Below are 115,343 nucleotides of genomic sequence, written 5' to 3'. Positions count from 1 at the left end.
AAAGAGGAAATTATGAACGCAAAAGAAATTTATAGTCAATGGACTAATGCAAGTAATTTACCTGATTATTTAAAGGATCAATTAGATAATTTGGGTAAGGATGAAAAGTGGATTGAAGATGCTTTCGGACAAGATATTAATTTTGGTACTGCTGGTATGAGAGGTAGACTCGAACCTGGTACTAACAGAATTAATTTGTTTACTGTGGGAAGAGTAACCGAAGGATTAGCAAGATTAATTGACGAAAATGGTGAAGAAGCTAAAAAACGCGGTGTTGCGATTTCTTTTGATTCACGTTATCACTCAAGAGAATTTGCTGAACATGCAGCTCGTATTTTAGGTGCTCATGGAATTCATGTTTACCTATTTGATGATTTAAGACCAACCCCTGAATTATCATTTGTAGTTCGTTATTTGAATACTTTTGCTGGAATTAATATCACTGCTTCACACAATGCAAAGCAATACAACGGCTACAAAGTGTATGGTGAAGACGGTGCTCAAATGGCACCAGAAAACGCAGACCGCTTATTTGCTTATGCACAAAAAGTTGATGACATTTTCAGCGTTAAAGCGGCACCAGTAGAAGAATTACGTGCTAATGGCACTCTACAATTAATTGGTGAAGATGTTGATGAAGCATACTTAGCTCGTTTAAAGGATGTTACTGTTGATCCTGAAATGGTTAAAGCTAATGCTGATAAATTAAAGATCATCTATACTCCATTACATGGTACTGGTAAGATGCTTTATGACCGTGCATTCAGACAAGGCGGTTTCGATAATGTGATCCCAGTCCCAAGTCAATCAATTATTGATCCAGAATTTCCTACAACAATTAAGCCCAACCCTGAATACCGTGATGTGTTTGAACCAGGATTTAAGTTAGCTAATGAAGTAGATGCCAATGTTATTATTGCAACTGATCCTGACGCTGACAGAATGGGTGCTGCTGTTAGAAAATCTGACGGTGACTTCCAAGTATTAACTGGTAATCAAATTGCTACTTTGATGGCATACTACTTATTAGTTCACATGAAGGAAAACGGTACTTTATCTTCTGATTATGAATTAGTAACTTCAGTTGTATCAAGTGCTCTTCCATTTAAGATTGCTGATGACTTTGGCATTAAGACTAAGCATGTTTTAACTGGATTCAAGTACATTGGTGAAGAAGTTGACCGCATGAACAAAGAAAATGACGGCAAGTTCTTAATGGGCTTTGAAGAAAGTTACGGTTACCTATTTAAGCCATTTGCTAGAGATAAGGATGCTATGCAAGGTGCATTAATGTTTGCAGAAGTTGCTAGCTATTATGCTTCTAAAGGCATGACTGTCTTTGATGGTTTACAAGAAATTTGGCAAAAATATGGTGTTGCTTACGAAATTACTAAGGCTATTGAAATGCCAGGTATTGGTGGACAAAAGAAGATGGCTGAATTAATGAGCAAGTTACGGAAGGAACACTTGTCAGAAATTAATGGTGCTAAGGTTGTTAAGATTCAAGACTTTGAAACTCAAGAAACTATTGAAGATGGCAAGAAGACTCCACTAACTGGTTTTCCTAAGTCTAATGTTTTGAAGTATTTCTTAGATGATGAAACTTGGGTTGCTCTTCGTCCGTCAGGAACTGAACCAGTAATTAAGGCATACGTTGGTGTAAACAAGAAGGATATTGAAACTGCTGAAAAGGCAGCTGAAGAATATCAGGATGCCTTAGCAAAATTATTAAAATAAGGCAAAAATTGTGCGAAAATACGTTCGCTGTAGTAAAATAAATACGTTAATAGAAGTTGGGCTAGTTTAGTCCAACTTTTTTTGCGGAGGAAGAAAAATGATTAGACGACAAAAGAATAAAAAGTTTGAACTTGTCTCTAAATTTCAACCGGCAGGAGATCAAGAACAAGCAATAAAAAAATTGACTGATGGTTTTGAAAAAGGTGAAAAGGCACAAATCCTAGAAGGTGCTACTGGTACTGGTAAAACTTTTACGATGGCGAACGTAATTGCTAAATTGAATAAGCCTACTTTAGTTATTTCACATAATAAGACTTTAGTTGGTCAACTTTATGGTGAGTTTAAAGAATTTTTCCCTAAAAATGCCGTTGATTATTTTGTATCTTACTACGATTACTATCAACCTGAAGCTTATGTTCCGCAATCCGATACTTATATTGAAAAGGATTCATCAATTAATGATGAAATTGACCAATTGCGTCATAAGACTACTAGTGACTTGATGTCGAGAAATGATGTGATTGTAGTTGCATCAGTTTCATGTATTTATGGTTTGGGTGATCCACGCGAATATGCAGCTAGTGTAGTATCTTTGTCTGAAGGACAAGAGATTAGTCGCGATGTATTATTACGCGATTTAGTGAACATTCAATATGATCGTAATGATATAGACTTTCAACGTGGACGTTTTAGAGTTCGGGGAGATGTAGTAGAAATTTTCCCAGCTGGATATTCAGATCATGCATTTAGAGTAGAATTTTTTGGCGATGAAATTGATCGAATTGTTGAAGTTGATTCATTGACTGGTGAAGTGATTGGAGAACGTGAACAAGTTTCTATTTTCCCAGCTACTCACTTTGTTACTAACGAACAAATTATGCAAAGAGCCTTAGCTTCAATTAAAGATGAAATGAATATTCAAGTTAAGAAATTTGAAGGAGAAGGTAAGCTTTTAGAAGCACAAAGAATTAAGCAGAGAACTACTTATGATATGGAAATGATGGGTGAAGTTGGTTATACGAACGGAATTGAAAATTATTCTCGTCATATGGAAAGTCGTAAAGCGGGTCAACCACCACATACTTTGCTTGATTTCTTCCCAGATGATTTTTTAATTTTAATTGATGAATCTCATGCAACTATGCCTGAATTAAAGGCTATGTATAATGGAGACCGCGCTAGAAAGCAAACTTTAATTGACTATGGCTTTAGATTGCCATCAGCTTTAGATAACCGTCCATTAAAGCTAGAAGAATTTGAAAAGCATGTTAACCAAATTATGTATGTTTCAGCAACGCCGGGCGATTATGAATTAAATCAAACTGATCATAAGGTTGAGCAAATTATTCGTCCGACAGGTTTGCTCGATCCTGAAATTGAAGTACGTCCAATTAAAGGACAGATTGATGATTTGGTTGGCGAAATTAATAAGCGTATTGATCGTGATGAACGTGTTTTTGTTACAACCTTAACTAAGAAAATGGCAGAAGATTTAACTGATTACTTAAAAGATTTGGGAATAAAAGTTAGATATCTGCACTCTGATATCAAGACGTTAGAACGTCTAGAAATTATTAGAGATCTAAGACTTGGAAAATTTGATGTATTGATTGGGATTAACCTTTTGCGAGAAGGAATCGATGTCCCAGAAGTTTCATTAGTTGCTATTTTAGATGCAGACAAAGAAGGTTTTCTACGTTCTACGAGACCTTTAGTTCAGACAATTGGTCGTGCAGCGAGAAATTCAAATGGTAAAGTAATTATGTATGCTGATTCAGTTACAGATTCAATGCGTGAAGCAATTGATGCGACTGAGAGAAGACGTAGCTTGCAAATGAAATTTAATGAAGAGCATGGAATTACGCCAAAAACTATCGTTAAACCAATTAGAGATGTTATCTCAATTACTAAAGATAGTGATAAAAAAGAAAATAAAGAAAGTTTTGCTGATTTGAACTTTGATGAGTTAACTAAGAAGCAAAAGCAAAACATGATTAAGACTTTGACTGCTCAAATGCAAGAAGCTGCTAAGAAACTTGATTTCGAAGAAGCTGCAAACTTACGTGATGCAATTATGGATTTACAAAATCAAATTCATGAGAAGAAAAAGTAGAGGAGGAAATTAGATGGCGAATGATAAAATTGTTATTCACGGAGCACGTGAACATAATTTAAAGGATATAAGTTTATCAATTCCTAAGGATAAATTAGTAGTCATTACTGGTTTATCAGGATCAGGAAAAAGTTCGTTAGCTTTTGATACTCTATATGCTGAAGGTAGAAGACGATATGTAGAATCTTTATCTAGTTATGCTAGACAATTTTTAGGTCAAATGGATAAGGCTGATGTTGATTCAATTGATGGTTTAAATCCAGCAATCTCTATTGATCAAAAAACTACCTCTCATAATCCCCGTTCAACAGTTGGTACGGTTACTGAAATTAATGACTATTTGCGTCTTCTTTGGGCACGAGTTGGTCATCCAGTTTGTCCAAATGATGGTACTTTAATTGAAAGACAAAGTGTAGATCAGATGGTAGACCGGGTAATGAGTTTACCTGAAAGAAGTAGAATTCAAATTTTAGCTCCAGTTATTAGAGCTAAAAAGGGTGAGCATAAAGAAGTATTTAAGCGGATTCAACGTGCTGGTTATGTTCGTGTCATTGTAGATGGTGAAATGCATGAAATTACCGATGAAATTACTCTTGATAAAAATAAGCGTCATAGTATTGACATCGTGGTTGATCGCTTAATCGTTAAAGAAGATATCCGTAGTCGTTTATTCGATTCAGTAGAAGCTGCTCTTCGTTTAGCCGATGGCTATATGGATGTTGATGTAATTAAGGGCGAGCGCATTAATTTTTCTGAATACTATGCCTGTCCAATCTGTGGTTTTACAGTTGGTGAAATGGAGCCACGCTTATTTTCATTTAATGCGCCTTTTGGAGCTTGTCCTGATTGTGATGGATTAGGAATGAAATTGGCGGTTGATGAAGATTTAGTAATTCCGAATAAGGACAAAACTTTAGCCGAAGGAGCTTTAGTACCTTGGGCTAATTCTAAATACTATACTGCTATGCTTGAACAAGCATGTAAGGCATTGAAGATTCCTTTGGATAAACCATATAAGAAATTGACTAAGCGTCAAAAGGATTTAATTTTGAATGGTTCTAAAGGAAAGAAAATTAAATTCCATCTTGAAGGCGACTTCGGTGTAAATGATACAATTCAAGAATTTGAAGGAATTTTAAATAATATTGAGCGTCGATACCATCATCCAATGTCAAAATTTATGCGGGATGCAATGGGCAAGTATATGACTGAGCTTACTTGTGCAACTTGTCATGGAAAGCGATTAAACGAAAAAGCCTTAGCCGTAAAAGTAAATGGTAAAGATATTGCAGAAGCTTCAGATTTATCTATTGCTAATGCTTTAGAATTCTTTGATTCAGTTGAATTGACTGAGCAAGAAGAAATGATTGCTAAACCAATTTTAAAAGAAGTTCATGATCGACTAACTTTCTTAATCAATGTGGGTTTAGATTATTTAACTTTATCTCGTTCTGCTGGAACTTTGTCTGGTGGAGAAGCTCAAAGAATTAGATTAGCTACTCAAATTGGTTCTAATTTATCTGGAGTTATGTATATTTTGGATGAACCTTCTATTGGACTTCATCAAAGAGATAATGATCGTCTTATTTCATCACTTAAGAAAATGCGTGACTTAGGTAATTCGTTAATTGTTGTTGAACACGATGATGAGACAATGAAGCAGGCTGATTACTTAGTAGATATGGGACCTGGTGCTGGAGTATATGGTGGAAAAGTAATGGCAGCCGGTACACCAAAAGAAGTAATGAATAATCCTAAATCTTTAACTGGTCAATATTTATCTGGTAAAAAGATTGTTCCTGTACCTTTAGGGAGACGAAAAGGTAATGGAAAGAAGATTACTGTTACGGGGGCTACTGAAAATAATTTAAAAGATATTTCAGTAGATTTTCCATTAGGAAAATTTGTGGTTGTAACAGGTGTTTCAGGTTCTGGAAAATCAACATTAGTTAACCTAATCTTGAAGCGTGCTTTAGCACAAAAATTAAATAATAATTCAGCAAAACCTGGAAAATATAAGTCTATTAAAGGCTATAAAAATATCGAAAAGATAATTGATATTGATCAAAGTCCAATTGGACGAACTCCACGTAGTAATCCAGCAACTTATACTAGTGTATTTGACGATATTCGAACTTTATTTGCACAAACTAATGAAGCTAAGATGCGTGGATATACTAAGGCTAGATTCTCTTTTAACGTTAAGGGAGGACGCTGTGAGGCGTGTCATGGTGATGGAATTATCAAAATTGAAATGAATTTCTTACCAGATGTTTATGTGCCGTGTGAAGTTTGTCATGGTACTAGATATAATTCAGAAACGCTTGAAGTAACGTATCGTGAAAAGAATATTGCTCAAGTTTTGGATATGACGATTAATGAAGCATGTAAGTTCTTCGAAAATATTCCTAAGATTCATCGTAAGTTACAAACTATTGTTGATGTAGGTTTAGGCTATGTACAACTGGGTCAATCTGCAACTACTTTATCTGGAGGAGAAGCCCAAAGAATGAAGCTCGCTTCAGAACTTCAAAAGTTATCTACTGGAAATAATTTCTACATTTTGGATGAACCAACTACTGGTTTACATACTGATGATATAAAACGCCTATTAGAAGTATTGCAGCGCTTAGTTGATGAAGGAAATACTGTTTTAATTATTGAACATAATCTAGATGTGATTAAAAATGCAGATTGGTTAATTGATCTAGGACCTGAAGGCGGTGAAGGTGGCGGTCAGATTGTGGCTACTGGTACTCCTGAAGAAGTGGCGGAAGTTAAAGAAAGCTATACTGGTCAATATTTAAAACCTGTTCTTGAACGCGATACAAAATTGACTAAACAGTTGATGAGCAAGAAGAAAAAGCCAGAGGAAAGTTAATGATGTTTTAGAAAATTAAGTGTAAAATATTATCTGGGAGGATAATAAAATGAACAACATTTATAGTTCTAGACATCAAGGCTTTGACTGGGGAACTTTTATAGCAGGAGTTTTATTTGTTATTGCATCATTCTTACTATTAAGATACCCAGCTCGCGGATTAACAGCATTTGTATTTGTATTTGGTATTTTATCAATTTTACAAGGAATTATTTGGATTTCTGCATATGTAAAATTTCACAATATCTTTGATATTAGTTGGATAACTTTACTTTCAGCAATTATTGATATTGTAATCGGAGTTTTATTCCTATGTTCTCGTGAAATTGGTGGTCTTACCTTAGCTATTTTATTTGCTATTTGGTTCTTGACTGACTCAATTATTGGAATTATCTTTTCATGGCATTTGCGTGAATATTCAACTGAATATTTTGTTCTTTGCTTAATTTTGAATATCATTAGTTTGATTATTGCCATTGCTTTGTTATTCAATCCAATGTTAGCTGCTATTACTTTAGTTTATTTAGTAGCTTTTTGGTTAATGGTCTTTGGGATCAATGAAATTTTTGTTTCATGGATGCATAGATAAAATAAAAAAGGTCGTATCTTATCATAGGATTATCAAGAAGTTTGCCTATGATTAGATAACGACTTTTTATTTTTATTCAAAAGATGAAACACCCGGTATGTTATAATAGCGGTTAAGGAGGGATAGCTATGGCTGAACAGAAAAAACAATTGTTAATTGTTACTGGTATGAGTGGTGCGGGTAAAACTGTTGCCATTAAAGCATTAGAAGATATGGGGTATTTTGTAGTAGACAATTTACCACCAGAATTATTGGGAAGTTTCTGGGAATTAATAAATAATTCTTCAGATTTTAGTAAGGCAGCGGTAGTTGTTGACTTAAGAGTAAAGAGCTTCTATAACGATTTGGTTGATGAGATTAAATCATTAGAAGATAGTCAAAATGTACAGTCGACTATTTTATTTTTAGATGCATCAGATGATGTTTTGGTATCTAGATATAAAGAAACGCGACGTTTACCACCTTTGGCTCATACAGGCCGTTTACTTGATGGTATTCAAGAAGAAAGAGCTATTTTATCAAGAACAAAAAATATTTCAAATATAATTATTGATACCTCCCGTCTGTCTACTAAAGAATTGAAAGCTAAATTGGTAGATAAATTTGGAGATAATCATACTCGTACTTTTTCTATCGAAGTTATGAGTTTTGGGTTTAAGTATGGTATTCCCATCGATGCTGATATAGTAATGGACGTAAGATTTTTACCAAATCCATTCTATATTCCACAGCTCAAACCATTTACTGGATTAGATCGTAGAGTTTTTGATTACGTAATGAGCAAGAAAGAAACTAAAGAGTTCTATGCTAAATTTTTAGATATGTTAGAAACGGCTATTCCCGGATATATTGGAGAAGGAAAAGAAAAATTGACTATTGCAATTGGTTGTACAGGCGGACAACACAGAAGTGTTTCAATTGCGCGTCAATTAGCAGTAGACTTAGCTAAAAAATATCCTGTTGATATTTCCCATAGAGAAATTAGTCGTTATATTGGACAATAGAGGAGCGGGATAATGGCGTACAGAGAAAATAAAATTGTACGTGTCATCCGCGGACGTCGCCCTAAAATTGTTGTTATTGGCGGGGGAACAGGGTTGCCTGTTATCTTAAATGCATTAAAGGAGCAAAATGCCGATATAACAGCTATTGTTACTGTGGCAGACGATGGCGGATCGTCCGGTGCAATTAGAAATTACATTAATGTTGTACCCCCAGGTGATATTAGAAATGTGTTAGTTTCTTTATCAGATTTACCACAAAAAGAAAAAGATATTTTTCAGTATCGTTTTAATTCATCTGATTCATTTTTTGCTGGTCATGCAATTGGAAATTTAATTATTGCGGCCTTAGATGAAATGCAGGGAAATATTTTTGATGCTGTTCAATCGTTATCTAAAATGATGCGAATTGATGGTCGAATTTTTCCTGCTTCTAATGAACCATTAACTTTAAATGCGGAATTTGTTGACGGTACAACTGAAGCTGGTGAAACAGAAATTACTGCCAAGGATAAGAGAATTAAGCGAGTATGGGTAACAGATACTGATTCTGATGATGAACCAAAAGCAGTATTACCAGTTTTAGCAGCAATTATGCAGGCAGATGCAGTCGTTCTTGGCCCAGGCAGCTTATTTACTTCGATTTTACCTAATTTAATGATCTCTAACTTGGGGGATGCAGTAAGGCAAACAAAGGCAGAAGTTATCTATATCTGTAATATTATGACCCAGCAAGGAGAGACTGATCATTTTACAGCGGCGGAACACGTTCAAGTTATTAATGAACATTTAGGGGGACATTATATTAATACCGCTCTAGTTAATGGAGCCAAAATTGATATGAGTAAATTTAATCCTAATGATTATGATGCTTATCTTGAACCTGTAAGAAATGATTTTGCTGGTTTACGTGCTCAAGATTGCCGGGTTATTACTGCAGATTTTATTGATCAACATAGTGGCTTAGTTTTCCATGATGGAAAAAAGATAGCAGACGAAATTTTAAATCTAGCTTTTGAAGCATATTGCCGTAGACAGAAAGAACAGGATAATTAATGGTTTCGTACGCAAGTGATGTAAAAAAAGAACTTACTAGTCTGCCAGTTCATCCAGAACATGCTAAAGCAGAATTAGCAGCTTTTTTACGGATGAATGGAGTACTCAGCCTGCATGATCGTCAATTTAGTTTAGATATAACTACTGAAAATCCGGCTATTGCTAGAAGAATTTTTTCTCTTATTAAAACAGCTTATAAAATCGAACCTTTATTGATTGTTTCTAAAAAGATGAAACTAAAGAAAAATTATCAATATTTGGTTAGACTTCAAAATCAAGTTCATGAAATTTTGAATGATTTAGAAATATTTAATAGTGAGAGTGGGTTTATTACCGGGATTCCCCAAAAAATAATGACCTCTGAGCAAAGAGCAATGTCTTATTTGAGAGGAGCATTTCTAGCTTCTGGAAGTGTAAATAATCCAGAAACTAGTCGTTATCATTTAGAAATCTATTCCTTATACGAAGATCACAATAATGACTTATTAAAGTTGATGAATAGCTACTTTTATTTAAACGCAAAAGCTACAAAGAGGCGGAGTGGCTATATTGTATATCTAAAAGAAGCTGAAAAAATTGGAGATTTTTTGCATATTGTTGGGGCCGTCAATGCGATGTTAGCTTTTGAAGACTTAAGAATTATGCGAGATATGCGTAATTCTGTAAATCGCTTAGTAAATTGTGATACGGCTAACTTAAAAAAGACAGCAAATGCAGCTGCTAAGCAAGTTGAAGATATTCAATTAATCGAAGAAAAAGTAGGCTTAGATAATTTACCTGAAAAGTTATCTATTTTAGCTCGTTTTAGACTCTCGCATCCAGAACTTTCACTTAAAGAAGTTGCTGCACAAGTGCCAGATGGTCCAATTTCAAAATCTGGAGTTAATCATCGGTTTCAAAAAATTCGTGAAATGGCACGACAATTAAAAGAAGAAAATTAGATAAAAAAAGAGCTCAATTTGAGCTCTTTTTTGTCTATTTAATTTGTTTATTAATCTTTCTTTTGGTTAACCAAGATATCATCAATTAAGCCGTAATCTTTAGCTTCTTCTGCTGATAAGTAGTTATCACGTTCAGTATCCTTAAGAATTTTATCAAGCGGTTGACCAGTAGTTTCATGCAAAATTTGGTTAAGCTTTTTACGGCTCTTCAAGATTTCGTTAGCTGCGATTTGAATATCAGTTTGCTGGCCTTGAGCACCACCTAATGGTTGGTGAATAAGAACAGTTGAGTTTGGCAATGCGAAACGCTTACCTTTAGCTCCGCTAGTTAAAAGAATGGAAGCCATAGAAGCAGCCATACCGATTGCAATTGTAGATACATCTGATTTAATAAAGTTCATTGTATCCATAATTGCTAAACCAGAGGTAATAACACCACCTGGAGAGTTAATGTAAAGAGAAATATCTTTAGTATTATCTTGTGCATCTAAGAATAAAAGTTGGGCAATGATGGAATTAGCCATTTGGTCGTTAATTTCACCACTAAGCATAATGATTCTATCTTTTAATAATCTTGAATAAATGTCGTAAGCACGTTCGCCACGTGCAGTTTGTTCAACAACTGTAGGTACGAGCATTAATTTTACCTCCTAAACAAAATTAGCACTCTAATAAGTACAGTGCTAATTAAATCACTTACTTTTAATCATGTCAACTAATCAAGCTTAAATTTATGTATAGAAATAAACGATGGGATAGTTACATCGTTCATTTCTAATTAATTCATTAATGGAATGTTGCCGTCTTCCTTTTTCATGATTGCTGGTAAAATTAAGCCTAAAGCAATCAGAATAATTGGAGTAATAATATTAAGGAAGAGAGTGAATGGATCTGGTGAGTAGATTCCTAAAATACAACAAGCAGCAGTAACAATAAAACACCAGATTCCGGGTGTGTAAGCTAAACCTTGATTTTTAGTCATTTGATAGGAAGTATCAAATTTCTTTTGTTGTTTTCTAAGTGCAATATATGCGGCAAATACCCATAAATAGCGTATTGGCATTGTGGTTGAGTTCAATTTAACCAATTGTGCCATAACTGCTTGAGTAACAATTAAGCCACCAGATAAAATTACAACCATCCAAATACCATTAATGTAGGCATCATGTTTATTAATCTTAAGTAATTTCTTAGGAATAAAGTTTTTAGTATCTTTACTACCAAGTAGCATTCTCAATGGGGCATCAATACTAATTACCAAAGTTGAAAATTGACCAATAACATTACACCAAGAATAAATGTACATAAATAATCCGCCAACATGATAATGTTCATCTAAACGTTGAAAGGCCATGTAAGCACCATTTGAAATATATTTATTTAAGTTGTTATTAACAATATTTAGGGTTAAACATCAAAGCCATTGCAAAAGTTCCTAAGATGGCAGATATCATAACCATGAGTGTTAAAGCCATCATTGCTTTGGGAAAGTTTTTTGATGGATTTTAACTTTGTTAACATATGGAGAAATCTTTTCACACCCGCCAACAGCAAAAACTAAAATTGAAAGTGAAGTTAAGTATTTAAGATTAAATGCAGGCATTAAACTCTTCCAATTTAAATTGATCGAATAGCAGCCTGCATATGGATTAATTGCTGGAGCTGCAAACATCATAATTTGGATTAACCCAGGAGGAGACACCAGTATTAGCGTTTTTAAAGGTGGCTCCTAGTTCTCCAACCATTAATGCGTATGGAACAAAGTATAGTAGAAACATTAAAATCCAACTGAATACGACTTTTGTACCATCAAAGTAAACATATCCGTTAACAACATTTCCAAAGCCTCAAACAGTTGAAAATGCCATCATCGCCAGCGTGGGCCAAAGCATTTTTTTGGTATCGGACTTTTTTCTTCTTCAATCATAAAATTGCCTTTATATTTTTGTATATAATTAATATCAAATTTAATTATAACGAAAATGCTTACAAATGATAGTCTTTTCCTAAAATAAGGAATAAAATGATTATTTTGAATTAGAAAAAGCCAGTCAAATAAGCTGACTGGCTGATAGATATCTATGCGCCCCCTGAGAGTCGAACTCAGATTTTAAGAACCGGAATCTTACGTGCGATCCATTACACTAAGGGCACTTCAAACTAAGAATAAGTATATCAAAAAAAGTAAAAAGTACAAATTAATTATTATGGGTGATATGTCTTGAATTTAAAAAAAGATATTGCTATACTAAAAACTGTCGAGAGAAATGTGAATTTAATTTAAATCACGTCTCTCTAATATTTTTAAGCTTTTTGGGTCGCTAACCGTCATACGGTGGTATCGATTTTGACCCAATAGAGGGAGCGAGCAATGGACTCGGATTTAACCTTGTTGCAAAGCTTAGTTCCTGATGTTTTAAAAATAATTCGGCAACGTTTTCTTGTTCTTGAACAGATTTCGCTGTTAGCTCCAGTTGGGCGACGAGTTGTTGCTAAAAAATTGGGATTAAGTGAACGCAATGTGCGTACTGAAACTGATTATTTACGACAATTAGGTCTAATTAATATTCAAAGTTATGGCATGGAGTTAACGGATAAGGGAAAGAGAACGCTAAAAGAAGCTGCTCCGTTGATCGATCGTCTATTTAATGCTAGTCAAACTGAAATTGAGCTGGCTCAAAAATTAGGAATTGATCGTGCAATTATTGTTCCTGGTGATATGGATCGACAAGATCGAGTTGTTGATTTAATGGGTGAACAACTTAATTCGGCTCTTGACTTGTTATTACCATTGGGAAAAAGTATTATTACTGTCTTAGGTGGTACTACTGTTGCAGGAGTGGCACGTCATCTTTCTCCTAAATTAAGTCGTTATCGCGATTTATTATTTGTTCCTGGCAGAGGGGCAGTAGGAGAGAGTGTTGAAATTCAAAGCAATACTGTGGCTCAAATGATGGCTTCTGAGACTGGCGGAAAGCATAAAGGTTTATATCTTCCTGAGAATGTCTCATCTGAGGCCTTGACTTTATTACTTCAAGACACAGATATTGCGAATGCGATTTCAAACATTTATAATAGTGATATGGTGATACATGGAATTGGCAAAGCAGATGTCATGGCAAAAAGACGTGGCTTAGATGTAATGGCTAGTTCTAACCTCCGAAATGATGGAGCTGTGGCCGAATGTTTCGGGTATTTCTTCGACCAACAAGGCAGACTTGTTAAACGTATCCCACGTATCGGACTTCAATTAGAAGATCTTGATAAAATACCTCATGTATTTGCAATTGCTGCTGGCGTTAGCAAGGCTGCAGCAATCGTAGCTTACATGCATCATGCTCCTAAACAGACGTGGTTGATCACGGATGAAGGAGCCTCAAACTTGGTTTTAAAGGGGAAGTAATTCCCGTTTAAAATAAATTGTTACTTACATATTTCCTAAGGAGGAATAATAGGATATGACAGTTAAAATTGGTATTAACGGTTTCGGCCGTATTGGTCGTTTAGCATTCCGTCGTATTATGGATTTAGGCGAAAAGTCTTCAGATATCGAAGTTGTTGCAATCAACGACTTGACTACTCCAGCACTTTTAGCTCACTTACTTAAGTACGACTCAACTCATGGTACTTTCAACCACGAAGTTTCAGCAACTGATGATTCAATCGTAGTTGACGGTAAGAAGTACCGTGTTTACGCTGAACCACAAGCACAAAACATTCCTTGGGTTAAGAATGATGGCGTTGACTTCGTTCTTGAATGTACTGGTTTCTACACTAGCAAAGCTAAGTCAGAAGCTCACCTTAAGGCTGGTGCAAAGCGTGTATTAATTTCTGCACCTGCTGGTTCAGACTTGAAGACCATTGTTTACGGCGTAAACGATGATACTTTGACTGCTGATGACAAGATTGTTTCAGCTGGTTCATGTACTACTAACTCATTGGCACCAATGGTTAATGCTTTACAAAAAGAATTTGGTATTGAAGTTGGTACTATGACTACTATCCACGCTTACACTTCAACTCAAATGCTTTTAGATGGTCCTGTACGTGGTGGTAACTTACGTTCTGCTCGTGCTGCAGCTATCAACATTATTCCTCACTCAACTGGTGCTGCTAAGGCTATTGGTCTTGTTGTTCCAGAATTGAATGGTAAGTTGAACGGTCACGCACAACGTGTTCCAGTTCCAGATGGTTCTGTAACTGAATTAGTTTCAATCTTAAGCAAGGATGTAACTGCTGACGAAGTTAACGAAGCAGTTAAGAAGTACGAAAGTCCTTCATTTGCATACAATGACCACAACATCGTTTCTAGCGACGTTTTAGGTATGACTGCTGGTTCAATCTTTGACCCAACTCAAACCATGGTAACTACTGCAGGTGACAAGCAATTAGTTAAGACTGTTGCTTGGTACGACAACGAATACTCATTCACTTGCCAAATGGTTCGTACTTTATTGAAATTTGCTACTCTTTAATCATTAATTAATTATTGATTTTAGTAAGCAGACGAGAGAAGGCGGAGGGAATTACTTCCTCCGCCTTTTTTCAAATAATCTATCGGAGGTAAATTAATTTAAATGGCTAAATTAATCGTTTCAGACCTTGATCTTAAAGGTAAAAAAGTTTTAGTTCGTGTTGACTTCAATGTTCCAATTAAAAATGGTGTTATTGGTGATGACAACCGTATCGTTGCTGCTTTGCCAACTATTAAGTACATTATTGAACATGGTGGTAAGGCAATCTTGCTTAGTCACTTGGGTCGTGTAAAATCAGATGCTGACAAGAAAGAATTATCATTACGTCCAGTTGCAGAACGTTTAAGCGAATTATTAGAAAAGCCTGTAACTTTTGTACCAGAAAATGAAGGTAAAGAAGTTGAAGAAACCATCGATAAAATGAAAGATGGTGACGTTGTTGTTCTTGAAAATACTAGATTCCAAGATATTGACAATGACTTTGGTAAACGTGAATCTAAGAATGATCCAAAACTTGGCGAATACTGGGCAAGTCTTGGCGATGTATTTGTAAATGATGCATTCGGTACTGCTCACAGAAGCCACGCTTCAAATGTTGGTATTGCAACTGCTATGAAGAAGGCAGGTAAGCCTGCAGCAGCTGGTTACTTACTTGAAAAGGAAATTAAGTTCTTAGGTGACGCTGTTGAAAACCCAGTTCATCCATTTGTAACTATTCTTGGTGGTGCAAAAGTATCAGATAAGATTGGTGTTATTGAAAACTTAATTCCTAAGTCAGACCACATTTTAATCGGTGGTGGTATGGCTTACACTTTCTTAGCAGCTCAAGGACACAAGATTGGTAAATCATTATTTGAAGCTGATAAAGTTGAACTTGCAAAAGAATTATTAGAAAAAGCAGGCGACAAGATTGTATTGCCTGTAGATAACGTTGCTGCAACTGAATTCTCAAACGATGCTCCTCATGAAGTTGTTGGTGATGATATTCCTGACAACGAAATGGGTCTTGACATTGGTCCTAAGACTGTTGAAAAATTCAGAGACATCTTAAAGGATGCTAAGACTGTTGTTTGGAACGGACCTATGGGTGCTTTCGAAATGCCAAACTACGCAGAAGGTACTTTGGAAGTTGGTCGTGCATTAGCTGACTTGAAGGACGCCGTAACTATTATCGGTGGTGGGGATTCAACTGCTGCTGCTAAGCAATTGGGAATTGCTCCTAAGATTAGCCACATTTCTACTGGTGGTGGTGCTTCACTTAACTACCTTGAAGGTAAAGAATTACCAGGAATCGCTTGCGTTTCTGACAAGTAAAATTAGGAGGAATTTTTAAATGCGTACACCAATTATTGCTGGTAACTGGAAATTACATATGAACCCTGAACAAACTATTGAATTTGTTAACGCAGTTAAGGGTAAGTTACCAGACCCAAGTAAAGTAGAATCAGTTATTGCTGCTCCTGCAGTTGACCTTTATGTTTTAAAGAAAACTGCTGAAGGTTCAAATTTACATACTGGTGCAGAAAATGCATACTTCGAAGTTGAAGGTGCATTCACTGGTGAAACTTCACCTAAGGTTTTAAACGAAATGGGTATTGACTACTGTATTATTGGCCACTCAGAACGTCGTGGTTACTTCCACGAAACTGATGAAGACATTAACAAAAAAGCTAAGGCTTTATTTGCTAATGGCGTAACACCAATTATTTGCTGTGGTGAATCTCTTGAAACTCGTGAAGCTAACAAGCAAGATGAATGGGTAGTTGCTCAAATTAAGGCTGCTTTAGATGGTTTAACTGCAGAACAAGTTTCTAAGCTTGTTATTGCTTACGAACCAATCTGGGCTATTGGTACTGGTAAGACTGCTTCTGCTGATCAAGCTGAAGAAATGTGCAAGACTATTCGTGAAACTGTAAAAGACTTGTACAACGAAGAAACTGCTGAAAATGTTCGTATTCAATATGGTGGTTCAGTAAAACCAGCTAATGTAAAAGAATTAATGTCTAAACCTGACATTGATGGTGGTTTAGTTGGTGGTGCTTCACTTGATCCCGAATCATTCTTAGCATTAGTAAACTACCAAGACTAATTAACAATTTATTTAAACGGAATTAGAAAAAAAGGAGAATCTCCATGTCTGTTATTACTGATATTCACGCACGTGAAGTTCTTGACTCTCGTGGTAATCCAACTGTTGAAGCAGAAGTTTATACTGAATTAGGCGGCTTTGGTCGTGCTATTGTTCCATCTGGTGCATCTACTGGTGAACATGAAGCCGTAGAATTACGTGATGGTGATAAATCTCGCTTTGGTGGTCAAGGCGTTTTAACTGCTGTTGAAAATGTTAACGGTGAAATTGCTAAAGCTGTCATCGGGTTAGACGTTACTGATCAACGTTTAATTGATCAAACTATGATCGATCTTGACGGTACTCCAAATAAAGGTCGTTTAGGTGCTAACGCTATGTTATCTGTTTCATTGGCAAGTGCTCGCGCTGCTGCTGATGAATTAGGATTACCTTTATACGAATACTTAGGTGGACCAAATGCTCATGTTTTACCAACTCCAATGATGAACGTTATCAATGGTGGTAAACATGCAGATAACAATGTTGATATTCAAGAATTCATGATTATGCCAGTTGGTGCTAAGTCACTTCATGAAGCTGTTCGTATGGGAGCAGAAACTTTCCATACTTTGAAGAGCTTGCTTCAAGAACGCGGCGAATCAACTGCTGTAGGGGATGAAGGTGGTTTTGCACCTAACTTGAAGAACAATGAAGAACCATTTGAAATTTTAGTGGAAGCTATTCAACGCGCTGGCTATAAACCGGGGCAAGACATTTCTATTGCCTTTGACTGTGCTGCTTCTGAATTCTACAACAAGGATACTAAGAAATATGTAACTGTTGCAGACGGTCGTGAATACACTGCTGAAGAATGGACTTCACTTATTGAAGATTTAGTTGATAAATACCCAGTTATTTCTGTTGAAGATCCTTTGGATGAAAACGATTGGGAAGGTTGGAAGACCTTTACTGAACGTTTAGGCGACAAGGTACAAATTGTTGGTGATGATTTATTTGTTACTAACACTAGTTACCTTGAAAAAGGTATCAAGATGGGGGTTGCTAACTCAATCTTAATTAAGGTTAACCAAATTGGTACTTTAACTGAAACTTTTGAAGCTATCGAAATGGCTAAAGAAGCAAGTTACACTGCTGTTGTTTCTCACCGTTCTGGTGAAACTGAAGATACTACAATTGCTGATTTAGTTGTTGCAACTAATGCTGGTCAAATTAAGACTGGTTCAATGTCAAGAACTGACAGAATTGCTAAGTATAACCAATTAATGAGAATTGAAGAAGCTCTAGGTTCAACTGCTCAATACAAGGGAATCCACAGTTTCTACAACTTACACAAACAATTTTAATTTAATTATTGATTAAAACATAAAGAAAAGGGGACGTTGCTTTAGGTGACTCCCTTTTTCTTTTAGCATTAGCTAGTTAAATATGGTAAAATCATTACAGTAAGAAATTTAGGTAATGGAGGCAGCGCTTTGTATAATATCGTCATGACGCTACTCATCATTGTTAGCTTTTTAATTATTATTGCTACATTGATGCAGCCGCAAAAGCAACAAGATGCCTTAAACGCATTGTCCGGCGGTGCAGTATTTAGTGGCCAGACAAAGAAGCGTGGATTTGAAGCATTAATGGAAAGGATTACCGCAGTTTTATTGGTTCTCTTTTTTGCTCTTGCTTTAATCTTGGCAGTACTTTCATCCAAGTAAAAAAAGCCTTCCGATGTAGGGAGGGCTTTTTTAATTTCTTTTAGCTTAACTATCTTATAAAGAAATTGAGGCAAATTAAAAAATGACACAGAATGAACGAGTTTTAGCTGATGTTTATGAAACATTTAGACATAATCCTCAAGAACAATATGATGTAGATCAACTTGAAAATGATTTAAGTCGCAATCAAAGATTAAACTTTCCAGATCTTGTTAAGGCCCTAACTTTTTTAGAGCATAGTAAAAAAATCGTAACTGATGGTCAGGGAAAGTATCAATTGAATCAGTTAAATACAGTTGCTGAAGGTACTTTTAAAGCAAATGATAAAGGATTTGGTTTTGTTAGATTTGATGATGAAAGCATGGAAGATGCTTTTATTGATAAACATAATACTAAGTTCGCTATTGATGGAGATCATGTTAAGGTAAAGATTATTGCTGGTGCTAATCCATGGAATGGCAAAGGACCAGAAGGTCAAATTGAAGAAATTACGGAACGTGGTGTCGAAACCTTAGTTGGAGAATTTCATCCTTATTCTGATGAGCTTGTAAAATCTAGTGGCTTTTATGGATATGTCGTTAGTGAAAATCGTAAATTAAAGAAGTATAAAATTAATATCACTGATAATGGTGTTAAGCCACAAATGGGCGATATGGTTAAAGTTTCTATTACTAAGTATCCTGATGAAGATCAACCTGATGAGATGCAAGGTGTAGCTCTTCTCACAATTGGTAATAAGAATGATCCTGGCGTAGATATTATGTCAATTGTTGTTGATAATGATATACGTACTGATTGGCCAGAAGAAGCTATGGACCAGGCAAATAGTATTCCTGACCATGTTACTGAAGAAGAAAAGGCTAAGCGTGTAGATATTACTGATCAACCTGCAGTAACAATTGATGGGGATGATTCAAAAGACTTTGATGATGCTGTTGTAGTTTGGAAATTACCTAATGGAAATTACCATTTAGGTGTGCACATTGCAGATGTTTCTCACTATGTAAAAGAAGGGACTCCATTAGATAAGGAAGCCCTTGCACGAGGAAATAGTACTTATTTAGTTGACCGCGTTATTCCAATGTTGCCATTTAGATTATCAAATGGTATTTGTTCACTGAATGAAGGTGTAGAACGTTTAGTACTTTCCTGTGATATGGAAATTACGCCAGAAGGTAAACGTGTTGGCTACCGTATTTATCCGTCGGTAATGAAGTCTCACGGACGTTTAACATATAATAATGTTAATAAGGTTCTTGATCCAAATAATCATGAAAAATTAGAACAAAAGTATTCTGATGCAGCTCCGATGCTTCATGAAATGGCAGATCTACATAATATTTTGTATAAGAAACGTCATCAACGTGGAGCAATTGATTTTGAAGAACCAGAAGCAAAAATTATAGTTGATGATAAGGGTAAGCCAACTGACATTGTTCTTCATGAACGTGGAACAGCAGAAAAAATGATTGAATCGTTCATGTTAATGGCCAATGAAACTGTTGCTGAAGACTATTATAAGAAACATGCACCATTTCTTTATCGTGTTCATGAGACTCCCGATCAAGAAAAAATGCAATCATTCTTTGAATTTGTTAGCGCATTTGGCTTAAACGTAAAAGCAGATCCAAATGATGTAAAGCCAAAGGATTTACAAAAGATTGTTGCCAAAACTGAAGGAACTCCAGAGGAAGCTGTTGTTCAAATGATGATGCTTCGTAGTTTGAAGCAAGCACATTATTCTCCAGAACCCCTTGGTCACTTTGGCTTGGCTGCTAAGTACTATACTCACTTTACTTCACCAATTCGTCGTTATTCTGATTTGATGGTTCACAGAATGATTCACGAATATGCTGATCAAAATATGGATGAAGGTGTACAAAAGCACTTTAAGTCACAACTTCCTGATGTTGCAGAACAAACTTCAACTCAAGAAAGAAAATCAATTGATACTGAACGTGGTGTCAACGATTTGAAGATGACTGAATTTATGGCTGATAAGGTAGGTCAAACTTTTGATGCCATTGTTTCTTCAGTAACTAGTTTCGGTATGTTTATTCAATTACCGAATACTGTTGAGGGTTTGATTCATATTTCTAATTTGAATGATGATTATTATAATTTTGATGAAAAGTCATTAACTTTAACTGGTCGTAATTCTCATAAACAATTTAAGATTGGTATGCCGATTAAAGTGAAGTTGATTAGAGCTGATGTGGAGCAACATCAGTTAGACTTTGAAATTTATGATCCGAATGCACCAAAACGTCCTCAAAGAAGTAATAATCGTGGAAAACGTAGCTTTGATAAAGGACGTAAAAATGGTGGAAATAAGAGAAATAACAACACTTCTCACATAAATAATGGCCATAATTTTAAGATTCGTCATCGTAAAACAACAGCTGTCAAGTCTAATAAAAATTAATTAGGAAGAAAACGATGAAACAAAAAGCAGATAATTTGATTGCTCAAAATAAAAAAGCAAGTCATGATTATTTTATTAAAGAAACTCTTGAAGCCGGAATTGCGTTAACTGGAACTGAAATTAAATCAATTCGTGCACGTAGAATTAATTTGCGGGACGGATATGTTCAAATTATTAATGGATCTGCTTTTTTAGAAAATGTTCATATTAGTGAATATAAAGAAGGTAATCGCTATAATCATGATCCTTTACGATCACGGCGCTTGTTGCTTCATAAGAAAGAAATTGCTCGTCTAGCTGGAATTCAAGCTCAACAGGGAATGGCTATTATTCCTTTAAAAGTCTATTTAAAGCATGGATTTGCCAAGGTTTTAATTGGTGTAGGACAAGGTAAGAAGCAATACGATAAACGTCAAACTATTAAAAAGCGTGATCAAGACCGTGAAATTCATCGTAAGTATGGGATTTAGTAGGTGAATTATAAATGATTAGAAAGGCAAAATTAACTGATTTTCCCTTAGTTTATCCAATTTTGAAACAAATCTTTGATGAGATGGATATGGATACTATTAAAGCACTTCCAGAAAGTCAATTTTATGATTTAATGAAGCATGGTTTTTATTCTTCTCATTATCGTTATTCTCATAATCGAATGTGGGTTGAAACTGATGAAATGGATCGGCCAATTGGTTTGATTGTAATGTATGGTTATGATGATCAAAACTTAATCGATATTTCATTAAAGAGTGCTTATCCAAAAGTTGGCTTGCCACTAGATACGATTGTATTTTCTGATAAAGAAGCCTTGCCACATGAGTGGTATTTAGATGCAATTGCTGTTTCTCCAAAACATTGGGGAGAAGGGATTGCTCAAAAACTAATTAAGCTTGCACCTGAGATTGCAAAGCAGAATGGATACAAAAAAGTTAGCTTAAATGTGGATCAAGATAATCCTAGAGCTGCCCGTTTATATGACTATATAGGATTCAAGACAACATCTACTATGACGATTGGGGATAGAATGTATGATCATATGATCAAAAAAGTAGGTTAAAAAATAAAATAGAATCAATTCAATTATGAATTGATTCTATTTTTTTGCTTAAATTTAAAGAAATATTTAAAAATAACACTATATACATTATTGCTATTGCGTATAATTTTAAAACCTGATAAAGTAAAAAACTGCTTAAAGACTGGGATCTATTAGTATTTTAGAAAGGAAAAATTATATACCATGTTAGCGGAGATGGAAAGAATTCAAGTAGCTTTACATGATATGTTATCTCAATCTGATGTAAAAAAAGTAAATATCTCTAAACTCTGTATTGAAGCGAAAATTAGTAGAAAAACTTTTTATTTACGTTACGGAAAAATAAATAATTGTATCGAAGCTTGCATTCTATCAGAATTAAGAAAGTTGCGTAAAGAAAAAGGGAACAGTTTAAAACAGCTCCTTCATAATTTATGTGGTTACATTCAAAAGCATAAACAATATTTTTATAACGCATACCATTTGAGTGAAAAAGATTGTATGTGTGAAAAAATGAGAGGACACTTTTTTCAGTATATTCGATCTTATGCTCATAAAAGAGGCAGTTTTTCAGAACTTATTGTTAAACAGCTAGCCAATATACTATATGACCGAATTTGTTTTTGGATTAGTCATGAATGTAATGAGGACTTTAGCTGTTTATTAGAAGACTTAGTAATAATTATTGAATTAATAGATTTTCAAAATCAGCTTTGTTCTTCCCAACATCAAGTTTTCGATTTTTCGCACTATTATTTGAAATTTGATTAAGAAGGAGCACTAATCCTGTTTTGAAAATTAAAAGTGGGTAAAAGTAAAGGCTTAGTATGCCATTGGGTAAATAATAAGCTAATCAAAATAATAAAGGGCACATCTTCTGGACGTGATATATCACAAGTCCAAGTGAGACCTGTATCGGTGACTAGTGAATAAACATTAGCCACTTTTTTTATTCCAGAATAGAAACTGTATCGTCCTTGTTTTAGACTTCCTTCAACCCAATAATTTAGTCGAGTAATATAAAATAGATTAGTAAAGCGACTATTTAATTTTTTGACTTTAACTAATGAGTGATTAACTACGTCTACGCTATAACTAGCTAGAATATGGTTAGAATCTAAGTAGAGGCGTCCAATTTCGTTATGATTAATGTCAGTTAAGATAATTGGTTGATTAAATTCATTTAAATTACCCTTTAAGATATAAACAATTTCTCCCTGTCGATTTTTTACTGGAATTTGACCACAAGTTTGTCCTTGCGTAAGTTGCACAGTATAACGCATAATTTCATCTGCCCTTTAAGAAAAATTATGTTTATTTACAGAAGTGTCGAATAGCATAGGCAACACCGTTTTCATTATTATTTTTAGTAATGAAGTTAGCGATTTCTTTAATCGCTGGAGCTGCATTTTCCATTGCAACGCCTACACCAGCCATTCTAATCATTGATTCATCGTTAAGATTATCACCGATTGCCATTACTTCATCTGGCTTATAACCTTGCAATTTTGCATAGTCCATTAAAGCAATACCCTTTTGAGCTTTAATATTATTAATTTCGATATTAGTTGAAGAACTTGCAGTAACAATTAAGTTGCCCATTTTTTTAATTTCTTCGCAAATATGTTCAAATACTTTGGGACCATCTGGATGAAAAGCAACGAATTTCATTGCTTCAAATGATGGCTTTTCAAGCAAAGTTTTAAAATCGGGAACATATTTAATTTTCATTATTTCATCAGAACCAGCAGTAAAAGAAACGGCTTTTTTGAAGGTTAGTTTTTTATTGAGGTTAACTAGAAGATCAGAAAAATTAGCAATTCTTCTTAAGCGAGAATCAGAATAAACATTATCAGCAGCCACAATTTCAAAGTAAAAACCAGATTTTTTAAGTAATTGGTTAATCTTAATGCTTTGTTCTTTGGGAATAGGTTCATCTACGATTAATTTACCAGCAGTATTGAAAACCATGGCACCATTTAAATTAATAAAACCAGTATGAAGGCCGGCTTTAGCTAGAATTCCTTGAGATTCAGAAGGAGCTCTTCCTGTAGCTACTAAAAATTCAACACCCTTTGCTTGAGCTTCTTTAATAGCAGCAATATTTTCAGATGAAATTTGCATTTTTTTGTTTAATAAAGTGCCGTCCATATCACTTGCAATGAGTTTAATCATTTTAAGTCCTCCAATCTTTTATCTATATGATATCATGAACTTGGATTTCTTAGAGGTATAAGAGGATAGAATAAATATGAAAAAATTAATTGGCAACGATTGGGATGAAATTTTGGCTCCAGCTTTTGAAAGCCAGCAATATCATCAATTACATGATTTTTTAAAAGAAGAATATCAAACAAAGCAGATTTTCCCAGATATGTATCATATTTTTACTGCTTTTAAACTAACACCTTTTGCGGACACTAAAGTTGTGATTTTGGGTCAAGATCCATATCATAATCCGGGCCAGGCCACGGGGATGAGTTTCAGTGTAAATCCTGGAGTACCCCTTCCTCCATCATTAAAAAATATCTATAAGGAATTGTATGATGACGTTGGTGCAATTCCCGTAAATCACGGATATTTAAAGAAATGGGCTGATCAGGGAGTATTACTTTTGAATGCGGTCTTGACAGTACCATATGGTAATGCAAATGGACATCAGGGAAAAGGTTGGGAGACTATTACAGATGCGGCTATTAAAGCCTTGAGTGATCGAGGAAAAGTAGTGTTTATTTTATGGGGAAGATTTGCCCAAAACAAAATACCTTTAATTGATCAAGAAAAAAATGTAATTATTAAATCCCCACATCCAAGTCCTTTTTCAGCAGATCGAGGTTTTTTTGGATCCCGTCCATTTTCTAGATGTAATGATGCCTTGATTAAGTTTGATGAAAGTCCAATTGATTGGCAACTACCACAAGAAGTTAGTCAATCTGATCTAGCATAGTTTTTACTTTGAGAAAAAGATCTAGAATTGTAAAATATTATCTATAAATAAAAAAGGAAGGCTCAATTGAAATGAAAGTATTTGACTCACTTAAGAAAAAAGCAAAAGAATCGAAGAAAGTAATTGTTTTCCCAGAAGGAAATGATGAACGGATAATTAGAGCTGCGGTCCGTCTTGATAAAGAAAATATTGTTGAGCCAATTTTATTAGGAAAGCCCGACGAAGTAATTGAAACTGCTGAAAGATTAAGTGCTGATTTAGGATCAATTGAAATTATTAATCCAACAGTTTATCCAGATTTTGAAAAAATGTGTCAAGATTTTATTGAATTGAGAAAAGGAAAGAATACTTTAGCAGAAGCAAAAGAAATTTTACAAGATGTTTCTTACTTTGGCACAATGCTAGTATATGAAGGAAAAGCTGATGGAATGGTTTCAGGAGCAACTCATTCAACAGCGAATACTGTTCGGCCTGCTCTTCAAATTATTAAGACTAAAAAAGGAATGGGTCGCGTCTCAGGTGCAATGATTATGGAGCGCGGAGATGAAAAGTATATTTTTGCTGACTGTGCCATTAACATTGATCCAGATAGTGAAACTTTAGCTGAAATTGCTTACCAGTCTAGCAAAACTGCAGAGATGATTGGTCTTAATCCTAAAATTGCAATGCTTAGTTTTTCAACTAAGGATTCAGCACAAGGGCCAATGGTAACAAAAGTTCAAGAAGCAAATGACTTAGTACATAAAAAGTATCCTGAATTAATTTGCGATGGTGAACTGCAATTTGATGCTGCAATTGTTCCACGCGTTGGTGAAGCAAAAGCACCAGGCTCTGCCGTTGCTGGTCATGCAAATGTCTTTATTTTTCCAGAATTACAATCTGGTAATATCTCCTATAAGGTAGCAGAACGATTAGGTGGCTTTAGTGCAATTGGGCCTGTATTACAAGGGCTAGCTGCACCAATTAATGATTTATCTCGTGGATGCAAGACAGAGGATGTATATTTGTTAGCTATTTTGACTGCTGCACAAGCTAATATGGAGAAATAACATGGAATCATTAGAGATAAATTCTGATGAACAAATGCAAAAACTGGGTAAAGCAATTGGCGAAACTAGTCAAGGTCATGATCTTTTATTATTAAGCGGAGATTTAGGTGCAGGAAAAACAACTTTAACTAAAGGAATTGCAAGGGTTCTTGGAATAAGACGTCCAGTAAAAAGTCCGACTTTTACAATTGTAAGAGAGTATCGCGAAGGAAAAATGCCGCTTTTTCACATGGACATGTATCGATTAGAAGATGGAGACTTATCAAGTATTGATATGCCTGCATATTTGGCTGAAGATGGTTTAGTAGTAATTGAGTGGCCACAATTCATTATTGATGATCTTCCAAAAGATTATCTTGAATTATCGATTAAGCGCCTAGATGATTCCTGGGATTCAACAAAAAGAATAGTTGAATTTAAACCAGTTGGAGAGAGAAATATGACTTGGTTGTTAGAGATAAAAAAATATTTTGAATAATAAAAATGGTTAAGCTTAAATTCGCTTAACCATTTTCTTAATTGGAGCATCCCCAACACATTTATTTTCTTCAATTAAGATTTCTGCACATGCTTCACTATCGCTTAATGCATTATGATGATGCCAAAGATTAATATTTAAAGCTTCTGAAACTGTATCTAATTTATGATTAGGTAGATCAGGTTCAAAAGCCTTACTAGTTGCTAAAGTATCAATTGCAAGGTAATGGGGAGCAGGAATATTGTAGCGTGCGAGTGATTTTTCCATTACTCGGCAATCAAAGCGAGCGTTATGAGCAGCAACTAGCATCCCCGGTTGATATAGTTTCTTGATTTTTGGCCACACCTCAGCCATTGTAGGTGCATTTTTTACGTCTTCAGCGGTAATGCCATGGATTTTTATATTGCGACCATCAAAAGGCATTTGTGGGTTAATGACTGTATAAAAACGATCAACAATTTCATTATTCCGAACCATAACAAGAGCGAGAGAACATGCACTTTCTGGGCGATTATTCGCTGTTTCAAAGTCCATTGCAGTAAAGTTCATCTTTATCCTCGAATTTTTATTATTTTTCTTTTTAGTATAACACTTAAGGTAGAAAACTAGCTATTTAATGCGGTATGATTAAAGGGATGATTTATTTAAGGAAAAGAGAGATAAAAAATGCAACTGATGGATTTAAAGCAACAAGGAATTGACATTCAAGAAAATATTCCATTAAGCCGTTTTACTTTTACTAAGACTGGTGGACCGGCGCAATATCTAGCTTTTCCTAAGAATTTAAAGGAATTAGAGCTCTTAGTAAATACAGTTAAAAGTAATGATATTCCATTAACTGTTATTGGAAATGCATCTAATTTAATTATTAGAGATGGTGGTATTACCGGCTTAGTTCTAATTTTGACTAAAATGAATGAAATTACGGCAAACAAGGAAAATGCAACTGTTACTGCAGATGCGGGTGCTCGAATTATTGATACATCTGAGGCAGCCTGTGAAGCAGGTCTTAGTGGATTAGAATTTGCAGCAGGTATTCCTGGTAGTGTCGGTGGTGCAGTATTTATGAATGCTGGCGCTTATGGTGGGGAAACTGAATTTGTTATTAAGTCAGTTTGTGTTTTAACTAGAGAAGGCGAATTTAAGACCTATACTCATGATGAGATGGAATTTGGATATCGTCATTCTTTAGTTCAAGAAACTGGAGACATTGTTGTAAGTGCTACTTTTGGTCTTGAGGTTGGCGATAAATGGGCTATTAAAGCAAAAATGGAGTACTTTAATGGCTTACGTAGAGCAAAACAGCCACTTGAATATCCATCTTGTGGTAGTGTATTTAAACGTCCAGCTGGTCACTTTGTGGGACCAATGATTATTAAAGCAGGGCTTCAAGGTAAAAGAATTGGCGGCGCTGAAGACTCAATGAAACATGCAGGTTTTATTGTTAATGTAGGCGGTGCTACAGCTACTGATTACCTAGATTTAATTCATTTGATTCAAAAAACAATCAAAAAAGATTTTGATGTTGATTTACAAACTGAAGTAAGAATTATTGGAAAAGAGAAAGATTAGGAAAGAGCTACAAGTAACGGCTTGTAGCTTTTTTGATGAGATGGTGAAAAAAGTTGAGCGATATTATTAAGTTAAATCATGTACGCAAAGAATATGATGATGGTTTTGTAGCGTTAAAGGATATTAATTTAACAATTGAATCTGGAAAATTTTATTCATTACTGGGACCATCAGGATCAGGAAAAACGACTATTTTGAGAATAATTGCCGGATTTAGTGAACCTACGAGCGGAAAAGTCTTTTTTGACGGAGATGATATTACTAACCTTGATTCATCTAAGCGAAAAATTAATACTGTTTTTCAAAATTATGCTTTATTTCCGCATATGAATGTCTTTGAAAATGTGGCTTTTGGCTTACAAATTAAGAAAAAAGATAAGCAAGAAATAAAAATGGCAGTTAAAGAAGCTCTCCACATGGTTCAATTAGACGGATTCGCAAATAGAGAAATTTCTGAATTAAGTGGTGGACAACAGCAACGAGTAGCTATTGCACGAGCAATAGTAAACCAACCAAAAGTTTTGCTTTTAGATGAGTCTTTGTCTGCTCTTGATAAACGCTTGAGAAAGGATATGCAGTTTGAGCTGCGTGAGATTCAAAAAAAGTTGGGTATTACATTTATTTTTGTTACTCACGATCAAGAAGAAGCTTTGGCAATGAGTGATGAGATTTTTGTATTAAACGAAGGTAAGATTCAACAAAGCGGAAGTCCGGTCGATATTTATGATGAGCCAGTTAATGATTTTGTAGCTCGTTTTATTGGTGATTCTAATATCTTAAGTGGTCGAATGATTAAAGATTACGAAGTAGAATTTGGAAATCATCGTTTTGAATGTGCTGATGCTGGAATAAAACCTGGTGAAAAAGTAGAAGTTGTTTTAAGACCAGAAGATTTGGATATTACTGATATTGAACATGGAAAATTACGAGTTATGGTTGAAAGCCAATTGTTTTTAGGCGATCACTTTGAGATTAAAGCTATTGATAGTGATGAGAATGAGTGGTTAATTCATTCTACTAATCCAACTAAGATTGGCAAGGAAGTTGGAGTGTATTTTGATCCGGAAGATATTCACGTAATGCGTTTTGGTGAAAGTGAAGCTGAATTTGATAAACGATTAGAGGCATATGAAGGAGAGGAGTAAGATATGAAAAAAAGTAAATTATTTTTTCTCATTCCTTATGTTCTGTGGCTTAGCTTATTTGTTATCGCCCCGATTATTTTGATCACAATTAATGCATTTAAGGGAGAGGATGGCTTTACCTTAAAGAATTTTCAGCAATTTTTTGTTAATGGTACTTTTTTAAAAATGACCCTAAATTCATTTTGGTATGCATTCTTAATTACCTTAATTACGCTGCTAATCTCTTATCCAATTGCCTATATTTTAAGCCAAATGAAAAATCAACAATTTTGGTTACTTTTGATTATTTTACCAACATGGATTAATTTGCTGTTAAAGGCATATGCATTTATAGGAATTTTTAGCAAACATGGCTTGTTAAATAATTTCTTGAAGCTTTTTGGGATTGCTCCAGCTAATATTTTATTTACAGATTTTGCTTTTATTTTTGTTGCAGCTTATATCGAAATTCCATTTATGATTTTGCCAATTTATAATGCAATTTGCGATATTAATCCTGCTGTAATTCAAGCAGCTTACGATTTGGGTGCAAGTAAATGGCAAACATTTATTAAGGTTTTATGGCCACTTTCAAAATCTGGGGTTGAATCTGGAATACAGGCTGTATTTATTCCCTCATTATCTTTATTTATGTTGACAAGATTAATTGGAGGTAATCGAGTAATTACCCTTGGGACAGCTATTGAAGAGTACTTTATGACAACAATGAATTGGTCAATGGGATCAACGATTGGGGTTGTTTTAATAGTATTAATGGTAATAGTGATGCTATTTACCTCATCTGATCATCATAAAAAGAAGGAGATAAAACTATGAAAAGAATAAAATGGTCTCGAATTTATTTTGGTTTTATCTTAGTTTTAATGTATTTACCAATTTTTTATCTGATATATTATTCCTTTTCAAGTGGTCATAATATGGATCATTTTGAAAAATTTACTTTTAGCCATTATCAAGATCTTTTTAGTGACAATCGCCTATTAGCAATCTTTTTGGAAACAATTTTGCTAGCTCTTTTATCAAGTCTGATTGCTACAATAATTGGAACATTTGGTGCGATTGCAATTAGTCAGACCAAAAATAAAAAGGGACAAAAGACATTACTAGCCCTTAACAACGTTTTGATGGTTTCGCCGGATGTAATTATTGGGGCTAGCTTTTTAATCTTCTTTACTTTTTTAGGAATTGGTTTAGGTTTTGGATCTGTTTTATTAAGTCATATTGCTTTTTCAATTCCAATTGTCGTATTAATGGTATTACCTCGTTTAAAAGAATTTGATTATTCTTTAGTAGATGCTGCTCGAGATTTAGGTGCATCCACTTGGCAAGTTTATAGTAAGGTAATGATTCCGGCTATTACACCCGGGATTTTAGCTGGCTTTTTTATGGCTTTGACTTATTCTTTAGATGATTTTGCAGTTACTTTTTTTGTGACGGGAAATGGTTTTTCAACTTTATCTGTAGAAATCTATTCACGTGCACGTCAAGGTATTAATTTGGAAATCAATGCTCTAAGTACAATAATGTTTATTTTTGTGATGATTTTAGTATTAATTTATTATGTGATTACTAATCATAAGACCCATATTGGTAAGGGACGTGCACAATGAAAAAACTATTAATTGGAATTGCGGCTATTTTGTTAGTTTGTCTAGGATTAGAAGTTGGTGCAAAAAAGTTAAATGATAATGGCATCAGTTCTAATAATAAAAACTTAATTATCTATAATTGGGGCGACTATATTGATCCTAAATTAATCAAAAAATTTGAAAAACAAACAGGATATCATGTGATTTATGAAACCTTTGATTCAAATGAAGCCATGTATACCAAAATAAAACAAGGTGGAACAGCGTATGATATTTGTGTGCCTTCCGATTATATGATTTCAAAAATGAGAAAAGCTAATTTGCTTGATGAAATTGATACGAAAAAAATACCAAACTATAAAAATATTGGAAGTGAATTTTTACATCATTCATTTGATCCAAAAAACACCTATTCTGTTCCGTATTTTTGGGGAACTTTAGGAATTGTATATAATGATAAATTTGTAAAGTCTGGTCAAATCAAGCACTGGAATGATTTGTGGTCAAAAGATTATCGTCATAATATTTTATTAGTTGATTCGGCTAGAGATATTATGGGACTTTCTTTAGCTTCTATGGGAAAGTCGTTAAATACAACTAATACTTTAGATCTTAAGCTCGCAAAAACAAAGTTAGATGGCCTAGGACCAAATGTAAAAGCAATTATTTCTGATGAATTAAAAATGTACATGATACAAAATGAAGCAGCTGTTGGGGTAACTTGGTCAGGCGAAGCACGTACTATGTTAAACGATAATAAACATTTACATTATGTTGTTCCTCCTGAAGGATCAAATTTATGGTTCGACAATTTTGTTATTCCTCGTACTGTAAAAAATAAGGCTGGAGCATATGCTTTTATTAATTTTATGCTTGATCCTAAGAATGCTGCCCAAAATGCGGAATATATCGGTTATGCAACTCCAAATGTAAAAGCTCAAAAGTTACTACCTAAAGAAATAAGAAATGATAAACAATTTTATCCAAGCGAACAGGCTATGAAAAATTTAGAAGTTTATCGAGATCTGGGCCCAAAGAAAATTCAAGAATATAATGATCTCTTTCTTGAATTTAAAATGTATGGTCGGTAAATCAAGAAGTTCGATATAATTATTTTTTAGGAGGGTGCTATGAAGTTTAATATTGAACAGATATTTACCTGGCAGAATCTGATGAATATTATTGATATTTTAATTGTCTGGTATATCATTTATCGCTTAATTATGTTGGTTAGGGGAACGAAAGCCGTTCAGCTAGTTAAGGGAATATCATTAATTATTTTAGTTAGAATTGTTGCTGGCTTATTACATCTACATACGTTAACGTATTTTGTTGATCAAATTCTTTCTTGGTCTGTAATTGGAATAATTGTTATTTTTCAACCTGAAATTAGGCGTGGACTTGAGCATTTGGGCCGTTCACCTATTTTTGGCGGAACAACAATGACTGAAAAGCAAGCTGCTGAAAAAATGATTGGAGAATTGGATAAAGCAATCCAATATATGTCTAAAAGAAGAATTGGTGCTTTGATTACAATTCAACAAAATACTGGTCTAGAAGATTATATTGAAACTGGTATTCCAGTAGATGCGGATATTACTGGGGAGTTATTAATTAATATTTTTATTCCTAATACCCCATTACATGATGGGGCTGTTATTATTCGTAATAATCGGATTGCAGTTGCTGCCGCTTACTTACCACTTTCTGATAATAGTATGATTCCTAAAAAACTTGGAACTCGTCACCGTGCTGCCGTTGGTATTTCAGAAGTTACAGATGCTATTACAATTGTTGTATCTGAAGAAACTGGTGGGGTAACAATTACTCGCAATAGTCAGTTTATGCTTGATTTAACTAGAGAAGAGTATTTGAAATATTTAAATGCTCAATTAGTTCCGAAGGAAAAAGAAGACGAAAATCCAAGATGGTATCAACGAATTGTAAATCATATCTGGAACTGGGGGTCAAATAAAAAATGAAAAAATTTTTTGATAAACCTTGGTTCTATCGAATTGTTGCGTTGATTTTGGCAATTTTGCTTGCTGTATATGTTTCATCTAATCAGCAAGGTTATGTAATTCAAGGACGACGCGAAGATACCTTAAAAACTGCTACTAAAACGCAGGTGATTAAAGCACCTTTACAGGTGTCCATTAATACAGATAAATACTATGTAACTGGATATCCTGAAAAAATAAATTTAACTTTAGAAGGATCAAATGCATTAGTTACATCTACTATTAATACGCAAAATTTTCGGGTCTATATTGATCTAAGTCATTTAAAAACGGGAGAACATATTGTACCAATTAAGGTAAATGGCTTGAGCAATCAATTGACTTATAGCATTAGTCCTAGTAAAGTGCATGTGAACATTCAAAAAAGAAAATCTCGTACTCTTCCTGTACAAATAGAGTATAATAAGAGTGCTGTATCTCATGGGTATAACTTAGGAACTGCTAAAAGTGAACCAGAAGTGGTTAATATTACTGGAGCAAAAAGTGAGGTTAACCAGGTAGACCGTGTAGTGGCTCGAGCAAGTTTACCTAAAGGGATAGACAGCACTTTTGAGCGCGAGGAAATGTTGATAGCACTTGATAAAGAGGGACATCAACTTAATGTTGCTATTGATCCAGCAACAGCGCATATTATTATCCCAATTAATTTATCGAAGAAAAAGGTCAAGGTAAATGTGACTTCGAAAAATGAATCATCGACTCATGTTTACTCTTTGACTGCACAAAAAGAGACAGTTGAGATATACGGTGATGATAATACGCTTAAAAAGATAACATCGATACCTTTAAAGGTTGATTTAAGTGGTGTAAATCATGACATTACAAAAGATGTTGCAGTTAAATTACCAAAGGGCGTAGTTAAGGTTTCACCATCAGTAATACCAGTTCACATCAAAGTTACTGATACTACTGCTAAAAAGGAATAAAACAAGGAAAGGTTGTTAAAAATTATGCTTAAATATTTTGGAACAGATGGTGTACGGGGGGTTGCTAATGCTGGTTTGACTCCAGAAATGGCTTTTAAATTAGGTCGTGATGGAGGTTATGTTCTTACCAAGGATAAGAAAGATGGAGAAAGAGCTAAGGTATTAGTTTCTCGTGATACACGTATTTCTGGTCAAATGTTAGAGTATGCATTGATTTCTGGGTTACTTTCCGTTGGAATTGAAGTTTTAGAAGTTGGTGTAATTACTACTCCTGGTCTTTCTTACTTGGTGCGTGCACAAGATGCAGATGCCGGTGTTCAAATCTCTGCTTCCCATAATCCAGTTGAAGATAATGGAATTAAGTTTTTTGGTAGCGATGGTTTGAAACTATCCGATGCTAAAGAAGAAGAAATTGAAAAATTGATCGACGCTCCTGAAGATAAACTTCCTCGCCCATCTGCAGAAGGCTTGGGTACTGTGACAAATTATCATGAAGGTGCTTCAAAGTACTTACAATTTATTGAAAATACTTTACCTGAAGAATTAAGTGGTATAAAAGTAGTTATTGATGGTGCTAATGGTGCAGCAAGTGCATTGATTTCAAGATTATTTGCTGATATGGGTGTTGACTTTACTACTATTGCTACTCATCCAGATGGTTTAAACATTAATGATCATGTTGGTGCTACTCATACTAAGAAGTTACAAGAAGAAGTTGTAAAACAAGGTGCTCAATTAGGTTTAGCATTCGATGGGGATGCTGATCGTTGTATCGCTGTTGATGAAAATGGTAATGAAGTTGATGGTGACCACATTATGTATGTTATTGGCTCATACCTTGCTGATCATGGACGGTTAAAGAAAGATACTATCGTTACAACTGTAATGAGTAATCTTGGGTTTACTAAGGCTTTAGAGAGACGTGGTCTTAAGAACGTTAGAACTCAAGTTGGTGACCGTTATGTTTCAGAAGAAATGAGAGCTAATGGTTACAATCTTGGTGGTGAACAATCTGGACACGTTATTATCAGTGATTACCATAACACTGGTGATGGGATGCTTACGGGGTTGCATTTATTATATGTAATGAAGGATACCGGTAAATCCCTCAGTGAATTATTGAGTGACTTTAAAGAATACCCACAACGTTTAATTAATGTTCCTGTTAAAAATAAAAAAGACTGGAAAAAACATAAACGTATTACTGAAGCCATTGAAAAGGTTGAAAAAGAATTAAGTGATGAAGGACGTATTTTTGTTCGTCCATCTGGAACTCAAAGTTTGCTTCGTGTAATGACTGAAGCTCCAACACAAGAATTAGCTGACAAGTACTGTGAAGAAGTTGCTAAAGTTGTTGAAGAAGAAATGGGTTCAAACTAATTGTTTTTAGTTTTATTTAAAATTTAATATGGTGATGGTGTTCACCAATTTAACCGATTAATATCTGACGACGCCTACTTTCTTGTATTAACAGGGAGGTAGTGTCGTCTTTTTTTATGCATTTTTTGTATAATAGGAAGGAGAGTAACCGATTACATAAGGAGAAAAAATAATGAATATAAAATTAATTGCTGTAGATCTTGATGGAACTTTATTAAATGATAAACAAGAAATAAGTGTTAAAACAAAGCAAGCTCTTCAAAAGGCATCAAGGATGGGAATTAAAATAGTTCCGTGCTCAGGTAGACCATTTCCAGGTATTAGGGACTATCTTAATGAGTTGGACTTAAAGGATTCTGCTCAGTACGTTGTTGCATTTAATGGGGCTTTAGTGTTAAATGCTCAAGGAAAGCCAATTGTTGAAGAACTATTAAGTTATGATGATTTTATCTTTTTTGAAAAAATTGCTGATAAATTACAAGCAAATTTTCATATTGAAGTAAGAGACAAGTTTATTACGTTAGATCATTTTATTAATTACTATTTATCACGTGAAAGCTGGTTAACAAGAATGCCAATCGAAGTTTCTCAACTAAAAGATATTTCAGAAGATATTAAATTTACTAAGGCCATGTTTTCAGGATCTCCAGCTGAAATGAAGAATATTTATCGGAATTTATCAGAGGAAGTATTTGAAAGATATAATGTTTCAACTTCAGATGAAACTTTGATTGAGATTAATTCAAAGCAGGCATCGAAAGGAAATGCGTTAAAAGAATTAGCTAAAAAACTAAATTTAAAAGAAGATGAAGTAATGATTTTCGGTGATCAAACTAATGATATTTCTATGTTTGATGTTCCGGGATTCTATAAAGTTGCAATGGGAAATGCGGTATCTGAAATAAAGGAACGCGCAAATTATGTTACGAAAACAAATAACGAAGATGGGATTGCATATGCATTAAGAAGGTTGGTATTTGATGAATAAAAAGATAGAAAATTATTTAAGTGTAGGAGTATTTGCTTTTTTTGGAGGTGCATTAAGAGCATATTTAAATTTAGTTTGGTCTCAGTCGGGGACATTTATTGCTAACATTCTCGGCTGTTTTTTATTGGCATTTTTGACCTATTTCTTTATTGAATTTAGAGAAGGTCGTGACTGGCTAGTCACGGGATTAAGTACTGGTTTTGTTGGTGCTTTTACGACATTTTCTAGTTTTCATTTAGATACTTTAAAGCAATTAGAAAATGGTATGCATAGTCAAGCAATCTTGTATTTTTTTAGTTCAATATTTATTGGTTTTTTATGTGCTTATTTAGGAATGATAATCGGTAAAGTACTAGGTAGAAAGTTGGCAATAAAAGCATGATTACAACAGTTGTAGTAGCAGGTTTTGGCGCTATTTGGGGTGCACTTTTGAGATATGGAATTACTAATTATGGCAAAAAACATTGGGAACGGGATTTCCCTTATGCAACTCTGCTAATAAATTTAACCGGTGCCTTTTTATTAGGAGTAGTGTTTGCATGTAAGTTATCTCCATTTATTTATGCCTTAGTTGGGACCGGAGTTTTAGGTGGATATACTACTTTTTCGACATTAAATGTTGAACTTCTGTCTCATTGGCAAGACCATAACTATGGTACTTTTATTCTTTACGCCTTACTTTCTTATGGTGGAGGATTATTTTTAGTATTTATCGGATATAAAGTTGGTATGCTAATCTAATTTTTAGAAAAAAGAATGCTGGTAGTTTTTGTTTACCAGCATTCTTTTTTGTTTGTTAATTATTTAATTTGGATTCTTAATTGAAACTTTTCCCATATCACTTTCAATATTTAGAGAATTATTTGAGTCTTCAGCACCCACATAGCCTTTGACTTTATCGTAGTCGTCGCTACTGTAAATAATTGAGTTGAGAGGAAGATCAGTTAAACCGATTTTCTTGGTATCAACGTTAAACGTAAAGGATATGGTATCTGGAATATGGATATGAATATTTCCTATCTTGCTTTGAATAGATAGATTAAATTGGTTGCTTTTATCAAGCGACAAATTTATTTTACCAGTATTAGCTTTAACATTACCTTTACCTTCACTATTATTTAAAGTTATATTGCCTGAATCAGTTAAGATCTCAATATTTTGACTTTTTAGTTGATTGACTGTAATTTTTCCAGTTTTAGTATCAATAAAAAAGTTCTTACTTGAAATATTTTCTAAATCCATGTTGCCACTAGTAGTGTGGTAAGAGATTTCTTCTTTGGCATTAATATTATCAGCTGTAAGCGTCCCTGAATGAGCATTGATATGAAATACATTAGCCGATGTTGCAGATACAGCAATATCGCCTGATTTTAGATCTGCTTGAACTCTTTTGAGAGTAGAATGTGCTAATAGTAAATCACCCGAAACAGCAGTGATATCAATCATGCAGTAACTGGGAATTTTATTGATATAAACATCTCCGCTTTGACTTCGAATAGTTAAAAATCCAGTGAATTCTTTGGGTAAGAATAGTAAAGTTTTATTTTTGAAAATACCTACTAATTTACGCGGACCTTGAGTGATTTTAAGAACATTTCCGATTTTTTCAACAGTTGAATGGAGATTCTCGATATCACGTGACATAAAGTCGTGCACGATTAAATTTGGTGAATTAGTTGGTAGAACCAGTATATCACCTAGACGATAGTTTAAATGTATTTCGTCAATTTGATTTAATTTAAGTTTTAGTTCATTAACTAATTTTGAGTCGAAAATTTTAGCAAAAAAGTCATTATATTTGCTGTAGTCTGTTGCTTCTAAGCTTTTTAGTTGTGAAAGTAGCGTATCAAGGTCAGTTAAATTCAATAGAGCTTTTTGCTCTGCTTCAATTTGACTTGCTCCATGTTGAAGTTCTTTTTTTATTAAGTTATTGATTTTCTTACTGAGAGTTGTTTGTAAAGGTTTATTTTCCTTTATATGAGGAAATTTATTGAAAAATTTTTTTAGTTTTTCATCAATCATATTGAACTCCTTTAATTTTTGTTACACTTTTATTATATAGCACTAAAAAAGCTGTATGTATGTTTTTTATGAGTATTAAAATATAGACTAAATTTTTATTAGGAGAAAAAACTTGAAATTTATAAAATGGATTTGGAGATTAGTAGTTAGTGGCTTGATTTTTATCTCCTTGAGCTTGACTTTAACGAGTCCAGTTCAATTAAAAGTAGACAGTACTGCTGGCTTAGTAAAGAATTCAATTAATAAAGTAGTTGATCAATCGAATAATAGTGATTTACAGATGGGAGTAAGTTTTTTACAAGATTCTGGAATAGAAGATACACTCTTATCGCAATTACCTAAAAATATTAAGTTGCAAACGTCATATCAAGGCTTAAATAAATTAAGTACGAATTATTTAGCTAATAATAAATTAACAGCTACTGATTTACAGTTGAATAATGATACACAGCAGGAACAGGTTTTTAATCAAGTGATTTTACAATTAGTAAATGAACAATTAAGACAAAATTCGTCTGATGTAAAACAAGCCGCTCAAATTTATCATTTGATATATTTCTTACTCATCGGCTTTTATATTTTGGCAATAGCATTAGTTTTATTTGGTAAGAAAATTGCAATTATTCCTCTTATTCTTGCTGCGGTGGGATCATATGGAGTTTTATCATATGCTGCTGGTGTAGCTACTAGCTCACTTCAACAAAGTGTTTATAGCGGAATTAATGTGAGCTTAAGTAGTGGTTTGAGTCAGGCCTTAATTACAGCGATAATTGCAGCGATTGGTTGCCTATTTATTAAGATTAAGCAAGATAAGGAGTAAAAATGCTTTTTAAGACAAGCGATAATGTGAAAATTAGTTATGAAATAGTAGGAAAAGGAAAAACAATTGTTTTGGTTAACGGCTTTGGCGCTTACCAAGAAATTTGGTCAGCTCAAGTACCTTTTCTAAATAAATTAGGATATCAAGTTATAACTTATGATCATAGAAATATGGGTAAAAGCCAACGAACCGAAAAGGGACATAATATAGAACGGTTAACGCAAGATTTATTTGAGTTGGTATCATTTTTGCAGATAAAAAAAGCTATTTTTATGGGACATTCAATGGGTGCATCGATTATCTTTTGCTTGATGAAACATTATCATGATTTAATTAAACAAGCTTTAATAATTGATCAATCTCCAAAGATGTTAAATGATAACGAATGGCAGTATGGATTTATGGATTATACAAGAAAAAATTATCTAGAAAAATGTCAAGAAAGACCGAGTGTTCATGAAACATATGCTGGTTTAGATGATGATGTTTATGCTAAGTTAATGCAGGCTAAACAGGATAATCCATTTAATAGAAAAGATAATGTAGATTTACTTGAAAATCATATGTCACTTGATTGGCGTGCGGTCTTAGAAAATACTGAGATTCAGACTACTTTTTTCGTTGCTAAGGAAAGTCCATATTATCGAGAAGGTTATGAGAAATGGTTAAAACAAAGAAATATGAAAATAGATAGTTTGATTATGTCGCCAAGTGGTCACGTGATCATGGCAGAAATTCCTAAACAATTTAATAATAAATTGGGAGCTATTTTATAGTAAGAAAAAAGAGGGGTACCCCTCTTTTTTGAATTATTTCAACTTTTTATTAATATTAGCAAGATTTTGATAATTTTCTGTCATCCATTCTATATAAGTTGTATCATTTGGAATAGTTTCACGAACTTGAAGAATTGGGATGTTCTTTGCTTTGGCTCGTTTTACAAAGTTATTTACTGTTGAACTATTTACTTGAGAATTTTTGACAAAGAAAGAAATTCCTCGTTTATCGATAGTTTGGTTCATTTGATGAATAATTTTAGCACTTGGATCGGTTTCATTTTCAATAGCTTCTTCAAATGCCTTGTCTCCAATCTTGAAGTGAGTAGCTTTTAAAGCATAATCAAAAATAGGCTCACTGACATAAACTGGCTTTTGTTTAGCCCCATCAACTGAAGCAGCTATCCTTTTGATCTTATTAATTTTTGCTAGATATTTAGCACCGTTTTCTTTATAGTAGGCCGCATGTTTCTTATCTATTTTGGCTAGACGTTTTACTAAATAATTAACATATTTAGTAGGCATATTTAAATCAAACCAAATATGAGGATTAGCACCATTTTTAAGTTTCATAAGGTCTTCACCAACTAAAACGGCAGATTTATTGTTTGATTTAGCTAATTTTGGTAACCAAGAATCATATCCTAAACCATTAGCAATAATAATTTTAGCATCTTGAACTTTTTTGGCATCAGCTGTAGTTGGCTCAAAATCGTGAGGATCTGTAGAGCTATTAGTAATGATTGCACTTGCTTTGCCATACTTTCCTAAGACATTTTGTGCAATATTTGCGTAAACGTTAGTACTTGTTACAATTGAAATTTTATTAGATGATGAATTATCTTTTTTCGAACAGCCTGTCAGGATTAAAATAAGTATAAAAGCTGTCAAAAAAATTGTTAGTATTTTTCGGTAATATTTTTTCATTAATACATTTATCCTTTCAAATTATAAGATTTATCCTTTAATTCAATATAAATCATATCAGGATATATTAGAATTTTTTATTTGTCAATTATTTTGTATTAATATTCTTGTGTTATAGTAGAAAGAAATTACAGAATTAAGGTAAGAAACGATGAAAGCTACAATATATATCACTGGTAGTATTGCTGCCTATAAAGCAATTAGTGTAGTGCGCAATTTTCAAAAAGCGGGTCATGAAGTAAGAGTAGTAATGACTAAGGAAGCAGTTCATTTGACCAGTACTCAAACTTTAGCTGCTTTAACTAAATATCCAGTCTTAACCGACCTATGGGAAGAAGAGGTAGCTAATAAGATTCCGCATATTGAATTGGCTGATTGGACTGAGATTGCTGTTGTAGTTCCAGCAACTGCAAATTTTATTGCCAAAATCGCAAATGGCTTAGCCGATGATGCGGCAAGTACAACTTTTCTAGCTACAGTTGCACCTAAATATGTAGTACCAGCGATGAATAATCATATGTGGAGTAATGCTGCTTTTCAAAGAAATTTATCTTTTTTAAGACAAGATGGTATTCAAATAATGGATCCAACTATTGGGCGCTTAGCTGAGGGATATAGTGGCAAAGGTAGAATGCCTGAACCTATTGATATTATGGCTTGGATAGATTCGTCCTTAAAAGCAAAGGAAAGATTATCAGGTAAAAAGCTTGTAATTACTGCGGGTGGTACAGTTTCTCCACTTGATCCAGTTCGTTATCTCGGTAATCGTTCTAGTGGTAAGATGGGCATTGCACTTACTAAAGCTGCTCTTAATGCAGGTGCAGATGTGACTTTAATTTCAGGTCATATTTCTGTTCCTTTACCAAAATCTCCTAATTTGACCAATATTCGGGTAGAGACGACAGAAGAGATGCTAGAAGCTGTAAAAAAAGAATTTTTGAATACGGATGCCTTAATTATGGCAGCTGCTGTGGCTGATTATGAACCGGTAAATTATATTGATCATAAAATTAAGAAGCGAGAACAAGGAAATGAGTTAAAGATTTTCCTAAAAGAAACTCCTGATATCTTAAAGACAATGGGAAATATAAAACAAGAAAATCAAGTTGTAGTAGGTTTTGCTGCTGAAACAAATGATTTACTAAAAAATGCGGCTAAAAAATTGGAAGAAAAAAATGCAGATATGATTGTGGCTAATGATGTGAGTCATGGAGTATTTGGCAGTAATGAGGATCAAGTTACAGTTCTTAGAAAAGGTAAGAAAGCAAAAAGTATCAAGGAGACAACTAAAGTTGAAATTGCTAAGCAAATTATTAATTTAGTTGCTGATAAACTTGAAAGTAGGAAAGTTAAAAATGAAAAAAACTTTGTTAACTAAGCGAGAACTTATTTTTGTATGTTTAATGTTATTAGTATTGCTAGGACTATTTATTTCTAGTTCAATGACATATCATGAACAAGAAATGTCCCCAGGATTTATTCATCGTCATTTTCCAATTGTTGAGAGAATTGTTGGTAGATGGAATATATACTACGGTGGACGCTGGCATAATGCTGTTTTGGATAATGGTGAAGCGGGGATGACACAATTTGTAATGAGGAAGTTTGCTCATTTTTCATCATATTTTTTAGTAGGATTATTTGCTTGTTTAGGATTAGATAGATTATTTAAGAAGTGGTGTGGTCCTTTGTTTATTTGGCTAGGAATTATTGGATTGGCTGGATTAGATGAATTTCATCAGTATTTAACTGGAGACCGTACTCCAAGTTTACACGATGTTGCACTCGATTCAGCTGGTGCATTATTAGCAATTTTAATTTGTATCTTTGTTTATTGGTTAAGACATCGACAAGAAAAACGTAATTCATAATTAATCATAGATTGAATTTAAATCTTGAGTGCGTTATGATTGACAAGGTTAACTATATTAAATAAAAAGAAAGAAGGATTCTTATGTCAGGACATTCAAAATGGCACAATATTCAAGGCCGCAAGAATGCGCAAGACGCTAAGAGAGGTAAAGTTTTCCAAAAATTATCTCGTGAAATTTATATGGCTGCAAAGAGTGGTGGTCCTGACCCTTCAGGAAATCCTACTTTACGTATGGTTATGGATAAAGCACGTGCAGCTAACATGCCTAAAACCAACATTGAACGTGCTATTAAAAAGGCTGAAGGTAATTCAGATGAACATTACGATGAAATTACATACGAAGGTTACGCTCCAGGCGGTGTTGCAGTTTTAGTTGAAGCTTTAACTGATAACAAGAACCGTACTGCGTCAGATGTTCGTGTTGCCTTTACTCGTAATGGCGGTTCACTTGGTGCAACTGGTTCTGTTGCTTACATGTTTGACCGTAAGGGTTACATTGTAATCGATCGTTCAACTACCGATGCAGACGAAGATCAAGTATTACTTGATGTAATGGATGCTGGTGGCGATGATTTAGAAACTAGTGATGACGCTTTTGAAATCTATACTGATCCTAAGCAATTTACTGCTGTACGTGATGCTTTAGAAAAAGCTGGCTATAAATTAGCTAATGCTGAATTAACTATGATTCCGCAGAACACCACTCCAGTTCCAGATGATAAAAAAGAGCAATTTGCTCATTTAATTGATGCATTAGAAGATAACGATGATGTTTCTAATGTATACACTGCTGCAGACGATGAATAATTTTATTTAATTGAAAATAGACTCAGGTTTTTCTGAGTCTATTTTTTTGTCCAATTTTTATAAAAAATAAAAAAATTCGTCCATTTTTTGCGTACTAATAAGTGTATTACAAAGGAGGGATGAAAAATGAATTTATTAGCTAAAGAAGTTTTAGGAACGGCAGTTGAAGAAAGAGCAAGTGATGTGTTTATTTTTCCTGCTAAAGCAAATTACGAGATAAAATTGCGAACAGCAGCGGGGTTAAGGCAAGTAAAGGAAATAGATTTTAAAACTGGAAAAGAATTATTGAATTACTTCAAATTTCAAGCACAGATGGACATTGCAGAGCACAGAAGACCACAGGTAGGTTCATATCAAACTATCATAAATTCAGAAAGTGTCTTCTTGCGTTTTTCAAGTATTGGAGAATTTTCTGGCTATGAATCATTAGTAATTAGATTAATTTATGGAGAAAAAAACAATACCTATTTCTTTCCTGAACAATTAACCCTATTAGAAAATTTAACTCGGCAGCGAGGACTAATAATTACTAGTGGACCAACAGGTTCAGGTAAGACGTCATCAATGTATGAATTAGCGAGGTTAGCTGGAAAAAATAAAATTGTTATGACAATTGAAGATCCTGTAGAAGTTTGGCAACCAGAGTTTTTACAAACACAGGTGAATATAATTGCTGGTATTACTTATCCCGATTTGTTAAAAGCTGCTTTAAGGCACCGACCGGATATTTTAATTATTGGTGAAATTCGGGATACAGACACAGCAAGAATTAGTATTAATGCTGCTTTGAGTGGGCACTTAGTTTTTGCAACTGTACACGCTAAAACGGCCTTACAGACAATTTCACGGTTAGAAGGTTTAGGAATCACTAGGGATGAATTAGAAAATTGTTTAACAGCGGTTTCTTACCAACGTTTATTGCCAATAGAAAATAAAGATAGCTTAGGGTGCTTGATGGATGTTGGTTATGGAGAAAGATTATTCGATGCGATAACTAGTAATAATCGAGCTGATCTTGCTGAATGGAAAAATAATTTAGATCAATTAGTTAAGCGAGGAAAGATTAGTGAAAATACTAGACAGCGTTTTGAACAGGGATAAATTAAAGAGCGCAGATCAGCTAATATTTATTGATTATTTAAGGCAAGCGCTCGTTAATGGGTATTCGTTAAATGCTAGTTTGAGCCTTTTACCTAAAGTTTGGGATGAGCATTCGAATCAGTTAAATTATGTGAGTAAAAAAGTGGAAGCTGGCGTTTCTTTAGGAGACGCATTACATGAAATTGGTTTTTCAAGTACTTTAGCGGCTCAAATAAATATGGCTGTTATTGATGGAAATTTATTATCGTGTTTAGAACAACTTAGTGAATTAATTCGATTAAAAAATAAGCAATTAAAAAAATTAAAAAGTGAATTGGCTTACCCGGCTTTATTAGTTGGGATGATGATTAGTTTATTAATTTGCATGCAGACCTTTTTAAAAACTGAAATGCTTGATAGTGATTGGACTAGTAATTTAATGCTAGGAGGACTATTAATTTTAGTAGTAATTGCGATTGTTTTTGTTATCAAAACAATACAATTATTAAATCAGCAAGATTATTTTGCTTTAAAAAAATTAACTAAGTTTCCAGTAATTGGTAAAGTTCTTAATCTATATGTTCATTATTTAGTTATTTCTGATTTAGCAACTTTATTGATTAATGGATTTTCATTACAGAAAATTTGTCAATTAGCAGCTATGCAGCCAGAAAATTCCCTGCAGCAGGTATTAGGTAAAAGAGTAAGGATGCAATTAGAGAGTGGCGTTGAGATTAAGAAAATTATTGAAACAGAATATTTTATTCCAAATAATTTAGTTATGCTACTAGAAACAGGTGCGACTAGGAGTGAGATCGGTAAAAGAGCATTGCTCCTTAGTAAGACACTTTTTTATGAATTGAATTTCAAATTAAACAATTTAATCGTTAATTTGCAACCAATATGTTTTATCTTTATTGGGATTTGTATTTTAGGAATGTATTTAAAAATTTTGATGCCAATGTATCACTTAATGGAAATGATGTAGAGGAGAAAGAAGAATGAAGAAATTAAAGAATTTTATTAATAGAAATAAGCGAGTAAAAGGCTTTACTTTAGTTGAAATGGTAATTGTAATTGCCATCATTGCGATGTTGATCTTATTAATTGTTCCAGGTTTAAGTAGGCAAAAAGAAAGAGCTACTAGTAAAACTGATGAAGCTTTACGTACGACTATTGAGACTCAAAGACAGTTGGCTGAAGATAATGGGGATGGAACATCATTAGAAGAGTTGGTGAAGAAAGAATACATTTCTCAAAAACAGAAAGAAAGATATGAAAAATTACCTCAAAAATGATTTTGAATAGAATAAAAGGTTTTACTTTAATTGAAACCATAATTACATTGACTGTTACTTGCTTACTCATATTGATGCCCACACTTTATGTGAAAAATATTAAGGAACAGATGATATTAGATAATTCAACGAGACAAATAAAATCAACAATTAACAAATATATGCATTTGGCAACTGTAGAAAAAAAGAATTATATATTTTTGTATTTTGATAATAATTCGTCAATAGAAATAAAGGGTTCAGATAGAGCATCAAAAATTTATTTGGATCGTCATGTAAAAGTATATAATCTAGACAATTTATATATTAATAACCACGGAAGAGTTTCACCAAGGACAATCACAGTAAGAAATGGCAATAAGGAAAAGAAAATAAAATTACAAATGGCATGGGGAAGAATGATTGAAGAATAAGAGAGTAAAGGGCTTTATTTTATGGGAAGCTTGTGTTGGATTTACAATTGCTTGTTTAGGGGTGATCCTTTTAGGGATGACCATTAGACACAATAAGCATACTGAACAGCAAGTTGAGAAACGTGTAGATAAGGCATATGCGGAATATATTTTTCGTCATAGTGATAAAAAGACACTTTTAGTTCATGATCGACTTTATTATAGGTAAAAGTAATGAAGAAAATAAGAGGATTTACTTTATTAGAAGCAGTTTTTGCGATTGCAGTAACTATAGCTTGCGTTCAAATATTGTTTGGACTTGTAAGTACATTAAGAAAAATTAATCATCAAAAAAGTGGTGTAAATGAAATAACTTATAGTTATGTGCAAGTAAATAATTTCTTAAAAGAAAGTGGTCATGTTGAAGTAAGCAGAACTGGATCAGATCCTACTAAAGTGCTGCTAAAGAAGTTATCAAATAAGAAGAAAAAGAATGGGGATCCGATTTATGATATTTATGCAATCGATGTAAGTCCGAATGATACTTTAAGAATGAGGACAGATGAGGGTGGACATATGCCTCTACTTTTTAAAGTAAAAAGAATAAAATGTTCCACTACAGATGATTCTTTTACAATTTTAGTAACTGAAAATGATGGTAGACAGAGCGAAATGTTCTTTAAGACGAATTTACCAAAAGAGAAGAAAGAATTAAAAGATGATAAAAAGGAAAGCAAGAAGAGTTAATGGAAGTGCTTTGATAAGTAGTATTTTGTTAATTAATATCTGTATAGCCTTTGTGATAGGATATCAGCAAATTTTCGCTGAACATATGGAAAGTAACATAGCTTTAATAAATTATTTTTCTAAGTAATAATGATCGCTTGCCAGTCTTTAAGGATACCTATAAAATATTAGAAGGAATATAAAAGAAGGAAGAAAAATGCAAAAAGTAGAAGAATTGTATCCGAAATTTCAGACAGCAGTCGAGCATTTGCAAAAAGCGTTAAATGTTTCTTTCTCATCTGCACTAACAGAGACTTTTGATAATTTAGAAAATGGAAAAATCAAAGTTGAGTCAGGTGCTCCTGATAAGGAAACTGTTGCTAAGTTGACTGAAGAATATCGTCAATTGAATTATGAGAATTTACCACGATCCTTAAAGGTGCAGGTATTCACCTTGTTAACTTTAAAAGCTATTGCTCAAGACGCTAGTGATTATAATTTAATGCCAACCCCTTCAGTAATTGCTACAGTAATTGCTTTAATTTGGCAAAAAATCGTCCCAGCTGGAGAAAAGACAGTGGTTGATCCCGCTATTGGAACAGGAAATTTGCTTTATTCGATTATTAGACAATTAATTCAAGAAAATCACTCGCAAAACAATTACCATTTGATTGGAATTGATAATGATGAATCGTTATTAGATTTAGCAGATATTGGTGCTCATCTTGAAGATTTGAAAATTGATTTATATTGTCAAGATGCGTTAGATCCATGGATGATTCAAAAAGCTGATGTGATAGTGAGTGACATACCAGTTGGTTACTATCCGCTAGATAACAATGCTCAACGTTTTGAAAATCATGCTAAAGAGGGACATTCTTTTGCTCATACTTTGTTTATTGAACAAATTGTGAATAATCTTAAGCGTGACGGATTTGCATTTTTAGTGGTACCAAAGTTATTATTTACAGGTAAGGGATCAACTGAATTTATGACTTGGTTAGCTAAAAAAGTAAATATTCAAACAATTGTTGATTTGCCTGATGATATGTTTTCAAGTAAAGTTCAGCAAAAATCAATTTTAGTTTTCCAAAATCATGGTGAAAAAGCTGTAGAGCGTGAAGTATTGGTAGCTAAGTTAGATTCTTTAAAGAAACCAGATTCTCTAGTAGCATTTAATATGAAATTAAATGACTGGTATCAAAACGATAAAAAATAATTTATATAGAGGTATATAAAATGAAAAAAGTTTTAGCAGTAAACTCAGGTAGCTCATCATTTAAGTACAAATTGTTCTCTCTTGATAATGAAGAAGTAATTGCATCTGGTATGGCTGACCGAGTTGGTTTACCAGGGTCAGTATTTACAATGACACTAGCAGACGGTAGTCAACATGATGAAGAAAATGATATTGCTACTCAGGAAGAAGCTGTTCAAAAGCTACTTAATTGGCTTAAAGAATATAACGTTATTGATTCTTTAGATGATATAGCTGGTGTGGGTCACCGTGTTGTTGCTGGTGGTGAGGAATTTACTGACAGTACTATTATTACTAAGGATAATCTTTGGAAGATTTATAACATTAGCGATTATGCACCTTTACATAACCCAGCTGAAGCTGATGGAATCTATGCTTTTATGAAAGTTTTACCAAATGTACCAGAAGTTGCTGTTTTTGATACTTCTTTCCACCAAACTTTAGATCCAGTTCAATATTTATATTCAGTACCTTATAAATACTATGAAAAATTCCGTGCTAGAAAATATGGTGCTCACGGAACTTCTGCACGTTATGTTTCTCGTCGTACAGCAGATCTTTTAAATAAGCCTGTAGAAGATTTAAAGATGGTTATTTGCCATTTAGGAAGTGGTGCATCAGTTACTGCAATCAAAGATGGAAAATCTTTTGATACTTCTATGGGATTCAGTCCTGTTGCAGGTATTACAATGAGTACTCGAAGTGGTGACGTTGATCCATCTCTTCTTCAATTTATTATGAAGAAGGGTGATATTGGTAGCTTTAACGAAGTTATTAAAATGCTTAACACCGAATCTGGTTTACTTGGTCTTTCAGGTGTTTCACCAGATATGAGAGATATTGAAAAAGCTATTAAGAATGGTGATCAACAGGCTAAGCTTACTAAGGATGTTTTCATTAATAGAATTGTTCGTTATATTGGTGCTTATATGACTGAAATGGGCGGATTAGACGTTTTGGTCTTTACTGCCGGAATTGGTGAACATGATGCAAGTGTTAGAAAGCAAATTATGGATGGTCTTACTTGGCTTGGACTTAAATATGATGAAGACGCTAATAAGGCTAACCGTGAGGGGAAAATTACTACACCAGATTCAAAAATTGATGCAATGATTGTTCCAACCAATGAGGAATTAATGATTGCTAGAGATGTTGTACGCTTGGCTAAATTAGATAAGTAATAGAGAATAGTAGTTTGTGGATTTTTAATTGTGAGTGTGATACCATTGAAGCATCTGGGGATGTTTTGGGATTCGACAGGCGTAGATTCGCGGTGACTGCGATTCGTAGGTCACGTCTACGTTAAAAACGTCACAGTTAAATTATAACTGCAAATAACGAAAATTCTTACGCAGTAGCTGCTTAGTCAGCCTGCGTGATCCAATGACGGATTGCTCGTGTCTGTCTGCGGGTCTTACCATTTAACGAGCTACGTTTAACTACTTACCTTAATAGTTAGAAATAAGATTCTTGGGTTAGTTTTGATAGTTTAGCCCTGTTATATGGCGTTTTATCAAAGCGAATTTAAGTAATATAACTATGATCGTAGAGGTTAGCGACGAAATACGTTTGGACAGGGGTTCAATTCCCCTCATCTCCATAGATAAGAATAAAAACCGCTCTATATCAACATTTAGAGCGGTTTTTATTTATTTTTGATACAATTTTGATACAATAAACGATTTTTTAAATATTTAACGAGTTCATATAACTTCTGATATTTTCCATTCCTTCTTGAGTGGCATGAGTATAATGTTCAGTCATTTCTACACTGTTATGTCCCATAACTGCTTCCACATCAGTTCTTTCTTGATTCTTGTTAAGAGTAGCATAAGTATGTCTAAAACCGTGAATCGTGATCTTTTTAAGTGATTTATCGGCGTTGTAAACTGCTTGTAGCCATCTATCAGGTTTTGAAAGATTAACGTAATTACTACTAATGCCATGAAAAATGATAGGGCATATAATTTTTTGCTGTTTTCGATATTCTTTAAGAACAGTAATCATATGTTCAGTAAGTGGAATTGGCCGATTTGAAGTTAAACTTTTAGGTGTTTGAACAATTAATTTATTATCCATTCCTAAAGCTAAAGTTTTTGTGATGGAAACAGTTTTGGCTTTCCAATCAATATCGGACCAAGTTAAAGCTAATGCTTCGGATTTTCTAATTCCTGAAGTAGCGAGCAAGAGAAAATAAGTATAGCTACGATAATTTTGTTTTTCTGCAACTTTCAAAAATTGCTTTAGTTGGTCTAAAGTATAGAAATTTTTTTGAATATTTCTACGACGTCTTTTTGTCTTTCGAGGAATAATAACTGCATTAACTGGATTATATATTTTTTGACAATATCTTAATGCAGCCCCATAATCATAAATTTGACTAAATCGATTAATGACTTCTTTGTACTTAACTAAATTTTTATAAAGTGAGTTAACCCAAGACTGAAATTTGGCAGTATCAATTTGATCTATATACTCATTCCCAAACCATGGCTTGATATGCACCTTATAATTAATCGCTGTTTTATTAGCTGTAGATTGTTTAACGGTCTCTTTATAGGCTTCAAACCATACCTTATAAACTTCATCTACTGTATGTTGTTTAGGCTTAATATAGCCTTTAACGCCTTTAGCGATAAACTCATCATAAACTTCTTTCGCTTCATTATAAGTAGCAAATTTCCTTTTAGTGATTTGGATAGGTTGCCCAGTTACAGGATCTTTACCTAAATAAGCATGGAACATGTAACGAACATCACCATTTTTTAATTTATATTGTTTTATGTGTTTATTCCTTTTAGGCATAATAAAAACCTCCTATTTTGGCATCGCTAAAAGTCTGCTAAAATAGGAGATAGCAGAACTATTTGGCGATGGTTTTGTTAATATTTTTAAACATTCATTTGAGCTATTGGCGTAGCTCGTTTCCTTATCCCACTGATGTTGGCGCATCGGTGGGATTTTTTGTTTAATTATTTTTCAGTTTTTGCTTCAGCATTTTTAGCTGGATGTTGCAACATAGTAAATACAGTCGCAATAATTAATACAACTAGTGCAGGAAAAGCAAGAGCTGCGGTTAAACCGAATAGCGCACTTCCGATGATTCCAAGAATTGGGCCTACAATTGAAATATTAGATTTCTTTGATTGAACTAGAGCAATTATATTTAAAATTACGCCTGCCCAAGCCATAACATAGAAAAATGTTCCTGTACCATTAGTTAAATTGCTTCCAGAAAATGCATCTGAAAATGCAGTTCCAAAAATTACTGGCCAAGATACAGCAAATAATACACAGTTTATAATATCTAAAATTCCAGTCCACATATTAATTTTTAATTTCATTGTAAATATTTCTCCTATACTTCTATTTTATTGAACATTAACTTTAAATTTTGCAGATTTATCTAATGACACTAAAGGTTTGAATTGTAGTTCAAAATCTCCCATTTTATCTGTTCCAAAGCCTGTAGTTACATCAGATTCTTTTCCTGGAGCAATAGAATCTACTGTGGTGTTACTAATTGGATAAGTTTTCAATTTGTTATTATCGGGACCATAGGCATCTAAGTCAGTCCCAATAGGTAAATCTTGTTTACCATCATTTTTAACATGGTAAACAACTTTAATAACATTAGCTGGTTTACTGTCTTCAAACTCATTTCTTTCATCAGTTTTTTCTACTGATTTAAGAGTATATTCTACATCTCCAACTTTTACAGTTTCACCAAGTTTGTAGTACTTAATTTCACTCTTCTTTTTAGAAGACTTTTCCACTTTGGTACCACCATTACCAGTATTATCTGCACTACAGCCAGTAGCAAATAAAACTATAACAGATGCAGCTCCTAAAATTGTAATTATTCTTTTTCTCATCTCTTTTAACCTCCTGAGAATACATTTATTTTTAGTTTAATGTCATTTCGGACACTTAGCTTAAAATCCAATCTTCCTGAGAATCAGGCACAAGATAAAAATATTTTTTGGGAATACAGAAAATTTGTGCAAAATTATAGTAATTATCAAAATGAATATCGTTGTATTTACAATATTTTCTTAGTAAATTGATAGCAAATTTATTTGCTTCAGTTTCTTCTTTGATGTTATTAGTTATAGAAGCATGGTAAGAGCAGGGAACTCCAGTAGAGATATGGCCTATTTCATGTGCAAAAATAAAAGGTACTTCCATTTTGTTTTTCCATTTATTGTTAACAATTACTAAATTGGCGGGTATTAAATAACTTTTTCCGCCGATACTATCTGGTAGTTCATTAGTCAACACAGCACCGATACCATTATCCAAACAATAATTCATTAGCCAATTAATCAAATCATTGTAATTCCTTTGATTAATATAATTCATTCTTACCACTTACCCTTATATTTGTCCTTAATTAGCTCAGGATGATTTTTTAAATACGTTTCGGCAATCGAGTCGATCATATCATTTAATTCATCAGGAATATTCCCACCATAGGGCATTCCTAGATCTTTCCATTTAATTTTGCCATCGTCTTTAGTTTCAGTAGAAGATGACAATAGATCATTAGGCTCAACATGAAGAACTTCAGCAATTTTATGCAAGGTTTTCATGCTTGGATTAGTTCCATCCTTATATTGATAAATCATATTTTTACTTAATCCAGCTTCAATAGCTACTTTTTGTAAAGATATTCCTCTAATTTTTGCATATTTTTTTATTTTTTCAAATGTTGTCATATCAACGATCCTCTCAATCGTTGACAAAATAATTATAATTTTGCTGTAAAAATACTTGATATTTTACAGTACAGCTGTTAATATAAATATCGTCAACGAGTTAATAAACGAATTAATTTACAAGTTAACAAATAAATAAGCAAGTATTAAACAGTATGGGGATACGTGTTTCATGCTTATTTATCATACATTAAATTTACAGCTATACTGTGAAAATGTCAATAAATTTATAACAAATAAATTAACAAATAAATTAACTTGTTGAGTTCTGACAAAAAAGAGGTGATAAAAAACTCGCCTTTTCAAAAAAATAGTAGCAACTCTTTAATGAGAAAACTATTTATAAAGAAATAAGCGAGTAAAAATGATTAAAAGTTTATATTAATGAACTTTAATCAATAATTTTTATAATTGAAGAAGTTTTGTAAAGAGGACCATGATTTATAGAAATCCATTCAGCTTGGCCAAGAAGTCCTTGCAATCCAACCTTACTATCACGAGTTGCGATTTTAGAATTAGATAAAGTGCCCGAAAAAATATCATGAGCATAAAATGGTTGCTTTTCTTTATTATCAGTAACCCATGCTTGGATAATATCGTTCTTACCAATTGAAACTTCTTCATTATTTGAAAAAACAATTTTTAGCATTAAATCATCTCCTTATTATTAGATGATTTTAGTTTAACAGAAAGTGAGGTGAAAAATATGCCAATTGAAGAAAGATTGGAGGCAGCAACACATGACGTGGAATCAGAAATTAAGGTTGCTCTAATAAAAAAGGGATGGACTCAAGCTTACTTAGCCAAAAGACTTAATATTAGTCGTCAACAGCTTAATCAAGCTGTTAAGGGTAGTAACTCTAAACGTGCTAAGGAAATCAGAGAAACTATCTACGAAATTTTAGGAATGGAGTAATAAATATGGAAGCGATGAATGAAGCCAATGATTTAGTAGTCAAAGCTTTCAAACTTGTGTATAAAGACGCTAAAGAAAAGGCTCCAAAGCTAAAGAATCCCATGTATGGATACTTTAATAAAACTAAAGCCGCAATATATTTAGGTATCAGTCGCAGTACCCTAGATGTTTGGATTAAAAAGTATCAAATTCCTTACACTATGATAGACGGTATACGACGATATGCAAAAACAGACTTAGATGAGTTCATGAAGGAGCATAGAAAATGAGTAAATGGATTAATTCAAAAGTTAATGAATTTCTTGGTACTTCTTTTACAATCAGAGAAACAGAAATTCTTACGCTAAGTGTCATGTGTACAGCTTTAGTAGCATTAATCTTTGTCATGTACACAGCAATCTTCCCAAATATTTAAAGGAGGTAATGCAGAGTGCTTAGTAAAACTACTATTAATAAGTTGATTGCTAACAGTAATGCAATTATAGACGGACAAAAAAAGTCGTTACCTGCGCCAACAGATAACGACCAATATAAATATACATTTACAAGAGGATTATAACATGAATGTTTTTGAAATTAACAACGCCATTGCAGAAATAGAAAATAAAGACTTAGATCCTGAGGTTTTAGTCGATACGATTAAAAGCTTAGAACTTACAAGAGATCAAAAATTAGATGGAGCGGCTGGTTTATCTGATAAGTATGATAGTGAAATTCAATGGGCTAAAGAGCGAATGACTGAACTTAGAGAATTTATCAAAGTATCTAAGAATAAAAAAGATAGATTAAATCAGTACATCACTGATGCAATTGATGATGCCGGTTTGAAAGAAATTAAAACTGAACACCACATTCTTAAGCCTAGAAATTACCGCGATTCAGTCATCGTTGAAGAACTTAGAAAACTACCAATTGATTATGTAGTTGAAGAAAAGACTATCAAAGCCGATAAGAAGAAACTTTATGAAGATTTAAAAGCTGGTAAAGAAATTACTGGTGCACATTTAAAAACTAATAGAAAGACATTGATTAAGTAAGAGAGGTAAAAAAATTATGTTTGAAAAAGAATTGAAATTAGATGCAGAAGATAAGAAACATTTACAAAAACACTTTGATGACATCTTAAATGGTAAAGTTAAGAATTTCGTGATTTTAGGTTTGAACGATGAAACAGGCGAAGTTGTTAATCATGAATCAGGTCACAGAATTATTCTTAATGGTTTATTACATGATGCCGTAAGAGGTAATGACTATCACGATAATGAAATGGATAAAAAAGAGAGCATTAGTGGGCTAATGAGTAAGATTTTCAGTACCGGTGACTAAATGTATGAATTAAGACCTTATCAAACAGATTTAATTAATAAAATCATTGATTCAATGAGGAAAAAAAATCGAGTAATTATCGTTCAAAGCCCACCTCGGACGGGGAAAACAGTGAGTAATGGCTGAAATTGCCAGGAGAACCACTGTCAGAACTAACCGAGTTATGTTTCTGATTCACAGACGTGAAGTTTTAGATCAAGCAGTTAAAACTTTTAAAAATCAGGAAGTAAATTCTGACTTATTAACTGCTGGTATGGTTCAGACCCTTACACGGAGAGTTGATAGTCTGCCAGTTCCTGATGTGATTCTAGTGGATGAAGCCCACCATGCTTTAGCTAAATCCTATCAAAACATTTTGAATAAATTTCCTAAAGCTATTGTGTTATTGTTTACGGCTACACCACACAGAACAGGACGACAACAATTAGATCAAATTGCAGATGATATTATTGTTGGCCAATCAATTCATGAGCTGACAGAAAAAGGTTTCTTAGCACCGTTTAGATACTTTCAACCTCCGGGTGATTTTAATGAAAAAGCATTAAAGCGTGGAAGTACTGGGGATTATACAGCGGAATCAATGCAAGAAGCGATGAGTACGAAAATCTTTGGCCATATCGTTAAGCAGTACAAAAGAATTGCTAAAGGGATGCAGGCAGTAGTTTATACATATTCCATCGATTCAGCTATCAAAATAACTACTGAATTTAATTCTGTAGGGATTTCAGCAATCGAAGTAGATGGAACTACTTCAAAAGAAAAACGTGATATAGCAGTGCGTAAATTTCGAGATCAAGAAATTAAGATACTGGTTAACGTTAATTTATTCACTGAAGGTGTGGACCTACCTAATGTTGATTGTGTCATTATGGCTAGACCGACAGCATCACTCGCATTGTACCTCCAATTTTCGATGAGGTGTTTAAATCCACGTGAAGGCAAGACGGCCATCATCATTGACCACGCTAATAATTTTAAGAAATTTGGTTATCCCGATGATGACCGAGATTGGAAAACGGCAATTAAATCCGGCAAGCAGAAGAGTAAGACACTACTAAAAGATCCTGGTTTATCAATTGTTACTTGTGATTATTGTTTTGCAGTAGTCAAGGCTAGTGATGTAAAAGATGGTAAGTGTCCCGTATGCGGTAAGCCTATCAAAGTTCATAAAGCTAAGCCAGTGAGTGATGTTGATTTAGTTGAAGCAACAAAAGCTAGAAAAGAACACATCAAGAAAATTATTCAAGATCAAGTAATGACTAATGTGGTTGATAAGTCAGTTGGTGAATTGAAGTCAATGAGTGAATTAGTAGCCTATGGTAAGTTGCATGGTTACAAGCCAGGCTGGGCTTACTTTATGGCTAAAAAGAAAGGAATATTTAAATAATGGCTGCAAAAAATGTTAATAAAAATGTTGAAAGTGCTATTGAAGATATACGGAACTTTGATAAACAAGTTGATTCAAATTGGAGTCCTACTATCAAGGTTGAAAAGTATCTATCAGTTACTGGAACATCACATTTAACACTAGAAATTAATTACAGTGCAGATTAAGAAGGAGATTTCACATGAAAGTTAAAATTATGCACCAAGTAGACTGGCGTGGTTGGGACGATCGAAAAGGAAAAATCCCTATTTTAGAAGATCAAATTAATAAATTTATTGCTGATAAAGAAGTAATTGATATTAAATATTCTAATTCTATATCAATGGCAGCAAACCAAGAGATGTCTGACACTGATCACGATGAAAGTGTACTGATTATTTATGAAGATAAACTAAGCACAATTAAACAAAAGACCTTTGAATACGTTTCAAATGATTCAGAAATTAACGATTTTACTAGAAAACATGATGTTATCAAGATAGAGCATTTTGGAGCTTTAGATGACGTAACGACCATTATTACTTACAAGGAGGAGAAATAAAACATGCTTACATTACCAAAAGTAGCAACCCTAAAACCTAAATCACAACCCCACAACTTCTTTATTTGGGGTGAAACAATGTCAGGAAAGTCATACTTTGCGAGTTATTTTCCTAATCCATTAGTACTTAATACTGATGGGAACTCAGAACAAGGACAAGCTCCAAGTATCCAGATTAGAAACATTAGAGATAAGAACGGGAAGTTACAACAATCAGCAATTAAACAACTTGACGATATTATTACAGCACTTCAAGTTGAAAATCCTAAACGACCAGCTGACCAACGTTTTCAGACAATTGTCGTTGACGTAATTGATGATATCTGTGTAATGATTGAGCAAGCAATTTGTATTGATGCCGGTGTTCAAGCTTTATCAGATATTGCATATGGTAAAGGCTATGCAATGTTTAACACAGCTCTTCAACAATTCGTTATGGATCTTAAAGCCCTACCGATGAATGTAATTTATATTAGTCGTGAAATCAGTACCACAGATGAAAATACAGGTATTACAACTTACAGACAGTCTCTAAAGGACAAGTACTACAACATGGTCAATGGAAACTGTGATCTAGTTATTAGAACTTCAAAAGTTGGAGCTGGTCAAAATATTACTTACATGCGAGAAGTAAAGGCAGCCAGAACTAAATATTTACCAGAAAACATTACTAACAAACGAGTATTAGATCTACTGCTTAGTTGTCAAGGAATGTTTAGTGATGAAGTTTTAAAGCAATATAAAGAGAATAAAAAGAAGGAGAGTAAGTAATGGGATTATTAGAAGCATTAAATAAGGTTAAAAGTGAAAAGTACGATCCTAAAAAAGATGATATCAGCTCTGGATTTCAGTCAATTCCAGATGGAACTTATACCGTTACTTTAAGTGGAGTTAATCATGGTGTTTGGGAAAAAAGCGGAACTGATTTTGTAAGATTTTCTTTTGATGTAGTAACTGGAGAACAAGCTGGTCGTCAAGAACATATCACTCCAATTCTTGCATCTAAAAAGTCAAATGGTGATCCAATGCCAGAATCAGTTCTCGCTCGAAGTATCAAAATGGTTCAAAAAATTGGCGCTATGGTTGGCTTTGATGTACCTGATAAAGTTTTTATGGGTGCTAACGAAAGTGAAGATTACGAGATGATTCAAAATGAGTTTCGTGAAGCTGGCGTTATTGGTAAGTTGCTTAAACTAACAATTAAGTCAAGTCCTAATAAGAAAGATCCAGATAACCCTTGGCGTAACTACAAGTTTGAAGAAGCTGAACAACCTACTACTGCTAGTGTTGAAGATCCTTTTAAAGATGCAGCTACTGGCATGGAGATTACAGATGATGATTTACCATTTGGAAAATAAGGAGGAATTGAATAATGGAAATCAAATATCCAAAAACAGAAATTATGGTTGTCTTAGGGAGTAAAGTTTATCCACTTTATACTAGTTTTTCTGTTGATGATGTACATGATTATATGCGTATAGCTCATAGAGAAGATTTTTTAATTTTTCCTACTGCTATCAATAAGGAACACGGAAATGGCTTATGGTATCCAGGGTGCGGAACAGATCCAATTTGGACAGATTGGGAAGTTAAGAAAAATGCAATTAAATCAATTATTAAATTACCAAAGCCTAAGGTAAAAATTGATTATAATGTTGATTCCACTGACTACGAATTCTAACTATGCTAGTTAACTTAGTAAATTATGCAGTGAGTTATGCAAATCGTGGCTTCAGTGTAATTCCGATTGGTCAGAGTAAGAAACCGCTGATTAAATTTGCAGGTAAGCCACCTCTTACTCCTGATGAAATAAGAAAGATTTGGCAAAAATATCCTCTGGCAAATATTGCACTTAAAACTGATAAGTTTTTCGTTATTGATGTTGATCGTCACTCTGGTGAAGTAGATGGTATGGAATCAATCAAAAAACTAAATCATGATGAATGGTTTGAAGATACTCTTACAGAAAGAACAGCACACAATGGTTTTCATTTCTTCTTTGCCAAACCTAAAGATATGAAAATTAGTCAAAACATTGGTATCTTACCGAGCGTTGATCTTAAAGCTCACGAAAATAACTATGTTGTTGTAGCGCCTAGTAGTTTAGGCGATAAGAAGTATCGATGGCTTAACAATGCACCAATGAAAGCACCCCCGCAGGGGTTGCTTGATCTGATAAAAGACAAGCAAAAAGATATGCCACCTACTTTAGTTGCCGAAGTTCTGCAAGGAATGCGAAGACGTACTAAGACAACAGATCTTTTTGAAACTATCGTTCAAGGCCTTGGTGATAAAGGTAAACGTAATGACAATTTGACAAGTTTTATGGGTGGCTTACTTATGCGGAATGTGGATCCTTATGCAGCAGCTAAATTAGCGATGATAGCAAATGATAATTCTTCCGATCCATTACCAATAAATGAGGTAGAAAGAACTGTTAATTCGATGATTGAAAAAGAAAATAGAAAGAGGGGTATTTCGTGACAGACAAAAAGGTTCTGAACTTAAATAAAGAAGAAGCTGAAAAGCTTAAAGTTAGCGAAAATAAGAAGTCAATTTTTGAAAGAACTACTGCTGGTGTTTTGCGAACGACCTCTGTTAAAAACGTTGTCTTAATTCTTAAAACAGATCCTAACTTAAAAGATCTATTTAGGTTTAATGAGTTTACACAAGAAATCGATGTTGTTAGAGATACCAAGATCAAAACGCAACTAGGATTAATTACGATTAGCAAAGGTCAATATACCGATCAGGCAATTAACTCCATTGAACTTTATATTGAATCGTCTTCAAAATATGATGGTGCAAGTTTTAAAAATAATGTTATTGATCAAGCAATTACTAATGTTGCTTATATGGATTCATATAATCCGGTTATTGATTACATGAATGAAGCTTATGTTAAATGGGATAAAAAAGAGCGGCTTGATAAATTATTTGTTGAGTATCTGGGAGCACCATATGATGAAACGACTTTCTTAATTACGGAATTGTGGTTTATGGGAGCAGTGGCCAAGGCTTTTAATCCTAAAACTAAGTTTGACTTTGTACTTGATTTAGTAGGTGGTCAAGGTGTAGGTAAAACTTCACTACTTCAAAAATTAGCACCACTTGGGCTATATACCGATCAATTTAATACTTTCAGCAATAAAGATGACTTTGAAGTTATGAAGAATGCACTAATTGTCAATGATGATGAAATGACAGCAAGTAATTCAGCTAGCTTTGAAGAAATTAAAAAATTCATCACTATGCAAAGCTTTGAATACCGTAAAGCTTATGCACGTAAGTCAGAAACTTTCTTAAAGAAATTTGTCTTAGCGAGAACTACTAATGAAGTTCGTCACTTAAAAGACAGATCAGGTGATAGAAGATTTATTTCAATTTTCGCTAATGGAAAACGGCAAACGAAATCACCCATTACAGATTTATCTGATGAGTACGTACAACAAGTATGGGGTGAAGCAGTTCATCTGTATAAGAGTATTAACGATCCATTCTTACTCAGTGAACATCAACAAGAATTACTTAAAGAAAATAGAAAGCAATTTCGTTATACTTCTGGTCTTGAAGATGAACTTAATACAGTACTTGAAAATGAATTTAAAAATACTGATTTTATTTCAAACAATGATTTAGCTTTCAAACTGTTTGCAGATGAAAATGCGTTAAGTAGAAACACGAAAGAAACTCGTGATATTCGTTATTATATGGAACATTTAGGATATGAAGTTGGTGCTCGAAAGAAAATTAATGGAAAAGCTATTAGAGGATTCCAAAAGTAGTGACAGTAATGTTAGTTAGCTGACAGTTACTGTCACCTTCCAAAACACTTACATAGTGCATGGTTAAGTCAGTTGGTGACACTACTACAGTAAATATCTAATAAAAGTAAATAAATAATATATATAAATATATAGGGGTATAGAGCCTATAAAAAGTTTTTAAAAAGTTACTGTCACTTTTTAACATTTAAAGCTTTAAATCTCTTGTGGCTGTAAGAATTAATTGAGGTGACAGTTAATCTTTTTACTGTACCCTCGACTGTCACTTTTCCGAGGAAAAATTATGAACATGAAAATGACGCTAAGCGATGCAAAAGTAATACTAGGTTTTCTATTACTTATCTCATTGATATGGGCTGGATATAATTCTGAACATTCAGATAATAAAAACTTACAAACGGTAACATCGTTTTGGCTAGGCTCAATAGTATTTATGCTTATGTTTTATATAGTTTTTAGTTATTGAGGTTGGTAAATGAAGACTAAATTTAAAATGCCAGATGTTGGAGATCATCTTTTATTAAAAATAGAATCTCGATTTTCACATGAAGTTATCTTAACTTCTTTGGACGATGACGAGTACTGTGCTATTAACTTAGAAAATGGTAAAGGAATTACAGATGACGATGGGTTAATTTGTTGCGACTCAATTCCTGAGCTTTTAGGCGAACTACAAAAACACAGTAATGTTTATTTAATGGAGGATTAATCATGCAAGGAAAAGTAATTATTTTTAAAGGAAACATCAAGTCATTTAAGACATCAGGGGGGGAGGTAACCCTTCAAATTACTGCTGATACGAATGATGTATCACTAGATAGACTTAATGAGATTAGTGAAGGGATGGTAATGGTTAACCTTGAAGCTAGTCAAACAGAATTATTAACTCAAGAAAGTGAGAAAAAATAATGAAATTATTTGTTTTTGAATGTAATAATCATATAGATGAATTTATTAAAGACATTAACGACTGGGTAAATCTACATAAAGAAATTACAATTGTCGATTATGATTTTGGATATGATAATAAAGGTCTTCTAAAAACAGTGGTGGTGAAGTGGAAATGATTACAGATACATTTTTTAAATGGCGTAATTCAGTTAAAAAGATATTTTGTCATCATGAATATGTCTGTCATTCAGTACCGTATTTTCTAGAATTTATTACTTATTACAAATGTAAAAAGTGTGGAAGACTAACTTATAATCCTCCTAGAGAATTGGTGGTACATAATGGCAAGTGAACATGAAATTCAAAAATTAATTCAGGTTGCATTATCACAGCACAAATGTAGTGTGTTTCGTACAAACGTGGGGAAAGTTCAAACGATTGATAAACGCTGGTTTGATACGGGACTACCTCAGGGATTCCCTGATTTAATGGGATATCGTTGGGTAGATAACCAGATTTTTATGATTGAGGTTAAATCTGAAACGGGAAAACCTCGTAAAGATCAGTTACGTTTTCATGAGTTTTTACAATCGCACAATGTGATTCATGGAATTGCTAGGTCAGTGAAAGATGCTTTAATGATTGTTGATGGTGGTTTAGTCGGATACGGCTATGATTAGTTTGTTATATAGGAGTGGGTACAGTGAGCTTAGGATTATTTCCAGAATTAGATGAAGAAGAAACTAGAAAATCTGTTTCTAAGTTTTTAACTAAGGATCTTGAAAGATTGCTATTAATGAGCGGTCATGATCTTTTAGATTTAAAGTCACCTGTACTAAGCGCTGCTCCTGGTCACAGTAATGGAGAAAATCATAATGAAGCTGCAATTATTCGTGGACTTAATGCAGAAGCAATGATTAAAGCAGTTGCTGATACTATTGCACATTGTTCTGATAATTCAAGGAAAGTTTTACTAGGGTTATTTATCTATCAGCAGTCATGGGATGAAGTTCAAAAAAAATTATTTTGTGAACATAACAAGCTTGGATATACCCGTAAGAAAGCTCTTTATGATTTTGCAGACAGTTTTGATTACTGGCAGAGGATAAACAACTGTGAACCCATTATTGATCTTCATAAATATAAGTAAGGGTACTTTGAAGGTATAATTATGGTACTTCAATAGTCCTTAGCTATGGTTAAATATATATTGTGAGTTAATAAAAATTAATTCACCGCATTAATAGAATTCCTCTCTATATGTATTTAACAGGTGGGAAATATCTCTAAATGGTGAGACATTAAGCTTGGTTCGATTCCAGTATTTCCCGTAGTCCTAAAAAGGACTGAAAAATCCGTTTGTTTCATAAAATCAAGTCTTTTAATTAGACTTGATTTTTTTATAATTATTTTTGAAACAAATGGAGGTAATTAATTGGAAGAAACATTAAAAACAGCGTGGGAGGCTTTTAAGTCTGACGTGAAGACTAGGTTAGGAATAGCTATAGGATTTAGCATTTTTTGTTGTGTAGAAAATATATTGAAACTTTATCTGGAGGTAAAGAACTATTTTCTGTTTTAGCAGTTCCATCTTTTTTAATTTGTATTATTTTTTGGGTAACTATTCTTTTAGATATAGGAAAAGTTATTTGGGAGAAATTAACTTACATTAAACGTGAAAAAGAATTTAAAAAATATATGCTAAATTTATCAGATGATGAGATAGAGATTGTTAAAAAGCTGTATAATAATCCGCCACAATATAAGGGGTATTTGAAAGAAAATAATCCTAACGTGTTAATGCTATTAGCAAATGAAGTAATAGCGAAATTAAAAAGGAGAACTGTTTTGCGTATGAGTCAAATAGAAGATATAAATGATCCACCAGTACTTTATATTCTTCAACCAAAAGCACTCAACTTTTTAAAAGAACATGAAGAAGTATTAATTAAGTCTAGTAAAAGCTAGTCTTTTCATTTTTCACAATTAAGGTGGTGGCCCAGTAGCAACGACAGCGGACTGTAAATCCGTCACCGAAAGGTTTCATAGGTGCAAGTCCTATCTTTGCCATAGTCCTAATTTGGGCTAACAATTTATATTCATCTCAAAAAAAGTCTAGCATTATATGTTAGGCTTTTTTATAATTTTGCTGAGGTGAATTAAACTGAAAAAGAAAAAAACTAATTTTTTTGATAAATTAAGTGGATGGGTTGATAAAATAGGTGAAATTGTTGAAAAATATTTTAAAATATTAATTGCTTTTGTTATTACATTTTCTTTGTTAATTCTTATAGAATATTTGTTAATTAACTATAGTCCGCTCTATGTAAAATACATTAAAAGTATTGCAGTGTGGGCATTTTTAACTATTTTAGCCTTGATTTGTATAGTAGCAACTGCGAAAAAACTAAGATATACCTTTTTAGGCCTTTTAGTTGTACTATTTTCATTAATAGCACCGATTGCTAATGTGAATTTTGATAATCCTGCTTTATTAGGGTTATTTGTTATAGGAGATATTTTTATTAGCTCCAGAATAGCACTGACATTTAATAAATTAAATTTTGCTAAATTAAATGAAATTTTTTATCCAGTTAAAAAAGTAACAAGTAAAAAGTATAGATATGCTGGAAAAGAGATAACAGAAACAACCGAAGAGAAAAATTATTCCTTTATCTATATATTCTTGTTAATATTGCCAAGTATTGTTCAATTTGTAATGAGTTGGTTAGGTAAAAAATAAAGGAGGTGAGTAGCATTACCAAATTGACACAGAAACAACGTAGATTTATTGATGAGTACATTATCTCTGGTAATGCTACTCAAGCCGCCATTAAAGCTGGTTATTCTAAAAAGACGGCACGTAAAATTGGTCAAGAAAACCTAACAAAACCAGACATTAAAGCAGCTATCGAAAAACGCAATGCTGAAATTCAATCTGAAAAAACAGCAGATATGACCGAAGTCATGGAATATCTTACTTCGGTAATGCGTGGTGAACAGACTGAATCGGTAGCAACATCAAAAGGTGTCTATTCTAATGTTGAAGTTTCAGCTAAAGATAGAATTAAAGCAGCTGAATTGATTGGTAAGCGTAATGGTGCTTGGACCGATAAGAAAGAAATAAATGGCGATTTAAGCATTGAAATAGGAATGGGGGATTATGATGCCGACAATTAATTTAAACTTCCCTAAACCCTATAATATTTTTAATAAGCAGATCTTTGATAACCTTTTTGATTATACCCACTTTACAGAAGTCTGGTATGGTGGTGCTAGTTCTGGCAAGTCTCATGGTGTAGTTCAAAAAGTTATTCTTAAATCTCTTAAGCATTGGCCAACACCTAGAAAAGTTTTATGGATGCGAAAAGTTGATAGAAACATTCAAGAATCTATTTTTACCGATGTTATTGATTGCTTATCCAATTGGCAGATATTGCCATTATGTAGAATTAATAAATCAAACCGTACTATTCATTTACCGAATGGTGCGGTTTTTCTTTTCAAGGGATTAGACGACCCAGAAAAGATTAAATCTATTAAGGGACTCTCTGATGTGGTTATGGAAGAAGCAAGTGAGTTTAATCATAATGACTACACTCAGTTAACTCTTAGACTTCGTGAACCAAAACATAAGCAAAGACAAATTTTCTGTATGTTTAATCCAGTTAGCAAGCTTAATTGGACTTATCAGACTTGGTTTGATCCAAGTGCAGATTATGACCGGTCAAGGGTAGCTATCCATCAATCAACTTATAAAGATAATAGATTTTTAGATGAAGATAATATCAGAACAATTGAAGAGCTGAAAAATACTAATCCAGCTTATTACAAGATTTATACATTAGGTGAGTTTGCGACACTTGATAAGCTGGTCTTTCCAAGTTTTGAAACTCGTAGATTAGATCCTCATAGCAAAGACTTAGTTAATATTCCTGATTACTTTGGTCTTGATTTTGGTTATGTTAACGATCCTTCAGCATTCACTCATACCAAGATAGATATGAAAAACAAGGTTATTTATGTGATTGATGAGTTTGTTAAGAAAGGATTACTTAACAATGAATTAGCGCAAGTAATTAAGGATATGGGCTATAGCAAGGAAGTAATCACAGCTGATAGTGCTGAAAAGAAATCGATTGCTGAAATGCGGAGAGATGGAATTTATCGAATTCGACCAGCATTAAAGGGACCAGATTCCATCATTCAGGGTATTCAATTCTTGCAGCAGTTTAAGTGGGTGGTTGATGATCGTTGCGTTAAGACTATTGAAGAATTGCAGAATTATACTTATGTGAAAGACAAGAAAACTAATGAATATACTAATCGTCCAATTGACGCATATAACCACTGTATAGATTCAATTAGATATGGTTCAGAAGAACTAAATGGTAACAGTAGTCCAACGATTAAATTTACTAAGAATGTTTTATTTTAAGGCGGTGAAAGAATGGCAGAAACATTTAATGATAAAGTTCAGGTACTAAAAAATGATGTGTTTCTTTATGCTAAAGGAGAAGAATTAAGTATTGATGAACTTAGGTGGTTAATCAATCGAAATGAAAAGATAGCGAAAGAAAAATATGATAAGTTAATGGCTTATTACGTTGGAAAGCATGATATTTTAGATAAGCCTAATAAGGTTAGTGGGGTTGCACCTAAGTTAGTTAATAATATGCCAAGGTACTTGGTTAATACTTATAATGGTTTCTTTACTGGCATCCCTCCTAAAATCACACTTCCGGATGATAATGAAAATGAAACATTGCAAGACTGGAACAGCACTAACTCAATCTTTGATAAAACAAGCGAACTATCCAAACAAGTTGATATATTTGGACGTTCGCTTTTTTATGTGTATCAAGATGAAGATGGAAATACTTGTGTAACTGTTTCAAGTCCAACGCATAGTTTTATGATCTATGATGATACGGTTAGTCACAGACCATTAGCTTTTGTTCGATATTACAGAACAAGCAAGGGAGAATTAAATGCAACTGTTTGGTATGCAAACCATGTAGTTGATTTAATAAACGATTCTTTAATTGATCACATTTTTGATGGAAACGAATCTAAAGATGGAGTTAATATTTATGGTCAAGTTCCAGCAGTTGAATTTTATGAAACAGAAGAACGTGAGTCCTTATATGGTGGCGGTATTTTAACTCTGGTTGATGCACTAGACGATACATTAAGCCAAAAGCTAGATAATATTAATTACCTAGCTGATAGCTATATGTATTTATTAGGTGGTCACGTTGAACAAGATGAAATTAAATTAATGCGGTTAAATCGTTTCATTCAAGTTGATGGGGCCGATGCTATTAACATGAAAATTGGTTTTCTGGAACGTCCAGATGGTGATAATATCCAGGAACATATGATTGAACATCTTAATCAAACTATTCATGAAGACACTGGTATTCCAGATATGAAAGATGAAGCCTTTTCTGGTAATTCCTCTGGTGTGGCTATCAGATATAAATTAATGCCAATGGAAAATCGAGCAATGACTAAAGAACGTAAATTCACTCAAGGTTTGCGTAAGCTTTATAAGATTATTTTTTCGACATTTACAAATGTCCTAGATAATCCAGAAGCATGGCGAGATTTGGCATTTAAATTTACAAGAAATATTCCTGCTAACTTAGCTGATGAAGTTTCAACTGCTAAAAATGCTGAGGGTATTGTTTCTCATAAGACACAACTTTCAATGATTTCTACTGTTACTGATCCTCAAGCTGAACTTGATGAAATTGCGAAAGAGAAAACTGAGGCAATTAAGCAGGCTCAAGATGCAATTGGTTCTAATCCTGATCTAGTAAACGAGGATGAGGACGATGAAAAAGAGAAATAACTATTGGAAATTACGTGCTATTAATGAACACAAGTGGCAATTAAAGCAGCTGCAAAAAGATAGTAGATTCAATAAAGTCCTTGATCGTTCATATCAGATCGCTGTAGATAATATTAATAAACAAATTGAACATGAATTAACCCGTATTGGTGGCATTCGTAATTTAGTTACTGCTAGCCAGATGAGCGAGTATGAGAGATTAGCCCAACAAGTAGTTAATAGAGCCAATATAATGAGAGCAGCGGGTAAGAAGATTAAGTATTCTAACTTTCCTCAAGAAATTAATGAGAGATTGAAAGTTTACAATGCCACAATGAGAATTAATCAGCTTGAACTTCTAAAATCAGAGGTAGGAACACATCTTCTTGACTTAGGGGTGGATATTGAAACTAAGATCACTGATAAAGTTTACAAAGATTATTTTGATGAGATGAAAAGGCAGGCGGGTATTCTTAAAGCTACTACCAGCAATAATATTTGGGCATCTCCTGCGGTTATTGATAGTGCCACAGCTAATATTGCAGTGGGTGCATTTAGTAAAAATATATGGGCAAATATTGATAATTTAAAAGCTCGATTAGATGGCTTACTTGCTACTGCTATGATACGTGGAGATAATCCAAAAGAGATGGTTAAATATCTAAAGCCATTAGTTAAAAGTACAGTTAAGAATTCTGCTTATGCTGCTGAAAGAATTGCAAGAACTGAATCATCAAGAGTCCAGCATGAAGCACAAGTTTTATCATTAAAGCAAAATGATTATAAATATTGTAAGTGGTATATAGAACCTGGAGCATGCAAGTATTGTCGTGAAATTGCTCATAGTAATTCTGGTGGCAACTTGCCAGAAGGAATTTATGAAGTTGATGATTGTCCTGATATTCCAGTTCATCCCAATTGTAGATGCTCAATTGGAGCTTATTGGCTTGATGAAGAAAGTTCTGTTAAAAAAGCAGAAAATGAAAAAGTTGAAAAAGAGAATCCATTTTACGATGTTTCTAAATTTGCTAATGCAGATGAAACTCTATTTAACAAGAAATCTAATGAGTGGTATCAATCTTTAGAAGAACCCGAAAAGAAAGCCGTTGGTGAATATATTTCTGGATCAGAAGGATATAATGCTTGGTTGCGAGACGGCACAAAAGGCTGGGAGGATAAATATACAAAAGAGCAGATTGATATGGCAGTCGAGAGATATCAAAGCATTGATAAAAACCTTAATTCTGCTATAGATAAAGCTCCGAAATTAAAATCTTTTACTACTCAACGTTATGTTAATAAAAAAGAATATGAAGCTTATACTAAATATGCAGAAGATGGTAAGAAAAATATCTTTAAAAATATGAAAAGCACATCTCCATTTAATGGTAGTTTCAAGAGCGATTATAAAATTACTTATTATATTCCAGAAGGTACAAAAGGCGTTTATTTTGGACGGGATGCTGCTAGAATGTTTTGTGATGAAAAAGAGTTTTTAGTAAAAAACGGTCAAGATTTTTATGTAAAAAATGATGGAGGTAAGTTATTCGTTTATGTACAACCGAAGTCTTAAGCAAAAATTATTATTAAGTTTTATTCCACCTGTTAGAATTAAAAGATTTATAGATAATCAAGATTTTAAACAAGTATTTAAAATACAAGATCATCGTATAGTGGTAAAAGATTCTGTTAAATTAGAAGATTTTGCTGATTATGAAGTTTTATCTCAATTTAATAGTGATGAACATATATACATTAATTTAATGGAAATAAATAATGATTATAATTCCAAATTTAAAATGTATTTTGGAATGACTTTAGATGAGTATGAGAAAGAAAAATTAAAGTAAGCGACTATTTCCATAGTCGTTTTTATTTTGCCTTTTTTCCTGTGGCAAGGCATTAAAGAAGCTGCTGAGTAGAAAGTTAACCACTAACTGAAAGTGAGGATTTATTTATGGAAAACGAAAATCAAGAAGTTAAGACAGATTCACAAACCGCGGATAAAACAAATGAATCCGTTAAGACTTTTACACAAGAAGAAGTTAATGAAATGATTAATAAGCGTATCGAACGAGAACGCAAGAATCAGGCTGAACAACTTAGCAAAGCAAAGGATGAAGCAACTAAGTTAGCTAAAATGAATTCTGATCAAAAGAAAGATTATGAACTTGATAAAACAGCTAAAGAACGTGATGATGCGGTGGCCAAGCTTCAACGTTATGAAATGCGTGATCAAGCCCGAGATATGCTTAGTGAAAACAATCTAACTTTAACTGATAAGCAACTTGATTTGGTTGTTACCGGGGATGCTGAAACAACTAAGGCTAATGTCGAAATGTTAGCTGAAATTGCTAAGAGTATTCGTGATGAAGTACGTGATGATTTCAGAAAAGGAAAAACACCACGTACGAATAATGACACTCTTACTCGTGAACAGATTGAAAAAATTCAAGACCCTGTTGAACGAGTAAATATGATTAGAACACATATGAATTTATTTAATTAGGAGACTATATAAATGGCGACAGAAAATATTACAGTAAAAGATGATTTAAAACCACAATCCATTGATTTTACCAATCAATTTAATTCAGGTTTAACTACTTTATTAAAGGTATTAGGAGTTACACGTAAGCAACCTATGATGGTTGGTAGTCAAATTAAGATTTATAAATCTGAAGTTAATGCAGCGGATGGTACGGTTGCAGAAGGTGAAGTAATTCCTTTATCAAAGGTAACCAAGAAATTAGATCGTACAATTGATTTAGATTTTAAAAAGCACCGTAAAGAAATTACTGCGGAAGCTATTCAAAGTTCAGGTTTTTCAGCTGCGGTTATTGATACCGATAATGAATTGCTTAAGATGAACCAAAAAGATATCAAAAAGGACTTATTTGATATTGTTGCTAATGGTGATGGTGCAACAAAAGTAACAGCTGATAATTTTCAAATGGCTCTTGCTTTATCTTTAGCCAACTTGGCTATTAAGTTTGAAGATATGGATATTCAATCTGTAGCATTCGTTAATCCAATTGATTTTTATAGTCATTTAGGTAAAACTCAAATTCAAACACAAACTGCATTTGGATTACAATACATTCAAAACTTTTTAGGTTTTAATACTATTATTCTTTCTGGTAGTGTTCCTCAAGGTAAAGTAGCAACAACTGCTGCGTTAAACTTAAACGTAGCTTATGCTCCAGTGAATGGGGAATTAAGCCAAGCATTTGATTTTACTACTGATGCCACTGGTTTAATTGGAATTATGCATACTTCAAAGAGCGACAATGTTTCTTATGACACTGTAACTTTATCAGCAACTAAGATTTTCCCAGAAGTTCTTGATGGTATTATTCAAACTGATTTTTCTAAATCAAGTGGGACTTCACAAGAAGTTAAACCAACTGATAATAATGAAGAAGTTAAACCCAAAGCTAACTCATCAAAAGAAGACATCATGGCTTACTTAACTAAGAAAAATATTTCATTTGATGAAAATGCTTCAAGAGATGACTTATTTAAACTTGTAGAGTAGGTGGTCATGTGGAAGTAATTGATAAAATTAAAACATTGCTTGGTTTAAAAGATAATGATCAAGATAATTTACTCAACGTCATTATTGAAAATACTGAACAGGCTTTATGTTTTAAATTATCTGCTGATGAAGTTCCCAAAGAACTTAATTATGTTCTAGTTGAAGTGGCTATTAAAAGATTTAACCGCTTGAAAAATGAGGGAATGACTTCATATTCTCAAGAAGGTGAATCAATCACTTTTAATTCAAGTGATTTTAATGACTTTAATAGTGATATTCAACAATGGCGAGCAGATAATAATAAAAATGAGAGATCACTTGGCAAAGTTCATTTCATCAACCCTTATGAGGTAAGAGTAAGATGAGATATGATACGAAAATTAATTTCTTTAGTAATGAAGAAAAGAAGTATAACCCTCGTGTGCATCAATATGAGGGTGGTGCAAAGTTAGTCAATCAAGAGATGGCTAATGTTACTGACTTAGGATTAACACGCCAAGTGGAAATTTTTGGAGCATTTAAAGAAGGAAGAAAGACCATTCGACTGATTAACAAACCACCAGAAAAATGGTCGTTTTTAATGCTTGAAAATGATGATAAAAAATATACATTGCTTTCAAGCCTAAATCCGTCTAAAGGTTATGCTTTGATTGTGGGTGAAAATAATGCCAAGAATTAGTATGGGTGTGGCAGGTACTGAAAAACTTTCACGAAAGTTACAATCCGGTCAATATCAAAGAAAAGCAAGAAGAATTGTTAAGCGCAATGGTGCCGATCTTTCTGATAAAACTAAGAATAATATGTCACGTGTTTATACTGGTCACTATGAATGGAAAAAAGGTAGAGGAAAAGTATTTGTAAAACCTACTGGATCAACTAGTAAGAGTGTTACTGTTCAAATTAAGAATGGTGGTTATTCTGCTTCTGTTGGTGCACATACAAAATACTCACCATATCTTGAAATGGGGACAAGATTTATGGCTAAAAGACCAGCTTTGATACCAGCCTTTAGAACGCAAGGACAAATTTTTATTAAAGAATTAAAAGGGTTGATGAATGATTAAACCATCGATTACACAAGAACTGTATGACACTATTTATTTCAATCTTGAAAAAATGAATTATACAGTTTATGAAAAATTACCAGAAGAAGATGTTCCCTATCCATTTATTGTTATGGGACCAATTCATAAAAGACATAGAAATTTAAAAACGGCTATTGGAGTTATTTGCGACGTTGATATTGACGTTTGGGGAGATTCTGAGAGCCGTTTTTCTGTTGATTCAATTATTGATGAAATTGATTCAGTTACAAGAATTAATACCAATAGTTGGAAGTTTATCAAGAGAATTAATGAAAGTGATTGCCAAATCTTACACGATAATTCAACAGATCGCGATTTACTACATGGCGTTATGTCTTTAGTTTTTGAAAGTAGATAAGAAAGGAAAAATTTATGGCAAGTGAAATTCAAGTATTACAAGGTATGGATACCTTGGCCTATGTGCGATTATTAGAAAATGAAAAAACTGAAAGAGGTCAGTTAATCCCTTATCAAACATCTTTAAGTTTTGAACCACAACGTGATACAGATACTACTAAGACTAAGTCGGGTACTGTATCAACGACTAGCGCATTGGAAACAGATTTAGAAGTAGAATTTGTAAATAATATTTCTAAAGTATCAGATGATTTATACGAATCTCTATTTAAAAATAAGAAAATTGAAGTTTGGGTAGTTTACCGAAAGAGAAAGAATTCTCAAGGTCAATATTATGCTTGGTATATGCGTGGAATTGTCTCAGATGATAGTAATGACAACGACCCAGATGACAATTCAACACGAGATGTTACTTTTACTATTGATGGTGAACCACAAAGGGGATGGTTAACTCTTCCAGATGAAGCAGAAGAAGAATTAGCATACGTATTCCGTGGAATGGGTGTGGTATCAGATAGTGACCAGACTGGTCAAGGCGTAGCTTGGAATGCACAAGATCGCGGAACTGGATCAGATACTCAAACAGCGAGTAAAGCCTAAAGTAGAATCAAAGCAAACAGAAAATACAGGAGATAAGAAATAATGGAAATTACAATTGAAGGCAAGAAATATCAATTAAATTTTGGTGTTGGATTCGTAAGAGATCTTGATGAAAAGTATGGAATGTCTAATCAAGCTGGTTTTAGTTTAGGAATGGCGTTAACTAAAGCATTACCAGCATTAAATGCTTATGATCCGGCTGTTTTATCAGAAGTGATTCAATGTGCAGCAGAACCATCAGTTTCATTAGCTAAAGTAGATGGTCTAATTGATGATCCCGAAACTGATATTGAAAAGCTATTTACTGATGTGCTTAAGGAACTATCAGAAGCTAATGCTGTAAAGTTAGCAGCAAAAAAATTCAAAAACTAGATAGGCAAAAAAATAAAACGAGTGAACAAGAATATCATGAAATCTTGTTAAATTCATTAGCATATCTAGGTTTTCACTCACTAAAAGATATTCGACATATGACATTAGCCGAATATCAACTAAGAATGGAGGCTTACAGCCTTCAACAAATAAAAATTCAAGAAAGACTGCATTTGCAGGCTTTTCTTAATCAAACTGTTCAAGCTACTAAAGGAAGTAAGAAACACCCTAAACCTTACTACGAGAAGTTTGAGCAGTTTTTTGATGCTCAAAAAATGGTCGATAAAGTTAGATTGGCTTATGAACCTGACTATATTCCAAGTACTCAAGAGAAATTGAATATTGAACAGATTTTTACTAAGAGACTTGAAGAGTTCAAACGACTAAAGAAAGCGGGGAAGATAATTCCACTAAAGGATAGGAAGGAGGTACCAGATGGCAGATAACCTAATACAAGCTACTTTAGCTTTAAAAGATTTAAATTTTAGCTCTGGATTACAGAATGCTACTAGACAACTGCAAAGTTTTAGCAATTCGACCAATGGCATGAATAGCCAAATGCAAAATTTCGGTAGTGGTTTAGAAAATATGGGTAATAGTGTAGCTAATGCTGGTACTAAAATCCAAAACTTTGGTAATAATGCTCAAAAACATTTATCTGGAATTGGTAAAGGGATGATGGTGGCTGGTGCGGCTACTACTGCTATGGGAATGAATTCCGTTAAGTCCTTTGGTCAATTTCAGCAATCTTTGAACACCGCAGCTGTTGTAGCAGGCGGTACAAGTAAGGATATTGCTGGATTGTCAGAAGTAGCCAATAAAATGGGAGCTGATCTTCCATTAAGCGCACAAGATGCGGCCGATGCCATGATTGAAATGGCAAGAAATGGTGCATCCCTTGATGACTTAAAACAACAATTCCCAGCGATTGCTAAGGCAGCAACTGCAGCTGGTTCAGATTTACAAGCCACCGCTGGTGTTGTTCAGCTTGCAATGAATGTTTGGGGTAAATCTTTAAAATCTCCTGAACAAGCAGCAGAAATTTTAGTTCAAACAGCTAACTTATCAAATGCGTCTGTTGAGGATATGCAAGAGGTTATTGGTACTTTGGGTCCAACTGCTAACATGGCCGGCTATGGTATGCGTGATATGTCTACTGCTATTGGTTTGGTAACTAACCATGGTATGTCCGCAGCTAATGCAGCTCAAGATTTAAACTTTGCTTTGCTAAAAATGATGGCACCAACTAAGGTATCATCCAGTGCTATGGAAGCTTTAGGATTAAAAGTTCGTGATGCTCAAGGAAACATGCGACCACTTCCAGCAATCTTAGAAGATGTGGCTAATGCTACAGCCCATATGTCTAAGGAACAGCGAGACGCTGTACTTAAAGATTTATGGGGTACTGCTGGTATGAAAGCAATGCTCCCACTTCTTGATTCTGTAAAAGATAAGACTAGTAATACTGCTACTTCTTGGAATGCTTTCAGTGGTGCTTTAGATAAAGCAGCAGGATCAACAGAAGCAGCAACTAAGTCACTTGATACTCAAGCTAGTGAAATGCAGAAAAATATTGGTGCTAAGGTTGAACAGGTTGGAGGTAACTGGGAATCCTTAAGGAATTCGGTTATGCAATCTAATCAAGGAATAGCAGGCTCAATGTTAGATAATACTAACCACATGCTTGAATGGGCTAAAGATTCCAATGATGCTTTGGCACAAGTAACTCGTGGTTTTATTGCTTTAAGTCCTGTAATTGGTCCTGCAATGACAGCTGTAGGGGGGTTTCTGACTAATTTCAGTAAAATTACTGGAGTTATAGGGGGAACTGCTAAAGGATTAGGAAATTTAGCTTCAACTATTGGTGTAGTTTCTCAAGCATTGAATGTTGGTAAAGGAATTTCAGGAGCTGCTACTGCATTAGGAGAATTAGCTAATAAATCTAAAATTGCTAAAGTAGCACAACTTGCATTAAATGGTGCAACTAGAATTGGAACTGCAATACAAGCTGCATTTAATGCAGTTATAGATGCTGGACCATGGGGCATAGTTGCTATTGCAATAGCAGCGGTTGTTGCCGCATTAGTCTTATTTTTCACTAAGACAAAAATGGGTCAACAGATCTGGCAGAATTTTACAAAGTTCCTATCAGATGCTTGGAATAATTTGAAAGAACTGGCTGGTACTGTTTGGCAAGGAATTACCTCTACAATTAGTAAAGCTGGAGAAGATATTAAACAAGGCTGGAATGGAACAACAGAATGGTTTAGTAATCTATGGGATAGCATAAAACAAGTTTGGAGTGGAGCGACAGAATGGTTTAACAACTTGTGGAGTGAGATTAAAGAAGGAGCGAGTTCAGCCTGGCAAGGTTTCTCGGATTTTATGGCTCCAATCGTTCAAAGTGTTCAAAGTGCATGGAACGGTCTAACAGATTTCTTTAGTAACCTCTGGAATGGAATTAAAACAGTATGTCAGAATGTCTGGAACTCATTTGTTGAAGGTATGACTCCAATAATTGAATCAATTAAAAATTTATGGAGTGCTTTAACTGAATTCTTTAGTGTTCTATGGCAAGGTCTGGTTTCTTTAGCTCAAACCATTTGGAGTGGTTTAGTAACGATATTTTCTCCAATTATTGAAGGAATTAAAACAGTTTGGAATGGCTTAACACAATTCTTCAGTGGCTTATGGCAAGGAATAGTTACAGTTGCCCAAACCATCTGGAATGGGTTATCTCAGTTCTTTAGTAGTTTGTGGCAAGGCATTGTTAATACTGCTCAAACCATTTGGAATGGTTTAACTGTTGTGTTTCAAACCATCTGGAATGTAATCCAGACTGCCGCTCAAGTAGCTTGGCAGGTTATTAGTCAAGTTTTACAGACAATGTGGCAAAATATTGTAATTGTAGCTCAAACAGTTTGGAATAGTTTAGTAACCATAATTAGTGGAATATGGGAACAAATTAAAGCAGTAGTTTCGACTGCGCTGAATGTTATTTCTACTATAATTCAAACGGTTATGGGAGTTATTCAGGCTATTTGGCAAGCAGCATGGAACGTTTTAACTACAATCATATCTACTGTTTGGCAAGCAATTTCTACTGTGGTTTCAACTGCCATTAATGCAGTGGCAGGAATTATCCGTGCAGTAACTCAAGCAATTCAAGGAAATTGGACTGGTGCATGGAATGAAATTAAAGGCGTGGCCAGCACAATCTGGAATGGACTTAAATCCCTTGCTTTTACTATTTTTAATGGACTTAAATCTATTATTACTGCTGTATTAAACGGTATTCTCGAAATATGGAATTCTATTTGGAATGGGATCAAGGGAATAACTTCGGCAGTCTGGAATGGTATTACATCAGTTGTTTCAAGCGGATTAAATACACTTAGAAGTTTAGCTTCTAATATTATGAGTGGAGTTCAATCCATATTTAATAATGGTTGGAATGGAATTAAAAGTGTATTTAGTTGGGGCGTTGATGCGCTTAAAGGTATGTTTAACTTTTCACTCTTTAATCAGGGTTATAGAATCATTAGCTCATTACTTGATGGTTTGCAAAGCGCATTTAGAAGCGTTCAATCTTTTGTCTCAGGAATTGGTTCATGGATTCAAAGCCATAAAGGGCCAAAGCAATACGACTTACACTTATTAATTCCAGCTGGTGGCTACATTATGAGTGGTTTCCAAAAAGGATTAGAAAATGGTTACAGTGATGTTCAATCCTTTATAGGTGGAATTGCTGATGATATAGCTGGTACATCATTTAATGCGCCAAGTTTGAATACGCAAAGGTTAGATTGGCAGATCAATCAACTTAATAGTAATATGCGTAATTCTTTGTCTGCTAATGTTGACCAACGCTTGAGTTTAGAAAAGCAACCGGCTTATATTGATTTAACTCTTGGTGGAACTGAATATCGAACATTTGTAGATGATATTAGTAGAGAACAAGGTAAACAAGCTGAATTTAAACGCAACTATAAATTTTAGGAGGTAGTTATAATGTATAAATTTAGAGATTTAGAACTAGCACGGTCTCCCACTGTGGAGACTAGACCAGCTGACGCTTTAAATTATGATGGGCATTGGTTAGATGATGAGATTGCTGAATTTAAAACATTGACTGTAAGTGGTCGAGATGATTTTAGTAGATCAATTAATACGGTTGAGTTATCTTCTGACGGCTCGCAATATTTAGGTTCAAGATTTACAGATAAGAAACTTGAAGTTAAGTTTTTCCTGGATTGTAATAACGCTACTGAATATGAAAATGCGGTTTCTAAGATTAAACAAATTCTTTACCCTTCTGAAAAGAAAATCAAATTTAATGACGAGCAAAATTATTACTACATTGGAACAGCAGACAGTTTTGTTCTTGATAACCCACTATATTCCACTACTGGGAAGATTAGTTTTACAGTAAGTAATCCCTATAAATTATCTGAAACCAAAAAAATAGAAGGTACAGGAACAACAATTACAATTCGTGATAGCGAATTGCAGTATCCTAATTTACCTTCTGTTTTAAAATTTGTTCCTACTACTGGTGGAGCAAATATTTCTATTAATAATGGTAAGCAACATAAGTCAATCAGTGCAAAGGTAGCATATTCAAGTGGTAATGAAATTATTTTTGATTTTAAAAAGCTAGAATTCTATGTAAATAAGGTATCTCATTTAATGGATATTGATTTGAGTTCAAATATTGGAGATTTTTATATAGCCGATGGCGATACAATAACTACTAATATTACTGGGAAATATGAATTAGATTATGAGGTGAAACGACTTTGATTTTTTACTTATTGAATAAAGGACAGCAAACAGTTAAATTACTAAATAATGATGAAACTATTGAATCTAATTTAGATGAAGCAATTAACACAGCTGGTGAATTAAAGTTTAGTTTGCCACTTCAAAAACGTTTAGACAGTAATATTTACTATGTACTTATTCCTGAATTTCACGGGAATGATTTCTTAATGTTTAAAATCATTTCCGAGGATGTTCAAAAAGATAGAGTAGAATATAGCGCTGTTGAATCCGCCTATGATGAACTTAAATCATATGAATACATTAAAGATATAAGACCACATCAAATGAATGCTGCTCAAATGCTTCAACAAGTACTTAAAAATACACGTTGGAGTTTAGGCTATGTAGAAGACACTGGTATTCAAAGTACAACTTTTTACTATGTGACGATTCTTGAAGCAATTCAGAAGATTGTTGATTTATTTAAAGTTGAACTTACTTTCACCATTCAGCTTGATCCAGTAACGCAAAAAATTACTGGTCGAAGAGTTAATTTGTATCAACAACAAGGTAGAAGAACAGGAAAAAGATTTGAGTACGGTTCAAATTTACTAACTGTTACTCGTGAAGAAGATAGTCAAAATTTAGTTACTGCCTTAGTAGGCCGTGGTAAAGGTGTTCAAGTTTCTGGTCAAGACACGGAAGATACTTCTGATGATGGCTATAGTAGAAGATTGACTTTTGCTGATGTTGAATGGAAGACGTCAGCAGGCGCTCCCGTTAATAAACCTAAAGGCCAAGAATATGTAGAAGATCCTAAGGCCACCGCTTTATATGGTTTTAGTGATGGGCATCCTAGAATTGGATTAGTAACTTTTGAAGATATTGAAGATCCTAATCAGTTAATTAACGCAACATGGTCAGCGTTACTAGAAGCCAAGCGACCAAAGGTATCTTTTAAAGCGGAGGTAACTGATGTCGGTAATTTACAACTAGGCGACACTATTGCAATTATTAGACATGATTTAGGTATTGAATACTTTACACGTGTTTATAAGGTTCATCACAATTTAAAAGATGAAAATCGAAACACTGTTGAAATGGGGGACGATTTTAGTAGTCGTTCAATAACTAGTGCAATTTCAAATGCTATTCAAATTTCTCAAGATGCAACAACGATAGCTAATACGGCTGCAATTGCTGCTAATGGTAAAAATAGAAATTTTTACAGTAATACTAAGCCTTTATTTGCTAATGAAGGTGACAACCTGTTCTTAAACCTAGGCAATGGCGAAACAGAAATGTGGGTTTGGCATCATGGTCAATGGGAGTTTGTTCAATCCACAGTTGAACTTCATACAGTTCAAAAAGAGGTAAAAGAAGCACAAGACGTCTTGAAAGATGCTAAGAAAGAAATAGCAGATAATCTTGCTAAGGCTGATAAAGATATTGCTGAACTTAACGCAAGTATTGGCAATCAGAACTCAAAGATTGAGGGATTGAATACTAGCGTTAATACTGTTGTTATTCCTAAAGTTACGGATATTACTAATCAGGTATCTGATGTAGTCACTAAAGTAAGCGAACAGAAAAATATTGTTACTGGCTTGCAAAATCAAGCAACTCAACAAGGTAAGGATATATCTAAGATCACTACTGATGTTCACGGTGTTACGGTTGATTTAGCTAACCTTAATGGGGATGTAAATCAAACTAAGGCTACTGTGCAAGGATTACAAACCACACTAGGTAATGCTCAGGGGGATATAGCACAGATTAAAGTGGATGCTAAAAAACTTTCTACTAGTTTATCTGGCAAGGTTGATAATTCCACGTATGCTAACTTTGTCAGTGCTACAAACAATGCATTGAATGCTAAGTTAGTGGCCAGTGATTTAAATGGATATGCAAAGACCACTGATGTTCAAGCCACGGCTAATGGATTGCAAGTAAATATAAATAGCTTAAGTGGTAAGCTAGATAATTTAGTTATAGGTAATAGGAACTTGGTACGTAATTCTGGTTTTCCTAAAAATACCGATTATTGGAGTGGACCGGAGATAGCTAATCATGATTTTTATTATTCAAAAACTAAGCCATTATTTTTATTGAAAAATAGTTCAAGCGAAGAAAACTATGCTGAATCGAATTACTTTCCTTTAAAAAGAAATACAACTTATGTAGTAAGTTTTAAAGGATTTAGTTCAGCTAATGTTTCTAGTTATGATGTATTTATTTTGTCTAGAAAATATGGTGAAACAAATAAATATTCTTCAATAAATCACGTAATTGATGCTAAAAGATTATCTCCCAGCAAAGTAGATTATATAAAAGACTTAACTTTTAATTCTGGGGAAAATGATGAAGCATATATTAGATTTGATAATAATGGATCAACAAATAACGAAACAGGTTGGTTATTTTTTACAGAAGTTAAAGTCGAAGAAGGAAATAAATCGACAGCTTGGACGCCAGCGCCTGAAGACGAACAAGAACGTGTGAATAGTATAACTTCACAACTATCGGCCCGTATTACAGCTAACAGCCAGCAATTTAGTTCATATTATTCTAAAACTGATGTTGACCATAAAGTAAGTGGCGTGCAGAGCCAGATTACTCAGAATGCAACGGGATTACAGAGTGTGGTTGCTAAAGTTGATAATATCAGGATTGGTGGAACCAACCTTATTCGTAATTCTAATTTTGATACGAATTTACATGGATTCTGGCAGACAAATGGTAATTATGTAGTTAATTGGAAATCACCTGGAGTAGAAATACCTAAAGGTGATTTAATTCAAAACATTCCAGCAAAACCAAATACCACATATACTTTTAGCTTTGATTTGATATATCAGGATGTAACAGATAAAGGTAATAATCAATTCTTCTTTGTTGAATATAAAGACTCAAACTGTACTAAGACAACCAATACTTATGAAGATCATCGATTTAGTGGGAATAATTTTCCAAATACAGCAGGTCGAAAAGATAAAAAATTAACTTTTACAACACAAAGTGATTGTTATGGGCTAAAAATGTATATTCGACAAGATAGTAGTAAAAATAAACCTTTTCATATCGCTAAACCTAAGCTTGAGGAGGGAAATCAAGCTACTGATTGGAGTCCATCTCCTGAGGATAAAGCCAATCAGTCTGATTACTCTGCTTTAAACCAAACTGTGAAAGGATTGCAATCTACAGTTTCAAGCAACTATGGGAACTTACAATCACAGATCAGTCAAACAGCTGGAACTATCCGTAACGAAATTACTAACAAAGTAAGTGGCGTGCAGAGCCAAATTACTCAGAATGTCAACAATTTAAATCTTCGAATCAACAATACTTCGCGTAATTTGGTTTTAAATTCTGGTAATTTTCAGAATTTAAATGGATGGTATACGAATTCAAATGGTAGTTTAACTTTAGGAAAACACAGCTTTTGGAAAAATAGTACGGAAAACGTTCTATGGATAAATAATCCATCTAAAACTAATGAAGTAATTGTAAGTAGCGCAAGGTTTTACGTTCAACCACATACTACTTACACTATTTCTTTCTATGCTTTTGCTTCTGTAAACGTTAGAAATAGTGATCTTTATTTTTTAGGACGAAAAAGAAATAGCAATAAAGACTTTGAATATATCATTCAGCCTATAAATTTACGTCGATATTCGCCTAGTCATGCTGAATACGTTACAGTTACTATTAATACTGGTGAATCTGAAGAAGGATATCTTAGATTTGATAATAATGGTTCAACAGATGGTAATAGTAACTTGCTAGGTATTACTGATATTCAAATGGAAGAAGGTTCTGTAGCTACACCTTGGAAACCGGCCATTAACGACCAAGTTTTAGCCCAAATTAATGTAGCAGCCGGCAATACCTTGATTCAAAACGACAAAATCTACATGGATGCTTCTTCTACTGTATTTAGTGGTAAAGCATTCATCCCTAATGCAGCGATCACAAATATTTCAGCAGATAAGATTAATACAGGTACGCTTGACGCGGGCAGGATCAACGTGATCAATCTAAATGCGAACAACATTACTACGGGTACTATTAATGGTGCTAACTTGAAGATTAATCTTAACAGTGGTGAGATTCTATTCCAAAAAGGCCGTATTGCTTCCACTAATGGAAATCTGAATATTGATCTTAACAATGGAACTATGAGCGTTACAAACTATTGGGGAATGGGTGTATTTTTCCAAGATGGACAGATGATTTTGGATGATAGAAATTCTTTAGGTTTAGCGGGATCTTATTCTGATGCTAATCCCAAGTATGGAATAATAAAACGTTCATATGACATTTTTTCTGAAGGGGTATACGGGATGGACTTGCTCTCTCCAAATGCCGTAAGTATAAAAACCACGAATTATGATGGCATAATTAATACAGGTACCGGACTAGATTCCACAAAAAATGGCGCTGTTATGACGGTTACTAAATATGGAAATGCCACAATAAATAGTGCAAATACTACTTATTTAACCGGTGGTCTTAAGTTCAATCAGAGTAAAGTTATGGTGGGAGAACGTCCACATATTTGGATTGGAACTTTTAATTCAAAAGTTGGAGATCGTATTGAAATAGATGCTAATTATGTTCATATGCCAACTACATATTGGAGAACGACTGGTGCAGCGCCTAATCTGCATATAGCAGACGATGGTGCCCTAGTGCGTTCAACCTCAGCATCAAAATACAAAACCAATATTCAACGTAGCTATTCAACCGAATATGGCGATAAACTTTTAAATTTGCCTACAGCTATTTGGACCGATAAAGGCCAAAAGGAAAGATATGAGGCCGGTAAACGTCATATCAAACCTGAAAAATACTTCGGCATGATTGCAGAAGACTTAGCTGATGCTGGCTTAGATCTCTTAGTTAGTCGAAATCCAGAAACACATGAAATCGAAGGTATTCAATATGAAAGAATAGCGCCTGCGCTCTTACCAGTAATTAAGAAATTAAAAGATAAAGTAAATAGATTGGAGAAACAAATAAATGAATAATGACAACGCAATTTCACAAAAATTAATTAACAAGTTAGCGACTAGTGAGTATAACAATGCAATTTTACAAGTGAAAATTGATGAACTAACTCAAGAAGTAAACCAATTAAAGGCAGAAAAGGAGAACAATAAAGATGTTAAGAACAAGTAAATCAATCGCAATTTCAGGTCGTTCAATGGTAGAAGATAAGCAAGTAGCTACTTTTAATGCCAATATTTATGAAGCTAATGCGTCTGGTGGTAGTGATAACATCAATATGATTATTACTGACCGTGATCTATATGATAAGAATAAATCTGCTGTACGAAAAGACTTACAAGACTTCCAAGCTAAAGTATGGTCTGCACAAGATGAGGTAATGGCAGAAAGTGATGAGAAAGCAAGTGAATCATAATGAGCAAAGAAGTGGAGCAATTATGGGAGAATGTAAAACATAATCCTCTTCATTTGATTATTGGTTTGATGCTAGTTTTATCTGGCGGATTTCTCTTGATTTGTGATGATTTTTTCTTATGGCCACCCGAATGGACTAACTTTTTTAATAATGACTTGATTGACGCTATTGCAATTGTGATTGGCGTCTTTTATTTTGCTTACGTTTTAGCTGGCGCTAAAAGTCCGTTAGCAAATATTTGTCTGCTAACTACCAGCGCTTTTCTTTTAACAATCCTTATTGTTTTAGAAATTGGATATGTATTAGCCTTTCAAAATTATTCATTATTAATGGCAGCTATTTATCAATTTGGAATTTTGCTGTTAGTTCAAGTATGTGCATCAAGATCACCTGGCATGAAAAGAAAGTAGGGATAGGAAGTGCAAGAATGGATTGATTTTGTTCAAAAAATCGCGCTTCTTATTTCTAGTGTTGTGGGATTATTAACGATTTTTAATACTTTAAAACAGACTGATTATTCGAATGCTAAGGAAAAGAAAGAAGAGCTAAAAGAAGATGTAGAACTATATCGTAAACGATGGCTTCAGGCAGAAGAAGCTTATGACAAGCTTTTAAAAGATAGCGAGAGGCTTAAAAGACAAGTTACTAGATTAGAAAGTAGGAAAAACAATGAATAATAAGTTAGAGAAGGAATTGGAGAAGCTAAACGTAAAGCGAGCAAAGCTATCTCAATTTTTGTCAAAGCAAAATAAACAGACTGTATCTGCTAACCAATTAGAACTATTGAAACAACAAAAACAAGTAATGGCTAAATATGCGAAAGTTTTAAAGCTACGTATTAAAGACTTAAAGGAGACTAAATAATGAATAGCATTTTTATTGATGTATCTGCAGTAATTGTTGCGCTAGTAGTTTCATATTTTGTGTTTTGGTATCAAAAACATAAGACAGAAATTGATAAAAAACGAGCTAAAGGAGATGCTTTAGCTTTTGTAGTTGATACTTTGGGTCAAGTTGCTACCAATGTAGTTTATGATTTAAAGGATAGTTCAGAAAAAGGTGCTGAAAAGAAAGAACAAGCTAAAGTTAAAATTAAGAATTTTTATGCAGATGCTCATTTACCAGCACCTAGCGATGACCAACTTTCTGGTGCAATTGAAAAAGCGGTAGCTATAATGAAGTTATCCAATGAAGGTGGAAAGAATGAATAAAGTAGAAAAAAGAAGTTATGGTATAGATGTATCCAGTTTTCAAGGAACTGATTTATCAGCTATGGCCAGAGCAGGTGCTAAGTTTGCTATTGTGAAAACTTCAGAAGGATTGGACTATAGAAATCCAAAAGCCCAAGCTCAGGTAGAGAGTGCCAAAGCTAATAATATGATAACCATGGATTATCATTATGCAAGATTTAGTAATGATCCTAATTTGGCAGTTCAAGAAGGAAACTATGCAGTATCATCAGCTAAATTAGTTGGCATTGAGCCGGGCAGTTATCTAGCTTGTGACTATGAACAAGGAAGTGGAAATGAAACTGGAGGTAATCGTGAAGATAACACAACTGCAATTTTAAAGTTTTTAGATACAATCGTGAGTGCAGGGTATAAGCCACTGTTATATTCTGGAGCTGCGCTTATGAAAAATAAGATTAATACGGCTAGAATTTTGGAAAATTACCCTAATTGTTTATGGGTTGCTGCTTATCCTTATAAAGGGGCAACAAATACTCCGGATTTCAATTATTTTCCTTCTATGGAGGGCGTGATTATCTGGCAGTTTACGAATAACTGGCGTGGTATGGATGTGGATGGAAATATTAATTTATTGGAATTAGAAACTACAGTATCTGTATCACAACCAGCTAAAGTACCTGTAGTACCTAATAGTTGGATTGATAATTTTGGAGATAAGTGGGTTAAAGAGGATGGTACTTTTATCACCGATCGCCCAATTAATTTGAGAAAAGGAGCCAAGCTTACTAGTGACATTATCACTACCTTACCAGCTGGTTCAGTAATTAAATATGATGCCTATAGTAGACATGATGGTTATGTTTGGATTAGACAACCACGTGAAGATGACCAATATGGCTATTTAGTTTGTCGTCAAGGAAATACACCGTGGGGAACATTTAAATAAAAAATAAGCCACTCTGGAGATTAAGTTCTCTGGAGTGGCTTATTTTTGTGCTTATATAATAGTAGAAAAATGATATAATTTTATTTGCTGTGTCATGGAGAGTAAGACGTGACACGGCTTTTTTTGATACAAAATTGATACAAAAAAATCATACAACCATGTTTAGTAATGGGCGAAAATACCGTTAAAAGCATGGATTAATCTATAATAAACATTATTTGATGTAAAAAATGAGACCCCTCATCTCCACTATATGGAATAAAAACTGCTTTAGAGCAACATCTAAGGCGGTTTTTTTGCGTTTGATATAAAATTGATAAGCGATTAACATTTATAAATAAAATTTTGATTTTATTTAATTCTATACAGTTTTTTCAAAATTATATTTATTTTTTTGTAAAAAGATGATAGTCTGTTATTTGAAAATGTTAAACGCTTAACATGCAGGAGGAAAAAGATGTTGGAAAATAAAAATCATAAAAAGATATCTTTAAGCGGAAAATCTTTATTAATGGGAACTTTATCTACTGCAGCAATTGTATTAAGTGCTTCAACTGCAAATGCTGCTACTACTAATGCAGATAATGTTAATGAAAATCAAACTGTTGCAGTAACCGCCACTACAAAAAATGAAACTAGTAATCAAGTAGAAACTACTACTGATACAGATAAAAAATCTGATGATACAGCTGTAAAAGCAAATAAAGAAACAGTAGCTGAAAATAAAGCTACTAAGAAGGATAACACTAGTGTAGTAGAAGCTGCACTGACGAATAGTGATAAGACTTTATCGAATTCTTCAGTTGCTGATGATAAGGTAAAAAATGATGATAGAAAAGTTGCTGCTCCAGTTATTCAAACTGAAAAGAAAGATTCAGTAAAGCAAAATAAAGCAGCTAATACAACAAATAGTGCTAATGAAGATAAAGAAGCCTCAGTAAAAGAAGCTGATAATAATTCTTCTAATAAGGCTGAATTAAAAGGCTAAATCAAAGATATTGTTGAAGAATCTGGTGTAGATACTAGCAAGTTAACTGATGACCAAATTAATGAATTAAATAAGATCAACTTTTCTACACAAGCCAAGAGTGGAACTCAATTAACTTATAATGACTTTAAGAAGATTGCAAAGACCTTAATTGAACAAGATTCTCGTTATGCTGTTCCTTTCTTTAATGCAAGTAAGATTAAGAACATGCCTGCTGCTAAAACCCTTGATGCTCAAACTGGAAAAGTTGAAGACTTGGAAATTTGGGATTCATGGCCTGTTCAAGACGCAAAAACTGGTTATGTTTCTAATTGGAATGGATATCAATTAGTAATTGGAATGATGGGAGTTCCAAATACCAATGATAACCACATTTATCTTCTTTATAACAAGTACGGTGATAACAACTTCAATAACTGGAAGAATGCTGGACCTATTTTTGGTTTAGGTACTCCAGTTATTCAACAATGGTCTGGATCAGCAACTTTAAACAAAGATGGTTCAGTACAACTTTACTACACTAAGGTTGATACAAGTGATAACAATACTAATCACCAAAAGATTGCCAGCGCTACTATTTACTTAAACCTTGAAAAGGCTCAAGATAAGATTTCTATTGCGCACGTTGATAATGATCATATTGTCTTTGAAGGTGATGGATATCACTACCAAACTTATGATCAATGGAAGAAGACTAATAAGGGTGCAGATAACATTGCAATGCGTGATGCTCACGTGATTGATGGTGAAGATGGCAATCGTTATCTTGTCTTTGAAGCAAGTACTGGTACTGAAAATTACCAAGGTGCTAACCAAATTTATCAATGGTTAAATTATGGTGGTTCTAACAAGGATAACTTAGGTGATTTCTTCCAAATTTTATCTAATAATGATATTAAGGACAGAGCCAAGTGGTCAAATGCTGCAATTGGTATTATCAAATTAAATGATGACATTAAGAATCCTGGCGTAGACCATATTTATACACCACTTATTAGTTCTCCAATGGTAAGCGATGAAATTGAACGTCCTGATGTAGTTCGCTTAGGTAATAAGTATTACTTATTTGCTGCAACTAGATTAAACCGTGGTAGTAATGATGATGCTTGGATGGCTGCTAACAAGGCGGTTGGTGATAATGTTGCTATGATTGGATATGTTTCCGATAATTTAACACATGGATACGTTCCGTTGAATGAATCTGGTGTTGTATTAACTGCTTCTGTTCCAGCTAACTGGCGTACTGCTACTTACTCATACTATGCTGTTCCAGCTAACTGGCGTACTGCTACTTACTCATACTATGCTGTTCCAGTTGAAGGAAGAGACGATCAACTTTTGATCACTTCTTACATCACTAATCGTGGTGAAGTTGCTGGAAAAGGTATGCATGCAACTTGGGCACCAAGTTTCTTATTACAAATTAATCCTGATAACACTACTACTGTTTTAGCAAAAATGACTAACCAAGGTGATTGGATTTGGGATGATGGTAGTGAAAATGCAGACATGATGGGTGTACTTGATAAAGATGCCGCAAATAGTGCAGCTCTTCCAGGTGAATGGGGTAAACCTGTTGATTGGGATTTAATTGGTGGATATAACTTAAAGCCACACCAACCTGTGACTCCAATTCCAAATATTCCAACGACTCCTGAAACACCAAGCACACCAGACACTCCACATACTCCAACGACTCCTGAAACACCAAACACACCACATACTCCTGATACTCCACGTACTCCAGAAGTTCCACCTACTTCAGTTAAGAAGACTACGCAATCTAAGCTTCCAAAGGCGGGAGCTAAAAATGGTATTGCTGCAGCAATTTTAGGTGCTGTAAGCTCAATGTTAGGGACTATTGGCCTTGGCATTTCAAAACGCAAGCGTAATAATTAAATTTAAAAAAAGATGAGTTTTAATATGACTCATCTTTTTTGCTATAAATATAATTTATTCTAGTATGAAAAACTGTAAATTTTCTCAAAATTATCTTTTCCTATAATAAATTTGAAAAGTAATCTTAGTGAAAAGCCAAGCTATAGCATAAAAATATATTTCATTATGGCTAGCAAATATTAGACATTTACTTTTCATAATTTAGACTAAATAGTTGAAAGAGTTTAATAAAGAGAAAATTTATGCAAGAAATTAAAGAAAAATATTTTGAAGGAGAAAGGGCTTTATATGGTCTTTCGGACGCAATTTTAGAGAATGCTATTTTGGATGAAGGAGAATCGTCTCTAAAAGAAACGTATAATTTAGACATAAAAGCTAATATTTTTAAATATAAATATCCTTTATGGTATTGCAAACAATATTAAAGTTACTGACAGTACCTTTGAAACAATTTCTAGAAGTGGTATTTGGTACACTAATAATATTTCAATTAAAAACTCAAATTTACAAGCTCCTAAATTATTTAGAAGATGTAAGCACGTTTTTTTAGATCGTGTATTCTTTTCTGATGCTGAAGAAACAATGTGGACTTGTGAGGATATTACTATTAAAAATACTGAGATTAATGGTGACTATTTCGGAAAAGATAGTTCTGACATCTATATGGAAAATGTGTGCGTGATTGGAAACTACGTTTTTGATGGTGCTAAAAATATTGTTTGTAAGAATTGTAGTTTTGTATCTAAAGATGCATTTTGGACTTGTGAGAATGTAACTTTAATTAATTGTCAAATAGATGGGGAATATTTAAGCTGGAATAGTAGCAATATTCTTTTCAGAGATTGTACTATTGAAAGTGATCAAGGGCTTTGCTACATGGATCATGTTACTTTAGAAAACTGTATTTTAAATCAGACGACTTTAGCCTTTGAAAAATGTAGTAACATTAACGCAACTATCAAGAGTAAGATTACGAGCGTTAAAAATCCTATTTCTGGAGTAATTAAAGCGAAGAAGATTGAAACATTAATTATTGATCCAGCAAAGGTGGATTCTCGTGATACTAAGATTGTCTCGGAGGAAGCAATCGATAAAAAAGTTTCAGTTTCTGATCAAAATCAAGAGGATGAATAAAATTGAACTATGATTTTACAACCGTGATAAATCGGCGGCATACAGATTCAGTTAAGTGGAACGTTAAAGATAGTGAATTACCAATGTCGATTGCGGACATGGATTTTAAAACAGCATCTGAAATTGTTTTAGCAATGCATGAAAAACTTGAACTGGGAGCCTTTGGCGATGAAGAAGCAGGAGCCGATTATTTTAATGCAGTAAGTCATTGGTATCAGTTAGAGCATGGTGCAAAAGCTGAACCAAACTGGACGATTTTTGCTACTGGAGTAGTTCCAGCTATCTCATCAATTGTTAGACGTGTTTCTCATATCGGCGATAATGTATTAGTGCAAGAGCCGGTTTACAATATTTTTTATAATTCTATTGAAAATAATGGTCGCCATGTATTATCAAATGATTTAATTTATAGTAATGGTAAATATGAAATTAATTGGCAAGATTTAGAAGAAAGGCTGGCTAATCCCTTAACTACTTTGATGATTTTCTGCAATCCGCATAATCCTACAGGAATTATATGGAAAAAGAGCGAAGTAGAAAGAATTGCGTCTCTATGCCAAGAAAATAATGTAATTCTTCTGTCTGATGAGATTCATGGGGACTTAGTGCGTAATAATGTCAAATATACACCTGCTTTTTCTATTACTGAACCCTTAAGAAGCAATGTAATTAGTTTGGTATCTCCAAGTAAAACTTTTAATGTTGCTGCCCTTCATGCCGCAACTGTGATTATTCCTGATAATAATTTACGTGATATCATTAATCGCGGATTAAATAGCGATGAATTAGCTGAACCTAATCTTTTAGCTATTCCAGCGATAATTGCCGCTTATACGGAAGGATTTAATTGGTTGCATGAGTTATTAGCAGTAATTGACAATAATTTCGCCTATGTCGAAAAGAAAATTACTAGCCAATTAGAAAATGTAAAAATTGTTTCTGGCCCGGCTACTTATTTAATGTGGCTAGATGTAAGCAAGATTACTCATGACAGTTACAGATTAGCTGCATATCTTCGAAAAGAGACTGGTTTAATTGTGTCTGCTGGTCGTATATATCGCGGAAATGGTAATGAGTTTTTACGGATAAATTTAGCTTCTCCTAAGTCAATGGTAGAAGATGGAATCAGTAGGTTAATTATTGGAATTAAAAAATATTCAAAAAAATAGCTGAAAGTGGTTTCAAAATCATCTCAAAAAGATATATACTTTTATTGAGGTGATTTTTTATGGAACCATTATTTTTAACGCCCTATTTTCGACCAAAAATTTGGGGTGGTCGTAAATTAAATACTGTTTTAGGATATGATATTCCTGATGGAAAAGTTGGAGAAGCTTGGGTAATTTCGGGCTATAAAGATGATGCTTCAACTGTGAATGCTGGTCCATTAAAAGGCAAGACATTACGAGAGGTATATTTAGAACACCCAGAGTTATTTGGCAATCCGAAAGCTAAGGAATTTCCTTTATTAGTTAAATTTTTAGATGCAAATGATAATTTATCTGTTCAAGTCCACCCAGATGATGATTACGCTAGAATTCATGAAAATGATTCTGGAAAAACTGAAAGTTGGTATGTGCTTCATGCAGAACCTGGTGCTAAACTTATCTATGGGCACAATGCAAAAAGTAAGGAAGAACTTGAAAAGTGGATTAAAGATGGAAAATGGTCCAAGCTTTTACGATATGTACCAGTAAAAGAGGGAGACTTTTTATATGTTCCATCTGGTACGGTTCATGCTTTAACAAAAGGGATTATGGTTATTGAAACCCAACAATCAAGTGATGTAACCTATAGGTTGTATGATTGGGACCGAGTAGATAAGAAAACTGGTAAGAAGAGAGAGTTGCATATTAAGCAATCTCTTGATACTATTCAAGTACCACATAAAGACCCGAAGCTGAAAATTACGTCAGAAACTGTTGGAGATGCAAAGATAACCACTTTGGCTCAGCCACCAATGTCGCCTCATTTTTATTTGTGGCAAATTGATGTTGATGGAGAATTTAGTTGGAGTTTAAATGATCACCCATATCTTTTAGTTTCTGTAATTAAAGGCGATGGTAAGTTTATCGCAGATGGCAAAGAATACGATATCAAATTGGGTAGTAACTTTATTATTCCTAATGATATGAAGGACTTTAGTTTTAGCGGTAATTTACGTTTAGTAATTTCAGCTCCTGGTAAAGAATAATTTTAAATGAATGGAGTTGGTCAAATGATATATATTGGTTGCGGGGTAATAATGTTTGTAATCGGAGTCATTTGGCTTATTGCTCCTTCACCTAATCCAAATCGAATTTACGGATACATGTCTTATTTAGCTTCAGTTAATGAAGCTAGTTATAAATATGCACAAAAAGTAGCAAGGAATTACTTTATGCTTTTTGGTATAATTCAGTTTTTATTAGGCGTAGTTATCCATTTGTTACATTGGGATCGTTATTTCTTAATCTGGCTACTTACCTTTTATTTGTTTATTTTGGCCCCGATAATTATGACTGAAAAGAAACTACAATCTTTTTTACGCGCTCGTCATGAGTTGCCATATGATTATATTGAACCGGATAAAATAAAACATACTAAAGTAAAGGGATTTAAGGACAAATAATGCTAAAAATTTTAATGGTTGAAGATGACAATTCTGTTGCAGAAATGATGAAGATGTTCTTTAGTAAAGAACAATGGGATGTTGATATAGCTAAAGATGGAGTAGAAGCTGTTGAAATGTTTAAAAAAGCTCCAGATTCTTATGATATAGTTACGCTGGATCTTAACTTACCTAAAAAAGATGGTATGGAAGTAGCTAAAGAAATTAGAGCTATTTCCTTATCAATTCCAATAATTATGCTTACGGCTCGTGACTCAGAAAGTGATCAAATTTTGGGTTTAGGAATTGGTGCTGATGAATATGTTACTAAACCATTTAGTCCATTAGCCTTAATTGCTCGGATTAAAGCTTTATACCGTAGAAGTCACTTAGAAAAAGATATGTATGCTTCTAATGGGGTAAAGTATGATGTTGTTACTAAGCATTTAGAAATTTCAGAAGATCGCCGAGAAGTCCGTTTTGATGGTAAACTTGTTGAAGGGTTAACGCCAAAAGAATTTGATCTTTTGTACACTATGGCTCAAAAACCAAAACAAGTCTTTTCAAGAGATAAGTTATTGGAACTAGTTTGGGGCTATGAATTTTTCGGTGAAGAAAGAACTGTTGATGCTCATATAAAAAAGTTGCGTCAAAAGTTAGAAAAAGCTGGTCCACAAGTAGTTCAAACTGTTTGGGGCGTAGGGTACAAATTTGATGATTCTGAGGTATAGAAATTGAAACTATTCTATCAAGAAATGCTAGGTTTTTTACTAGTAATTATTACTAGTATCATAATTATTGGTTCATCGACTATTCATTTTGCGACCATTCAAGCATATTCTCAAAGCTATTCACGTTTAGAGGGTTATGGAACTTCAATTGGAAAATTAGCTTTAGCTAAAGATAATCCACGACATGAATTGGATGCTAAATTTTTAAAAAATTTACAGGTAGTAATGGAAAGCGAAGATTTACATCTTCGCATTTTTAATAATAAAAATCGACAGGTTTATCCCGAAACTACGATGAATTGGGCTCTTCCTAAAAAACTTTTTAAGCAATTAAAAAATGGAAAGACAATTAGAATTAGAAATGACCATGAAGATGAGCAAATAAGTTCTTTTTCTAGTAAGGATGCTTATACTAGTGTAATTGTTCCTTGGCGTAGTAAAGGAAAGCTGGTTGGCGTTATTTGGATTGGATCAAGAGTTCAGAATGTTGAACAAATGATTGTACGAGAAAAACATAATTTAGTTACTGCTTTACTCAGTTCCTTAGTTATCGGTGGGCTAATTAGTTTTGCTTTATCTTATTATATTTCTAGAAAAATCAAGTTGTTGTCTAGTGGTACTAAAAAGGTTGCTCAAGGTGATTTTAATGTTCATTTGAAACATAAGGATACGGATGAGATTGATGATTTAGCACGTAATTTTAATATTATGGTTAATGCATTAAGAGAATCAAATGATGAAATTAAAGCTCAAGAGAAAAGACGAGAGCAATTTATGGCAGATGCAGCTCACGAAATGCGTACACCTTTAACGACAATTAATGGATTATTGGAAGGCTTTGAATATGATGCGATTCCTGAAGAGGCTAAACCTAAATCCATTGCTTTAATGCATAGTGAAACTAAACGATTAATTAGACTTGTAAATGAAAATTTGGATTATGAAAAAATTCGAAATAATAAAATTAGTTTAATTCAGTCAAAGTTTAATGCAACTGAAATTTTGACAAATCTTTTAACTCAAATGAAGCAAAAAGCTATTGAAAAAAATGATGAGTTAATTCTTAACTGTCCTTCAGAAGTAGAAGTTTATGCTGATAAAGATAGATTTACTCAAATAATGGTAAATCTAGTTCAGAATGCTTTACAATTTACTGAAAATGGTAAAATTATAATTTCCGGTAAGCGAATTGAGCATGCAGCTCAATTTAGAGTAGCTGATACAGGAATTGGAATGAATAAGAAACAAATGAAGTATATTTTTGAAAGGTTTTATAAAGCAGATCCTTCTAGAGCTAAAATTGGTTCTGGAGAATCAGGATTGGGACTTTCAATTGTTTTATCTCTTATTAAACAGCACGGCGGTAAAATTGATGTGGACTCACAACCGGGAAAGGGAGCTCAATTTACTGTAACTTTGTATGATAAAGGGTATAAAGAATTTATTAGAGACTAAATAAAAGGTCAGTACTTAGACTAATAAGTACTGACCTTTTATGCTTATTTATCGGGATTATCTTTTTCTGGAGAATTATCAGAGCTATTTTTATTTTTATCACTAACAGCAGATTGAATATTTTCAGGAACATTGTTGATTTCATCTTTATTAGTTTCTGGCGCATCGGTAGTATAAAGATCAGTAGTCGTTCCCTTATGTTGAGAATAAAGAGAGGTAGATTTATTACGGAGATCTTTTCTTAATTTAAGCATTCTTTGATAGTTGACTTTATAATCAAATTCATTTGGATTAGTTGGAATGAATCCAGCAGGGGTATAGAAACGCAAAAGATTATGATTATTTAATAAGTCGGAGTAGTGAAGCGAATTATGTCCATATTCAACTAAATTATTAATTTCATCTTTTTGTTTCTTAGTAAATTTAGTAATTTTCTCGCCTGTTTGATGGTTATAAATGGTTCCCTTAATTCCCTTTCCGCCAATAATTATATATTTTGGTGTAACAATTGTACCGTTTCTAAAGACAACTATTTGACGATATTGCTTTGAGAATAGATCTTGACCAAATTGGATATAATTTTTGTTAGAAATTCCTAGTAAGTGAAGAAGAGTAGGAAGAACATCAATTTCACCACTAATTTTATTGTCAACTTTTCCCTTGATACCATCCATATGAATCATGAATGGTACTTTTTGAAGTTCTGTTGTGTCGTAAGATGTCCATTTATTGAAGTCTTTACCTAATACTGGGGCAAGAGCTGATAATTCATCATCTGAACTACCAACACCATAGTGATCGCCATACAAAATGACCATCGTATTTTTATCTAGACCACTCTTTTTTAAGTAATCAAAGAATTCTTTTACTGATTGATCAAGGTAATGAGCAGTTTCAAAATAATTATTTATTGTTGTATTTGAAGTATTGGTAGTAGTAAAATTATTGTCTTTATCTTCCTGATCCATTTGGAATGGAATGTGATTAGTAACAGTTAAGTACTTCACATAGAAAGGTTGCTGCATTTGTTCAAGGTATTTGATACTTTGACTAAATAACAACTTATCCTTTAAACCATAGCCAATTTTGTCGTTTTTCTTTTGAGAGAAATAATTCGCATCAAAGAAGTAATTATAGCCTAAGTTTTTATATACTTCATTACGGTTCCAAAAGGTCCCGGTATTTCCATGGAAAACGGCAGACGTGTAACCACTTTGTCTCATAATTTGTGGAGCACCCTGAAAAGTATTTTCAGAACCTAAAGATGAGAAAAGAGAACCATCTGAAATGCCATATGTTCCCGTTTCAAGCATGTTTTCCGCGTCACTAGTTCTACCTAATCCTACTTGATGATAGAAATTACTGAAACTAACAGTATCTTTATTATGATATAGCGAATTTAGAAAAGGAGTGACTTCTTGACCATTAACCTTTAGTCCAATTAAAAACTGCTGGAAACTCTCTAAGTGTAGGACAATAACATTTTTGCCTTTGGCTTTACTAAAATATTGTGGATTAGCTTTAGCATAATTTTTCTTGGTAAAGTCTAAGACTTCGTTGATGTCTTCAGCATTAGCATTCTTTTTAACTTGATTTGATTGAGCACTCTTTAATAGATCATAAACTGAATAAGTATCAATTCCTAAGTACTTGACTACATAAGAACGATCAAAAGTATTTCTCAGTAATCTAGGACGAGAAGTTTCTGCTAGAAACATATTTAGTGTTAGCATGAAAACTCCGAAAGATGAGACAGCAAAAGGTCGTTTAAAGCCGTACTTGCGTGGATCAATTTTGATTACTTTTAAGATCAATAAGATGATAATGATGATTATATCTAACCAAAGAAAGATATCACTGGGATGCAATAAAGCAACTGTACTTTTTCCTAAACCTTGTGAAACTTTGTCGGTATTTTGAACAGTTTTGCTAGTTAAAAAATCTGAAAATTGTCGGTAGTAAATTACGTTTGCAAAAAGCAAGATTGTATTTAATGTATCCAAAACTAGCATAGCCATATAGGAAACAAGTGGCTTAGAGAAGTAGAGACCTAAGCTTAAAATGATAATACACGTTCCTAAGGGCGTTAGCCAAACTATGAAGTGTTGATATGGATCACCTAGTCCGAGTTTAAAATCAAAGTAAGCTGCATACATATACTTTGCCCAGAAGCAAAGAGTAAGGATTGTTAGAAATCCAATTCTAGTTTGCCAAAAATTACGTTTTGTTTTATTCACGCTAAAATACTCCTTTTAATAAGGAATATTTTACTGGTAATTTCAAAAAACGACAAACTTTTATTAAAGATTTGCGTTTTTTTAACATTTTGAAAAAAATCAACTTTCATTGCTAGCTTTACGTTATAATTAAGCCAAAATTATGGAGTCGGTTAAGTTATGCTTTTTTTACAACCCTTATACGAATATATTTTTCATACTTATGCAACTCGAGTTAATCACTTTGCTCTAATTAAGTTGATTTTATATAGCTTGGATAAGACGCTTTTTTATTTTATTATTTTCGTGATTATTCGATTATGCTGGTTATTGTTTATCAGACATCGTAGAACGTTAAAATCTGAAGCATGTGTTTGGATTTTTACTTTTTATGTTATCTTGCTTTTAATGCTAACCGTATTTAGAGATACGTATTTTCCATGGCAACTGACGTTTAATTTTCATCGTGATTTAGGTGAGATTAATCTGGTATTTATGAAAGAAACAATAAAGTTAACTCATGGACAAAGTTTACTTGACTTTTTCTATAATTCTCTTGGTAATGTTCTATGGTTCATTCCATTTGGTTTGTTGTTCCCTGAAGTTATTCAAAAAAATAAGATGGGAGTAACAGTTATAGTCGGTGCATGTTTATCTATATGTATTGAAGGATTGCAGTTTATTCTAGAAACTGGGGTAAGCGATATAGATGATGTATTTTTTAATGTTTGTGGTGCGATAATAGGCTTCATAATCTACAAAATTATTTACAGGTTCTTAATAAGAAAAAACTCTAGTTTTATGAAGAAGTAACTGCTAAAATAAGGGTTGTACGTGAAAAAAGTTACAAAAAAGGAAGTTTAAATAATGAATAAAGTTGTTCACTTTGATGCAAGTAAATTAACACCATTTGTTCATGAAAATGAATTAAAGGAAATGCAAGCAATGGTAACTGCTGCAGATCAAGAATTACGTGAAGGTACTGGTGCAGGTAGTGACTTCCGTGGTTGGATTGATTTACCAATTAATTACGATAAAGATGAATTTGACCGTATTAAAAAAGCAGCTGAAAAGATCCAAAAAGATTCTGAAGTTTTAGTTGGTATTGGTATCGGTGGTTCTTACCTTGGTGCTCAAGCTTCTATTGAATTTTTAAATAGTTCTTTCTACGGTAGAGAAAAAGAAAAGTACCCAACTGTTGTATTCTGTGGTAACTCTCTTTCAGGTTCATACCTTTATGACTTACTTGAATGGTTAGGGGATAAAGATTTCTCAATTAATATCATTTCTAAGTCTGGTACTACTACTGAACCATCAATTGCCTTCCGTGTTTTGAAGGACAAGTTAATTAAGAAGTATGGTAAAGAAGAAGCTGCTAAGAGAATTTACGCAACTACTGACCGTGCTAAAGGGGCTTTGAAGACTGAAGCAGATGCTGAAGGTTATGAAGAATTTGTTGTTCCTGATGACATTGGTGGTCGTTTCTCAGTATTATCAGCTGTTGGTTTACTTCCAATTGCAGTAGCTGGTGGAGATATCGATGCAATGATAAAGGGTGCTGCAGATGCACGTGCTGCATACACTGATCCAGATGTATTAAAGGATAGTCCATACCAATATGCAGCTCTTCGTAATATTCTTTACCGCAAGGGTTACACTACTGAATTACTTGAAAACTACGAACCATCATTAAGAATGTTTGGTGAATGGTGGAAGCAATTAATGGGTGAATCAGAAGGTAAAGATCAAAAGGGTATTTATCCATCTAGCGCTAACTTTACTACTGATCTTCACTCACTTGGTCAATACATCCAAGAAGGTCGTCGTAATTTGATGGAAACAGTTATTCGTGTTGAAGACCCAACACATGATGTAACTATTCCAGATGATAAAGAAAACTTAGACCAATTAAACTTCTTATCTGGTAAGACTATGAATTATGTAAATGATCGTGCTTACGAAGGTGTAGTTTTAGCTCACACTGACGGTGGCGTACCGGTTATGACTGTTGATATTGAAAATCAATCAGCACATACTTTGGGTTACTTGATTTACTGGTTCGAATTAGCTGTTGGTATTTCTGGTTACTTAAACGGTATTAACCCATTCAACCAACCAGGTGTTGAAAGCTACAAGAGAAATATGTTTGGTCTTTTGAACAAGCCTGGTTATGAAGATTTACATGACGATTTAACTAAGCGTTTAAAGTAAAATAAAAATTACTCAGTATAATAGTAACGGTTATACGCATAATATAGCGGAATATCATTTCGTTAAAGAAAGAGTAGGGAGCATTGTTGTTTCCTACTCTTTTTATGTGTTGGAGAAAGGGAATTCAATTGAATAGAAAACAAGATAAAAGAAACATCATGGCAGTTTTAGCCGCAGCTTTTATGTCATTTGTGGGAATTTTGACAGAAACGAGTTTAAATGTAACTTTTCCGACTATGATGAAACAATTTAATGTAAGTTTGGATGTTGTTCAGTGGACAACAACCGGTTACTTACTAATGATTGCAATAATTATGATTTGTTCCTCATATTTAAATGAGCGTTTTACTGCTAAGCAATTGTTTGTTGTATCTTGTGGCGGATTTATTGTCGGAAGTTTGATTAGCGCTTTTGCAGGCGAGTTTTATGTTTTGCTATTTGGAAGATTAATCTCATCTTTGGGAGCAGGACTTAGTATTCCTTTAATGTTTAATTTAATTGTTGAAGTTATGCCACAAAAAAAGTGGGGACTATACATGGGAATTGCTGGTTTGATTATCGCAATGGCACCAACTTTAGGACCAGCATTTGGTGGAGCAATAACATATTATTTTAATTGGCGAGATATCTTTTTTATTGTAGCTATTTTTGCTGCAATTGTATTTTGTGCTGGAGTAAGAGTAATTGGTAAGTATCATGAACAAACTCAACGCAAGTTTGACTATCTTGGTTTTGTTTTGTTAGCGACTGCTTTTATTACTTTAACTTTGGGAGTTAATCAGATTAGTAGAGGATTTAAAAATATATTTTTATGGCTACTTTTAGTTGGAAGCTTGTTGCTTTTTTATTTATATAAAAAATGGGCACAAAGCAATAAAGAAAGTTTATTAAATATCGCTGTATTTAGACAAACAGCATTTGTTTATGGTGCATTAGCATACTTTTTACTACAATTTGCTAATATTGGGGTAAGTTTTGTTTTGCCAAATTACATCCAAATTGTTGGTCATCAAAATGCGCTCATTGGTGGCTTGGTTTTATTGCCTGGAAGTATTATTGCAGGTCTCTTAAATCCAATATTTGGTAGTTTATATGATCGTTTGGGTGCCAAGCCATTACTCTATACTGGAGGATTAATATTAGCACTTAGTGGCCTTTTATTTGCAATTTATGGATTAACCTTAACAACTTTAATGATTATGGTCTTTTATGGTTTATTAGCTTTTGGACACCGTATGTCTTTTAGCAATACATTGGCAGAAGCCTTAAAAATTGAGCCTAACAATTTGCATACTGATGCTACAGCAGTGTGTCAGACAGCTCAGCAATTAGCTGGCTCGATAGGAACGACAATTATGGCAGCAATCATAGCAATTTTCCAAAATGAATCGAATTCAAGTTATGCAATTCGTACTGCTCGCGGAAGTCGAGCAGCATTTTATTTTATATTTGGATTAGGAATTTTGATTTTAATTTTAGATTGGGCTATGTTTAGGTTAGAAAGAAAAAATAGCGTTAAGAATTAGAAAGTGTATTATCATGAATACGAATGCTGAATTTATGGATATGGAAGAAGCAATCTTTAAATTTGCTCAAGAATTATATTTTAAAAATCAAGTAGCAAGTGATTTAGTAGAAAAAGATGAACAAAAAGATCTTTTGCATTTGGATAGAAGTGGAGTAGAAAAATTACAAGAGATAGATGGAATAATTAAGGATTTTTGTCAACCGCAGATTAGAGCAATTCTGCAGGTAAGTCAAAATGCACATACGTTGCAACCAGATTTTAAATTAGTAAAGAACCAGACGCACCAATTAATTCAAAATTACGATAATTTAAAGAAATTAGTTCAGTTTAGAAAGAAAATACGTGCCGAGAAAAACAAAAAATTAAGCTCTGAATGGCTAGAATTAGAAAATAATCTTGAGAAAATAAATATCACTAAAATAGAAAATATAGAAAAGTCTGTGATAGAAAACGAGGATAAGTGATATAATTGAAAAGCTGCGTCATGGTGAGTAAGACATGACGCAGCTTTTTTTGTAGAAAATAGTTTATTATGCGACTTAATTTATGAAATAGAGGAGGATAATTATGATAAAGAGTAAAAAGAGCAAACTTATTTCACGTGAGTATGATGAGGTTATTTTAAAGACAGGTGGATTAGTAGGACTAATGGACCGAGTGGATGAAACTCATTTTTTACCTGATTATGGTGTTGAAACACCTGAGCAAGAAAAGAAAACAATGGCTATGGCACCAATTTCAATTGATGATATAGAAAAAGTGGTTTATAGACCGAAAGATTCGCAGTAATAGTGTCTTTATCAAATTTAATCATAGAAAACAAAAAGCCTTTAACATCAATGTTTCTAATTCATTGACATTAAAGACTTTCACGAAAATTGAGATATTCGGGCTCGAACCGAAACATCCAGGAACCAGAATCCTGTGCCTTACCAATTTGGCTATATCTCAGTAATATCACCCGTACGAGAATTGAACTCGTAACTCCACCTTGAGAGGGTGGCGTCTTAACCATTTGACCAACGGGCAAATTCAACATATGTAAATATAATTGAATATGAGAAATATGTCAAGTTCTATCCTGCTTTTTTCTTTTGAAAAGATAAGGTATTATAAAAACTAGGTGAATTAGGATGATAGAATTTTTTAAAACACAACATTTGATTGAAGAGATGGTAAGCGAGAGAATTATACCTGGTGTTAACTATGCATTCATTAAGGAAAAGCAGGTCTTTTCTTCAACTGTAGGCTTTGCCAGCCTTATGTCAGATGTTAAGCAGCTTAGTCCATTTGCGCTTTATGATTTAGCTAGTTTAACTAAAGTTTTAGGAACGACAAATGTTTTTCTAAAGCTAAAAGAAAATGGAAAATTAAATTTTACAGAACCACTTAAACAATTTATTCCTGAATTCAAGGATGAACGAGTCCGCTTAAGCCATCTTTTGACGCATACTAGTGGTATTAGAGGGTGGATCCCTAATAGAGATCAACTTTCTGCCTCAGAGCTTTTAAAAGCAATTATATCTTTACCTGTAACAGATGAATTTGAAACTAAGATGCGCTATGCAGATACTAACTTTATTTTGTTAGGTTTAGTTCTTGAAAAAATATATGGTCTGCCTATACAAGATGTGATTACAAAAGAAATCATTTTGCCAGCACAGCTAAAAGAAACAACTTTTCATCCTAATCCTACTGATTGTGTTCCAACTGCTTTTACTGAAGATGGAAATTTATTGCAAGGAGTTGTACATGATCCTAAGGCACGGGTTTTAGGAAAATATTGTGGTTCTGCAGGCTTATTTGCTAATTTAGAAGACTTAATAAAAATGACTCAAGCATATCTAGGCTTGCGGGATGATGTTTTTCCATTAAAGCAAGATACTCTGGCTAGTTTATTTCAAATTAAAACAACAAAAAAAGTACATCCACGTTCTTGGGGATGGGATTTACGGTTTGATCCTATGGATCAGCATCCATTGATTTTTCATACGGGATTTACCGGAACTTTCATATTAATCGATCGTCTTAACCAAACTGCAATGATTGTATTAACTAATCGGATTCATCCAAGTGGACATAATCAAGTTTTTCTAGCTATGAGAGAAAAAATTGTTAATACGTTTTTAAAAGAGAATATTTATAAAAATTAAAAGACCAATGTCGTTGATGACATTGGTCTTATTTGTTGTATTTTACATACCTGCTTTGATAATTTTCTTTTCACCCATTGTTTTACGAAGTGAAAGCATAGCAGTATATGTAGCTAAAATATAAACTTTCTTAGTTGGTAATTTTGAAATTTCGGCTAAGATAGCATCATTATCTGTAGCAGTTGTCATTAAGCCTGGATCAAAGCCAGAAACTTCTAGTCTGAATCCCATATCATGCCAACGTTTACCGCCGACTATGACTTTATTGATCTGATCTTTGTTTAGACCTTCATAATCTGCATCCCAAATCCAAGAAGTATCAATTCCATCCGCATGGTTTGCATTTAGGAGAGTGACTAGGGAATAACGATCTTTTTCAGTATTAAGCATATGGAGAACTTCATCAAGTCCAACTGGATTTTTAACTAAAATCAAATCGATTTCTTTGCCTGCATAGTTGATTAATTCTTGACGGCCAAAAATACGTTTATTTTCAGCAAAGCTTTGAGCAACTTCGTCATCAGTTAATCCAAATTCTCGAGCTACAGAATAAGCGGCTAAAGCATTATAGATATTGTAAGTTCCACCGATACCGATACTGTAATCTTTTTCGCCCATTTTGAATTTTAAGCTATTCGGAGTTTGATCAATAATTTCATTTACAGTGTAAGTTAAATCAGGTCTATGGTAGCCACAATTAGGGCAGAAGTAGTCTCCAAGATTAGCGTAAATACGTTCATGATAGTGTAAGATATGATCGCATTTAGGACATAAGACACCATCAGTATTCACAGGAGCTTTAAAATCGTTTTCAGGTTTGTCATCCGGGAGTTTAAATCCATAGAATACTTTTTTATTGGGTAGGTCAACTGATGAAAAAATACTTGCATCTCCGTTAGCAATAATAGTTGCATCAGGTGCTAATTTAATTCCATCGACAATTTTTTTATAAGTAGTGTAGATTTCACCATATCTATCCATCTGATCGCGGAAAATATTAGTTAGAACGAAGACACTAGGATGAAGCAATTTTGTTACCATTTTTACATTTGCTTCATCAACTTCTAAAACAGCAATTTTCTTTTTGCTTCTTTTATTTTTGTGAGCTAAAAATGCTGTAACAATTCCTTGCTGCATATTTGAGCCAGATGGATTGGTTAAAATATCGCCATATTTTTTCTTCAATGCTTCTACGATTAAAGCAGTGGTCATTGTTTTACCGTTAGTTCCAGTTACAATGATTGTTTCATAGCCTTTTGCTAATGAATTTAATACTTCAGGATCAATTTTCATGGCAAACTTTCCAGGAAAACTCGTCCCACCCTTTAATACATTATGAAGAAACCAGTATGATGATTTACCGGCTGCCTTAGCGATGCCTGATTTTAAATTCATATTCTTATCCCTCACTTTAAAACTAAATTTTACTATAGCATATCAATAAAATGAAAACGACCTTTTTATTTTTATCTGCACGATTTTTAAATTTACTTTATACTAATTAGGATAATATTAGTGAAAGTATTTAAACTTAATAATGGAGGAATTTTGCAGTGGCCCAATTGTTTTTTCGCTATGGAGCAATGAGTAGTGGTAAGTCAATTGAAATATTAAAGGTTGCACATAATTATGATGCTCAAGGACGAAAAATAGCCTTGATGACAAGCGGTGTAGGTGATAGAAGTGGCGTAGGGACAGTGGCGTCGAGAATCGGCTTACATCGTAAGGCAATTCCGATTGATGAAGACATGAATTTGTTTAATTACATTTCAAAAATGAATAAGAATGATGTTGAGTCTGGTAATGGGACTGTAGCTTGTGTTTTAATTGATGAGGCGCAGTTTTTGAAACGACACCACGTATTAGAGTGCGCAAAAATTGTCGATGAATTAAAAATACCAGTAATGGCATTTGGCCTAAAGAATGATTTTCAAAATCATTTATTTGAAGGTAGTGAAAATTTATTGATTTTTGCTGATAAAATAGAAGAAATGAAGACTATTTGTCACTATTGTGGTCATAAGGCTACAATGAATTTACGGATCAATGATGGAAAACCTGTTTATGAGGGTGAACAAGTTCAAATTGGCGGAGATGAATCTTACTATCCAGTTTGTCGTTTTCACTATTTTCATCCAGATAAGCAGAGATAAATTTGAGGAAGGACAGTAAAAATGGATAAAGTGATGGCTCAATTGGAAGGATTAGTTGCCCATTATGAAGAACTTCAAGAAATGATGGCTGATCCAGAAGTTATTAATGATACTAAACGCTATATGGAAATTTCTAAAGAAGAAGCCGATATGCGTGAAGTAGTACAAAAGTATCGTAAATATAAGTCAGATATTAAGGAAATTGAAGATAATAAAGAAATTATTTCTAATGAATCTGATAGTGATTTAGTTGATATGGCTAAGGAAGAAAATTCTGAATTAGAAAAAGAAGTTTCTGAATTAGAAGACGAGATTAAGATTTTAATGCTTCCAAAAGATCCTAATGATGATAAAGATATCATTATGGAAATTAGAGGTGCTGCTGGTGGGGATGAAGCTTCATTATTTGCTGGCGACTTACTTAGAATGTATGAAAAATATGCAGAAACTCAAGGTTGGAAGGTATCTTTAATTGATTCAGAACCAACTGAAGTTGGGGGCTATAAGCGTGTTGCTGTTATGATTACAGGTGACAAAGTTTACTCAAAATTAAAATACGAAAACGGAGCTCACCGTGTTCAACGTGTTCCTGTAACTGAGTCTCAAGGACGTGTTCATACTTCTACTGCAACAGTTGCTGTTATGCCTGAATATGAACAAGTAGATATAGATTTAGATCCTAAAGATATTCGTGTAGATGTTTACCGTTCATCTGGTGCCGGTGGTCAGCACATTAACAAAACTTCTAGTGCCGTACGTATGACCCACCTTCCTACTGGAATTGTAGTTGCTATGCAAGATCAACGTAGTCAGCAACAAAACCGTGAGAAAGCTATGCAAATTTTGAAATCACGTGTTTATGACTATTACGAAAGTCAAAATCGTGACCAATATGATGCTAAGAGAAAAGACGCAGTTGGTACTGGGGATCGTTCTGAAAGAATTAGAACATACAATTACCCTCAAAACCGTGTCACTGATCATAGAATTGGTTTAACTTTAAATAAGCTTGATCGTGTAATGAACGGGGAATTAGATGAAATTATTAATGCCTTGGTTCTTTACTACCAAACTCAGCAATTAGAAAAGATGGCTGAAGAAAATGCCTAAAAATTTAAAGCAAATAAAAGAAAAGGTCCTAGCCAATAATCCAGAAGTGCGTGCTGATGACATTGACTATGTTTTGGGTGAAAGATTAAACTATACGCCTTCAGAGTACGAATTGCATATTAATGATGAGCTGACTTCTGACCAAGAGAAAGAAGCATTGAAAGATATGAAGAAACTCCGTAGAGGAATTTCTCCACAATATATCTTGGGTTATGCGTGGTTTTACGGTTACAAGATCTTAGTTAATCGCGGTGTTTTGATTCCTAGATTTGAAACTGAAGAGTTAGTGAAATGGGCTCTTGAGAATATTAAGTCTGGAGAAAAAATTCTAGATTTAGGTACCGGTTCAGGTGCAATCATGGTTGCTTTAGTTAAACAAGCACAAGAACAGGGGATTAGCGATTTAATCCTATATGCAAGTGATATTACTGATTCAGCTTTACGTGAAAGTGAAGAAAACTTTTTAAAGTATGATTTAGATGTTAAAACGCGAAAAGCCAATGTATTAGTTGGACTAGAGAAATTTGACATGATAATTTCTAATCCCCCTTATATTAAAACTAGTGAAAAAGATTTGATGGATACAAATGTAATAAAAAATGAACCAGATACTGCTCTTTATGGTGGAGAAGATGGATTAGATTTTTATCGAAAGTTTGCTAAGCAAATTCGTTCTCATTTAAATCCTAATGGTCAATTTTTTTTAGAGTTTGGATTCAGTGAAAAAGAGCAACTAGAGAACCTATTTAAAGCTGAATTGCCAGACTTTAAAGTGGAATTTAGGGAAGATTTAGCTGGTAAGCCAAGAATGGTTCATGGAAGGTGGATGAAGTAATGGAAACTAAAATTTTCAATAAAAAACAAATTCCCGAGGCAGTTGAACTTTTAAAAAAAGGTGAATTAGTAGCTTTCCCCACTGAAACTGTGTATGGCCTTGGTGCGTTAGCAACTAATGAAAAGTCTGTTAAGGGAGTCTATGCTGCTAAGGGACGTCCAAGTGATAATCCTTTGATTGTCACTGTAGCTGACGAAAAGATGATGGAAGAATATGTTAATAACGTACCAGAACGTGCTAAAAAACTGATTAAGCATTTTTGGCCTGGTCCTTTGACGATTATTCTTTTTGTGAAAGAAGGAACTTTACCTGATGCTGTTACAGGTGGTCTGCCAACTGCCGCTTTTCGTTGCCCAAATGATGAAATGACGCATGAACTAATTAGCCGGTTGGGAAAGCCAATTGTAGGACCATCAGCTAATACTTCAACTAAGCCTAGTCCAACAACAGCCGAACATGTTTATCATGATCTAAAGGGTAAAATTGCTGGAATCATTGATAATGGACCTACTGAAATTGGTTTAGAGTCGACAATTGTCGACTTATCAGTTGAAACTCCAACTGTTCTTCGTCCTGGTGAGATTACTCCAGAAGAAATTTCGTCTGTTCTTGGTGAAAAAGTGTTGATGAATAAAGGAACTACGCAGACGAAGGGAATTCCAAAAGCGCCAGGAATGAAGTATCGTCATTATGCACCTAGTGCACCTGTTTTTATTGTGGACAAAGAAGAAGATTTTAAAAAAATCAAATGGGATGATGAAACTGGCGTAGCAGCACTTGATGAAGTACTTGAAAATATTGATAGTTCTAATAAATTTAGTTTAGGTAAGACTATTGACAAAGCTGCTCATAATTTGTTTGGCGCTTTGAGATATTTTGATAGTGAGGATAATATTAAACGGATCTATGTTCAAGGCTTTGATCATGGAACAATTAGTGCAGCATATATGAATCGTCTAAATAAGGCAGCTGCTGGTCATCATTTTAAATAGGATTAGAGGCATGTAGAAAAACATGCCTTTTTTCGTATGATTTTCGAAACATTTATCTAATAATTTGTTAAAATAGTGAGCGAAGTATTATTTAGAATATAGGAGGCCATTATGGGTAAGTTTACCGTTTTGAATCACCCGTTGATCCAACATAAGTTAACGATTATTCGTAAGAAAGATACAGGTACTAATGAATTTCGTCAAATTGTTGGTGAAATCGGTGGACTCATGGTGTATGAAATGACACGCGATTTGCCATTGAAGAATGTTGAGATTGAAACTCCAATTGGAAAATCAACTCAAAAAGAATTAGCAGGTAAAAAATTAGTAATTGTTCCAATTTTACGTGCTGGTCTTGGAATGGTTGATGGTGTGCTTCAAATGATCCCATCTGCAAAAGTAGGACACATTGGAATGTACCGTGATGAAGAAACCTTAAAGCCACATGAATATTTCTTCAAGATGCCACCAGATATTGAAGAGCGTGAATGCATTATTGTTGATCCAATGCTTGCAACCGGTGGTTCAGCTAATATGGCAATTGAGGCTTTAAAGAAGCGTGGTGCTAAGAATATTCGCTTAGCCGTTTTGGTTGCTGCTCCTGAAGGAGTAAAGGCTGTTCAAGAGGCAAATCCAGATGTTGACATCTATGCAGCAGCAGAAGATGAAAAATTAATGGATAACGGTTACATCTATCCAGGTCTAGGAGATGCTGGTGATAGGTTATTCGGAACTAAGTAATTTTTCTCAAAAATATTTTGAAATTGAAATTTTTGGGTGTTATCATTTTTAGTGTGTTTGAGGTATTCAGCACAAGAAGGGAGGTCACGAAGTGAATGAGAAATCTGTAGTCGTTAATGTATTCGGCTTAAATTTCAATGTAACTAATTGCTTAGGGGGAACGTTAGTCGCAATTGCGGTTTTCTTTCTTGTTTGGTATTTAGGACGCAATGTTTCCTTAAAACCTAATAAAAAGCAAAATCTTTTGGAATATATGATTGATTTTACAAATGGGATTGTTAAGGATAACGTTGCTGACGTAGATGCACAAAAGCACCTATCTTTATATGCCTTTACCCTATTCATGTTCATTTTCTTTATGAACCAGTTAGGTTTGTTCTTTGAGTTTTCAATTAATGACCATATCCTTGTCAAATCACCAACTGCTAACCCATTGATTACTATGACCATGGCAATGATGACATTGCTCTTGTCTTATAACTTTGGTGTTCAGAGGTTTGGTGCCAAAGGTTATTTTGCAAATTATGCAAAACCAGTTGGATTTTTACTTCCAATCAATATTATTGAGGAATTCACTAATTTCTTGACGTTATCACTACGTCTTTACGGTAATATTTATGCCGGTGAAGTATTGTTAACTTTAATCGGTAATCGTTTTGCAAAGAGTGCGGGTTGGTTTACCGTCATCGCTTCGGTTCCACTAACTTTAATCTGGCAAGGCTTCTCTGTCTTTATTGGCTCTATCCAGGCATATGTATTCGTAACTTTGTCAATGGTATATATTGGTAAAAAGGTTACTGAAGAATAATTTTACGGAGGGTTTTTTATGAAATATTTAGCTGCCGCAATTGCCGCTGGTTTAGCTGCTTTGGCTGCTTCCTACGGTAACGGAAAAGTTATTTCAAAAACTATTGAAGGTATGGCAAGACAACCTGAATCTGCTAATGACCTTAGAGCAACTATGTTTATCGGTGTTGGTTTGATCGAAGCTGTTCCTATCTTAGCTATCGTTATTGGTTTCTTAATTCTCTTCCTGTAATTTGCGTTTTAAGAACAAGATCGTAATTACGAGAAAGAAGGGTTGAGACATGCAATTTATGTTTGCAGCCTTAAAATTAGAGTTAGGTGACACGCTTTACTATCTTTTGATCTTTGCAGCTTTGCTCCTATTAGTTAAGCACTTTGCTTGGGGCCCTGTAACAAAAATGATGGAAGAACGTCGTCAAAAGGTAATAAGTGACCTTGATCAAGCAGAAAGTGATCGAAAGAAAGCTGAATTGCTTGCTAATCAACGTGAAGCCGCCTTGAAAGACTCTAAACAAGAGGCAACACAAATTCTTTCTACTGCAAAAAGCAATGCGGAAAAGACTAAGAATAATATTATTAGTCAAGCTGATCAAGAAGCTGCCGCAATTAGAAAGAGAGCATCAGAAGATGCTGCTCAGGCAAAAACTGATGCTCTCAATGAAGCAAGAGATCAAGTAGCTGATATTTCTGTTGCTATTGCCGAAAAAGTAATTAGTAAGAATTTATCTGCTGCTGATCAGAAAGACTTGGTAGATCAATTTATCAAGGGGCTGAATGACTAATGGCTTTAAGTAGAGAAGAAATTGCTTCCAGATACAGTAAAGCTTTATTTGCTTATGCGCAAGATGCTAATAGCTTAGATGCAGTACATGAGGATATGAATGTATTGCTTCAAGTAGCTAAAAAAAATCCTGATATGCTGCGTTTGTTAAGCGATCCAATTATTCGAAAGAATCAAAAAGAGGAATTCTTATCAAGTTTTAGCGATAAGTTTTCAATTGAAACTAAGAATTTTTTGGATTTCTTATTAGAATATCGCAGATTTGAATCTTTAACTGCAGTTATTGAGGCATTTAATACTCTTTATGATGAGTATAAGAATATTGCTTCAGGGATTGCAGTAAGTGCTATTAAGCTTAATGAGGATGAATTAAGTCGAATAAGCCAAGCCTATGCTAAGAAGTATGGTTTTAAAGAATTGATTCTGACAAATAAAGTGGATCCAAGTATCTTAGGAGGTATTATCCTCAAAGTTGGGGATCGCATTATTGATGGTTCTATAAGAACTCGATTGCAACAAATTCGTGAGCAATTAATTGAAAATAGATAAAAGAGGTGAAACCATTGAGCATTAAAGCGGAAGAAATTAGCGCTTTGATCAAGCAACAACTTGAGAAATATGATGATAAGCTCAACGTCAACGAAGTTGGTACTGTTACCTACGTCGGTGACGGTATCGCCCGTGCTCACGGTCTAAATAACGTATTATCAAGTGAATTATTACAATTTTCTAATGGTTCATACGGTATTGCGCAAAACCTAGAAGCCAATGATGTTGGTATCATCATCTTAGGTCGCTTTGACGATATTCGTGAAGGTGATCAAGTTAAGCGTACTGGTCGAATTATGGAAGTTCCTGTTGGCGATCAATTAATAGGTCGTGTTGTGAACCCATTAGGTCAACCAGTAGATGGTTTAGGTGAGATTAAGACTGATAAGACTAGACCTATTGAAAGTAAAGCTCCTGGGGTTATGGACAGACAATCCGTTAACCAGCCTTTACAAACTGGTATTAAAGCTATCGATGCTTTAGTTCCAATTGGTCGTGGACAGCGTGAATTAATTATTGGTGACCGTAAGACAGGTAAAACTGCTCTTGCACTAGATACAATCATTAATCAAAAGGGTCAAGATGTTATTTGTATTTACGTTGCCATTGGTCAAAAGGAATCAACAGTTAAAAACTCTGTTGAAACTTTAAAACGATTTGGTGCTATGGACTACACTATTGTCGTAGAAGCTGGTCCTAGTGAACCAGCACCAATGCTTTATATCGCTCCATATGCAGGAACTGCAATGGGTGAAGAGTTTATGTACAATGGGAAGGATGTATTAATCGTATTTGATGACTTGAGTAAGCAAGCCGTTGCATACCGTGAAATTTCCTTACTTCTTCGTCGTCCACCTGGTCGTGAAGCTTATCCAGGTGATGTTTTCTACTTACACTCTCGTTTACTAGAACGTAGTGCTAAGTTGAATAAAAAACTTGGTGGCGGTTCAATGACTGCCTTACCATTTATTCAAACCCAAGCTGGGGATATTTCAGCTTATATTCCAACTAACGTTATTTCCATTACTGATGGACAGATTTTCTTGGAAGCTGATCTATTCTTTGCTGGTACCCGTCCTGCCATTAATGCCGGTGAATCAGTTTCCCGTGTTGGTGGTAGTGCACAGATCAAGGCTATGAAAAAGGTTGCAGGTACATTGCGTGTGGACTTAGCGTCATATAGAGAGCTTGAAAGTTTTGCTCAATTTGGTAGTGATCTTGATCAAGCTACTCAAGCTAAGTTAAATCGTGGACGTCGTACTGTTGAAGTATTGAAACAACCACTACATAAGCCACTTCCTGTTGAAGATGAAGTATTAATTCTTTATGCTTTGACACATGGCTTTTTGGATGCAATTCCTGTACCTGATATTCAACGTTATGAACTTGAATTATATGATTACTTTGCAAGTACCTATAACGACTTACTTGATGTAATCCGTACTACAGGAGATTTACCTGAGGAAGATAAGCTTAATGAAGCTTTAAAGAACTTCAACGAGGGTTTTTCAATCAGTAAGAAATAGAAGAGGAGGTTTTTTCATTGGCAGAATCTCTCCTTGAACTGAAAAAAAAGATTGCTTCAATTCAGAAAACAGGTCAAATAACTGAAGCTATGAGAATGGTTTCGGGTGTTAAATTGAATAGAACTGAAAAACTTGATCAGGAATATACTATTTATAACGATAAAGTTAGAGCAACCGTTTCTCATCTAATGAGTTCACAAATTGTGAATCAATTAGGTAAAGAGACAAATGAATATAGTGAATTTGGCAGTCAATCTAACATTGATTATAGTAGTTTCTTTGATTTAGGTACTTTAGTATCTTTAGTTCAACCTCGTAAAGAAATTAAATCGACTGGTTACTTAGTAATTAGTGGAGATAGAGGTTTAGTTGGTTCTTATAACAGTCAAGTTATTAAGAATATGATGAGTATCTTTAAAGATGCTGATGCCCAAAATAAAGATGTTAAAATTTTGGCAGTTGGTAGTGTTGCAGCACAATTTTTTAAGAAACAAAATCTTAATGTAGTGTATGAATATAGTGGTGTAAGCGATGTCCCAACTTATAATGAAGTTAGAGATATTGTTCAAACCGCTGTAAAGATGTACTTAAATGGCGTTTATGATGAACTTTTTGTTTGTTATACTCACCACGTAAATACTTTAACTTCTGCTTTTAGAGTAGAAAGCATGCTACCAATTTCTGACATTGATATTAATCATAAAGAAACAATGCCAAAAGACTACATTATTGAGCCAGATATTGATTCAGTATTGAAGACAGTTTTACCTCAATTTGCTAAATCAATGATCTTTGGAGCTATTTTGGATGCTAAAACTGCTGAGCATGCAAGTTCAATGACAGCTATGCAGAGTGCATCTCAAAATGCCGATGATGTTGTTTCTGGTTTGAAGACTAAATTGAATCGAGCAAGACAGGCACAAATTACTACCGAAATTACTGAAATTATCGGTGGTGCAAATGCCCTAGAATAAAATAGAAAAGGAGGTAGATGTTTTGAGTAAAGGCGAAATTGTCCAAGTTATTGGACCTGTCGTTGACGTGGAATTCCCACTAGATAAAGATTTGCCTGATATTAATAACGCCTTACATGTCACAAACAACAATGGTGATACTCTTGTTCTTGAAGTTACACTAGAACTTGGTGACGGTGTTTTAAGAACTATCTCAATGGAATCTACCGACGGTTTAAGACGTGGTATGGAAGTTGAAGACACAGGTGCTCCAATTTCTGTTCCTGTTGGTAAAGACACTTTAGGACGTGTCTTTAACGTATTAGGTGATCCAATTGATGGTGGTCCTGCTCTAGGTAAAGATGTAAAACGTGAAGGTATTCATAAAGAAGCACCTAAGTACGATGAATTAAGCACAAGTGAAGAAATTCTAGAAACTGGTATTAAAGTTATTGACTTACTTGAACCATATGTTCGTGGTGGTAAGGTTGGTCTATTCGGTGGTGCCGGTGTTGGTAAGACAACTATTATTCAGGAATTGATTCATAATATTGCCCAAGAACACGGTGGTATTTCTGTATTTACTGGTGTTGGGGAAAGAACACGTGAAGGTAACGACCTTTACTTTGAAATGAAAGCATCTGGCGTTTTATCTAAAACTGCCATGGTTTTTGGTCAGATGAATGAGCCACCTGGTGCCAGAATGCGTGTTGCATTAACTGGTTTGACTATTGCGGAATACTTCCGTGATGTTGAAGGTTTAGACGTATTATTATTTATTGATAATATTTTTCGTTTCACTCAGGCAGGTTCTGAAGTTTCTGCTTTACTTGGTCGTATGCCAAGTGCCGTTGGTTACCAACCAACCTTGGCAACTGAAATGGGTCAATTGCAAGAACGGATTACTTCTACTAAGAATGGATCTATTACTTCAATTCAAGCCGTTTATGTGCCAGCTGATGACTATACGGACCCAGCTCCTGCAACTACATTCGCTCACCTAGATGCTACTACTAACCTAGAACGTCGTTTGGTTGAACAAGGTATTTACCCAGCTGTTGACCCACTTGAATCAACTTCTAGTGCCCTAGATCCAGAGATTGTTGGTGAAGAACACTACGAGGTAGCTGTTAAGGTTCAACATATTTTGCAACGTTACCAAGAATTGCAAGATATTATTTCTGTTTTAGGTATGGATGAATTATCAGATGATGAGAAGTTAATCGTTGAACGTGCAAGAAAGATTCAATTCTTCCTTTCACAAAACTTCTTTGTTGCTGAACAATTCACTGGTATTCCAGGTTCATATGTACCAATCAAGGAAACAATTAAAGGCTTCAAGATGATCATTGATGGTAAATTAGATGATCTTCCAGAAGATGCTTTCCGTAATGTTGGACCAATTGAGGATGTTATTAAGCAAGCTGAAAAGATGGGAGTTACTCCTAAAAATCCTGAAGCAAAAGCAATGCTAGAAGCAAAGTAGGGTGATGCGTGATGGCAGATCCAGAAAAAATTATAAAAGTTAGCGTTGTAACACCTGATGGTATTGTCTATTCGCACAATGCTACAATGGTAGCAATGCGCGCAATTGATGGAGATCGTGCAATTATGTATGATCACCTCCCAATTGTTACTCCTTTAGCTATTGGTGAAGTTCGGGTAAAAAGAACGCATGAAATGAATAATCGTGTTGATCATATTGCTGTTAATGGGGGCTACATTGAGTTCTCAAATAATGAAGCAACCATCATCGCTGATAGTGCTGAACGGGCTCGCAATATTGATGTTAAACGTGCACAATCAGCTAAGAAGCGTGCTGAACAACATATGCAAGAAGCTAAAGAGAAGCACAACGAAAGAGAAATGCTAGAAGCTGAAATTGCTTTACGTCGTGCGGTTAATAGATTACATGTACATGAAAATTACGGTAAATAGAAATGAGAAAGACGAACGATGTGTTCGTCTTTTTTTGTGGAGAAAATTATATGATGAAACAAGTTGGAATACATGCTATTGTTAGTTTAATCACTTATTTAGTTACGATTGCTTTTTCTTTTAGAGCTGTAAGAGGGCTGAGGATAGATCAACTTTTTAAAAAAGGACATACCTTTGAAATTCAAGTTTTTTTACTTTTTATTTCCATTGCTTTAGGTTTTTTAGTAGGTCAATTTATTTTAGCTTTAGTAGACCA

The 115,343-nt window shown here is 33.9% G+C and carries 129 protein-coding genes, 2 tRNA genes, 1 other RNA gene, 3 pseudogenes and 1 riboswitch (1 of these 136 running past the window's edge); of the genes and pseudogenes, 118 read left to right on the top strand and 17 right to left on the bottom strand.

What is annotated here, in order from left to right; all coding sequences use genetic code 11:
• Positions 1-12: 12 nt before the first annotated feature.
• The 7 genes from FD18_RS08950 (at position 13) to whiA (ending at position 10,318) form a co-directional block, all read left to right on the top strand.
• A complete protein-coding gene (locus FD18_RS08950; protein ID WP_057719563.1) occupies positions 13-1,737 on the top strand; it encodes a phospho-sugar mutase in 1,725 nt (574 codons plus the stop codon).
• A gap of 97 nt (positions 1,738-1,834) precedes the next feature.
• Positions 1,835-3,850, top strand: coding sequence for an excinuclease ABC subunit UvrB (uvrB, locus tag FD18_RS08945; RefSeq protein WP_057719562.1), 2,016 nt, complete (start codon positions 1,835-1,837; stop codon positions 3,848-3,850).
• A gap of 13 nt (positions 3,851-3,863) precedes the next feature.
• Entirely contained in the window at positions 3,864-6,731 is a 2,868-nt protein-coding gene (gene uvrA, locus FD18_RS08940) for an excinuclease ABC subunit UvrA (protein ID WP_057719561.1), read from the top strand.
• Positions 6,732-6,780: 49 nt separating this feature from the next.
• Positions 6,781-7,320, top strand: a complete 540-nt coding sequence (locus FD18_RS08935) for an HdeD family acid-resistance protein (RefSeq protein ID WP_057719560.1) — start codon at positions 6,781-6,783, stop codon at positions 7,318-7,320.
• Positions 7,321-7,448: 128 nt separating this feature from the next.
• Positions 7,449-8,324, top strand: coding sequence for an RNase adapter RapZ (rapZ, locus tag FD18_RS08930; protein ID WP_057719559.1), 876 nt, complete (start codon positions 7,449-7,451; stop codon positions 8,322-8,324).
• A gap of 12 nt (positions 8,325-8,336) precedes the next feature.
• A complete protein-coding gene (locus FD18_RS08925; protein ID WP_057719558.1) occupies positions 8,337-9,377 on the top strand; it encodes a gluconeogenesis factor YvcK family protein in 1,041 nt (346 codons plus the stop codon).
• Positions 9,377-10,318, top strand: a complete 942-nt coding sequence (gene whiA, locus FD18_RS08920) for a DNA-binding protein WhiA (protein WP_057719557.1) — start codon at positions 9,377-9,379, stop codon at positions 10,316-10,318. The genes FD18_RS08925 and whiA overlap by 1 nt, the downstream gene beginning before the upstream one ends.
• Positions 10,319-10,368: 50 nt before the next feature.
• Here whiA and clpP read toward each other — a convergent pair whose 3' ends face one another.
• Together clpP and FD18_RS08910 are read right to left on the bottom strand one after the other, a co-directional pair.
• The gene (gene clpP, locus FD18_RS08915) at positions 10,369-10,956 is read right to left on the bottom strand and encodes an ATP-dependent Clp endopeptidase proteolytic subunit ClpP (RefSeq protein WP_057719556.1); all 588 of its coding nucleotides are present in this window, start codon (positions 10,954-10,956) and stop codon (positions 10,369-10,371) included.
• Positions 10,957-11,096: 140 nt separating this feature from the next.
• A pseudogene (locus FD18_RS08910) lies at positions 11,097-12,245 on the bottom strand (APC family permease).
• A gap of 444 nt (positions 12,246-12,689) precedes the next feature.
• Here FD18_RS08910 and FD18_RS08905 point away from each other — a divergent pair.
• The 10 genes from FD18_RS08905 to FD18_RS08860 all read left to right on the top strand — a co-directional run bounded on the left by FD18_RS08905 (position 12,690) and on the right by FD18_RS08860 (position 22,817).
• Positions 12,690-13,721 carry a sugar-binding transcriptional regulator gene (locus FD18_RS08905; RefSeq protein ID WP_057719555.1) on the top strand — a complete coding sequence of 344 codons (1,032 nt, stop codon included), beginning with the start codon at positions 12,690-12,692 and terminating at the stop codon, positions 13,719-13,721.
• 55 nt (positions 13,722-13,776) lie between these two features.
• Positions 13,777-14,793 (top strand): type I glyceraldehyde-3-phosphate dehydrogenase, encoded by a 1,017-nt coding sequence (gene gap / locus FD18_RS08900; RefSeq protein WP_003647012.1) that lies wholly within the window; start codon positions 13,777-13,779, stop codon positions 14,791-14,793.
• Between the two features lie 102 nt (positions 14,794-14,895).
• Positions 14,896-16,107, top strand: coding sequence for a phosphoglycerate kinase (locus FD18_RS08895; RefSeq protein WP_057719554.1), 1,212 nt, complete (start codon positions 14,896-14,898; stop codon positions 16,105-16,107).
• A 19-nt stretch (positions 16,108-16,126) separates the two neighbouring features.
• On the top strand, positions 16,127-16,882 hold the full coding sequence (tpiA, locus tag FD18_RS08890) for a triose-phosphate isomerase (protein ID WP_004893957.1): 756 nt from the start codon (positions 16,127-16,129) through the stop codon (positions 16,880-16,882).
• Positions 16,883-16,926: 44 nt separating this feature from the next.
• Positions 16,927-18,225, top strand: coding sequence for a phosphopyruvate hydratase (gene eno, locus FD18_RS08885; protein ID WP_057719553.1), 1,299 nt, complete (start codon positions 16,927-16,929; stop codon positions 18,223-18,225).
• A 129-nt stretch (positions 18,226-18,354) separates the two neighbouring features.
• Positions 18,355-18,588 (top strand): preprotein translocase subunit SecG, encoded by a 234-nt coding sequence (secG, locus tag FD18_RS08880; RefSeq protein WP_004897700.1) that lies wholly within the window; start codon positions 18,355-18,357, stop codon positions 18,586-18,588.
• Positions 18,589-18,670: 82 nt separating this feature from the next.
• Positions 18,671-21,013 (top strand): ribonuclease R, encoded by a 2,343-nt coding sequence (rnr, locus tag FD18_RS08875; RefSeq protein ID WP_057719552.1) that lies wholly within the window; start codon positions 18,671-18,673, stop codon positions 21,011-21,013.
• Between the two features lie 14 nt (positions 21,014-21,027).
• A complete protein-coding gene (gene smpB, locus FD18_RS08870) occupies positions 21,028-21,483 on the top strand; it encodes an SsrA-binding protein SmpB (protein ID WP_004897698.1) in 456 nt (151 codons plus the stop codon).
• Positions 21,484-21,497: 14 nt separating this feature from the next.
• Positions 21,498-22,067 (top strand): GNAT family N-acetyltransferase, encoded by a 570-nt coding sequence (locus FD18_RS08865; protein ID WP_057719551.1) that lies wholly within the window; start codon positions 21,498-21,500, stop codon positions 22,065-22,067.
• 183 nt (positions 22,068-22,250) lie between these two features.
• Positions 22,251-22,817 carry a hypothetical protein gene (locus FD18_RS08860; RefSeq protein WP_057719550.1) on the top strand — a complete coding sequence of 189 codons (567 nt, stop codon included), beginning with the start codon at positions 22,251-22,253 and terminating at the stop codon, positions 22,815-22,817.
• Here the strand turns inward: FD18_RS08860 and FD18_RS08855 are convergent.
• Positions 22,814-23,329, bottom strand: a complete 516-nt coding sequence (locus FD18_RS08855; RefSeq protein WP_057719549.1) for an LURP-one-related family protein — start codon at positions 23,327-23,329, stop codon at positions 22,814-22,816. The genes FD18_RS08860 and FD18_RS08855 overlap by 4 nt on opposite strands.
• 31 nt (positions 23,330-23,360) lie before the next feature.
• Positions 23,361-24,221 (bottom strand): Cof-type HAD-IIB family hydrolase, encoded by an 861-nt coding sequence (locus FD18_RS08850; RefSeq protein ID WP_057719548.1) that lies wholly within the window; start codon positions 24,219-24,221, stop codon positions 23,361-23,363.
• Positions 24,222-24,297: 76 nt separating this feature from the next.
• On the opposite strand from FD18_RS08850, the gene FD18_RS08845 reads away from it, so the two are divergent.
• The 3 genes from FD18_RS08845 to tsaE all read left to right on the top strand — a co-directional run bounded on the left by FD18_RS08845 (position 24,298) and on the right by tsaE (position 26,520).
• Positions 24,298-24,993: a uracil-DNA glycosylase gene (locus tag FD18_RS08845; protein WP_057719547.1), complete on the top strand. Its 696-nt coding sequence runs from the start codon at positions 24,298-24,300 to the stop codon at positions 24,991-24,993.
• A 71-nt stretch (positions 24,994-25,064) separates the two neighbouring features.
• Positions 25,065-26,042 carry a phosphate acetyltransferase gene (gene pta / locus FD18_RS08840; RefSeq protein ID WP_057719546.1) on the top strand — a complete coding sequence of 326 codons (978 nt, stop codon included), beginning with the start codon at positions 25,065-25,067 and terminating at the stop codon, positions 26,040-26,042.
• 1 nt (position 26,043) lies between these two features.
• On the top strand, positions 26,044-26,520 hold the full coding sequence (gene tsaE / locus FD18_RS08835; RefSeq protein ID WP_057719545.1) for a tRNA (adenosine(37)-N6)-threonylcarbamoyltransferase complex ATPase subunit type 1 TsaE: 477 nt from the start codon (positions 26,044-26,046) through the stop codon (positions 26,518-26,520).
• 15 nt (positions 26,521-26,535) lie between these two features.
• On the opposite strand, the gene FD18_RS08830 is transcribed toward tsaE, so the two are convergent.
• Positions 26,536-27,069 (bottom strand): 3'-5' exonuclease, encoded by a 534-nt coding sequence (locus tag FD18_RS08830; RefSeq protein WP_057719544.1) that lies wholly within the window; start codon positions 27,067-27,069, stop codon positions 26,536-26,538.
• A 117-nt stretch (positions 27,070-27,186) separates the two neighbouring features.
• Here FD18_RS08830 and murB point away from each other — a divergent pair, with 117 nt between their 5' ends.
• From murB to crcB, 11 genes are all read left to right on the top strand, one after another.
• Positions 27,187-28,092 (top strand): UDP-N-acetylmuramate dehydrogenase, encoded by a 906-nt coding sequence (gene murB / locus FD18_RS08825; protein ID WP_057719543.1) that lies wholly within the window; start codon positions 27,187-27,189, stop codon positions 28,090-28,092.
• A 53-nt stretch (positions 28,093-28,145) separates the two neighbouring features.
• The gene (locus FD18_RS08820) at positions 28,146-29,237 is read left to right on the top strand and encodes an ABC transporter ATP-binding protein (RefSeq protein ID WP_057719542.1); all 1,092 of its coding nucleotides are present in this window, start codon (positions 28,146-28,148) and stop codon (positions 29,235-29,237) included.
• Positions 29,238-29,240: 3 nt separating this feature from the next.
• The gene (locus tag FD18_RS08815) at positions 29,241-30,053 is read left to right on the top strand and encodes an ABC transporter permease (protein WP_057719541.1); all 813 of its coding nucleotides are present in this window, start codon (positions 29,241-29,243) and stop codon (positions 30,051-30,053) included.
• Positions 30,050-30,847, top strand: coding sequence for an ABC transporter permease (locus FD18_RS08810; RefSeq protein ID WP_057719540.1), 798 nt, complete (start codon positions 30,050-30,052; stop codon positions 30,845-30,847). Before FD18_RS08815 ends, FD18_RS08810 begins: the two co-directional genes overlap by 4 nt.
• Positions 30,844-31,917, top strand: a complete 1,074-nt coding sequence (locus tag FD18_RS08805; protein WP_057719539.1) for an ABC transporter substrate-binding protein — start codon at positions 30,844-30,846, stop codon at positions 31,915-31,917. The genes FD18_RS08810 and FD18_RS08805 overlap by 4 nt, the downstream gene beginning before the upstream one ends.
• A gap of 39 nt (positions 31,918-31,956) precedes the next feature.
• Positions 31,957-32,808, top strand: coding sequence for a diadenylate cyclase CdaA (gene cdaA / locus FD18_RS08800; protein WP_057719538.1), 852 nt, complete (start codon positions 31,957-31,959; stop codon positions 32,806-32,808).
• Positions 32,805-33,773, top strand: coding sequence for a CdaR family protein (locus FD18_RS08795; protein ID WP_057719537.1), 969 nt, complete (start codon positions 32,805-32,807; stop codon positions 33,771-33,773). Before cdaA ends, FD18_RS08795 begins: the two co-directional genes overlap by 4 nt.
• 24 nt (positions 33,774-33,797) lie before the next feature.
• Positions 33,798-35,153: a phosphoglucosamine mutase gene (gene glmM, locus FD18_RS08790; RefSeq protein ID WP_057719536.1), complete on the top strand. Its 1,356-nt coding sequence runs from the start codon at positions 33,798-33,800 to the stop codon at positions 35,151-35,153.
• A gap of 21 nt (positions 35,154-35,174) precedes the next feature.
• A riboswitch (Fluoride riboswitch) is annotated at positions 35,175-35,237 on the top strand.
• Positions 35,238-35,325: 88 nt separating this feature from the next.
• Positions 35,326-36,141: a Cof-type HAD-IIB family hydrolase gene (locus tag FD18_RS08785; protein WP_057719535.1), complete on the top strand. Its 816-nt coding sequence runs from the start codon at positions 35,326-35,328 to the stop codon at positions 36,139-36,141.
• The gene (locus FD18_RS08780; protein WP_057719534.1) at positions 36,134-36,523 is read left to right on the top strand and encodes a fluoride efflux transporter FluC; all 390 of its coding nucleotides are present in this window, start codon (positions 36,134-36,136) and stop codon (positions 36,521-36,523) included. The genes FD18_RS08785 and FD18_RS08780 overlap by 8 nt, the downstream gene beginning before the upstream one ends.
• On the top strand, positions 36,520-36,882 hold the full coding sequence (crcB, locus tag FD18_RS08775; protein ID WP_057719533.1) for a fluoride efflux transporter CrcB: 363 nt from the start codon (positions 36,520-36,522) through the stop codon (positions 36,880-36,882). Before FD18_RS08780 ends, crcB begins: the two co-directional genes overlap by 4 nt.
• Before the next feature lie 63 nt (positions 36,883-36,945).
• On the opposite strand, the gene FD18_RS08770 is transcribed toward crcB, so the two are convergent.
• Complete coding sequence (locus FD18_RS08770; RefSeq protein ID WP_057719532.1) at positions 36,946-38,163, bottom strand: DUF4097 family beta strand repeat-containing protein; 1,218 nt, start codon at positions 38,161-38,163, stop codon at positions 36,946-36,948.
• A gap of 112 nt (positions 38,164-38,275) precedes the next feature.
• On the opposite strand from FD18_RS08770, the gene FD18_RS08765 reads away from it, so the two are divergent.
• Together FD18_RS08765 and FD18_RS08760 are read left to right on the top strand one after the other, a co-directional pair.
• Complete coding sequence (locus tag FD18_RS08765) at positions 38,276-38,983, top strand: hypothetical protein (RefSeq protein WP_057719531.1); 708 nt, start codon at positions 38,276-38,278, stop codon at positions 38,981-38,983.
• Positions 38,984-38,985: 2 nt separating this feature from the next.
• Positions 38,986-39,759, top strand: a complete 774-nt coding sequence (locus FD18_RS08760; RefSeq protein ID WP_057719530.1) for an alpha/beta fold hydrolase — start codon at positions 38,986-38,988, stop codon at positions 39,757-39,759.
• A 33-nt stretch (positions 39,760-39,792) separates the two neighbouring features.
• On the opposite strand, the gene FD18_RS08755 is transcribed toward FD18_RS08760, so the two are convergent.
• Positions 39,793-40,686, bottom strand: a complete 894-nt coding sequence (locus FD18_RS08755; protein ID WP_057719529.1) for a metal ABC transporter solute-binding protein, Zn/Mn family — start codon at positions 40,684-40,686, stop codon at positions 39,793-39,795.
• Between the two features lie 151 nt (positions 40,687-40,837).
• Here FD18_RS08755 and coaBC point away from each other — a divergent pair, with 151 nt between their 5' ends.
• From coaBC to ssrA, 13 genes and pseudogenes are all read left to right on the top strand, one after another.
• A complete protein-coding gene (gene coaBC / locus FD18_RS08750) occupies positions 40,838-42,064 on the top strand; it encodes a bifunctional phosphopantothenoylcysteine decarboxylase/phosphopantothenate--cysteine ligase CoaBC (protein WP_057719528.1) in 1,227 nt (408 codons plus the stop codon).
• Positions 42,042-42,557, top strand: a complete 516-nt coding sequence (locus tag FD18_RS08745) for a VanZ family protein (protein WP_057719527.1) — start codon at positions 42,042-42,044, stop codon at positions 42,555-42,557. The genes coaBC and FD18_RS08745 overlap by 23 nt, the downstream gene beginning before the upstream one ends.
• Before the next feature lie 83 nt (positions 42,558-42,640).
• Entirely contained in the window at positions 42,641-43,366 is a 726-nt protein-coding gene (locus FD18_RS08740) for a YebC/PmpR family DNA-binding transcriptional regulator (protein ID WP_057719526.1), read from the top strand.
• Positions 43,367-43,492: 126 nt separating this feature from the next.
• Positions 43,493-44,467 (top strand): competence type IV pilus ATPase ComGA, encoded by a 975-nt coding sequence (gene comGA, locus FD18_RS08735; protein WP_057719525.1) that lies wholly within the window; start codon positions 43,493-43,495, stop codon positions 44,465-44,467.
• Complete coding sequence (locus FD18_RS08730) at positions 44,454-45,434, top strand: type II secretion system F family protein (protein WP_306812317.1); 981 nt, start codon at positions 44,454-44,456, stop codon at positions 45,432-45,434. The genes comGA and FD18_RS08730 overlap by 14 nt, the downstream gene beginning before the upstream one ends.
• 13 nt (positions 45,435-45,447) lie before the next feature.
• Positions 45,448-45,744: a competence type IV pilus major pilin ComGC gene (gene comGC, locus FD18_RS08725; protein WP_057719523.1), complete on the top strand. Its 297-nt coding sequence runs from the start codon at positions 45,448-45,450 to the stop codon at positions 45,742-45,744.
• Positions 45,741-45,812: pseudogene (locus FD18_RS10305) on the top strand (prepilin-type N-terminal cleavage/methylation domain-containing protein); the annotation flags it as partial. The gene comGC and the pseudogene FD18_RS10305, both read left to right, overlap by 4 nt.
• 21 nt (positions 45,813-45,833) lie before the next feature.
• The gene (locus FD18_RS08720; protein WP_235499927.1) at positions 45,834-46,157 is read left to right on the top strand and encodes a type II secretion system protein; all 324 of its coding nucleotides are present in this window, start codon (positions 45,834-45,836) and stop codon (positions 46,155-46,157) included.
• On the top strand, positions 46,147-46,365 hold the full coding sequence (locus FD18_RS08715; protein ID WP_057719521.1) for a hypothetical protein: 219 nt from the start codon (positions 46,147-46,149) through the stop codon (positions 46,363-46,365). Before FD18_RS08720 ends, FD18_RS08715 begins: the two co-directional genes overlap by 11 nt.
• Positions 46,366-46,370: 5 nt before the next feature.
• Positions 46,371-46,883, top strand: a complete 513-nt coding sequence (gene comGF / locus FD18_RS08710) for a competence type IV pilus minor pilin ComGF (RefSeq protein WP_057719520.1) — start codon at positions 46,371-46,373, stop codon at positions 46,881-46,883.
• 196 nt (positions 46,884-47,079) lie between these two features.
• Positions 47,080-48,081, top strand: coding sequence for a class I SAM-dependent methyltransferase (locus tag FD18_RS08705; RefSeq protein ID WP_057719519.1), 1,002 nt, complete (start codon positions 47,080-47,082; stop codon positions 48,079-48,081).
• 20 nt (positions 48,082-48,101) lie between these two features.
• Complete coding sequence (locus FD18_RS08700; protein ID WP_057719518.1) at positions 48,102-49,301, top strand: acetate/propionate family kinase; 1,200 nt, start codon at positions 48,102-48,104, stop codon at positions 49,299-49,301.
• 56 nt (positions 49,302-49,357) lie between these two features.
• Positions 49,358-49,723, top strand: a transfer-messenger RNA (tmRNA) gene (ssrA, locus tag FD18_RS09535).
• Between the two features lie 83 nt (positions 49,724-49,806).
• Here the strand turns inward: ssrA and FD18_RS08695 are convergent.
• From FD18_RS08695 to FD18_RS08670, 6 genes are all read right to left on the bottom strand, one after another.
• The gene (locus FD18_RS08695) at positions 49,807-50,925 is read right to left on the bottom strand and encodes a tyrosine-type recombinase/integrase (RefSeq protein WP_057719517.1); all 1,119 of its coding nucleotides are present in this window, start codon (positions 50,923-50,925) and stop codon (positions 49,807-49,809) included.
• Positions 50,926-51,092: 167 nt separating this feature from the next.
• Positions 51,093-51,464 carry a hypothetical protein gene (locus tag FD18_RS08690; protein WP_057719516.1) on the bottom strand — a complete coding sequence of 124 codons (372 nt, stop codon included), beginning with the start codon at positions 51,462-51,464 and terminating at the stop codon, positions 51,093-51,095.
• A 27-nt stretch (positions 51,465-51,491) separates the two neighbouring features.
• Positions 51,492-51,995, bottom strand: a complete 504-nt coding sequence (locus FD18_RS08685; protein ID WP_057719515.1) for a DUF4352 domain-containing protein — start codon at positions 51,993-51,995, stop codon at positions 51,492-51,494.
• 55 nt (positions 51,996-52,050) lie between these two features.
• A complete protein-coding gene (locus FD18_RS08680) occupies positions 52,051-52,482 on the bottom strand; it encodes an ImmA/IrrE family metallo-endopeptidase (RefSeq protein ID WP_057719514.1) in 432 nt (143 codons plus the stop codon).
• Between the two features lie 2 nt (positions 52,483-52,484).
• Positions 52,485-52,838, bottom strand: coding sequence for a helix-turn-helix domain-containing protein (locus tag FD18_RS08675; protein ID WP_057719513.1), 354 nt, complete (start codon positions 52,836-52,838; stop codon positions 52,485-52,487).
• A 391-nt stretch (positions 52,839-53,229) separates the two neighbouring features.
• Entirely contained in the window at positions 53,230-53,487 is a 258-nt protein-coding gene (locus FD18_RS08670; RefSeq protein ID WP_057719512.1) for a hypothetical protein, read from the bottom strand.
• 57 nt (positions 53,488-53,544) lie between these two features.
• Here FD18_RS08670 and FD18_RS08665 point away from each other — a divergent pair, with 57 nt between their 5' ends.
• The 52 genes and pseudogenes from FD18_RS08665 to FD18_RS08425 all read left to right on the top strand — a co-directional run bounded on the left by FD18_RS08665 (position 53,545) and on the right by FD18_RS08425 (position 94,594).
• Positions 53,545-53,754 carry a helix-turn-helix domain-containing protein gene (locus FD18_RS08665; protein WP_057719511.1) on the top strand — a complete coding sequence of 70 codons (210 nt, stop codon included), beginning with the start codon at positions 53,545-53,547 and terminating at the stop codon, positions 53,752-53,754.
• Positions 53,755-53,759: 5 nt separating this feature from the next.
• On the top strand, positions 53,760-54,023 hold the full coding sequence (locus FD18_RS08660; RefSeq protein WP_057719510.1) for a helix-turn-helix domain-containing protein: 264 nt from the start codon (positions 53,760-53,762) through the stop codon (positions 54,021-54,023).
• Between the two features lie 291 nt (positions 54,024-54,314).
• Positions 54,315-54,791 carry a siphovirus Gp157 family protein gene (locus FD18_RS08655; protein ID WP_057719509.1) on the top strand — a complete coding sequence of 159 codons (477 nt, stop codon included), beginning with the start codon at positions 54,315-54,317 and terminating at the stop codon, positions 54,789-54,791.
• 16 nt (positions 54,792-54,807) lie between these two features.
• Positions 54,808-55,080: a hypothetical protein gene (locus tag FD18_RS08650; protein WP_057719508.1), complete on the top strand. Its 273-nt coding sequence runs from the start codon at positions 54,808-54,810 to the stop codon at positions 55,078-55,080.
• Complete coding sequence (locus FD18_RS10455; protein WP_420919756.1) at positions 55,081-55,206, top strand: DEAD/DEAH box helicase family protein; 126 nt, start codon at positions 55,081-55,083, stop codon at positions 55,204-55,206.
• Entirely contained in the window at positions 55,199-56,467 is a 1,269-nt protein-coding gene (locus FD18_RS08645) for a DEAD/DEAH box helicase (RefSeq protein WP_057719507.1), read from the top strand. The genes FD18_RS10455 and FD18_RS08645 overlap by 8 nt, the downstream gene beginning before the upstream one ends.
• Positions 56,467-56,634 carry a hypothetical protein gene (locus FD18_RS09690; RefSeq protein WP_157053623.1) on the top strand — a complete coding sequence of 56 codons (168 nt, stop codon included), beginning with the start codon at positions 56,467-56,469 and terminating at the stop codon, positions 56,632-56,634. The genes FD18_RS08645 and FD18_RS09690 overlap by 1 nt, the downstream gene beginning before the upstream one ends.
• A gap of 14 nt (positions 56,635-56,648) precedes the next feature.
• The gene (locus FD18_RS08640) at positions 56,649-57,008 is read left to right on the top strand and encodes a hypothetical protein (protein WP_057719506.1); all 360 of its coding nucleotides are present in this window, start codon (positions 56,649-56,651) and stop codon (positions 57,006-57,008) included.
• A gap of 3 nt (positions 57,009-57,011) precedes the next feature.
• On the top strand, positions 57,012-57,779 hold the full coding sequence (locus FD18_RS08635; protein ID WP_057719505.1) for an ATP-binding protein: 768 nt from the start codon (positions 57,012-57,014) through the stop codon (positions 57,777-57,779).
• On the top strand, positions 57,779-58,366 hold the full coding sequence (locus tag FD18_RS08630; protein WP_057719504.1) for a single-stranded DNA-binding protein: 588 nt from the start codon (positions 57,779-57,781) through the stop codon (positions 58,364-58,366). The genes FD18_RS08635 and FD18_RS08630 overlap by 1 nt, the downstream gene beginning before the upstream one ends.
• Positions 58,367-58,380: 14 nt before the next feature.
• Positions 58,381-58,689: a hypothetical protein gene (locus FD18_RS08625; RefSeq protein WP_057719503.1), complete on the top strand. Its 309-nt coding sequence runs from the start codon at positions 58,381-58,383 to the stop codon at positions 58,687-58,689.
• A gap of 2 nt (positions 58,690-58,691) precedes the next feature.
• Positions 58,692-59,492, top strand: a complete 801-nt coding sequence (locus tag FD18_RS08620) for a bifunctional DNA primase/polymerase (RefSeq protein ID WP_057719502.1) — start codon at positions 58,692-58,694, stop codon at positions 59,490-59,492.
• Positions 59,489-60,793: a VapE domain-containing protein gene (locus FD18_RS08615; protein ID WP_057719501.1), complete on the top strand. Its 1,305-nt coding sequence runs from the start codon at positions 59,489-59,491 to the stop codon at positions 60,791-60,793. Before FD18_RS08620 ends, FD18_RS08615 begins: the two co-directional genes overlap by 4 nt.
• A 475-nt stretch (positions 60,794-61,268) precedes the next feature.
• Positions 61,269-61,502, top strand: coding sequence for a hypothetical protein (locus FD18_RS08610; RefSeq protein ID WP_057719500.1), 234 nt, complete (start codon positions 61,269-61,271; stop codon positions 61,500-61,502).
• A 2-nt stretch (positions 61,503-61,504) separates the two neighbouring features.
• Positions 61,505-61,702, top strand: coding sequence for a hypothetical protein (locus tag FD18_RS08605; RefSeq protein ID WP_057719499.1), 198 nt, complete (start codon positions 61,505-61,507; stop codon positions 61,700-61,702).
• On the top strand, positions 61,702-61,860 hold the full coding sequence (locus FD18_RS09890; protein WP_164477443.1) for a hypothetical protein: 159 nt from the start codon (positions 61,702-61,704) through the stop codon (positions 61,858-61,860). The genes FD18_RS08605 and FD18_RS09890 overlap by 1 nt, the downstream gene beginning before the upstream one ends.
• Positions 61,861-62,025: 165 nt before the next feature.
• On the top strand, positions 62,026-62,364 hold the full coding sequence (locus FD18_RS08595; protein ID WP_057719497.1) for a VRR-NUC domain-containing protein: 339 nt from the start codon (positions 62,026-62,028) through the stop codon (positions 62,362-62,364).
• Positions 62,365-62,378: 14 nt separating this feature from the next.
• Entirely contained in the window at positions 62,379-62,834 is a 456-nt protein-coding gene (locus FD18_RS08590; RefSeq protein WP_083486780.1) for an ArpU family phage packaging/lysis transcriptional regulator, read from the top strand.
• 374 nt (positions 62,835-63,208) lie between these two features.
• Positions 63,209-63,652 carry a super-infection exclusion protein B gene (locus FD18_RS08585; protein WP_235499916.1) on the top strand — a complete coding sequence of 148 codons (444 nt, stop codon included), beginning with the start codon at positions 63,209-63,211 and terminating at the stop codon, positions 63,650-63,652.
• Positions 63,653-64,034: 382 nt separating this feature from the next.
• Complete coding sequence (locus FD18_RS08580; protein WP_057719495.1) at positions 64,035-64,427, top strand: hypothetical protein; 393 nt, start codon at positions 64,035-64,037, stop codon at positions 64,425-64,427.
• Positions 64,428-64,441: 14 nt separating this feature from the next.
• Positions 64,442-64,864, top strand: coding sequence for a terminase small subunit (locus FD18_RS08575; protein WP_164477444.1), 423 nt, complete (start codon positions 64,442-64,444; stop codon positions 64,862-64,864).
• Positions 64,851-66,122, top strand: coding sequence for a PBSX family phage terminase large subunit (locus FD18_RS08570; protein WP_057719493.1), 1,272 nt, complete (start codon positions 64,851-64,853; stop codon positions 66,120-66,122). The genes FD18_RS08575 and FD18_RS08570 overlap by 14 nt, the downstream gene beginning before the upstream one ends.
• A 12-nt stretch (positions 66,123-66,134) precedes the next feature.
• Positions 66,135-67,541, top strand: a complete 1,407-nt coding sequence (locus FD18_RS08565) for a phage portal protein (RefSeq protein WP_057719492.1) — start codon at positions 66,135-66,137, stop codon at positions 67,539-67,541.
• On the top strand, positions 67,525-69,093 hold the full coding sequence (locus FD18_RS10300; RefSeq protein WP_235499915.1) for a minor capsid protein: 1,569 nt from the start codon (positions 67,525-67,527) through the stop codon (positions 69,091-69,093). Before FD18_RS08565 ends, FD18_RS10300 begins: the two co-directional genes overlap by 17 nt.
• The gene (locus FD18_RS08555) at positions 69,074-69,370 is read left to right on the top strand and encodes a hypothetical protein (RefSeq protein WP_057719491.1); all 297 of its coding nucleotides are present in this window, start codon (positions 69,074-69,076) and stop codon (positions 69,368-69,370) included. The genes FD18_RS10300 and FD18_RS08555 overlap by 20 nt, the downstream gene beginning before the upstream one ends.
• A 107-nt stretch (positions 69,371-69,477) precedes the next feature.
• Complete coding sequence (locus tag FD18_RS08550; protein ID WP_057719490.1) at positions 69,478-70,029, top strand: DUF4355 domain-containing protein; 552 nt, start codon at positions 69,478-69,480, stop codon at positions 70,027-70,029.
• A 12-nt stretch (positions 70,030-70,041) separates the two neighbouring features.
• A complete protein-coding gene (locus FD18_RS08545; protein WP_235499914.1) occupies positions 70,042-71,058 on the top strand; it encodes a hypothetical protein in 1,017 nt (338 codons plus the stop codon).
• Positions 71,059-71,066: 8 nt separating this feature from the next.
• Positions 71,067-71,423, top strand: coding sequence for a phage head-tail connector protein (locus FD18_RS08540; protein ID WP_057719489.1), 357 nt, complete (start codon positions 71,067-71,069; stop codon positions 71,421-71,423).
• Positions 71,420-71,737 (top strand): hypothetical protein, encoded by a 318-nt coding sequence (locus FD18_RS08535; protein ID WP_057719488.1) that lies wholly within the window; start codon positions 71,420-71,422, stop codon positions 71,735-71,737. The genes FD18_RS08540 and FD18_RS08535 overlap by 4 nt, the downstream gene beginning before the upstream one ends.
• Entirely contained in the window at positions 71,724-72,122 is a 399-nt protein-coding gene (locus tag FD18_RS08530; RefSeq protein ID WP_057719487.1) for an HK97-gp10 family putative phage morphogenesis protein, read from the top strand. The genes FD18_RS08535 and FD18_RS08530 overlap by 14 nt, the downstream gene beginning before the upstream one ends.
• A complete protein-coding gene (locus FD18_RS08525) occupies positions 72,115-72,501 on the top strand; it encodes a gp17 family tail completion protein (protein WP_057719486.1) in 387 nt (128 codons plus the stop codon). The genes FD18_RS08530 and FD18_RS08525 overlap by 8 nt, the downstream gene beginning before the upstream one ends.
• Before the next feature lie 14 nt (positions 72,502-72,515).
• Complete coding sequence (locus FD18_RS08520) at positions 72,516-73,100, top strand: phage major tail protein, TP901-1 family (protein ID WP_057719485.1); 585 nt, start codon at positions 72,516-72,518, stop codon at positions 73,098-73,100.
• A gap of 42 nt (positions 73,101-73,142) precedes the next feature.
• Complete coding sequence (locus FD18_RS08515) at positions 73,143-73,472, top strand: tail assembly chaperone (RefSeq protein ID WP_057719484.1); 330 nt, start codon at positions 73,143-73,145, stop codon at positions 73,470-73,472.
• A gap of 98 nt (positions 73,473-73,570) precedes the next feature.
• Entirely contained in the window at positions 73,571-73,918 is a 348-nt protein-coding gene (locus tag FD18_RS08510) for a hypothetical protein (RefSeq protein WP_057719483.1), read from the top strand.
• Entirely contained in the window at positions 73,908-77,471 is a 3,564-nt protein-coding gene (locus FD18_RS08505; RefSeq protein WP_057719482.1) for a phage tail tape measure protein, read from the top strand. The genes FD18_RS08510 and FD18_RS08505 overlap by 11 nt, the downstream gene beginning before the upstream one ends.
• Before the next feature lie 12 nt (positions 77,472-77,483).
• The gene (locus tag FD18_RS08500; protein WP_057719481.1) at positions 77,484-78,275 is read left to right on the top strand and encodes a distal tail protein Dit; all 792 of its coding nucleotides are present in this window, start codon (positions 77,484-77,486) and stop codon (positions 78,273-78,275) included.
• The gene (locus FD18_RS08495) at positions 78,272-83,266 is read left to right on the top strand and encodes a phage tail spike protein (RefSeq protein WP_057719480.1); all 4,995 of its coding nucleotides are present in this window, start codon (positions 78,272-78,274) and stop codon (positions 83,264-83,266) included. The genes FD18_RS08500 and FD18_RS08495 overlap by 4 nt, the downstream gene beginning before the upstream one ends.
• Positions 83,259-83,417 carry a hypothetical protein gene (locus FD18_RS09885; protein WP_164477442.1) on the top strand — a complete coding sequence of 53 codons (159 nt, stop codon included), beginning with the start codon at positions 83,259-83,261 and terminating at the stop codon, positions 83,415-83,417. Before FD18_RS08495 ends, FD18_RS09885 begins: the two co-directional genes overlap by 8 nt.
• Complete coding sequence (locus tag FD18_RS08490) at positions 83,401-83,661, top strand: hypothetical protein (RefSeq protein WP_057719479.1); 261 nt, start codon at positions 83,401-83,403, stop codon at positions 83,659-83,661. The genes FD18_RS09885 and FD18_RS08490 overlap by 17 nt, the downstream gene beginning before the upstream one ends.
• Positions 83,661-84,071 (top strand): hypothetical protein, encoded by a 411-nt coding sequence (locus FD18_RS08485; protein WP_057719478.1) that lies wholly within the window; start codon positions 83,661-83,663, stop codon positions 84,069-84,071. The genes FD18_RS08490 and FD18_RS08485 overlap by 1 nt, the downstream gene beginning before the upstream one ends.
• A 9-nt stretch (positions 84,072-84,080) precedes the next feature.
• Positions 84,081-84,338 (top strand): hypothetical protein, encoded by a 258-nt coding sequence (locus tag FD18_RS08480; RefSeq protein WP_057719477.1) that lies wholly within the window; start codon positions 84,081-84,083, stop codon positions 84,336-84,338.
• On the top strand, positions 84,331-84,525 hold the full coding sequence (locus tag FD18_RS08475) for a crAss001_48 related protein (protein WP_057719476.1): 195 nt from the start codon (positions 84,331-84,333) through the stop codon (positions 84,523-84,525). Before FD18_RS08480 ends, FD18_RS08475 begins: the two co-directional genes overlap by 8 nt.
• Positions 84,525-84,872, top strand: coding sequence for a phage holin (locus FD18_RS08470; RefSeq protein WP_057719475.1), 348 nt, complete (start codon positions 84,525-84,527; stop codon positions 84,870-84,872). The genes FD18_RS08475 and FD18_RS08470 overlap by 1 nt, the downstream gene beginning before the upstream one ends.
• Positions 84,865-85,797 carry a GH25 family lysozyme gene (locus FD18_RS08465; RefSeq protein WP_057719474.1) on the top strand — a complete coding sequence of 311 codons (933 nt, stop codon included), beginning with the start codon at positions 84,865-84,867 and terminating at the stop codon, positions 85,795-85,797. The genes FD18_RS08470 and FD18_RS08465 overlap by 8 nt, the downstream gene beginning before the upstream one ends.
• A gap of 457 nt (positions 85,798-86,254) precedes the next feature.
• The gene (locus FD18_RS08460) at positions 86,255-86,785 is read left to right on the top strand and encodes a hypothetical protein (RefSeq protein ID WP_057719473.1); all 531 of its coding nucleotides are present in this window, start codon (positions 86,255-86,257) and stop codon (positions 86,783-86,785) included.
• Complete coding sequence (locus FD18_RS08455; RefSeq protein WP_420919757.1) at positions 86,786-88,684, top strand: glycoside hydrolase family 68 protein; 1,899 nt, start codon at positions 86,786-86,788, stop codon at positions 88,682-88,684.
• Between the two features lie 242 nt (positions 88,685-88,926).
• Positions 88,927-89,818: pseudogene (locus tag FD18_RS08450) on the top strand (DUF3737 family protein).
• A gap of 2 nt (positions 89,819-89,820) precedes the next feature.
• Positions 89,821-90,987: a MalY/PatB family protein gene (locus FD18_RS08445; protein ID WP_057719471.1), complete on the top strand. Its 1,167-nt coding sequence runs from the start codon at positions 89,821-89,823 to the stop codon at positions 90,985-90,987.
• A 59-nt stretch (positions 90,988-91,046) separates the two neighbouring features.
• On the top strand, positions 91,047-92,012 hold the full coding sequence (manA, locus tag FD18_RS08440) for a mannose-6-phosphate isomerase, class I (protein WP_057719470.1): 966 nt from the start codon (positions 91,047-91,049) through the stop codon (positions 92,010-92,012).
• A gap of 24 nt (positions 92,013-92,036) precedes the next feature.
• Positions 92,037-92,429, top strand: coding sequence for an SdpI family protein (locus FD18_RS08435; RefSeq protein ID WP_057719619.1), 393 nt, complete (start codon positions 92,037-92,039; stop codon positions 92,427-92,429).
• Positions 92,429-93,139 (top strand): response regulator transcription factor, encoded by a 711-nt coding sequence (locus FD18_RS08430; protein WP_057719469.1) that lies wholly within the window; start codon positions 92,429-92,431, stop codon positions 93,137-93,139. The genes FD18_RS08435 and FD18_RS08430 overlap by 1 nt, the downstream gene beginning before the upstream one ends.
• A 3-nt stretch (positions 93,140-93,142) precedes the next feature.
• Entirely contained in the window at positions 93,143-94,594 is a 1,452-nt protein-coding gene (locus FD18_RS08425; RefSeq protein WP_057719468.1) for a HAMP domain-containing sensor histidine kinase, read from the top strand.
• Positions 94,595-94,638: 44 nt separating this feature from the next.
• Here FD18_RS08425 and FD18_RS08420 read toward each other — a convergent pair whose 3' ends face one another.
• A complete protein-coding gene (locus tag FD18_RS08420; protein ID WP_057719467.1) occupies positions 94,639-96,831 on the bottom strand; it encodes an LTA synthase family protein in 2,193 nt (730 codons plus the stop codon).
• Positions 96,832-96,990: 159 nt separating this feature from the next.
• Here FD18_RS08420 and FD18_RS08415 point away from each other — a divergent pair, with 159 nt between their 5' ends.
• The 5 genes from FD18_RS08415 to FD18_RS08395 all read left to right on the top strand — a co-directional run bounded on the left by FD18_RS08415 (position 96,991) and on the right by FD18_RS08395 (position 101,338).
• Positions 96,991-97,623, top strand: coding sequence for a VanZ family protein (locus FD18_RS08415; RefSeq protein WP_057719466.1), 633 nt, complete (start codon positions 96,991-96,993; stop codon positions 97,621-97,623).
• Positions 97,624-97,677: 54 nt separating this feature from the next.
• Complete coding sequence (locus FD18_RS08410; protein WP_057719465.1) at positions 97,678-99,021, top strand: glucose-6-phosphate isomerase; 1,344 nt, start codon at positions 97,678-97,680, stop codon at positions 99,019-99,021.
• 158 nt (positions 99,022-99,179) lie between these two features.
• Complete coding sequence (locus FD18_RS08405; protein WP_235499923.1) at positions 99,180-100,547, top strand: MFS transporter; 1,368 nt, start codon at positions 99,180-99,182, stop codon at positions 100,545-100,547.
• A 13-nt stretch (positions 100,548-100,560) separates the two neighbouring features.
• Positions 100,561-101,013, top strand: coding sequence for a hypothetical protein (locus FD18_RS08400; RefSeq protein WP_057719464.1), 453 nt, complete (start codon positions 100,561-100,563; stop codon positions 101,011-101,013).
• Positions 101,014-101,116: 103 nt separating this feature from the next.
• The gene (locus FD18_RS08395) at positions 101,117-101,338 is read left to right on the top strand and encodes a hypothetical protein (RefSeq protein WP_057719463.1); all 222 of its coding nucleotides are present in this window, start codon (positions 101,117-101,119) and stop codon (positions 101,336-101,338) included.
• Between the two features lie 89 nt (positions 101,339-101,427).
• On the opposite strand, the gene FD18_RS08390 is transcribed toward FD18_RS08395, so the two are convergent.
• Positions 101,428-101,500 (bottom strand) — tRNA-Gln (locus tag FD18_RS08390).
• A gap of 6 nt (positions 101,501-101,506) precedes the next feature.
• Positions 101,507-101,578 (bottom strand) — tRNA-Glu (locus tag FD18_RS08385).
• A 104-nt stretch (positions 101,579-101,682) separates the two neighbouring features.
• Between FD18_RS08385 and FD18_RS08380 the strand changes: the two genes are divergently transcribed.
• Positions 101,683-102,702, top strand: a complete 1,020-nt coding sequence (locus tag FD18_RS08380) for a serine hydrolase domain-containing protein (RefSeq protein WP_057719462.1) — start codon at positions 101,683-101,685, stop codon at positions 102,700-102,702.
• Positions 102,703-102,744: 42 nt separating this feature from the next.
• Here FD18_RS08380 and FD18_RS08375 read toward each other — a convergent pair whose 3' ends face one another.
• Positions 102,745-104,097: a Mur ligase family protein gene (locus FD18_RS08375; protein WP_057719461.1), complete on the bottom strand. Its 1,353-nt coding sequence runs from the start codon at positions 104,095-104,097 to the stop codon at positions 102,745-102,747.
• Positions 104,098-104,255: 158 nt separating this feature from the next.
• Here FD18_RS08375 and FD18_RS08370 point away from each other — a divergent pair, with 158 nt between their 5' ends.
• The 14 genes from FD18_RS08370 to FD18_RS08305 form a co-directional block, all read left to right on the top strand.
• Entirely contained in the window at positions 104,256-104,855 is a 600-nt protein-coding gene (locus FD18_RS08370) for a thymidine kinase (RefSeq protein ID WP_057719460.1), read from the top strand.
• Positions 104,856-104,876: 21 nt separating this feature from the next.
• On the top strand, positions 104,877-105,965 hold the full coding sequence (prfA, locus tag FD18_RS08365; RefSeq protein ID WP_057719459.1) for a peptide chain release factor 1: 1,089 nt from the start codon (positions 104,877-104,879) through the stop codon (positions 105,963-105,965).
• Positions 105,958-106,800 carry a peptide chain release factor N(5)-glutamine methyltransferase gene (gene prmC, locus FD18_RS08360; protein WP_057719458.1) on the top strand — a complete coding sequence of 281 codons (843 nt, stop codon included), beginning with the start codon at positions 105,958-105,960 and terminating at the stop codon, positions 106,798-106,800. The genes prfA and prmC overlap by 8 nt, the downstream gene beginning before the upstream one ends.
• Entirely contained in the window at positions 106,800-107,792 is a 993-nt protein-coding gene (locus tag FD18_RS08355; protein WP_057719457.1) for an L-threonylcarbamoyladenylate synthase, read from the top strand. The genes prmC and FD18_RS08355 overlap by 1 nt, the downstream gene beginning before the upstream one ends.
• Positions 107,793-107,903: 111 nt before the next feature.
• The gene (upp, locus tag FD18_RS08350) at positions 107,904-108,533 is read left to right on the top strand and encodes a uracil phosphoribosyltransferase (RefSeq protein WP_004897613.1); all 630 of its coding nucleotides are present in this window, start codon (positions 107,904-107,906) and stop codon (positions 108,531-108,533) included.
• Between the two features lie 91 nt (positions 108,534-108,624).
• Positions 108,625-109,341 carry a F0F1 ATP synthase subunit A gene (gene atpB, locus FD18_RS08345; protein ID WP_004894150.1) on the top strand — a complete coding sequence of 239 codons (717 nt, stop codon included), beginning with the start codon at positions 108,625-108,627 and terminating at the stop codon, positions 109,339-109,341.
• 18 nt (positions 109,342-109,359) lie between these two features.
• Positions 109,360-109,572: a F0F1 ATP synthase subunit C gene (gene atpE, locus FD18_RS08340; protein WP_057719456.1), complete on the top strand. Its 213-nt coding sequence runs from the start codon at positions 109,360-109,362 to the stop codon at positions 109,570-109,572.
• Between the two features lie 49 nt (positions 109,573-109,621).
• Positions 109,622-110,122 carry a F0F1 ATP synthase subunit B gene (gene atpF, locus FD18_RS08335; protein WP_004894154.1) on the top strand — a complete coding sequence of 167 codons (501 nt, stop codon included), beginning with the start codon at positions 109,622-109,624 and terminating at the stop codon, positions 110,120-110,122.
• Positions 110,122-110,670: a F0F1 ATP synthase subunit delta gene (locus FD18_RS08330; protein ID WP_057719455.1), complete on the top strand. Its 549-nt coding sequence runs from the start codon at positions 110,122-110,124 to the stop codon at positions 110,668-110,670. Before atpF ends, FD18_RS08330 begins: the two co-directional genes overlap by 1 nt.
• A gap of 14 nt (positions 110,671-110,684) precedes the next feature.
• A complete protein-coding gene (atpA, locus tag FD18_RS08325) occupies positions 110,685-112,196 on the top strand; it encodes a F0F1 ATP synthase subunit alpha (protein ID WP_057719454.1) in 1,512 nt (503 codons plus the stop codon).
• A 17-nt stretch (positions 112,197-112,213) separates the two neighbouring features.
• Positions 112,214-113,170, top strand: a complete 957-nt coding sequence (locus tag FD18_RS08320) for a F0F1 ATP synthase subunit gamma (RefSeq protein WP_057719453.1) — start codon at positions 112,214-112,216, stop codon at positions 113,168-113,170.
• Positions 113,171-113,192: 22 nt separating this feature from the next.
• Complete coding sequence (gene atpD / locus FD18_RS08315) at positions 113,193-114,635, top strand: F0F1 ATP synthase subunit beta (RefSeq protein ID WP_057719452.1); 1,443 nt, start codon at positions 113,193-113,195, stop codon at positions 114,633-114,635.
• A gap of 11 nt (positions 114,636-114,646) precedes the next feature.
• Entirely contained in the window at positions 114,647-115,087 is a 441-nt protein-coding gene (locus tag FD18_RS08310; RefSeq protein ID WP_057719451.1) for a F0F1 ATP synthase subunit epsilon, read from the top strand.
• Positions 115,088-115,137: 50 nt separating this feature from the next.
• A protein-coding gene (locus tag FD18_RS08305) for a DUF1146 family protein (protein ID WP_083486778.1) crosses the window boundary here: on the top strand, positions 115,138-115,343 show its 5' portion. The gene runs 28 nt beyond the window's last position; 206 of the gene's 234 nt are visible here — the first part of the coding sequence; the start codon lies at positions 115,138-115,140; its stop codon lies off the right edge, out of view.

The sequence above is a fragment of the Lactobacillus taiwanensis DSM 21401 genome (genome assembly GCF_001436695.1).
Classification (GTDB): domain Bacteria; phylum Bacillota; class Bacilli; order Lactobacillales; family Lactobacillaceae; genus Lactobacillus; species Lactobacillus taiwanensis.
The sequence above is the reverse complement of the archived record's forward strand: the minus strand, read 5'-3'. Positions and strand labels throughout refer to the sequence as shown.

Bases quoted from the DNA above. Each gene is read 5' to 3' on its own strand.
- FD18_RS08950 (WP_057719563.1), top strand. From the start codon at position 13: ATGAACGCAAAAGAAATTTATAGTCAATGGACTAATGCAAGTAATTTA.
- uvrB (WP_057719562.1), top strand. From the start codon at position 1,835: ATGATTAGACGACAAAAGAATAAAAAGTTTGAACTTGTCTCTAAATTT.
- uvrA (WP_057719561.1), top strand. From the start codon at position 3,864: ATGGCGAATGATAAAATTGTTATTCACGGAGCACGTGAACATAATTTA.
- FD18_RS08935 (WP_057719560.1), top strand. From the start codon at position 6,781: ATGAACAACATTTATAGTTCTAGACATCAAGGCTTTGACTGGGGAACT.
- rapZ (WP_057719559.1), top strand. From the start codon at position 7,449: ATGGCTGAACAGAAAAAACAATTGTTAATTGTTACTGGTATGAGTGGT.
- FD18_RS08925 (WP_057719558.1), top strand. From the start codon at position 8,337: ATGGCGTACAGAGAAAATAAAATTGTACGTGTCATCCGCGGACGTCGC.
- whiA (WP_057719557.1), top strand. From the start codon at position 9,377: ATGGTTTCGTACGCAAGTGATGTAAAAAAAGAACTTACTAGTCTGCCA.
- clpP (WP_057719556.1), bottom strand. From the start codon at position 10,956: ATGCTCGTACCTACAGTTGTTGAACAAACTGCACGTGGCGAACGTGCT.
- FD18_RS08905 (WP_057719555.1), top strand. From the start codon at position 12,690: ATGGACTCGGATTTAACCTTGTTGCAAAGCTTAGTTCCTGATGTTTTA.
- gap (WP_003647012.1), top strand. From the start codon at position 13,777: ATGACAGTTAAAATTGGTATTAACGGTTTCGGCCGTATTGGTCGTTTA.
- FD18_RS08895 (WP_057719554.1), top strand. From the start codon at position 14,896: ATGGCTAAATTAATCGTTTCAGACCTTGATCTTAAAGGTAAAAAAGTT.
- tpiA (WP_004893957.1), top strand. From the start codon at position 16,127: ATGCGTACACCAATTATTGCTGGTAACTGGAAATTACATATGAACCCT.
- eno (WP_057719553.1), top strand. From the start codon at position 16,927: ATGTCTGTTATTACTGATATTCACGCACGTGAAGTTCTTGACTCTCGT.
- rnr (WP_057719552.1), top strand. From the start codon at position 18,671: ATGACACAGAATGAACGAGTTTTAGCTGATGTTTATGAAACATTTAGA.
- smpB (WP_004897698.1), top strand. From the start codon at position 21,028: ATGAAACAAAAAGCAGATAATTTGATTGCTCAAAATAAAAAAGCAAGT.
- FD18_RS08865 (WP_057719551.1), top strand. From the start codon at position 21,498: ATGATTAGAAAGGCAAAATTAACTGATTTTCCCTTAGTTTATCCAATT.
- FD18_RS08860 (WP_057719550.1), top strand. From the start codon at position 22,251: ATGTTAGCGGAGATGGAAAGAATTCAAGTAGCTTTACATGATATGTTA.
- FD18_RS08855 (WP_057719549.1), bottom strand. From the start codon at position 23,329: ATGCGTTATACTGTGCAACTTACGCAAGGACAAACTTGTGGTCAAATT.
- FD18_RS08850 (WP_057719548.1), bottom strand. From the start codon at position 24,221: ATGATTAAACTCATTGCAAGTGATATGGACGGCACTTTATTAAACAAA.
- FD18_RS08845 (WP_057719547.1), top strand. From the start codon at position 24,298: ATGAAAAAATTAATTGGCAACGATTGGGATGAAATTTTGGCTCCAGCT.
- pta (WP_057719546.1), top strand. From the start codon at position 25,065: ATGAAAGTATTTGACTCACTTAAGAAAAAAGCAAAAGAATCGAAGAAA.
- tsaE (WP_057719545.1), top strand. From the start codon at position 26,044: ATGGAATCATTAGAGATAAATTCTGATGAACAAATGCAAAAACTGGGT.
- FD18_RS08830 (WP_057719544.1), bottom strand. From the start codon at position 27,069: ATGAACTTTACTGCAATGGACTTTGAAACAGCGAATAATCGCCCAGAA.
- murB (WP_057719543.1), top strand. From the start codon at position 27,187: ATGCAACTGATGGATTTAAAGCAACAAGGAATTGACATTCAAGAAAAT.
- FD18_RS08815 (WP_057719541.1), top strand. From the start codon at position 29,241: ATGAAAAAAAGTAAATTATTTTTTCTCATTCCTTATGTTCTGTGGCTT.
- FD18_RS08810 (WP_057719540.1), top strand. From the start codon at position 30,050: ATGAAAAGAATAAAATGGTCTCGAATTTATTTTGGTTTTATCTTAGTT.
- FD18_RS08805 (WP_057719539.1), top strand. From the start codon at position 30,844: ATGAAAAAACTATTAATTGGAATTGCGGCTATTTTGTTAGTTTGTCTA.
- cdaA (WP_057719538.1), top strand. From the start codon at position 31,957: ATGAAGTTTAATATTGAACAGATATTTACCTGGCAGAATCTGATGAAT.
- FD18_RS08795 (WP_057719537.1), top strand. From the start codon at position 32,805: ATGAAAAAATTTTTTGATAAACCTTGGTTCTATCGAATTGTTGCGTTG.
- glmM (WP_057719536.1), top strand. From the start codon at position 33,798: ATGCTTAAATATTTTGGAACAGATGGTGTACGGGGGGTTGCTAATGCT.
- FD18_RS08785 (WP_057719535.1), top strand. From the start codon at position 35,326: ATGAATATAAAATTAATTGCTGTAGATCTTGATGGAACTTTATTAAAT.
- FD18_RS08780 (WP_057719534.1), top strand. From the start codon at position 36,134: ATGAATAAAAAGATAGAAAATTATTTAAGTGTAGGAGTATTTGCTTTT.
- crcB (WP_057719533.1), top strand. From the start codon at position 36,520: ATGATTACAACAGTTGTAGTAGCAGGTTTTGGCGCTATTTGGGGTGCA.
- FD18_RS08770 (WP_057719532.1), bottom strand. From the start codon at position 38,163: ATGATTGATGAAAAACTAAAAAAATTTTTCAATAAATTTCCTCATATA.
- FD18_RS08760 (WP_057719530.1), top strand. From the start codon at position 38,986: ATGCTTTTTAAGACAAGCGATAATGTGAAAATTAGTTATGAAATAGTA.
- FD18_RS08755 (WP_057719529.1), bottom strand. From the start codon at position 40,686: ATGAAAAAATATTACCGAAAAATACTAACAATTTTTTTGACAGCTTTT.
- coaBC (WP_057719528.1), top strand. From the start codon at position 40,838: ATGAAAGCTACAATATATATCACTGGTAGTATTGCTGCCTATAAAGCA.
- FD18_RS08745 (WP_057719527.1), top strand. From the start codon at position 42,042: ATGAAAAAAACTTTGTTAACTAAGCGAGAACTTATTTTTGTATGTTTA.
- FD18_RS08740 (WP_057719526.1), top strand. From the start codon at position 42,641: ATGTCAGGACATTCAAAATGGCACAATATTCAAGGCCGCAAGAATGCG.
- comGA (WP_057719525.1), top strand. From the start codon at position 43,493: ATGAATTTATTAGCTAAAGAAGTTTTAGGAACGGCAGTTGAAGAAAGA.
- comGC (WP_057719523.1), top strand. From the start codon at position 45,448: ATGAAGAAATTAAAGAATTTTATTAATAGAAATAAGCGAGTAAAAGGC.
- comGF (WP_057719520.1), top strand. From the start codon at position 46,371: ATGAAGAAAATAAGAGGATTTACTTTATTAGAAGCAGTTTTTGCGATT.
- FD18_RS08705 (WP_057719519.1), top strand. From the start codon at position 47,080: ATGCAAAAAGTAGAAGAATTGTATCCGAAATTTCAGACAGCAGTCGAG.
- FD18_RS08700 (WP_057719518.1), top strand. From the start codon at position 48,102: ATGAAAAAAGTTTTAGCAGTAAACTCAGGTAGCTCATCATTTAAGTAC.
- FD18_RS08695 (WP_057719517.1), bottom strand. From the start codon at position 50,925: ATGCCTAAAAGGAATAAACACATAAAACAATATAAATTAAAAAATGGT.
- FD18_RS08690 (WP_057719516.1), bottom strand. From the start codon at position 51,464: ATGAAATTAAAAATTAATATGTGGACTGGAATTTTAGATATTATAAAC.
- FD18_RS08685 (WP_057719515.1), bottom strand. From the start codon at position 51,995: ATGAGAAAAAGAATAATTACAATTTTAGGAGCTGCATCTGTTATAGTT.
- FD18_RS08680 (WP_057719514.1), bottom strand. From the start codon at position 52,482: ATGAATTATATTAATCAAAGGAATTACAATGATTTGATTAATTGGCTA.
- FD18_RS08675 (WP_057719513.1), bottom strand. From the start codon at position 52,838: ATGACAACATTTGAAAAAATAAAAAAATATGCAAAAATTAGAGGAATA.
- FD18_RS08670 (WP_057719512.1), bottom strand. From the start codon at position 53,487: ATGCTAAAAATTGTTTTTTCAAATAATGAAGAAGTTTCAATTGGTAAG.
- FD18_RS08665 (WP_057719511.1), top strand. From the start codon at position 53,545: ATGCCAATTGAAGAAAGATTGGAGGCAGCAACACATGACGTGGAATCA.
- FD18_RS08660 (WP_057719510.1), top strand. From the start codon at position 53,760: ATGGAAGCGATGAATGAAGCCAATGATTTAGTAGTCAAAGCTTTCAAA.
- FD18_RS08655 (WP_057719509.1), top strand. From the start codon at position 54,315: ATGAATGTTTTTGAAATTAACAACGCCATTGCAGAAATAGAAAATAAA.
- FD18_RS08650 (WP_057719508.1), top strand. From the start codon at position 54,808: ATGTTTGAAAAAGAATTGAAATTAGATGCAGAAGATAAGAAACATTTA.
- FD18_RS10455 (WP_420919756.1), top strand. From the start codon at position 55,081: ATGTATGAATTAAGACCTTATCAAACAGATTTAATTAATAAAATCATT.
- FD18_RS08645 (WP_057719507.1), top strand. From the start codon at position 55,199: ATGGCTGAAATTGCCAGGAGAACCACTGTCAGAACTAACCGAGTTATG.
- FD18_RS09690 (WP_157053623.1), top strand. From the start codon at position 56,467: ATGGCTGCAAAAAATGTTAATAAAAATGTTGAAAGTGCTATTGAAGAT.
- FD18_RS08640 (WP_057719506.1), top strand. From the start codon at position 56,649: ATGAAAGTTAAAATTATGCACCAAGTAGACTGGCGTGGTTGGGACGAT.
- FD18_RS08635 (WP_057719505.1), top strand. From the start codon at position 57,012: ATGCTTACATTACCAAAAGTAGCAACCCTAAAACCTAAATCACAACCC.
- FD18_RS08630 (WP_057719504.1), top strand. From the start codon at position 57,779: ATGGGATTATTAGAAGCATTAAATAAGGTTAAAAGTGAAAAGTACGAT.
- FD18_RS08625 (WP_057719503.1), top strand. From the start codon at position 58,381: ATGGAAATCAAATATCCAAAAACAGAAATTATGGTTGTCTTAGGGAGT.
- FD18_RS08620 (WP_057719502.1), top strand. From the start codon at position 58,692: ATGCTAGTTAACTTAGTAAATTATGCAGTGAGTTATGCAAATCGTGGC.
- FD18_RS08610 (WP_057719500.1), top strand. From the start codon at position 61,269: ATGAAGACTAAATTTAAAATGCCAGATGTTGGAGATCATCTTTTATTA.
- FD18_RS08605 (WP_057719499.1), top strand. From the start codon at position 61,505: ATGCAAGGAAAAGTAATTATTTTTAAAGGAAACATCAAGTCATTTAAG.
- FD18_RS09890 (WP_164477443.1), top strand. From the start codon at position 61,702: ATGAAATTATTTGTTTTTGAATGTAATAATCATATAGATGAATTTATT.
- FD18_RS08595 (WP_057719497.1), top strand. From the start codon at position 62,026: ATGGCAAGTGAACATGAAATTCAAAAATTAATTCAGGTTGCATTATCA.
- FD18_RS08570 (WP_057719493.1), top strand. From the start codon at position 64,851: ATGCCGACAATTAATTTAAACTTCCCTAAACCCTATAATATTTTTAAT.
- FD18_RS08565 (WP_057719492.1), top strand. From the start codon at position 66,135: ATGGCAGAAACATTTAATGATAAAGTTCAGGTACTAAAAAATGATGTG.
- FD18_RS10300 (WP_235499915.1), top strand. From the start codon at position 67,525: ATGAAAAAGAGAAATAACTATTGGAAATTACGTGCTATTAATGAACAC.
- FD18_RS08555 (WP_057719491.1), top strand. From the start codon at position 69,074: ATGTACAACCGAAGTCTTAAGCAAAAATTATTATTAAGTTTTATTCCA.
- FD18_RS08550 (WP_057719490.1), top strand. From the start codon at position 69,478: ATGGAAAACGAAAATCAAGAAGTTAAGACAGATTCACAAACCGCGGAT.
- FD18_RS08545 (WP_235499914.1), top strand. From the start codon at position 70,042: ATGGCGACAGAAAATATTACAGTAAAAGATGATTTAAAACCACAATCC.
- FD18_RS08535 (WP_057719488.1), top strand. From the start codon at position 71,420: ATGAGATATGATACGAAAATTAATTTCTTTAGTAATGAAGAAAAGAAG.
- FD18_RS08530 (WP_057719487.1), top strand. From the start codon at position 71,724: ATGCCAAGAATTAGTATGGGTGTGGCAGGTACTGAAAAACTTTCACGA.
- FD18_RS08525 (WP_057719486.1), top strand. From the start codon at position 72,115: ATGATTAAACCATCGATTACACAAGAACTGTATGACACTATTTATTTC.
- FD18_RS08520 (WP_057719485.1), top strand. From the start codon at position 72,516: ATGGCAAGTGAAATTCAAGTATTACAAGGTATGGATACCTTGGCCTAT.
- FD18_RS08515 (WP_057719484.1), top strand. From the start codon at position 73,143: ATGGAAATTACAATTGAAGGCAAGAAATATCAATTAAATTTTGGTGTT.
- FD18_RS08510 (WP_057719483.1), top strand. From the start codon at position 73,571: ATGACATTAGCCGAATATCAACTAAGAATGGAGGCTTACAGCCTTCAA.
- FD18_RS08505 (WP_057719482.1), top strand. From the start codon at position 73,908: ATGGCAGATAACCTAATACAAGCTACTTTAGCTTTAAAAGATTTAAAT.
- FD18_RS08500 (WP_057719481.1), top strand. From the start codon at position 77,484: ATGTATAAATTTAGAGATTTAGAACTAGCACGGTCTCCCACTGTGGAG.
- FD18_RS09885 (WP_164477442.1), top strand. From the start codon at position 83,259: ATGAATAATGACAACGCAATTTCACAAAAATTAATTAACAAGTTAGCG.
- FD18_RS08490 (WP_057719479.1), top strand. From the start codon at position 83,401: ATGTTAAGAACAAGTAAATCAATCGCAATTTCAGGTCGTTCAATGGTA.
- FD18_RS08485 (WP_057719478.1), top strand. From the start codon at position 83,661: ATGAGCAAAGAAGTGGAGCAATTATGGGAGAATGTAAAACATAATCCT.
- FD18_RS08475 (WP_057719476.1), top strand. From the start codon at position 84,331: ATGAATAATAAGTTAGAGAAGGAATTGGAGAAGCTAAACGTAAAGCGA.
- FD18_RS08470 (WP_057719475.1), top strand. From the start codon at position 84,525: ATGAATAGCATTTTTATTGATGTATCTGCAGTAATTGTTGCGCTAGTA.
- FD18_RS08465 (WP_057719474.1), top strand. From the start codon at position 84,865: ATGAATAAAGTAGAAAAAAGAAGTTATGGTATAGATGTATCCAGTTTT.
- FD18_RS08460 (WP_057719473.1), top strand. From the start codon at position 86,255: ATGTTGGAAAATAAAAATCATAAAAAGATATCTTTAAGCGGAAAATCT.
- manA (WP_057719470.1), top strand. From the start codon at position 91,047: ATGGAACCATTATTTTTAACGCCCTATTTTCGACCAAAAATTTGGGGT.
- FD18_RS08435 (WP_057719619.1), top strand. From the start codon at position 92,037: ATGATATATATTGGTTGCGGGGTAATAATGTTTGTAATCGGAGTCATT.
- FD18_RS08430 (WP_057719469.1), top strand. From the start codon at position 92,429: ATGCTAAAAATTTTAATGGTTGAAGATGACAATTCTGTTGCAGAAATG.
- FD18_RS08415 (WP_057719466.1), top strand. From the start codon at position 96,991: ATGCTTTTTTTACAACCCTTATACGAATATATTTTTCATACTTATGCA.
- FD18_RS08410 (WP_057719465.1), top strand. From the start codon at position 97,678: ATGAATAAAGTTGTTCACTTTGATGCAAGTAAATTAACACCATTTGTT.
- FD18_RS08405 (WP_235499923.1), top strand. From the start codon at position 99,180: ATGGCAGTTTTAGCCGCAGCTTTTATGTCATTTGTGGGAATTTTGACA.
- FD18_RS08400 (WP_057719464.1), top strand. From the start codon at position 100,561: ATGAATACGAATGCTGAATTTATGGATATGGAAGAAGCAATCTTTAAA.
- FD18_RS08395 (WP_057719463.1), top strand. From the start codon at position 101,117: ATGATAAAGAGTAAAAAGAGCAAACTTATTTCACGTGAGTATGATGAG.
- FD18_RS08380 (WP_057719462.1), top strand. From the start codon at position 101,683: ATGATAGAATTTTTTAAAACACAACATTTGATTGAAGAGATGGTAAGC.
- FD18_RS08375 (WP_057719461.1), bottom strand. From the start codon at position 104,097: ATGAATTTAAAATCAGGCATCGCTAAGGCAGCCGGTAAATCATCATAC.
- prfA (WP_057719459.1), top strand. From the start codon at position 104,877: ATGGATAAAGTGATGGCTCAATTGGAAGGATTAGTTGCCCATTATGAA.
- prmC (WP_057719458.1), top strand. From the start codon at position 105,958: ATGCCTAAAAATTTAAAGCAAATAAAAGAAAAGGTCCTAGCCAATAAT.
- FD18_RS08355 (WP_057719457.1), top strand. From the start codon at position 106,800: ATGGAAACTAAAATTTTCAATAAAAAACAAATTCCCGAGGCAGTTGAA.
- upp (WP_004897613.1), top strand. From the start codon at position 107,904: ATGGGTAAGTTTACCGTTTTGAATCACCCGTTGATCCAACATAAGTTA.
- atpE (WP_057719456.1), top strand. From the start codon at position 109,360: ATGAAATATTTAGCTGCCGCAATTGCCGCTGGTTTAGCTGCTTTGGCT.
- atpF (WP_004894154.1), top strand. From the start codon at position 109,622: ATGCAATTTATGTTTGCAGCCTTAAAATTAGAGTTAGGTGACACGCTT.
- FD18_RS08330 (WP_057719455.1), top strand. From the start codon at position 110,122: ATGGCTTTAAGTAGAGAAGAAATTGCTTCCAGATACAGTAAAGCTTTA.
- FD18_RS08310 (WP_057719451.1), top strand. From the start codon at position 114,647: ATGGCAGATCCAGAAAAAATTATAAAAGTTAGCGTTGTAACACCTGAT.